This is a genomic window from Brachybacterium sp. sponge, assembly GCF_001613775.1.
Taxonomy (GTDB): domain Bacteria; phylum Actinomycetota; class Actinomycetes; order Actinomycetales; family Dermabacteraceae; genus Brachybacterium; species Brachybacterium conglomeratum.
This window is the reverse complement of sequence record NZ_LRMP01000004.1, coordinates 452,163-546,089: the sequence shown is the minus strand read 5'-3', so window position 1 is coordinate 546,089 and position 93,927 is coordinate 452,163. Positions and strand designations below refer to the sequence as shown.

The 93,927-nt window shown below is 72.9% G+C and carries 78 protein-coding genes and 6 tRNA genes (1 of these 84 cut by a window edge); 54 read left to right on the top strand and 30 right to left on the bottom strand.

The genetic code is table 11. The features are described 5' to 3' along the window. Nucleotides 1–206: 206 nt before the first annotated feature. A complete protein-coding gene (locus tag A4A78_RS16975) occupies nt 207–1,661 on the bottom strand; it encodes a rhodanese-like domain-containing protein (RefSeq protein ID WP_062951255.1) in 1,455 nt (484 codons plus the stop codon). A 1,096-nt stretch (nt 1,662–2,757) separates the two neighbouring features. On the opposite strand from A4A78_RS16975, the gene A4A78_RS16965 reads away from it, so the two are divergent. From A4A78_RS16965 to A4A78_RS16910, 12 genes are all read left to right on the top strand, one after another. After that, entirely contained in the window at nt 2,758–3,753 is a 996-nt protein-coding gene (locus A4A78_RS16965) for a hypothetical protein (protein WP_062951252.1), read from the top strand. After that, on the top strand, nt 3,750–4,778 hold the full coding sequence (locus tag A4A78_RS16960; protein WP_062951247.1) for an HAD-IIA family hydrolase: 1,029 nt from the start codon (nt 3,750–3,752) through the stop codon (nt 4,776–4,778). Before A4A78_RS16965 ends, A4A78_RS16960 begins: the two co-directional genes overlap by 4 nt. Next, the gene (locus tag A4A78_RS16955; protein WP_062951246.1) at nt 4,775–5,659 is read left to right on the top strand and encodes a TlyA family RNA methyltransferase; all 885 of its coding nucleotides are present in this window, start codon (nt 4,775–4,777) and stop codon (nt 5,657–5,659) included. The genes A4A78_RS16960 and A4A78_RS16955 overlap by 4 nt, the downstream gene beginning before the upstream one ends. A 3-nt stretch (nt 5,660–5,662) precedes the next feature. Beyond that, entirely contained in the window at nt 5,663–6,607 is a 945-nt protein-coding gene (locus tag A4A78_RS16950; protein WP_062951244.1) for an NAD kinase, read from the top strand. Nucleotides 6,608–6,618: 11 nt separating this feature from the next. Then, nucleotides 6,619–8,337: a DNA repair protein RecN gene (gene recN, locus A4A78_RS16945; protein ID WP_062951243.1), complete on the top strand. Its 1,719-nt coding sequence runs from the start codon at nt 6,619–6,621 to the stop codon at nt 8,335–8,337. Further along, nucleotides 8,334–9,506 carry a putative cytokinetic ring protein SteA gene (gene steA, locus A4A78_RS16940; protein WP_062951241.1) on the top strand — a complete coding sequence of 391 codons (1,173 nt, stop codon included), beginning with the start codon at nt 8,334–8,336 and terminating at the stop codon, nt 9,504–9,506. Before recN ends, steA begins: the two co-directional genes overlap by 4 nt. Nucleotides 9,507–9,521: 15 nt before the next feature. Further along, nucleotides 9,522–10,616 carry a copper transporter gene (locus A4A78_RS16935; protein WP_062951239.1) on the top strand — a complete coding sequence of 365 codons (1,095 nt, stop codon included), beginning with the start codon at nt 9,522–9,524 and terminating at the stop codon, nt 10,614–10,616. Then, a complete protein-coding gene (locus A4A78_RS16930) occupies nt 10,613–11,491 on the top strand; it encodes a hypothetical protein (RefSeq protein ID WP_062951237.1) in 879 nt (292 codons plus the stop codon). Before A4A78_RS16935 ends, A4A78_RS16930 begins: the two co-directional genes overlap by 4 nt. Beyond that, the gene (gene murJ / locus A4A78_RS16925; protein WP_062951235.1) at nt 11,488–13,323 is read left to right on the top strand and encodes a murein biosynthesis integral membrane protein MurJ; all 1,836 of its coding nucleotides are present in this window, start codon (nt 11,488–11,490) and stop codon (nt 13,321–13,323) included. The genes A4A78_RS16930 and murJ overlap by 4 nt, the downstream gene beginning before the upstream one ends. Then, entirely contained in the window at nt 13,323–14,372 is a 1,050-nt protein-coding gene (locus A4A78_RS16920; protein WP_062951233.1) for a glycosyltransferase, read from the top strand. The genes murJ and A4A78_RS16920 overlap by 1 nt, the downstream gene beginning before the upstream one ends. Nucleotides 14,373–14,389: 17 nt before the next feature. Then, nucleotides 14,390–16,195 carry a CTP synthase gene (locus A4A78_RS16915; protein WP_062951231.1) on the top strand — a complete coding sequence of 602 codons (1,806 nt, stop codon included), beginning with the start codon at nt 14,390–14,392 and terminating at the stop codon, nt 16,193–16,195. Nucleotides 16,196–16,258: 63 nt separating this feature from the next. After that, nucleotides 16,259–16,927, top strand: a complete 669-nt coding sequence (locus A4A78_RS16910; protein WP_062951229.1) for an NUDIX domain-containing protein — start codon at nt 16,259–16,261, stop codon at nt 16,925–16,927. Between the two features lie 17 nt (nt 16,928–16,944). On the opposite strand, the gene A4A78_RS16905 is transcribed toward A4A78_RS16910, so the two are convergent. Genes A4A78_RS16905 through msrB form a run of 3 tightly spaced genes read right to left on the bottom strand, consistent with a single transcriptional unit; the run spans nt 16,945 to nt 19,420 of the window. Then, complete coding sequence (locus tag A4A78_RS16905; protein WP_082835389.1) at nt 16,945–18,303, bottom strand: HRDC domain-containing protein; 1,359 nt, start codon at nt 18,301–18,303, stop codon at nt 16,945–16,947. Beyond that, nucleotides 18,300–18,929: a DUF3000 domain-containing protein gene (locus A4A78_RS16900; RefSeq protein WP_010552383.1), complete on the bottom strand. Its 630-nt coding sequence runs from the start codon at nt 18,927–18,929 to the stop codon at nt 18,300–18,302. The genes A4A78_RS16905 and A4A78_RS16900 overlap by 4 nt, the downstream gene beginning before the upstream one ends. A gap of 50 nt (nt 18,930–18,979) precedes the next feature. Further along, nucleotides 18,980–19,420, bottom strand: a complete 441-nt coding sequence (gene msrB / locus A4A78_RS16895; RefSeq protein WP_062951223.1) for a peptide-methionine (R)-S-oxide reductase MsrB — start codon at nt 19,418–19,420, stop codon at nt 18,980–18,982. A 124-nt stretch (nt 19,421–19,544) separates the two neighbouring features. Here msrB and A4A78_RS16890 point away from each other — a divergent pair, with 124 nt between their 5' ends. Continuing rightward, a complete protein-coding gene (locus A4A78_RS16890; RefSeq protein ID WP_062951214.1) occupies nt 19,545–20,900 on the top strand; it encodes a S9 family peptidase in 1,356 nt (451 codons plus the stop codon). Nucleotides 20,901–20,945: 45 nt separating this feature from the next. Here the strand turns inward: A4A78_RS16890 and A4A78_RS16885 are convergent, their stop codons facing one another. Beyond that, nucleotides 20,946–21,695: a dihydrofolate reductase family protein gene (locus tag A4A78_RS16885; RefSeq protein WP_062951213.1), complete on the bottom strand. Its 750-nt coding sequence runs from the start codon at nt 21,693–21,695 to the stop codon at nt 20,946–20,948. 143 nt (nt 21,696–21,838) lie between these two features. Between A4A78_RS16885 and zapE the strand changes: the two genes are divergently transcribed. Continuing rightward, on the top strand, nt 21,839–22,909 hold the full coding sequence (gene zapE, locus A4A78_RS16880) for a cell division protein ZapE (protein WP_062951345.1): 1,071 nt from the start codon (nt 21,839–21,841) through the stop codon (nt 22,907–22,909). Here zapE and treZ read toward each other — a convergent pair. From treZ to A4A78_RS16855, 5 genes are all read right to left on the bottom strand, one after another. Then, nucleotides 22,899–24,725, bottom strand: coding sequence for a malto-oligosyltrehalose trehalohydrolase (gene treZ, locus A4A78_RS16875; protein WP_062951212.1), 1,827 nt, complete (start codon nt 24,723–24,725; stop codon nt 22,899–22,901). The two genes, zapE and treZ, sit on opposite strands and share 11 nt — an antisense overlap. Then, nucleotides 24,722–27,349, bottom strand: a complete 2,628-nt coding sequence (treY, locus tag A4A78_RS16870) for a malto-oligosyltrehalose synthase (RefSeq protein WP_082835388.1) — start codon at nt 27,347–27,349, stop codon at nt 24,722–24,724. Before treY ends, treZ begins: the two co-directional genes overlap by 4 nt. 23 nt (nt 27,350–27,372) lie before the next feature. After that, entirely contained in the window at nt 27,373–29,538 is a 2,166-nt protein-coding gene (glgX, locus tag A4A78_RS16865; RefSeq protein WP_062951211.1) for a glycogen debranching protein GlgX, read from the bottom strand. Nucleotides 29,539–29,701: 163 nt separating this feature from the next. Beyond that, a tRNA-Val gene (locus tag A4A78_RS16860) sits at nt 29,702–29,776 on the bottom strand. 26 nt (nt 29,777–29,802) lie between these two features. After that, a tRNA-Gly gene (locus A4A78_RS16855) sits at nt 29,803–29,878 on the bottom strand. A 376-nt stretch (nt 29,879–30,254) separates the two neighbouring features. Here A4A78_RS16855 and A4A78_RS16850 point away from each other — a divergent pair. From A4A78_RS16850 to A4A78_RS16770, 17 genes are all read left to right on the top strand, one after another. Further along, nucleotides 30,255–30,326, top strand: a tRNA-Val gene (locus A4A78_RS16850). A 26-nt stretch (nt 30,327–30,352) separates the two neighbouring features. After that, nucleotides 30,353–30,425, top strand: a tRNA-Gly gene (locus tag A4A78_RS16845). A 66-nt stretch (nt 30,426–30,491) separates the two neighbouring features. Further along, nucleotides 30,492–30,562: transfer RNA gene (locus tag A4A78_RS16840), tRNA-Cys, on the top strand. 26 nt (nt 30,563–30,588) lie between these two features. Continuing rightward, nucleotides 30,589–30,660 (top strand) — tRNA-Val (locus tag A4A78_RS16835). A 190-nt stretch (nt 30,661–30,850) separates the two neighbouring features. Continuing rightward, on the top strand, nt 30,851–31,468 hold the full coding sequence (locus tag A4A78_RS16830; protein ID WP_062951210.1) for an FMN-dependent NADH-azoreductase: 618 nt from the start codon (nt 30,851–30,853) through the stop codon (nt 31,466–31,468). Nucleotides 31,469–31,574: 106 nt separating this feature from the next. After that, a complete protein-coding gene (gene thrS / locus A4A78_RS16825; protein ID WP_062951208.1) occupies nt 31,575–33,575 on the top strand; it encodes a threonine--tRNA ligase in 2,001 nt (666 codons plus the stop codon). Next, complete coding sequence (locus A4A78_RS16820) at nt 33,572–34,156, top strand: HIT domain-containing protein (protein WP_062951206.1); 585 nt, start codon at nt 33,572–33,574, stop codon at nt 34,154–34,156. Before thrS ends, A4A78_RS16820 begins: the two co-directional genes overlap by 4 nt. A gap of 95 nt (nt 34,157–34,251) precedes the next feature. Continuing rightward, a complete protein-coding gene (locus A4A78_RS16815) occupies nt 34,252–35,586 on the top strand; it encodes a PrsW family intramembrane metalloprotease (RefSeq protein ID WP_062951204.1) in 1,335 nt (444 codons plus the stop codon). 177 nt (nt 35,587–35,763) lie between these two features. Beyond that, nucleotides 35,764–36,522 (top strand): YebC/PmpR family DNA-binding transcriptional regulator, encoded by a 759-nt coding sequence (locus A4A78_RS16810; RefSeq protein ID WP_062951203.1) that lies wholly within the window; start codon nt 35,764–35,766, stop codon nt 36,520–36,522. 136 nt (nt 36,523–36,658) lie between these two features. Next, nucleotides 36,659–37,252 carry a crossover junction endodeoxyribonuclease RuvC gene (gene ruvC / locus A4A78_RS16805; RefSeq protein ID WP_062951201.1) on the top strand — a complete coding sequence of 198 codons (594 nt, stop codon included), beginning with the start codon at nt 36,659–36,661 and terminating at the stop codon, nt 37,250–37,252. A 26-nt stretch (nt 37,253–37,278) separates the two neighbouring features. After that, on the top strand, nt 37,279–37,887 hold the full coding sequence (ruvA, locus tag A4A78_RS16800; RefSeq protein ID WP_062951197.1) for a Holliday junction branch migration protein RuvA: 609 nt from the start codon (nt 37,279–37,281) through the stop codon (nt 37,885–37,887). A gap of 107 nt (nt 37,888–37,994) precedes the next feature. Next, nucleotides 37,995–38,999, top strand: coding sequence for a Holliday junction branch migration DNA helicase RuvB (gene ruvB / locus A4A78_RS16795; protein WP_231881087.1), 1,005 nt, complete (start codon nt 37,995–37,997; stop codon nt 38,997–38,999). Nucleotides 39,000–39,184: 185 nt separating this feature from the next. Then, nucleotides 39,185–39,622 (top strand): preprotein translocase subunit YajC, encoded by a 438-nt coding sequence (gene yajC, locus A4A78_RS16790; protein WP_062951195.1) that lies wholly within the window; start codon nt 39,185–39,187, stop codon nt 39,620–39,622. Nucleotides 39,623–39,728: 106 nt separating this feature from the next. Beyond that, nucleotides 39,729–41,666, top strand: a complete 1,938-nt coding sequence (secD, locus tag A4A78_RS16785; RefSeq protein WP_062951194.1) for a protein translocase subunit SecD — start codon at nt 39,729–39,731, stop codon at nt 41,664–41,666. Beyond that, nucleotides 41,663–42,895: a protein translocase subunit SecF gene (gene secF / locus A4A78_RS16780; RefSeq protein WP_062951192.1), complete on the top strand. Its 1,233-nt coding sequence runs from the start codon at nt 41,663–41,665 to the stop codon at nt 42,893–42,895. The genes secD and secF overlap by 4 nt, the downstream gene beginning before the upstream one ends. Before the next feature lie 7 nt (nt 42,896–42,902). Further along, a complete protein-coding gene (locus tag A4A78_RS16775; RefSeq protein ID WP_082835387.1) occupies nt 42,903–43,490 on the top strand; it encodes an adenine phosphoribosyltransferase in 588 nt (195 codons plus the stop codon). 92 nt (nt 43,491–43,582) lie between these two features. After that, nucleotides 43,583–46,000, top strand: coding sequence for a bifunctional (p)ppGpp synthetase/guanosine-3',5'-bis(diphosphate) 3'-pyrophosphohydrolase (locus A4A78_RS16770; protein ID WP_062951190.1), 2,418 nt, complete (start codon nt 43,583–43,585; stop codon nt 45,998–46,000). On the opposite strand, the gene A4A78_RS16765 is transcribed toward A4A78_RS16770, so the two are convergent. Both A4A78_RS16765 and A4A78_RS16760 read right to left on the bottom strand, forming a co-directional pair. Further along, nucleotides 45,987–46,946, bottom strand: a complete 960-nt coding sequence (locus A4A78_RS16765) for a hypothetical protein (RefSeq protein WP_062951187.1) — start codon at nt 46,944–46,946, stop codon at nt 45,987–45,989. The genes A4A78_RS16770 and A4A78_RS16765 overlap by 14 nt on opposite strands. Before the next feature lie 113 nt (nt 46,947–47,059). Then, the gene (locus tag A4A78_RS16760; RefSeq protein ID WP_062951186.1) at nt 47,060–48,829 is read right to left on the bottom strand and encodes a DUF349 domain-containing protein; all 1,770 of its coding nucleotides are present in this window, start codon (nt 48,827–48,829) and stop codon (nt 47,060–47,062) included. 234 nt (nt 48,830–49,063) lie between these two features. Here A4A78_RS16760 and hisS point away from each other — a divergent pair, with 234 nt between their 5' ends. Next, complete coding sequence (gene hisS / locus A4A78_RS16755; RefSeq protein WP_062951185.1) at nt 49,064–50,428, top strand: histidine--tRNA ligase; 1,365 nt, start codon at nt 49,064–49,066, stop codon at nt 50,426–50,428. 85 nt (nt 50,429–50,513) lie between these two features. Next, nucleotides 50,514–50,882, top strand: a complete 369-nt coding sequence (gene trxA / locus A4A78_RS16750; protein WP_010552359.1) for a thioredoxin — start codon at nt 50,514–50,516, stop codon at nt 50,880–50,882. Nucleotides 50,883–50,977: 95 nt separating this feature from the next. On the opposite strand, the gene A4A78_RS16745 is transcribed toward trxA, so the two are convergent. Then, nucleotides 50,978–52,879 carry a DEAD/DEAH box helicase gene (locus tag A4A78_RS16745; RefSeq protein WP_062951183.1) on the bottom strand — a complete coding sequence of 634 codons (1,902 nt, stop codon included), beginning with the start codon at nt 52,877–52,879 and terminating at the stop codon, nt 50,978–50,980. Between the two features lie 312 nt (nt 52,880–53,191). Between A4A78_RS16745 and aspS the strand changes: the two genes are divergently transcribed. Continuing rightward, nucleotides 53,192–55,018 carry an aspartate--tRNA ligase gene (aspS, locus tag A4A78_RS16740; protein WP_062951181.1) on the top strand — a complete coding sequence of 609 codons (1,827 nt, stop codon included), beginning with the start codon at nt 53,192–53,194 and terminating at the stop codon, nt 55,016–55,018. Between the two features lie 70 nt (nt 55,019–55,088). Here aspS and A4A78_RS16735 read toward each other — a convergent pair whose 3' ends face one another. Next, on the bottom strand, nt 55,089–55,682 hold the full coding sequence (locus tag A4A78_RS16735; RefSeq protein WP_062951177.1) for a DUF3043 domain-containing protein: 594 nt from the start codon (nt 55,680–55,682) through the stop codon (nt 55,089–55,091). Between the two features lie 102 nt (nt 55,683–55,784). Here A4A78_RS16735 and A4A78_RS16730 point away from each other — a divergent pair, with 102 nt between their 5' ends. The 7 genes from A4A78_RS16730 to A4A78_RS16700 all read left to right on the top strand — a co-directional run bounded on the left by A4A78_RS16730 (nt 55,785) and on the right by A4A78_RS16700 (nt 62,612). Then, nucleotides 55,785–57,224: a dipeptidase gene (locus A4A78_RS16730; protein ID WP_062951175.1), complete on the top strand. Its 1,440-nt coding sequence runs from the start codon at nt 55,785–55,787 to the stop codon at nt 57,222–57,224. Next, nucleotides 57,221–57,517: a hypothetical protein gene (locus A4A78_RS16725; RefSeq protein ID WP_231881083.1), complete on the top strand. Its 297-nt coding sequence runs from the start codon at nt 57,221–57,223 to the stop codon at nt 57,515–57,517. The genes A4A78_RS16730 and A4A78_RS16725 overlap by 4 nt, the downstream gene beginning before the upstream one ends. A gap of 154 nt (nt 57,518–57,671) precedes the next feature. Continuing rightward, nucleotides 57,672–58,031, top strand: a complete 360-nt coding sequence (gene erpA / locus A4A78_RS16720) for an iron-sulfur cluster insertion protein ErpA (protein ID WP_053917775.1) — start codon at nt 57,672–57,674, stop codon at nt 58,029–58,031. Nucleotides 58,032–58,427: 396 nt separating this feature from the next. After that, a complete protein-coding gene (gene coxB, locus A4A78_RS16715; protein WP_062951173.1) occupies nt 58,428–59,366 on the top strand; it encodes a cytochrome c oxidase subunit II in 939 nt (312 codons plus the stop codon). Further along, a complete protein-coding gene (ctaD, locus tag A4A78_RS16710) occupies nt 59,363–61,075 on the top strand; it encodes a cytochrome c oxidase subunit I (RefSeq protein ID WP_062951172.1) in 1,713 nt (570 codons plus the stop codon). Before coxB ends, ctaD begins: the two co-directional genes overlap by 4 nt. Nucleotide 61,076: 1 nt before the next feature. Then, nucleotides 61,077–61,493, top strand: a complete 417-nt coding sequence (locus A4A78_RS16705) for a cytochrome c oxidase subunit 4 (RefSeq protein ID WP_062951170.1) — start codon at nt 61,077–61,079, stop codon at nt 61,491–61,493. Between the two features lie 840 nt (nt 61,494–62,333). After that, complete coding sequence (locus A4A78_RS16700) at nt 62,334–62,612, top strand: hypothetical protein (RefSeq protein WP_062951168.1); 279 nt, start codon at nt 62,334–62,336, stop codon at nt 62,610–62,612. Nucleotides 62,613–62,774: 162 nt separating this feature from the next. Here the strand turns inward: A4A78_RS16700 and A4A78_RS16695 are convergent, their stop codons facing one another. From A4A78_RS16695 to A4A78_RS16680, 4 genes are all read right to left on the bottom strand, one after another. Beyond that, on the bottom strand, nt 62,775–64,448 hold the full coding sequence (locus tag A4A78_RS16695) for a cytochrome bc complex cytochrome b subunit (RefSeq protein WP_062951157.1): 1,674 nt from the start codon (nt 64,446–64,448) through the stop codon (nt 62,775–62,777). 4 nt (nt 64,449–64,452) lie between these two features. Then, nucleotides 64,453–65,514: a ubiquinol-cytochrome c reductase iron-sulfur subunit gene (locus tag A4A78_RS16690; protein WP_062951154.1), complete on the bottom strand. Its 1,062-nt coding sequence runs from the start codon at nt 65,512–65,514 to the stop codon at nt 64,453–64,455. 8 nt (nt 65,515–65,522) lie between these two features. Further along, entirely contained in the window at nt 65,523–66,323 is an 801-nt protein-coding gene (locus A4A78_RS16685; RefSeq protein WP_062951144.1) for a c-type cytochrome, read from the bottom strand. A gap of 85 nt (nt 66,324–66,408) precedes the next feature. Beyond that, nucleotides 66,409–67,143, bottom strand: coding sequence for a heme-copper oxidase subunit III (locus A4A78_RS16680; RefSeq protein WP_082835386.1), 735 nt, complete (start codon nt 67,141–67,143; stop codon nt 66,409–66,411). A gap of 237 nt (nt 67,144–67,380) precedes the next feature. Between A4A78_RS16680 and trpD the strand changes: the two genes are divergently transcribed. Continuing rightward, nucleotides 67,381–68,463, top strand: coding sequence for an anthranilate phosphoribosyltransferase (trpD, locus tag A4A78_RS16675; RefSeq protein ID WP_062951143.1), 1,083 nt, complete (start codon nt 67,381–67,383; stop codon nt 68,461–68,463). A gap of 10 nt (nt 68,464–68,473) precedes the next feature. Here the strand turns inward: trpD and A4A78_RS16670 are convergent, their stop codons facing one another. From A4A78_RS16670 to A4A78_RS16660, 3 genes are all read right to left on the bottom strand, one after another. After that, on the bottom strand, nt 68,474–68,755 hold the full coding sequence (locus A4A78_RS16670) for an Lrp/AsnC family transcriptional regulator (RefSeq protein ID WP_010550590.1): 282 nt from the start codon (nt 68,753–68,755) through the stop codon (nt 68,474–68,476). Nucleotides 68,756–68,805: 50 nt separating this feature from the next. Continuing rightward, complete coding sequence (locus A4A78_RS16665) at nt 68,806–70,470, bottom strand: DEDD exonuclease domain-containing protein (RefSeq protein ID WP_062951141.1); 1,665 nt, start codon at nt 70,468–70,470, stop codon at nt 68,806–68,808. A gap of 182 nt (nt 70,471–70,652) precedes the next feature. Next, the gene (locus A4A78_RS16660; protein ID WP_062951139.1) at nt 70,653–72,461 is read right to left on the bottom strand and encodes a long-chain fatty acid--CoA ligase; all 1,809 of its coding nucleotides are present in this window, start codon (nt 72,459–72,461) and stop codon (nt 70,653–70,655) included. A 168-nt stretch (nt 72,462–72,629) separates the two neighbouring features. Between A4A78_RS16660 and A4A78_RS16655 the strand changes: the two genes are divergently transcribed. Then, nucleotides 72,630–73,565: an ROK family glucokinase gene (locus tag A4A78_RS16655; protein WP_062951137.1), complete on the top strand. Its 936-nt coding sequence runs from the start codon at nt 72,630–72,632 to the stop codon at nt 73,563–73,565. 63 nt (nt 73,566–73,628) lie between these two features. Here the strand turns inward: A4A78_RS16655 and A4A78_RS16650 are convergent, their stop codons facing one another. After that, on the bottom strand, nt 73,629–74,150 hold the full coding sequence (locus A4A78_RS16650; protein ID WP_062951135.1) for a hypothetical protein: 522 nt from the start codon (nt 74,148–74,150) through the stop codon (nt 73,629–73,631). Beyond that, a complete protein-coding gene (locus A4A78_RS16645; protein WP_062951134.1) occupies nt 74,147–74,920 on the bottom strand; it encodes a carboxylesterase in 774 nt (257 codons plus the stop codon). The genes A4A78_RS16650 and A4A78_RS16645 overlap by 4 nt, the downstream gene beginning before the upstream one ends. A 72-nt stretch (nt 74,921–74,992) precedes the next feature. On the opposite strand from A4A78_RS16645, the gene A4A78_RS16640 reads away from it, so the two are divergent. Beyond that, nucleotides 74,993–75,727, top strand: coding sequence for a 1-acyl-sn-glycerol-3-phosphate acyltransferase (locus tag A4A78_RS16640; RefSeq protein ID WP_062951133.1), 735 nt, complete (start codon nt 74,993–74,995; stop codon nt 75,725–75,727). A gap of 109 nt (nt 75,728–75,836) precedes the next feature. After that, the gene (locus A4A78_RS16635) at nt 75,837–77,234 is read left to right on the top strand and encodes a class II 3-deoxy-7-phosphoheptulonate synthase (protein ID WP_197466699.1); all 1,398 of its coding nucleotides are present in this window, start codon (nt 75,837–75,839) and stop codon (nt 77,232–77,234) included. A gap of 114 nt (nt 77,235–77,348) precedes the next feature. Here the strand turns inward: A4A78_RS16635 and pknB are convergent, their stop codons facing one another. After that, entirely contained in the window at nt 77,349–79,403 is a 2,055-nt protein-coding gene (pknB, locus tag A4A78_RS16630) for a Stk1 family PASTA domain-containing Ser/Thr kinase (RefSeq protein ID WP_062951132.1), read from the bottom strand. Nucleotides 79,404–79,519: 116 nt separating this feature from the next. Between pknB and A4A78_RS16625 the strand changes: the two genes are divergently transcribed. Beyond that, entirely contained in the window at nt 79,520–79,873 is a 354-nt protein-coding gene (locus tag A4A78_RS16625; RefSeq protein WP_126988572.1) for an Rv2175c family DNA-binding protein, read from the top strand. A gap of 51 nt (nt 79,874–79,924) precedes the next feature. On the opposite strand, the gene A4A78_RS16620 is transcribed toward A4A78_RS16625, so the two are convergent. Further along, entirely contained in the window at nt 79,925–81,058 is a 1,134-nt protein-coding gene (locus tag A4A78_RS16620; RefSeq protein WP_062951129.1) for a polyprenyl synthetase family protein, read from the bottom strand. Nucleotides 81,059–81,232: 174 nt separating this feature from the next. Between A4A78_RS16620 and A4A78_RS16615 the strand changes: the two genes are divergently transcribed. The 5 genes from A4A78_RS16615 to A4A78_RS16595 all read left to right on the top strand — a co-directional run bounded on the left by A4A78_RS16615 (nt 81,233) and on the right by A4A78_RS16595 (nt 86,350). Continuing rightward, on the top strand, nt 81,233–82,387 hold the full coding sequence (locus A4A78_RS16615; protein WP_062951127.1) for a hypothetical protein: 1,155 nt from the start codon (nt 81,233–81,235) through the stop codon (nt 82,385–82,387). A 50-nt stretch (nt 82,388–82,437) separates the two neighbouring features. Then, nucleotides 82,438–83,655: a homoserine O-acetyltransferase gene (locus A4A78_RS16610; RefSeq protein ID WP_062951122.1), complete on the top strand. Its 1,218-nt coding sequence runs from the start codon at nt 82,438–82,440 to the stop codon at nt 83,653–83,655. A gap of 43 nt (nt 83,656–83,698) precedes the next feature. Then, complete coding sequence (locus A4A78_RS16605; RefSeq protein WP_062951121.1) at nt 83,699–84,097, top strand: universal stress protein; 399 nt, start codon at nt 83,699–83,701, stop codon at nt 84,095–84,097. A gap of 184 nt (nt 84,098–84,281) precedes the next feature. Then, nucleotides 84,282–85,673, top strand: coding sequence for an RNA polymerase sigma factor (locus tag A4A78_RS16600; RefSeq protein ID WP_082835385.1), 1,392 nt, complete (start codon nt 84,282–84,284; stop codon nt 85,671–85,673). Between the two features lie 86 nt (nt 85,674–85,759). Continuing rightward, nucleotides 85,760–86,350: a GNAT family N-acetyltransferase gene (locus tag A4A78_RS16595; protein ID WP_062951119.1), complete on the top strand. Its 591-nt coding sequence runs from the start codon at nt 85,760–85,762 to the stop codon at nt 86,348–86,350. A gap of 73 nt (nt 86,351–86,423) precedes the next feature. On the opposite strand, the gene A4A78_RS16590 is transcribed toward A4A78_RS16595, so the two are convergent. Continuing rightward, on the bottom strand, nt 86,424–86,642 hold the full coding sequence (locus A4A78_RS16590) for a hypothetical protein (RefSeq protein WP_010550606.1): 219 nt from the start codon (nt 86,640–86,642) through the stop codon (nt 86,424–86,426). Nucleotides 86,643–86,795: 153 nt separating this feature from the next. Between A4A78_RS16590 and A4A78_RS16585 the strand changes: the two genes are divergently transcribed. Genes A4A78_RS16585 through A4A78_RS16575 form a run of 3 tightly spaced genes read left to right on the top strand, consistent with a single transcriptional unit; the run spans nt 86,796 to nt 90,597 of the window. Then, entirely contained in the window at nt 86,796–88,913 is a 2,118-nt protein-coding gene (locus A4A78_RS16585) for a type IIA DNA topoisomerase subunit B (RefSeq protein ID WP_062951118.1), read from the top strand. Continuing rightward, the gene (gene hisF / locus A4A78_RS16580) at nt 88,910–89,695 is read left to right on the top strand and encodes an imidazole glycerol phosphate synthase subunit HisF (RefSeq protein WP_062951117.1); all 786 of its coding nucleotides are present in this window, start codon (nt 88,910–88,912) and stop codon (nt 89,693–89,695) included. Before A4A78_RS16585 ends, hisF begins: the two co-directional genes overlap by 4 nt. Then, on the top strand, nt 89,692–90,597 hold the full coding sequence (locus A4A78_RS16575) for a metallophosphoesterase (protein WP_062951116.1): 906 nt from the start codon (nt 89,692–89,694) through the stop codon (nt 90,595–90,597). Before hisF ends, A4A78_RS16575 begins: the two co-directional genes overlap by 4 nt. A 153-nt stretch (nt 90,598–90,750) precedes the next feature. On the opposite strand, the gene A4A78_RS16570 is transcribed toward A4A78_RS16575, so the two are convergent. The 4 genes from A4A78_RS16570 to A4A78_RS16555 form a co-directional block, all read right to left on the bottom strand. Then, nucleotides 90,751–91,011 carry a hypothetical protein gene (locus A4A78_RS16570; RefSeq protein WP_062951115.1) on the bottom strand — a complete coding sequence of 87 codons (261 nt, stop codon included), beginning with the start codon at nt 91,009–91,011 and terminating at the stop codon, nt 90,751–90,753. A 484-nt stretch (nt 91,012–91,495) separates the two neighbouring features. Next, the gene (locus A4A78_RS16565) at nt 91,496–92,389 is read right to left on the bottom strand and encodes a D-hexose-6-phosphate mutarotase (RefSeq protein WP_062951114.1); all 894 of its coding nucleotides are present in this window, start codon (nt 92,387–92,389) and stop codon (nt 91,496–91,498) included. A 20-nt stretch (nt 92,390–92,409) separates the two neighbouring features. Further along, nucleotides 92,410–93,552, bottom strand: coding sequence for a DUF998 domain-containing protein (locus tag A4A78_RS16560; RefSeq protein ID WP_062951113.1), 1,143 nt, complete (start codon nt 93,550–93,552; stop codon nt 92,410–92,412). A gap of 3 nt (nt 93,553–93,555) precedes the next feature. Further along, nucleotides 93,556–93,927, bottom strand: partial view of a DNA topoisomerase (ATP-hydrolyzing) subunit A gene (locus A4A78_RS16555; RefSeq protein ID WP_062951334.1) — the 3' portion only. 2,085 nt of this gene lie beyond the right edge of the window; 372 of the gene's 2,457 nt are visible here — the last part of the coding sequence; its start codon lies beyond the right edge, outside the window — the gene reads right to left on this strand; the stop codon is at nt 93,556–93,558.

Here is a 93,927-nt window from a genome sequence, read left to right as displayed (position 1 = left end):
GATCGCGCCGATGGTACTGCACTCGGGAGGGTGTGGGAGAGTAGGTCGCCGCCGGACATCTTCACTGGGAGTGGAGGAGTGCTTGAACCCCTGCGGGGTGTTCGCCTCCTCCACTCCCTTTTTTCGTGCCCGGAAACAGGGAGAGGGCCCGTGAGTGAGGAGGTCCCTCGGTCACGGGCCCTTCTGCTGGAATCGGGGCGCTTCGCTCAGGCGCGTGCCGGCGCGTCCTTCTCCTCCTGCTGCCAGCGGGACCAGCCGGCGTAGCTGCCGTCGACCTCGATCACCTCATGACCGACCCGTCGCAGAGCGTTCGCGGCTACGGAGGCGCGCAGCCCCGACTGGCAGAAGGCGATCACGGCGCCCTCGGTGGGCGCGGCGAGCTGGTCGCGGTGGAACAGCGCCCTTCCGGCCGAGAGCTGCTGAGCACCAGGGATGGACCCTGCGGAATGCTCGGACTTGTTCCTCACGTCGAGCAGCACGGCGTCAGGGCGGCTCGTACGCAGCTGCTCGAGGTCGGCGGGGGAGACGCGCTGAGGGACACTCTGCTCGAGCCCCTCGAGCGAGGTCACGTAGCCGGCGAGGGCGTCGATGCCCACCCGCACGAGATGGTCCTGGATCCTCGCGGCGGTCTCCGCATCCGGGGCGCGCACGATGATCTCGGCGTCGTCGGACTCCGGATCGAAGGCCCATCCGATATGGGAGGCGGCCTTGCCCGGGGCAGGGATGCTCAGCGCGCCGGGCACCATGCCCTCATGCACCGCGGCGACCGGCCTCGTGTCCACGAGGGCGATCGCACCGGACGCCATCCCCGAGGAGATCTCCGAGGCATCGACGCGGCGGGGGAGAGTCCTCTCGCCCAGCAGAGCCGGCCCGAGGACGTTCTGACGCTTCATCCGGCCGAAGTAGGCGTGGGCGTCGGGCTGACCGTCCAGGAGCTCGTCGACGAAGCCCTGCTCGTCGTCGGCCGCGAGGTGCGGAGCCCACCAGGCGAAGCTCCGCTCGTATCCGACCGTCGTGGAGGGCACGGCCCCGAGGGCCTTCCCACAGGCCGAGCCGGCGCCGTGGCCCGGGAGCACCTGCACGTGGTCGGGGAGGGAGAGGAACACGTCGCGCAGCGAGGCGAAGAGCTGACGCGCCCCCTCGAAGCGCGTGTCCTGCATCCCGGCCGCCTCCTCCAGCAGATCCGGGCGCCCCAGATCGCCGGCGAAGACGAAGTCCCCGCTGAGGAGATACCCGGGGCTCGGCGCGAAGGCGGTGTCGGTGATGAGGAACAAGAGATGCTCCGGTGTGTGCCCCGGCGCGTGGCGGGCGGTGATCGTGACCGCGCCGAGCTCGATCGTGTCGCCGTCCTGGAGGCGCTCGGCCGGGTAGTCGTACTGCCAGTCCTCGCCGCCCTCCCCGGAGGCATAGGCGGTCGCTCCCGTGGCCGCGGCGAGCTCGCGCGTCCCGGAGAGGGAGTCCGCATGGACATGGGTCTCGGTCACGGCGACGATCCGCAGACCGTGATGCCGGGCGAGGTCGAGATAGTCAGCGAAGTCGCGCCGCAGATCGACCACGAGCGCCTTCCCGCTGTCCTGGCAGGCGACGAGATAGCTCGCCTGGGAGAGGTCCTCGTCGTAGAGGCGTTCGAGAAGCGGGTCTTCCTGGTGGCTGCGAGGCACGGTGACCGGACGGGACCGTCCATGTGGCGGAGGACTCACCCGCCATCGAGGGTACGCCCCGTTCCTGAGGGACACGCGGCGGTGCGCCGGCGGTGCGGCGCCGAGGGTCGCGGTGCCGAGCATCTTCGGTTCCCGGAGTCTGGGAGCCCCGTGAAAGCAGTCACGGATGACGGTGTTACTCGAGGGTCAAGGGCGTGCTCTGGCTTAGAGTCGCCGGGAGACAAACGCATAGGGCGCACAGGGCGAGACGAAGAGGCGGGCGGTCCAGGTGGCTGAGCACAGCAACAACGGGAGCGACCGCGGCCGGGACGACTGGGGTCGTGACGGTCGGCGGCGGGACGAGCGAGGCTCGACGCCTCGATCCGGCGCGTCCGCCGGCGGCCGTGCCGGGGGCCCTCGAGGCCGCTACGACTCCGCCCCCTCCCGCGACGGAGCAGGACGCCGTGACGGCGGTCCCCGCCGGGACGGCGACCGCCCCTACCGTCCCCGTCAGAACGACCGCCCGCCTCGGAACGATCGCCCCCGCACCGATGGCGCGGAGCGCCGCGAGAGCCGCCCCTACCGCGAGGACCGCGGCCGGTGGCAGGACCGCCCGCACCGGGAGGACCGGCCGCGCCGGGAGGGCGAGCGCCGCGACGACACCCGAGGACGCGACGACCGTGCTCGCCGCGACGACCGCCCCTGGCGCGAGAACCGCCCCCAGGGCGGGGAGCGCGGAGACCGCTACGCGGGGCCGCGCCGCGAGGACCGTGCTCGCCGCGACGACCGCCCGCGTCGTGACGATCGCCCTTGGCGCGAGGACCGCGACCGTCGGGGCAGCGGCGAGGAGCGACGCGGAGGCCCCGCTCAGCGCCGCGACGACCGCCCCCACCGTGATGATCGACCCCGCCGGGACGACCGGCCCCGCCGGGACGATCGCCCGCGCCGCGATGACCGAGACCGTCGTGGCGCTCCGGACCGCCGCGGCGGCCAGGACCGCTTCGACGACCGCCGGGGCGGCTCGCGCGACCGGGGCCGAGACGGAGACCGCCGCGAGGACCGTCGCAGCGGCCGTCCGGGTGAGGAGCAGCGCGCCGATCGGCCGATCGAGCCGCGCGTGCCCGAGGGCATCACCGGCCGCGAGCTCGACAAGGAGACCCACGAGGAGCTGCGCGGCCTGAGCAAGGAGACCGCGGAGCGCGTCGGACGCCACCTCGTCTCCGCCCACCTCCTCGAGGACACCGACCCCGAGACCGCCCTCGCCCACGCGCGCTTCGCCGCCCGCCTGGGCGGACGCGTCGGCATCGTGCGCGAGGTCTACGGGATCTTCGCCTATCACGCCGGCGACTACCGCACCGCCTCCCGCGAGCTGCGCACCGCGATGCGCATCACCGGGCGCACCGACGTGCTGCCGATGATCGCCGACTGCGAGCGCGGCCTCGGCCGCCCCGAGCGCGCCCTGGACATCGCCGCCTCGGAGGAGGCCGCCGCCCTCGGGGTCGAGTCCGCGATCGAGCTGATGATGGTCGTCGCGGGCGCCTACGCCGACACCGGCGACGTCCAGACCGCCCTGCGCACCCTCGAGATCCCGGCCCTGCGGCACAAGATCGACGGTCGCTGGCAGGTGCGGCTCTGGGTCGCCTACGCCGACCTCCTCGAGCGCGCGGACCGCGAGGACGAGGCGCGGCGCTGGATGACGCTCGCCGCCGACGCGGACACCGAGGGCCTCACCGATGCCGCCGAGCGTCTCGGCCGCCCGGCCCCCGCGCCCGCCGAGGCGCCCATCATGGAGGGCGACGAGCAGATCAGCGTGCTCGACGCCTTCGACCCGTACGCGAAGGACGACCAGGACGGCGCCGACGACGCAGAGGACGGCGACGACCCGGCGGATGCCGGCGCGGACGCCGACGCTGATGAGGCCGACGACGTCGATGGAGCGGAGGACGCGGCGGAGGCCGCCGACGACACCGAGGACGACACCGAGGGTGACGACGCGGACGACACCGAGGACGACGACGCGGAGGCCGGCGACGCGACTGCGACGGCGGAGAGTGCCGACGCGGCCGACGCCCCGGCCGCCCCGGAGACCGGGACCCGGGAGGAGCCCGCGTGATCCGCCGGCCCGACCCCTCGCTCCTCGACCTCCACGACGCGCTGCTGTTCGACCTCGACGGCACCGTCATGCACGGCGCCCGGCCGATCCCGCACGCCGTCGAGGCGGTCGAGACCGCCCGCGCCGCCGGCCGCCCCGTCGTCTTCGCGACCAACAACGCCTCCCGCACCCCGCAGCAGGCCGCCGACCACCTCGCCGTGATCGGCCTCGAGGCGAGCCCCGAGGAGTTCGTGACCTCCCCGCAGGTCGCCTCGCGACTGCTCGCCGAGGACCTCGCCCCCGGCGCCAAAGTGCTCGTCGTCGGCGGACCGAGCCTCGCCGACCAGCTCCGCGCCGACGGGCTCGAGCCCGTCGAGACGGACGCCGAGGACGTCGTCGCCGTGGTCCAGGGCTGGTCCCCGGACCTCGGCTGGGCGCGTCTGGCCGAGGGTGCCTACGCGATCCGCCGCGGCGCCCGCTGGATGGCCACCAACGTCGATGCGACCCTGCCCACCGAGCGTGGCCTCGCCCCCGGCAACGGCTCCCTCGTCGCCTCCCTGCGCCACGCCACCGGCGCCGAGCCGGAGGTCGCCGGCAAGCCCGAGCCGGGCATGTTCACCGTCGCCGCGACCCGCATCGGCGCCCGCCGCCCGCTGGTGGTCGGCGACCGGCTGGACACCGACATCGAGGGCGCCGTCCGTGCCGGGATGGACTCCCTGCTCGTCCTCACCGGCGTCGACACCGTCGAGACCGCCCTGCACGCCGAGCCGGTGCGTCGCCCCACCTTCATCACCCCGGACCTCGCCGGGATCTCCGCGCCCTTCCCGCTGCCCGTCGTCGACGGGGACAGCGCTCGCTGCGGCGCCGTCTCGGTGCGCCGCGAGGGCGAGGACATCGCCGTCGTCCACGGCGAGGCCGACGACCCGCGCGTGCTGCGGTCCGTGCTCGCACTGCTGCGCGCGACCCACCCCGAGCACGCCTGGCAGGGACGCCTGCTGAGCAGCGACGGGGCCACCGCCCTGCCCGCCGCGGCCGCCGCCCGGTGAGCGGGGACCGGCTCGACGTCGCGCTGCTCGCCGCCGGCCTCGCACGGTCCCGCACCCACGCCCGTCGCATCGTCGAGGAGGGCCGTGCGCGGATCGACGGGCGCCGGGCCGACAAGCCCTCCGCCCCCGTCCCCGACGGGGCGCGACTGACCGTGGTCGACGTGCCCGACGGCATCGAGTACGCCTCCCGCGCCGCGCACAAGCTCGCCGGCGCCCTCGACCTGCTCGAGCTCGACCCCCGGGGTCTGCTCTGCCTCGACGCGGGCGCCTCGACCGGCGGGTTCACCGACGTGCTGCTGCGGCGCGGCGCCGACCGCGTGATCGCCGTCGACATCGGCCACGACCAGCTCGCCGACCATGTGCGCGAGGACGCCCGCGTCGAGGTGCGCGACGGCACCAGCGTGCGCGACCTCACCCCGCGGATGCTCGGCGCCCGCGTCGACCTCGTCGTCGCGGATCTCTCCTTCATCTCCCTGCGCACCGTCCTGCCCGCCCTCGCGGGCGTGACCGCGCCGCACGGGGAGCTGCTGCTCATGGTCAAGCCCCAGTTCGAGGTCGGGAAGCAGGCGCTGCCCCGTACCGGCGTGGTCACCGACCCCGCCGCCCGGATCCGCGCCGTGGAGGGCGTGGTCGAGACCGCCGCCGAGCAGGGGATCGAGCTCGCGGCCATCGGCCCCAGCGCCCTGCCCGGCCAGGACGGCAACCGCGAGTACTTCGTGCACCTGCGGTCCGCCCGCCCGCTCCGCCCGCAGGGCGCGGGGTCCACCGCGCCGGACTCCTCCTGCACGCCGGATGCGCAGGCCTATGACATGATCGGGTCTGCCGTGGGTGGGGCACTCCCGCGGCGCCGCCGCGACCAGAACGCCCCCGAGGAGGACTGACCCATGCGACGGTTCCTCCTGTACGTGCACACCGGACGCCGGGCGGCGCTGCGCGCCATGCTCACGGTCCTCGAGGAGCTGCGCCGCCGGGGCGTGCGCGCGGTGGTCGTCGACGAGCAGGTCGACGAGATCCTCTCCCTGCCCGAGGACGAGGCGCCGCCGCGCCTGCTGACCTTTCTCACCAACGGCGGCGTGGACGTGCTCGACGCCGTCTCGGCCGCGGACGCCGTCGAGCTCGGCATCGTCCTCGGCGGCGACGGCACCATCCTGCGCGCCCTCGAGGCCGTGCGCGAGGCCGACATCCCCGTCCACGGCGTGAACCTCGGCCATGTCGGCTTCCTCGCCGAGAGCGAGGTCGAGGACCTCTCCATCACCGTCGCCCGGCTCCTGGACGGCGACTACGAGATCGAGAAGCGCTCCACCCTGGACATCGCCGTCCTCGACGAGGACGACGAGCAGATCGGGCACCACTGGGCGCTGAACGAGGCGTCCCTGGAGAAGGCCGACCGGCAGAAGATGATCAACGTCGCGATCGAGATCGACGGCCGGCCCGTCTCGAGCTTCGGCGCCGACGGGGTGCTGCTGTCCACCCCGACCGGCTCGACCGCCTACGCGTTCAGCGCCGGCGGTCCCGTCATCTGGCCCGAGGTCGACGCGATGATGCTCATCCCGCTCGCCGCCCACGCCCTCTTCGCCCGGCCGCTGGTGCTGGGGCGCTCCTCCGAGATCGCCGTCGAGATGACCATGGACAACCGCGAGGACGCGATCCTCACCCTCGACGGGCGCCGCGGGGAGGACATCGTGGCGGGGATGCGGATCGAGGCGCGGCTCTCCGAGCACTCGGTGCGCCTGGTCCGCCTCGCCCCGACCCCGTTCGCCGATCGACTGGTCGAGAAGTTCCAGCTGCCCGTCGTGGGCTGGCGGGGCCGCGGCCCGCGCACCCGCTGAAGGGCGCCGCCGTGCTGTCCACCCTGCGCATCCGCCACATCGGCGTGATCGACGACGCCCTGCTCGAGTTCGGGCCGGGATTCACCGCCCTGACCGGCGAGACCGGAGCCGGCAAGACCATGATCGTCACCGGCCTGACCATGCTGCTGGGCGGTCGCCTGGACCGAGGCCGCACCCGCGGCTCCAGCACCGTCGACGGCACTCTCGCGCTCGCCGGGCACGGGGAGCTCGCGGACGCGATGGACGAGCTCGGCGCCGAGGAGGAGGACGGCGAGGTGCTCGTGGTGCGCCGTCTGACCCGCGACGGCCGCTCCCGCGCCCAGATCGGCGGGGTCCCCGTCCCGATCGGGACCCTCGCCCGGCTGGTGGGCACCGCGGTCACCGTGCACGGCCAGTCCGACCAGCAGCGTCTGCGCGACCACGACGCACAGCGCGAGGCCCTGGACCGCTTCGGCGCCGCCGAGATCGAGCCGCTGCTCGAGCAGCACCGCACGATCTGGCGCGAGCGCACCGCCCTCACCGAGCGCCTCGCCGAGCTCGACGCCCTGCTCGCCGAGCGGGAGCGCCGCGGCACCGTCCTCACCGAGGCACTGGAGCGGCTCGAGCAGGCCGACCCCCAGGCGGGGGAGGACGACGCGCTGCGCGCCGAGATCGAACGGCTCGGCAACGCCGAGGAGCTCCGCGGCGCCGCCGGGCAGGCCGCGCTCGCCCTGGTCGGCGACGACGACGGCCCCGCCGCCGGATCCCTGCTCGACATCGCGGGGGAGGCCCTCGCCCGCGCCGCCCGCACCGACGGCACCCTCGTCCCCCTCACCGAGCGGCTCGACGCGCTGCGGATCGAGCTCTCCGACATCGCCGGGGAGCTCTCCAGCTACGCCGACGGGATCGACGCCTCGCCCGGACGCATCGAGGAGGCCAACGAGCGCCTCCACGAGCTGACCGTCCTGGTGCGCGACCTCGGCGCCCTGCTGCCGGGACGGGACGGCCCCGCCGAGGACGTCACCACCCTGCTCGAGACCTCCCGCACCGCGGCGCAGGAGCTCGACCGCTTCGAGGGCGCGGAGGAGGAGCGGGGCACCGTCGCGGCCCGCCTCGAGCAGCTCGAGACGGAGCTCGACGCGGCCGCCGAGGAGCTCACCGCGGCACGCACCGAGGCCGCCGGCGCCCTCTCCGGCGCGGTCCAGGAGGAGCTGCGCCACCTCGAGATGCCCGATGCGGAGATCCGTGTCGACGTCACGGGGCGCGCCCACCGCTCCCACGGCCGGGACGAGGTCGCGATCCTGCTCGCCCCCCATCCCGGCGCCGACCACCTGCCGGTCGCGCAGGCCGCCTCCGGCGGCGAGCTCTCCCGCGTCATGCTCGCCCTCGAGGTGGCGCTGGCCTCCTCCCGCAGCGACCGCACCGCCGCGCCCGTGTTCGTCTTCGACGAGATCGACGCGGGCATCGGCGGCCGCGCCGCCCTCGCCGTCGGCCAGCGCCTCGCCCGCCTGGCCCGCCACGCCCAGGTCATCGTCGTCACCCACCTCCCGCAGGTCGCCGCCCACGCCTCCACCCACCTGCAGATCGTGAAGACCTCGCAGGACGGTGCGACCAGCTCGACCGTGGAGACCCTGGACCGGCCGGGCCGGATCCGGGAGCTCGCCCGGATGCTCGCCGGGGACGACGCCTCCGACGTCGCCCTCGCCCACGCCGAGGAGCTGCTGGACGAGGCCGGACGGACGCAGCGATGAGCGCGGCCCGCACCGAGGGCGTGGCCCGGCTCGGCAAGCGCACCAAGGACCTCACCAAGCGCCTCCGCCCCGGCGAGATCGCGATCATCGACCACGAGGACATCGACCGGGTCGCCGCCGAGGCGCTCGTCGAGCGGGAGCCGGCCGCGGTCCTCAACGTCGCCGCCTCCACCTCCGGCCGCTACCCCAACGCGGGCCCGCGCATCCTCGTCGACGCCGGGATCGTGCTCGTCGACTCCCTCGGGGACGAGGTCTTCGAGGGGATCCGCGACGGGGAGCGGATCACCGTCGAGGACGGGCGGGTGCTGCTCGAGGGGGAACCGATCGCCGAGGGCGCCCGGCAGGACGACGCGAGCGTCACCGCCTCCCAGGAGGCGTCCCGTGAGGGGCTCTCCGAGCAGCTCGAGCTGTTCGCCGAGAACACGATGGAGTACATGCTCCGCGAGCGGGACCTGCTGCTGGACGGGATCGGCGCCCCCGAGGTCGCCACCCGCATGGACGGCCGGCCGGTGCTGATCGTGGTGCGCGGCTACCACTACAAGGAGGACCTGGCCACCCTCAAGCCCTTCCTGCGCGAGAACCGCCCCGTGATCATCGGGGTCGACGGCGGCGCGGACGCGGTGCTCGAGGCCGGGTTCCGCCCCGACATGATCATCGGCGACATGGACTCCGTCTCCGACCGGGCCCTGCGCTCCGGCTCCGAGCTCGTCGTCCACGCGTATCGCGACGGCCGCGCCCCCGGGATGAAGCGCCTGGCGGAGCTGGGGCTGGCCGAGGGCGCGGTCTCCTTCCCCGCCTCGGGCACCAGCGAGGACATCGCCATGCTGCTGGCCGACGAGAAGGGCGCCTCGGTCATCGTCGCCGTCGGCACCCACGGCACCCTCGAGGAGTTCCTCGACAAGGGCCGTGCCGGCATGAGCTCGACCTTCCTCACACGTCTGCGCATCGGCTCCAAGCTCGTCGACGCGAAGGGCGTCTCCCGCCTGTACCGTCAGAGGATCTCCACCTTCCAGCTCGTGCTGCTGGCGCTGGCGGGTCTGGCCGCGCTCGCCGTGGCGCTCTGGGCCACTCCGGGCGGTCAGGCGCTCGTGCAGATCCTCTTCGCCCGCCTCGACGGGCTCCTGTCCTGGTTCACCACGCTGTTCACACCCCGGGCCACCGGGTCGTAGGAGGGTCCCGACCCCGTGATCGACTTCCGTTACCACCTCGTCTCGCTGATCTCCGTGTTCCTCGCGCTCGCCGTCGGCATCGTCCTCGGCGCCGGGCCGCTGCGCGAGAACCTGGGCGACCAGCTCGCCGGCCAGGTCGAGCAGCTGCGCACCGAGCAGGAGCAGCTGCGCACCGAGGCGGAGCAGCTCGCCGGCGAGAACGACCAGCTCTCCTCGTTCATCACCGAGGTCGGGCCGGAGCTCGTGGACGGCACCCTCGAGGGGCAGCGGATCGCGGTCCTCACCGACGACGACTCCACCCGCGCCTCCACCGAGCGGATCACCTCGCTGCTGGACGCGGCCGGCGTCGAGCAGACCGTGCATGTCGAGCTGCAGAGCGCGCTGTGGGAGCCGGGACGCGAGCAGGCGCGGACCGACGCGGTCGCTGCGGCGCAGCAGATCGCGCCCGCGGCGCTCACGGCCGTCGGGGGCGAGGAGCTCACCGACTCCGAGCGCCTCTCCGCGCTGATCCCCGAGCTGCTGGCCGGCGGCGAGGACTCGCCCCTGGACGAGGAGCTGCGCGGGCAGCTGTGGCAGGTGCTCATCGATCACGGGATGGTGGCCGTGGACGGCGGGGCGCCGGGCACGGTCGACGGGGTCGTGCACGCGAGCGCCGCCCCCGAGGAGCTCGCCGTCGACACCGACGACGACCAGGCCGCTGCCGAGCGCGCCCAGGGCCTGCTCGCCTCCCGCACCAGCATGCTCACCGCCCTCGCCGGGACCGGCCTGCCCGCGGTGGTCTCCGCCGTGACGCCCGCCAACGACGCCTCCACCGGCATCCTGCGCACCGTGCGCGGGGAGGCGACCTACGACGCGCTGTCGACCACGGACCGGCTGCAGGAGCCCGACGGCCCGGTCCTGTCCGTGCTCGCCCTGGTCGAGCAGACCCGCGGCGGCTCCGGCGCATACGGCACCACGGCCGATGCCGCCGACCGCCTCCCCGCCCTGCCCGAGACCGCCGAGGTGGGCACCGAGGGCGAGGGCGCCGGCTCCGAGGGCGAGGGCGCCGGCTCCGGGGGCGAGGGCTCCGAGGGCGGGGCCGCGCCGTCCGACGGCGGGGGAGCGGAGTGATCGCCGCGCTGCGCGCCGAGCTCGCCCGCACCAACTTCGCCGGACGCGAGGTGAGCCTCGCCGAGGGCGCGCTCGTGGTCGCCGGCACCTGCGCCCTCGCACGCCGCACGGGACGCCCCCTTGACCTCCTCGCGCTCGCCGGGATCGGCGGGCTCGGGCTGCTCGACGACCTGCTCGAGCCGCACCAGCGACGCGCAGGCCGCCCGGTCTCCAAGGGACTGCGCGGGCACCTCGCCTCGCTCCGCTCCGGCCGGTTGACGACAGGGGCCGCGAAGGCGCTCGGCATCCCCGCCCTCGCGCTGCTCGCCGCGGCGGGCGGCCCGGCCCCGCGCGGCGGCGCGATGGTCCCCGTGGACGCCGCGCTCATGGCGGGCTGCGCGAACCTCGCCAACCTGCTCGATCTCCGCCCCGGCCGTGCGCTCAAGGCCGTGCTGCCGCCCGCGGCCCTGCTCGCGCTCACGGCAGGGGAGGACGAGCGCGCCCGCACCGGTGCGCGGCTCGCCGTCGCGGCCCTGCTCCCCGGGGCGCTCGCGCTGCCGACGGACCTGCGCGAGCACGGCATGCTCGGCGACGCGGGCGCGAACGTGCTCGGCGCCGCCGTCGGCGCCGCCGCGACCCGCACCCTCCCTGCCCCTGCCCGGCTCGCGCTGCTCGGCGGAGTCGTCGCGCTGACCCTGGCCAGCGAGAAGGTGAGCTTCAGCGCGGTCATCGACCGCACCCCGGCGCTGCGAGCGCTGGACCGTGCGGGACGGCTGCCCGTGCCCGCACCCGCCGAGGACGGCTCCGCCGGCCCGGGGACGACCGACGGGCCCGCCGCGCCGACGGAGCCGCCGAGCGCGCCCAGCGACCCGGGCGACGCGGAGGAGGCACGATGAACGGGACCGACACCGCGCCGGAGGCACGGCCCGCGGCGCCGCCTCGCAGCGGCCGCATCGCCCGTTCCGTGCTGCGCGGCGCGGGGATCATCCTGATCGTCACCGTGTTCGCGCGGATCGCGGGCTTCGTGCGCTATCTCGTGTTCGGCGCGAGCGTGGGCGCCGGCGACGTGGGCACCGCCTACACCACCGCCAACATGCTCCCCAACGTGCTCTTCGAGATCGTCGCGGGCGGGGCGCTCGCCGCGGCCGTCGTGCCTCTCATCGCGGGCCTCGTGCCCGAGCGGGACCCCGAGGGAACGAAGGGGACGGCCGACGTGCCCGTGCCCGCGCCCGCCGCCGCGACGACCGCGGTCCCGGGGCCGTCCACGGAGACGCCGGAGCCCACGCCCCCGGACTCGGACCCCTCGGCGCCGGCGGAGAGCACCTCCTCGCCCGCCTCGTCGACACGCCCGGTCCCGGGCGGTGCGGCGCTCGCCGACCGGATCGTCTCGGCGCTGCTGACCTGGACGGTGATCGGCACCCTGCTCCTCGCCGCGCTCGTGATCGCCCTCGCCGAGCCGCTCTCGCAGCTGCTGCTCGCCTCCGACCAGACCGGGGCGGCCGGCGTCGGGCTCGGCGCGACGCTGCTGCGGATTTTCGCGGTGCAGCTGCCGTTCTACGGGATCTCCGTGGTGCTGGCCGCCTACCTCCAGGCCCGGCGGCGCTTCCTGTGGCCGGCGATGATGCCGCTGCTGTCCTCGCTGGTGGTGATGGCGTCCTATCGCGTCTACGCCCTGCTCGTGCCGTCGGTCGCGACGGTCTCCACCATCGACGGCGCCGCCGTGCAGTGGCTCGGCTGGGGGACCACCGCCGGGGTCGTCGTGATGGCGCTGCCCGTCGTGATCGCCTCCGCCCGGGCGGGGCTGCGCGTCCGCCCCGCGCTGACCATGCCCGCCGGGCACGCACGGCGCGCCCTCGCCCTCGGCGGCGCGGGGCTCGGAGCGGTCGGCGCCCAGCAGATCGTGCTCGCCCTGGTGATGCTGCTGGCCATGCGCGCGGGCGGCGTCGGCACCCTGCCCGTCTTCCAGTACGCCCAGGCGCTCTACCTGCTGCCCTACGCGGTGCTGGTGGTGCCGCTGGTGACCTCCGTCTTCCCGCACCTGTCCGAGCTGCGCCTGGTCGGGGACGTCACCGGCTTCGCCCACGTCGCCGCCGTCTCGGTGCGCACCGTCATCGGCGTGTCCGTGGTCGGGGCGGTGATGCTCATCGCGGCCGGCCCGGCGCTCGGCCAGTTCTTCCGCCACATCGACCGGGCCGAGGCGACCGGGGTGGGCTCCGCGACCGCGGGCCTCGCGCTCGGGCTGGTCGGCTTCGCCGTGGCGACACAGTGCACCCGCATCCTCTCCGCGGCGCTGCGCGCCCGGGACGCGCTGATGGTCGGCGCGGTCGGCTGGGGCATCGCCCTCGTCGCCCTGCTCGTGCTGGTGCTGCCCAGCCCCGCCCGCTCCGCCGCGGAGGCGGCCACCGCCTTCGCCCTCGCGATCGCGGCCGGCATGGCGGTGGGCGGCCTGGTCGGGCTCTCCCGCATCTGGGACATGCTCGAGCACGGCGGCCACGAGCGCCAGGTGCGCCGCACCGCCCTCGCGGTCCCCGTCGCCGTGCTCGTCGGGGCGGTGCCGGGGCTTCTGCTGGGCCGTCTGCTGATCACGGTCGACACCGGCGAGGTGCTCACCGTGCTCTACGGCATCCTGTGCGGGCTGGTCGCGGCCGTGCTCTCCGCCGCGGTGCTCGGCGCGGTGGACCGGGAGCTCGCCGTCGGCGTGCTGCGACGCCTGCGGAGGGTGGGCTGATGCGCGTCCTGCTCGTGCGCCCCACCGCCAGCGGGGGACTGGCCGCGCACGTCGACCAGGAGCTCGCGCTGCTCGAAAGCGCAGGACGACGCGTCGCCGAGGCGCCGGTGCGGATCCGCGAGCGCCCCAGCCCCCGGCGCGACGCCGCGACCGTGACGGCGCTGCGCCGGATCGTGCGCGGCGCCGGGGAGCCCGTCGCCGTCCACGCCCACGGGCTGCGCGCCGGGGCCCTGGCCGCCCTGGCCGTGCCCCGCCGGGGCGGGCACCGGCTCGTAGTCACCCTGCACAACCGCACCGTCGGCGGGGGCCCCGTCCGCGCGATCGGCGCCGCGCTGCTGCGGCTCCTCGCCCGCCGGGCCGACACCGTGCTCGCCGTCTCCCCGGACCTCGCCGAGGACGCCCGCCGTGCCGGCGCGCGCGACGTGCGACACGCCGTGATCCCCGCCCCGCGGCGCCCGGAGGAGGCGGGGGAGCAGCGCTCCGCGAGCGCCGGGACCGGTGCCCGGGAGGCGGCCGGGCCGGGAACGCCCGTGGCCCTCGTCGCCCTCGTCATCGCCCGGCTCGCCCCGCAGAAGGGGCTGCACGACTTGCTCGACGCGGCGGCCCTGCTGCGCGGCGAGGAGGTGCGGATCCTCGTCGCCGGCGACGGTCCGCTGGAGCGCGAGCTCGCCGCCCGCATCAGCGCGGAGGAGCTGCCCGTCGACCTGCTCGGTCGCCGCGAGGACGTCCCCGACCTGCTGCGGCGCGCCGATCTGGTGCTCTCCGCCGCCCGCTGGGAGGGACAGCCCGTCGCCCTCCAGGAGGCGCTCCTGGCCGGCCGTGCGATCGTCGCCACCGACGCCGGCGGCACGCGCTGGGTCACCGGAACGGCCGCGCACCTGGTCCCCGTCGGTGACGCGGAGGCGCTCGCCGCGGCGGTCACGACGCTCCGCGCCCCGCTCGCACGGCGCCGCGCCGAGACCGCCTCCCGGCGGCGGGCCCGCGAGCTCCCGCGTGCCGAGGATCTCCTGGCCCAGCTCGAGGAGATCCTCGCCCCCGCACCCCGGTGATGGTAGGTTGGCCGTCCGTGGCAGACACGAGCGCGAGCGCACCCCAGACCGGCACCGGCCCCATCCCCCGGATCGGGGCGGCCGCATCGGCCAAGCCCTTCCGCAACGAGGGCACCACCAAGCACATCTTCGTCACCGGCGGTGTCGTCTCCAGCCTCGGCAAGGGACTGACCGCCTCCTCCCTCGGGATGCTCCTGCGCAGCCGCGGGCTGCGCGTGACGATGCAGAAGCTCGACCCGTACCTCAACGTGGACCCGGGCACGATGAACCCCTTCCAGCACGGCGAGGTGTTCGTCACCGAGGACGGCGCCGAGACCGACCTCGACATCGGCCATTACGAGCGGTTCCTCGACGAGAACCTCTCCGCGAACGCGAACGTGACCACCGGCCAGGTCTACTCCACCGTGATCGCCAAGGAGCGCCGCGGCGAGTACCTCGGCGACACCGTGCAGGTCATCCCGCACATCACCAACCAGATCAAGGAGTCGATGCGCTCCCAGGCCGGTGACGACGTGGACGTGATCATCACCGAGGTCGGCGGCACCGTCGGCGACATCGAGTCCCAGCCCTTCCTCGAGGCCGCGCGCCAGGTCCGGCAGGACATCGGCCGCGAGAACGTGTTCTTCGTGCACGTCTCCCTGGTGCCCTTCATCGGCCCGTCCCAGGAGCTGAAGACCAAGCCCACCCAGCACTCCGTCGCCGCACTGCGCAGCATCGGCATCCAGCCCGACGCGATCGTGCTGCGCGCCGACCGGGCGCTGCCCGCCTCGGTGAAGTCGAAGATCTCCTCGATGTGCGACGTGGACATCGACGCGGTCGTCACCTGCGCCGACGCCCCCTCCATCTACGAGATCCCGCTGGTGCTGCACGGCGAGGGCCTGGACGCCTACGCGATCCGGCGCCTGGACCTGCTCAGCCACGACGTGGACTGGAGCCAGTGGGAGGAGCTGCTGCGCCGCGTCCAGCATCCCGCCTACGAGGTGACCGTCGCCCTGGTCGGCAAGTACGTCGACCTGCCCGACGCGTACCTCTCGGTCACCGAGGCGCTGCGCGCAGGCGGCTTCCACCACAGCGCGAAGGTCACGATCCGCTGGGTCGAGTCGGACCTGTGCGCGAGCGAGGACGGGGCCCGCGAGCAGCTCGCCGACGTCGACGCGATCGTCGTCCCCGGCGGCTTCGGCGTGCGCGGCGTGGACGGGAAGGTCGGCGCGCTGCGCCACGCCCGCACCCACGGCCTGCCCGCGCTGGGCCTCTGCCTGGGCATGCAGTCGATGGTGATCGAGTACGCCCGCACCGAGCTGGGCCTGTCGGAGGCGCACTCCACCGAGTTCGACCCCGACACCGCCCATCCCGTCATCGCGACCATGGCCGAGCAGGAGGACATCGTCTCCGGCGCCGGGGACCTGGGCGGCACCATGCGGCTCGGCTCCTACGACCACACCCTCGCCGAGGGCTCCCTCGCCGCCGAGGTGTACGGCACCACCGAGGTCGCCGAGCGGCACCGCCACCGCTACGAGGTCAACAACGCCTATCGCGACCGGCTCGAGGAGGCGGGGCTGCGCATCTCCGGCGTCTCCGAGCTGACCGAGGACCACTCCCTGGTCGAGTTCGTGGAGCTGCCCGCCGAGGTGCACCCGTTCTACATCGGCACCCAGGCCCATCCCGAGCTGAAGTCCCGCCCCACCCGCGCCCACCCGCTGTTCGCGGGCCTGATCGGCGCGGCGCTCGACCTCCAGAAGGCGACCCGCCTGCTCGAGGTGGAGCCCGACGGGACCGTGCCCGAGCTCGCCGAGCACGGCGACGACCAGGACCAGCAGGACTGAGACCCGAGCGGGGGCGCCGGGACCCCCTCCTGGCGGCCCGCGACGACCGAGGAGGGAGCGGCGATGACCGACGGCACGACCCAGCACCCGCAGCACGGCGGCGAGGACCCGCTGCGCGACGACGCGGACCTCCGCCCCGTCGCCGCGCACCGCACGGTGCACGAGGGGATGGTGTGGGACCTCGTGCGCGACACGATCGACTTCGCGCCGGGCGTGCGCTTCGACCGCGAGTACATCCGCCACACCGGCGCCGTCGCGGTCCTCGCCGTGGACGAGGCCGACCGGGTGCTCCTGATCCGCCAGTACCGCCATCCCGTCGGCCACCGGCTGTGGGAGATCCCCGCCGGGCTGCTCGACCTCGCCGACGAGCCGCCCCACGTCGCCGCCGCCCGCGAGCTCGCAGAGGAGGCCGGCTGCGAGCCGGTGCGGATGTCGACCCTGGTGGACCTCCGCCCGAGCCCGGGAGGCAGCGACGAGGTGATCCGGGTCTACCTCGCCGAGGGCGTGCGCGAGAGCGAGGGGGAGTTCGAGCGCGTCCACGAGGAGGCGGAGCTGATCAGCCGCTGGGTGCCGCTGGGCGTGGCCGTCGCCGCAGTGCTCGAGGGCAGGATCACCAACGGCACCACGGTCGCCGCGCTGCTCGCCCTGCAGGCGCTGCGCGGCGGCGGAGCACCCACGGCCGCGCTGCGACCCGCCGACGCACCGTTCATGGAACGACCCGGACGGGACTGAGCGGGCGCTTCCCGGGTTCAGACGGACTCGACGAGGGCCCGGTGGATCACCGGCGCGGACTGCTCCGCCTGCCAGGGACGGGCACCCAGGTCGCGCAGCGCCTGCTCGACCTCCGCCTCGGTGCCGGCCTGCTCGTGCTCCCACACCCACTGGCGCAGCAGCGCGGGCTGGAGGAGGTTCTCCGGCGGCATCTCGAGATCCTCGGCGCGCTCGTTCACCGCGGCGCGCACCACCTGGTACCGCTCGGCCACCTCGGGATGCTTCTTGGACCAGAGCTTGTGGGGCGGGGGATAGGAGCGCTCGGAGCGCTCCGGCAGATGCGAGGCGGGCAGCTCGATGCCCGAGCGGGCGACCTGCCACCAGCGGTCCTTGTGCCGCATCTTCGACGGCAGCGCCCGGTCGAAGGCCTCCCTCCCGCGCGGCGCCTCCTTCGCGGCGGCGACGAGGTCGCGGTCCTTGATCACCCGGTGCGGGGACAGGTCCGCCTCGCTCGCGAGCTCGTCGCGGCGGGTCCACATCTCCCGCGCCGCCGCGAGCTGCCGCACGGTGCGCAGGGAGCCCAGGCCGTGCAGCCCACGCCAGCTCGAGGAGCGGGTGGGACCGTGCTCGCGGGTGCGCTCGTGGGCGAACTCCTGAGCGGCCCAGTCCGCCTTGCCGGCCTCCTCGAGACGCCGCGCCAGCACGTCCCGCACCTGGACCAGCACCTCGACGTCGAGCGCCGCGTAGACCAGCCAGCTCTCGGGCAGGGGCCGCTTCGACCAGTCCGCGGCGGAGTGCTCCTTGGCCAGGCGCAGGGCGAGGGTGTCCTCCACCACCGCGCCGAGTCCGACCCGCTCCATGCCCAGCAGCCGCGCCGCGAGCTCGGTGTCGAACAGGCCGCCCGGGTGCAGGCCCAGCTCCGCCAGGCTCGGCAGATCCTGGCCGGCCGCATGCAGCACCCACTCCCGTTCGGCCAGAAGGGTGCGCAGCGTGCCCGGCATCGTGAACGCCAGCGGGTCGATCAGCGCGGTCCCGGCCGCCTCGGTGCGCAGCTGCACCAGATAGGCGCGGGAGCTGTAGCGGTAGCTGGAAGCGCGCTCTGCGTCCACCGCGACCGGCTCGGCGGGATCGGAGGCCGCCGCCTCGCACCAGGCCAGCAGCGGCTGGATCCGGTCGATCACGGGCACGAGGCCGTCGCGGGGCGCGGTGAGGTCGCGCAGCTCGGGTCCTGCGGCGGGAGTGGTGGCGGTGTCGTGGGGCATCTGGGTGCTGGCTGCGCTGTCCGTGGTCTCGAGGGGGCGGGGGCGGCGAGGGCCGCGCGTGCGGGTGCGGCGGCGGGAGCGGGACGCCGCAGGATCGGCGTGATCGGCGGGGGAGGCGTCGCTCGCGGCGTTCACCGCAGCTCCCCGTCGTCCTCCGCGGTGCGGGGCGCTCGCGCGTGATGGGTGGGGGCGATCGCCGAGATCTGCGGGGGCGCCGGGGGCAGGCCCCCGGCGGCGGCGAGCATCGCGGTCCAGGCCGCGAAGTGCGGGGCGAGGGCGAGGTCGCCGTCCTCGGAGGGCTCCGGCGTCCACGACACCCGCATCTCGACGTCGACCGTGGAGGGCCGTGAGGCGAGCGCGCCGTAGGACTGCGAGACGACGCGGGTCGCCGTGCAGCCGAGCTCCCGGGCGTCGGCGTCGTGCAGCTCGAGGGACTCGGTCACCCAGGACCAGGCGACGTCGCCGAGCATCGACTCGATCGCGAACTCGGGCTCGAGCTGCGCCTGGACCAGCGCGACCATCCTCGAGGTGCCGTCCCAGGACTCCTGGCCGGCCGGGTCGTGCAGGACCACCAGTCGACCGGAGGCGAGCTCGTCGTCATGGACCAGGATCTCCCCGGTGCAGGCCCACGTCGAGGGCGCCATCCGGGATGGGGCCGGGATGGTGCGCCATGTGAACTCCGGGCGATGGGGAGCGCTGGTCATGGCGTCGATGGCGGCGCGGAAGGTGTCGTCGCCGGTGCGGATTCGATGGACGGACACGCAGGGAGGCTATCCCCGGCGTGCTCGTCCGCCCGGCAGGCGCGCCGGGGTCAGCCGCGGTCGGCGGCGTCGTCGCTGTGCAGCAGGCTGATCGAGTTGATGCAGTAGCGCTGGTCGGTGGGGGTGGGGAAGCCCTCGCCCTCGAAGACGTGCCCGAGGTGCGAGCCGCAGTTCGCGCAGCGCACCTCGATGCGGCGCATGCCGAGGGAGGTGTCCTCGAGCAGCTCCACCGCGTCGGCGTCGCTCGGGGCGTAGAACGCCGGCCAGCCGCAGTGGGCATCGAACTGGGTCTCGGCGGTGAACAGCTCGACGCCGCAGGCGCGGCAGGCGTAGGTGCCGGCGGGACGCACCTCCTCGTACTCGCCAATGCCGGGGCGCTCGGTGCCGCCCTGGCGGAGCACCTGGTACTCGGCGGGGGAGAGGCGCTCGCGCCACTCCTCCTCGCTGATCGCGACCGGGTAGGGGCGGGTGCCGATGGGATCGGTGGACATGATGCCTCCGCTCTGCGGCGCCTGGCGCCGCCTGGGGCCGCGGACCGGCAGGGACGGGCTCGTCGCCGCCGGCGCGGACGGGTGTTCTCAGGGTCAATGGTAGTGCGTCGATAGGATGCGCGATATGACGCGCGACCTCTTCCGGAACCGCCCGACGACGGCTGTGACCCTTCGCGAGCGGCTCCTGGCCGCACGCCCTGACCAGGCGCGATGGTCCCACGTGGCGGGGTACGGGATCACCGGGGCCGCCGGGGCGTTCGCGCTCAGCGCAGGGCTGCTCACCGTCGGCGCCCGGGTCATGGCCCGACTGCCGCTGGTGCCGCGGGAGAGCCTGCGCGGGCGGCCGGACGTCACCGTCCGCGCCGTCCACCCCGACCGGGTGCACCTCGACGCCTCCGCGACCACGCGGCGCGACGGGCTGCTGGCGCTGCGCCAGTCCGGCGGGACTGTGCACGTGCGGCTCGGACCGGTCGACGATCACCCCACGCAGACCACCGTCTCCCGGCCGCTGCTCGCCCGCGACACCGACGTGCCGCTCCTCGTGGACCGGGCGAAGTCCAACGGCTTCTTCTGGGCCGGCACGCCGCAGACGGCGCACGGGCTGGGGACGGAGGAGGTGGAGATCAGCTCGCCCGTCGGCCCGATGCCGGCGTGGCTCGTACGGCCCGACGAGACCGAGGGGTCCGTGCCGGGGCAGGAGGACACCTGGGCGATCCTGGTGCACGGCCACGGCTCAGCCCGCGGCGAGGCGCTCCGCGTGATCCCGCTCCTGCACCGGCTGGGGCTGACCAGTCTCACCATCACCTACCGCAACGACGTCGGCGCCCCCGCCTCCGCGGACCGGATGCACCACCTGGGCTCGGCCGAGTGGGAGGACACCGAGGCGGCGATCGAGTACGCGGTGGCCCAGGGCGCCCGGCGCCTCGTGCTGGTTGGCTGGTCGATGGGCGGCGGGATCGTGCTGCGCACCTCCGTGCGCTCGGCCCACCGCGACCTCATCGAGGCCCTCGTGCTCGACTCCCCGGCCGTGGACTGGCAGGACATCCTCGTCTACCACGCCACCGCGCTGAAGGCCCCCGCCCCGATGCGGCGGCTCGCGCTGTGGATGATGACCTCGAGCATCGGGGCGCGGATGGTGCGCCTGCACGAGCCGCTGGCGCTGCACGAGATGACCCCCGCCTACTACGGCCGTCACCTGCGCCACCGCACCCTCCTCTTCCACGCCCTCGACGATGCGACGGTGCCGCCCGCCCCGAGCCGGCATCTCGCCGCGCTGCGGCCGGACCTGATCGAGTTCGAGCCCTTCGAGGGCGCCTCCCACACCCGCGAATGGAACCGCGACCCCGCCCGGTACGAGCGGCTGCTGGCCGACTTCCTCGGCGATGCGCTCGGTCTCGGGGAGCAGGCCGCCGCCCTCGAGGTGCCGGTGCGCGATCCCGCCGCGCCCGCGCTCGAGGGATCGATCGGGCTGCGTCTCTGAGCGGTCGAGCCCCGCGGGCCCCGATCGCGCCCCGACCGGGCGTGCTCAGGCCCGCCGATAGCGCGACAGCGTCGCCCCCTCGCCCAGCAGCAGCGACTCCAGCGTCCAGCGCGTCTCGTGCGCGGCGCCGTCGAGCACCCGCGGGGAGGGGCCGCCGACGGTGCGGTGCGCGGTGGTGAAGCACAGCTCGTCCAGCAGCTCCGCCTCTGCCAGCCGGGCGAGGGCCGACGGCCCGCCCTCGGCCTGGATCAGCCGCATCCCCCGGGCGGCGAGCGCGACGACCGCCTCCCGCGGGGAGTCGGCGGCGAGCACCTGCGCGGCGGGCAGGCCCGAGCGCTGCGCCGCCCCCTCCGCTCCGGCCGACGGGGTGAGCAGATAGGTCGGCTGATCGGGATCGACGGTCTCCGGCAGCTCCCCGCCGCGTGACCAGATCGCGAGCGCAGGACGCGCGGCGCCGCCGGGCCGGAGGGAGGGCCGCAGCAGGTCCTCGCGGCCGCGCACGCTGCGGTAATCCTCCGCCCGCACGGTCGCGGCCCCCACGAGCACCACGTCGGCGAGCGCCCGCAGCACGGAGAACAGGAACGAGTCGTCGGGGTCGTGGAGCGAGCCGGAGGTCCCGTCGGCCCCCGCGACCGCGCCGTCGATCGTGGTGGTCATCATCGCGCGCACGTGCACCGCACCCGGAGGGAGCGGCGGGGCGGCGTACAGCGCGGCGAGCGCGCGGGCGCCCTCGGCGTCGGCCGGTACGGGCACGGGGGAGGGGAGCAGGGCGCCGTCGCGCAGCAGCAGGTGCACGGGGGTCTCCTTCGCACGGGACGGGCGGGACGGGACATACCGCTCCGGAGCAGGACCGGAGGGGTGTGTCCTCGATCATCGCGCACCGGGGAACCGTCCGGGGCACGGCACGCGGCGCGGGATGCGCCCCTACACTGACCGGCGTGACCGACTCCCTCTGCGACCGTCGCCCCGAACCGACCCTCGAACGACTGCTCGCGGACCTCGTGCCCCCGCCCCGCTTCGCGCAGGCGCGCCTGGAGAACTACGTCCCCGACCCCGCGCACCCCTCCCAGCAGGAGGCCAAGGAGCGCGTCTCCGCCTTCGCCGCCGCCCTCGAGCGGCCGCGCGGCGGATTCCTCTCCCGGCTGCGCCGACGCCGCGAGGCGGCCCGCGGCATCTACCTCGACGGCGGCTTCGGCGTGGGCAAGACCCACCTGCTCACCTCGCTCTTCCACGCGGTCGAGGGGGAGGAGGTCTACGGCACCTTCGTGGAGTACACCGACCTGGTCGGCGCGCTCGGCTTCCAGAAGGCCGTGGACCTGCTGGGGGCCTCGCGTCTGGTCTGCATCGACGAGTTCGAGCTCGACGACCCCGGCGACACCCTGCTCATGACGCGGCTGATCCGGGAGCTCTCCGACCGGGGCGTCTCCATCGTCGCGACCTCCAACACCCTCCCCGACGCGCTCGGCGAGGGTCGCTTCGCCGCCCAGGACTTCCTGCGGGAGATCCAGGCGATGGCCGAGCGCTTCGAGGTGCTGCGGATCGACGGCGAGGACTACCGGCGCCGCGACGGGGTCGCCGAGATCTCCGCGCTGCCCGAGCAGGAGGTGCGCGAGCACGCCGCGGCGCAGGACGGCGCGACCCTCGACGGCTTCGACGAGCTGCTCGCGCATCTCATGCGCGTCCACCCCTCCCGCTACGGCGCCCTGATCGACGAGGTCGCCGCCGCGCACCTCACCGGGGTGCACGGGCTCACCCACCACCACGACGCGCTGCGCTTCGTGGTGCTCGTGGACCGGCTCTACGACCGGGAGGTCCCGGTGCTCCTCTCCCTCGCCCCGGCGGACGGCGCGGACGCCGACGGCCGGGCCGCGGCGAGCGAGCCCGGGGACGGTGTGCTCGAGGACCTGTTCTCCGCCGAGTTGCTGCGCTCCGGGTACCGCAAGAAGTACCTCCGGGCGCTGTCGCGCCTGGCCTCCCTCGCCCGGGACGGCCTCGTCCTCAGCCGCTGAGGCGCGCCCCGCGCAGCACGGCCGCTCCCGCACCGTCCAGGTGCACGCCCCCGTCCTGTCCGTGACGGAGCGGCCCGAAGGAGCCCAGCACCTCCTCGGCGTGGAGCACCCGCCCGTCGGCCGCGGCGAGCGCGCCCGGGCCGCGGTGGGCGAGCACCGAGAGCTCCCCGCGATGCATCAGCACCGTCTGCTCGGCGAGCACCTCGACGCGGGTCGCGGCCAGATCGCCCGAGAGCAGCGCCTGGTGCGCGCGGCGCAGCGCGATCAGCTCCCGGTACCACTCGAGCATCCGCCCGTGCTCGCCCTCGGCGCGCTCCTCCCAGCGCAGCTGCGAGCCGACGAAGGTAGAGCGCTGCTGCGGGTCGGGCACCTCCGCGGACCATCCCATCGCCGCGAACTCCTCGGCGCGGCCGGCGCTGACCAGGGGCCCGAGCTCGTCGTCGTGGTCGGTGAAGAAGGCGAAGGGGGTCGAGGCCGCCCATTCCTCGCCCTGGAAGAGCATCGGCGTGCCCGGGCCCAGCAGGATCAGCGCGATCGCGGCGGCATGCGCGCCCGGGGAAATGCCGTGGTGGATCCGGTCGCCGGCGGCGCGGTTGCCGACCTGGTCGTGGTCCTGCAGGAAGGTGACGAAGGAGTGGCCGTCGTAGTCGGGGGAGGTGGGGTCCACCGGCGCGCCCCACACCCGGCCGCGGAAGCGCGAGTACGTGCCGGCGTGCAGGAAGATCCCCGGCAGCACGGCGGCGAGCACGTCGGCGTCGCCGAAGTCGGCGTAGTAGCCGGCGCGCTCGCCGGTGGCCCAGGCGTGCACGGCGTGGTGCACGTCGTCGGCCCACTGCATGTCCATCCCCAGGCCGCCCGCGCCCGTCGGCGTGACGGTCGCGGGCTGGTTGCGGTCGGACTCCGCGATGAGGGCGAGGGGGCGCCCGGTCTCCTCCTGCCAGGCGGCGACGGCGCCGGCGAGCTCGGCGAGGAAGTGCGGGGAGGAGTCGTCCTTCAGCTCGTGCACCGCATCCAGCCGCAGCCCGTCCAGCCCCAGCTCCACCAGCCACTGCCGGGCGCTGCCCAGCAGGAAGTCGCGCACCTGGCGGGAGCCGGGCTGGTCGAGGTTCACCGCCTCGCCCCAGGGCGTCTCGTGGCGGTCCGTGAAGTACGGGCCGAACATGCCCAGGTAGTTCCCCGAGGGGCCCAGGTGGTTGTGGACCACGTCCAGCACCACGGCGAGGCCGCGGTCATGGGCGGCGTGCACGAAGCGGGCCAGCGCTTCCGGCCCCCCGTAGGCGGAGTGCACGGCGTACAGCCCCACCCCGTCGTAGCCCCAGCCGCGCTCGCCGGGGAAGGTCGCCAGCGGCATCAGCTCGACCGCGTCCACGCCGAGCTCGACCAGCGCGTCGAGCCGCTCGATCGCGGTGTCGAGGGTGCCGCCGGCGCCGTCCGGGCCCGGGGCGAAGGTGCCCACGTGCAGCTCGTAGAGCACGGCCCCGCGCAGGTCCCTGCCCTCCCATCCCGGTGACGGCGCGAGCGCCTGCGCGTCGACGACCTCGCTCGCGCCGTGGACGCCGTCCGGCTGGGACAGCGACCGGGGATCCGGCAGCCACAGCTCCCCGTCGTCGAGGCGGAAGGCATAGCGCGCCCCCGCCACGGGCGCCGGGTCCGACAGCTCGAACCATCCCTCCTCGGCCAGGGCCATGGTGTGCACGGTCCCGTCCACGCGGATCTCCACGGCGCCGGCCGACGGGGCCCACACGCGATAGCGGTCCATCGCGCCGAGCGGGGTCGGGGGCTGCGGCGGCGTCGAGGGGCGGGGGGCGGCGGTCATCGCGTCTCCTCCAGGGGGTGGGGGACCGGCAGGGCGCCGGTCGGGGTGGCGCCGACGCGCACCAGCAGCGCGACGGGGCTGTCGTCCAGCAGCTCGACCAGCGGGACCATCCCGCCCTCGTGCTCCGCGCCGCCGAGCACGTCGCGCCAGCGGCCCTCGGGCAGGCCGATCCGGCTCTCGCCCCAGCCGCCGCGCTGGGCGAGCCCGTGCGCGAGCCGAGTGACGACGGTGACCACCTCGACCGGTCCCTCACCGCACGCGCGGCCGAAGGCGACGGCATGGCCGGTCGTGGTGGGCAGCGGGTGGTAGGCGGCGTCCCGGCCCTGGAACAGGTCCGGCCGCTCCCGGCGCAGCACCAGCGCACGGTGGGTCAGCCACAGCTTCTCGTCGCCGATCCCCTCCGGGCGGGCGCCCTCGATCATCCGTCCGAGGCGGGCGGCGTGCGCGGCGTGGTCGACCTCGCGGCGGTTGTCGGGGTCCACCAGGGAGAGGTCCACGCTCTCATTGCCCTGGTAGACGTCGGGCACGCCGGGCATCGTGAGCTGCACGAGCTTCTGGCCGAGGATCGCGGCGCGCTGCACGGCGGCCGTGCGCCGGGTCCAGTCGGCGAGGATCGCGGCGACCTCCTCGGACTCCAGAGCCGCTCGCCCCAGGGCCTGCACCTCGCGCTCGTACTCGGCGTCCTGCTCGGTCCAGGTGGTGTGGGTCTTCGCCTCGCGCATCGCCTTGGCGAGATAGCCCTCGAGCCGGTCCGCGTCCAGCGGCGCGGCCCCGGAGCCGGGCAGCTCCCAGCAGGCGGCCAGGGTCTGCCACAGCAGCAGCTCGATCGCCCCGTCGACCCGGTCGCCGCGATGCGCGGAGGTCGCCCGATCCAGGTCCTGCACCACCAGCGCCCACTCGAGCGGCTGCTCGGTGAGGACGGCCAGGCGCGCCCGCACGTCCTCGCTGCGCTTGGTGTCGTGGGTGGACAGGGTGGTCATCGCATCGGGCCGGGTGCGCACCATGTGCAGGGCGTGGTCGTGCAGCACATCCGACTCGACCCCGATCCGCTCCGGGTCCGAGCCCACCTCGTTCACGGCCAGGAAGCGGGTGTAGCGGTAGAACGCGGTGTCCTCGAGCCCCTTGGCGTGGACGGGGCCGCAGGTCTGCGCGAAGCGGACCACGACCTCGTCGCGCTCGGCGCTGCGGCTGCGCCCCGCGCTGCCCGCCTCGTCCCCGCACACCAGGGCGACGACCAGCTCGAGGGTCGCGGCGAGGTCCTCGTCGTCCCCGAGCCGTGCCCGTGCCCGCGCCGCGGCCTGCTCGATCACGGCCCGCTCGGCGCCGGGGGCGGGCTCGCCCGGGACGATGTAGGCGCGATAGCGGTCCATCGAGGTCAGCAGCGCGACGACGACCTTCTGGATGTTGCGCCGCGTGGTGTCGCGCAGGCGGATGTCGTCCTGGCAGATCCCGTGGATCAGCGCGGTCAGCCGTTCGATCTCGGCCCACAGGCTGGTGGTGACCACGAGGTCCGTGGACTCGGCGGCGACCTCCTCGAAGGGGCGCAGGTCGCCGGTGCGCCGCTGCCACAGATGCGTCAGGCCCAGCGCGCCGTGCGGGTCGTGGAACAGGCCCGTCACCCGCCACAGCGCGTCGTAGCCGGTCGTGCCCGCGCAGGGGAAGTCGCCGGGAAGGCGCTCCTCTCCCTCGAGGATCTTCTCGATCACGGTCCAGGCACCGTCGGTGGCGCGCTCGAGATCGCGCAGGTAGCCGCGAGGATCGGAGAGGCCGTCGGGATGGTCGATCCGGTAGCCGTCGATCACGCCCTCGCCCTGCAGCTGCAGGAGCGTGCGATGGGTCGCCTCGAACACGGCGGGGTCCTCGACCCGCACCGCGGCGAGGGTGTCCACGTCGAAGAAGCGCCGGTAGTTCAGCTCCTCGTCGGAGACCTTCCAGTACGCGAGCCGGTACCACTGGCGGTCCAGCAGATCGGCGAGCCCGAGGTGCTCGGTGCCGGCGGCGACGGGCAGCACGTGGTCGTAGTAGCGCACCACGGTCTCCTCGGCGACCGACCCGTCGGCCTGCGGGACCTCCTCGGCGCCCACCGTGATCTCCCCGTCGGCGAGGACCGCGCCGACGGGCCGTCCCAGCACCGGCACGAGCACCGAGCGCTCGCCGGAGAGCTCGAGGTCGAACCACTCGGCGAAGGGGGAGGCGGGGCCGTCGCGCAGCACCGACCACAGCGCCCGGTTGTGCCAGATCGGGGTCGGGATCGACATGTGGTTGGGGACGACGTCCACGACGATCCCCAGCCCGTGCGCGTGAGCGGTCTCGGCGAGGCGGCGCAGCGCCTCCTCCCCGCCGATCTCCTCGCTGATGCGGGTGTGGTCCACGACGTCGTAGCCGTGGGTCGAGCCGGGCGCGGCCTGCAGCACGGGGGAGCAGAACAAGTGCCCCACGCCGAGCCGGGCGAGATAGGGCACGATCTCCGCCGCGTCGTCGGCGGTGAAGCCGGCGTGAAGCTGCAGGCGGTAGGTCGAGGTCGGGACCCGGCGCACCGTGGGTTGGGCCCCGGTGACAGCGGGTCGGAAGCGCCGGGACGGCGTCTCCCGGGTCGTGGGACGGGGACTGGTCTCGAGGCTCACTGCGGGGCTCTCCTTCTCGGGGCTCAGGCGCGGACCGTGCGCTCGAGGTCGTCCGCGGCGCGCTCCTCGTCCTCGCCCGTCTCCGGGGGCCGCATCAGGATCAGCATCGAATGGCCGGGACGGACCACCTCCTGGCCGGCGTCGAAGACGGAGCCGACGTCGATCGTGTCGCCCGTGCCGAGCACGACCTCCCACTCGGCGCCGTACTCCTCGCCGGGCAGCACGACATCGACGTCGTTGCCGGAGGCGTTGAACACCACCAGCGCCGAGTCGCCCTCGATCCGTTCGCCGCGGGAGTTGGGCTCGGGGATCGCGGAGCCGTTGAGGAACATGGTCAGGCACTTGTTCTGAGGATCGTTCCACTCCTCCTCGGACATCGGCTCCCCGTCGGTGCCCAGCCATTCCACGTCCTTCAGCACGGAGCCTGCGTCCTCGCGCACCACGCCCTGCAGGAAGCGGCGCCGGCGGAAGATCGGGTGCTCGCGGCGCAGCGCGATCATGCGCTGGGTGAACCAGAGCATCTCCTCCTGGTGCTCGTCGAGCTCCCAGTCCACCCACGACAGCTCATTGTCCTGACAGTAGGTGTTGTTGTTGCCCTGCTGGGTGCGCCCCATCTCGTCACCGTGCAGGATCATCGGCACGCCCTGGCTGACCAGGAGCGTGGCCATGAGGTTCTTGGCCCGGCGCTTGCGCAGGGCGAGCACGGCCTCGTCGTCGGTGTCGCCCTCCACGCCCGAGTTCCAGGAGCGGTTGTGGCTCTCCCCGTCGCCGCCGCCCTCCTGATTGGCCTCGTTGTGCCGCTCGTTGTAGGAGACGAGGTCCCGCATCGTGAACCCGTCGTGGGCGGTGACGAAGTTGATCGACGCGATCGGAGTGCGGCCGGTGTGCTGGTAGAGGTCCGAGCTGCCGGCCAGGCGCGAGGTGAAGTCGCCGACGGTGCCCGGCTCCGAGCGGTGGAAGTCCCGCACCGAGTCGCGATAGCGGCCGTTCCACTCCGACCACAGCGGCGGGAAGCCTCCCACCTGGTAGCCGCCCTCGCCCAGGTCCCACGGCTCGGCGATGAGCTTGACCTGGGAGATGATCGGGTCCTGCTGGATGATGTCGAAGAAGGCGGAGAGCCGGTCCACCTCGTGCAGCTCGCGCGCGAGGGTCGAGGCGAGGTCGAAGCGGAAGCCGTCCACGTGCATCTCGGTGACCCAGTAGCGCAGCGAGTCCATGATCAGCTGCAGCACGTGCGGGGTGCGCATCAGCAGTGAGTTCCCGGTGCCGGTGGTGTCGTAGTAGTGCGCCTCGTCGCCCTCGACCAGGCGGTAGTAGGCGCTGTTGTCGATGCCGCGGAAGCACAGGGTGGGGCCCAGGTGGTTCCCCTCGGCGGTGTGGTTGTAGACCACGTCGAGGATGACCTCGATGCCCGCCTCGTGGAGGTTCTTGACCATCTGCTTGAACTCCTGGACCTGCTGGCCCAGATCGCCCGCATAGGCGTACTCGTTGTGCGGGGCGAAGAACCCGATCGTGTTGTAGCCCCAGTAGTTGCGCAGCCCCTTCTCGACGAGATGGCCGTCCTGCACGAACTGGTGGACCGGCATCAGCTCGACCGCGGTGACGCCCAGCTCCTTGAGGTGCTCGATCACGGCGGGATGGCCCATCGCGACGTAGGTGCCGCGGATGTTGTCGTCGATCTCCGGGTGCAGCATCGTCAGGCCCTTGACGTGCGCCTCGTAGATCACGGTGTCGTGGTACTCGTGCGCGGGCGGATGGTCGTTGCCCCAGTCGAAGAAGGGGGAGACCACGACCGAGTGCATGGTGTGGGCGGCGGAGTCCTCGGTGTTGCGCTTCTCGGGATCCTCGAAGTCGTAGCTGTACAGCGAGGGATGGTTGCTGGCCATTCCGGCGATCGCCTTCGCGTACGGGTCCAGCAGCAGCTTCGAGGGGTCGCAGCGCAGTCCCGCGGCGGGGTCGAAGGGCCCGTGCACGCGGTAGCCGTAGCGCTGTCCGGGCTGGACCGCGGGGAGGTAGACGTGCCACACGTAGGCGTCGACCTCGGTGACCTCGATGCGCCGCTCGGCGCCGTCCTCGTCGAACAGGCACAGCTCCACCCGCTCGGCCGCCTCGGAGAAGAGTGCGAAGTTGGTGCCCGAGCCGTCGAACGTGGCGCCGAGGGGATACGACTTACCTGTCCAGATCTGCATGGCCCCACAGTAGTGCGCGCGGGCGCGAAGGGGCCGGTGTGCGGCGAGGCGGGCCCGATCGTGATACTCCCGCGGGTTCGGACGGGCCTCGGCGGGGGGTCGGCGGGTTCGTCCTCGGCGGGGCGGGGACGAGAAAGGCCCCGGCCGGAGCCGGGGCCTTGCATGGTGGGCGATACTGGGATCGAACCAGTGACCTCTTCCGTGTCAGGGAAGCGCGCTACCGCTGCGCCAATCGCCCGTCGCGCCGGAGGCGCGGGGGAGGGATGGAGCGGACGACCGGATTCGAACCGGCGACCCTCACCTTGGCAAGGTGATGCTCTACCAACTGAGCTACGTCCGCACATCGGCTGGGCCGACGAGGAGTTACCTTAGGCGCGCCTCGACCCTCGGTGCAAACCCAGACGGTGTTCAGTGTCCGAGGTCACGGGCGGCGGGGTCGAGGTGTGCGGAGGGCTGGTGCCGGCCGGTCGGTCGGGGGTGCGGGGTGCGAGCCGTGCTCGCGCTCCGCTCTCGCGCTTCGCGGGCGCGGCACGCCCGAACGGTCGGATCGAGGAGGGCGATGGGGTCCGGGTGTCGGTGGGGCCGGAGGGTCGACTCGTCAGGCCCGAGGTCGCTCCGACCGACCGGGACGCAGGTCACATCAAGAAGTGGCGCGAGCATCCGTCGGGAGCATGTAAGCTTCTTCAAGTCCGATCGAGAGAACGGGCATCACCTCAGGGCGATTGGCGCAGCGGTAGCGCGCTTCCTTCACACGGAAGAGGTCACTGGTTCGATCCCAGTATCGCCCACGGCAGGATCCGCGGATCCCTGTCCTGCGGACGTAGCTCAGTTGGTAGAGCATCACCTTGCCAAGGTGAGGGTCGCCGGTTCGAATCCGGTCGTCCGCTCCGGGGGAACGGCGCTCTCGACTTCGCGTCGGGAGCGCTGTTCCGTATGATGCGAGAGCATCACCCGGTGGGTTGGCCGAGAGGCGAGGCAACGGCCTGCAAAGCCGTGTACACGGGTTCGAATCCCGTACCCACCTCGAACGGTACCCGTCGGTGCCGTCCCGGGCGATTGGCGCAGCGGTAGCGCGCTTCCCTGACACGGAAGAGGTCACTGGTTCGAACCCAGTATCGCCCACCCCAGCAGAAGAGCCCCGGCCCCCGGCCGGGGCTCTTCTGCGCCCGCGGAGAGGCGCCCCACGCCGGGTCCCGCAGCCGGGGCCCACCGGGCCCTCGGTCCCGGTGCGCGGCCTCCGAGGTCTCTAGGCTCGACGGTGACGAGACCGCCGTCGCGTCACCCGCCGCGCCGACCCGGAGGAGACCTCAGCATGCGTGCCCTCATCGTCCGTGCCCATCCGCTGGACCCCAGCAAGTCCCGTTCCATGACGATGGCCGACGCCTTCGTCGAGGAGCTCACCGCGCATCGCCCCGACACGGTGGTCGACGACGTGCGGCTGTACGAGACCGCCGTGCCCGAGATCGACCTGGACATGATGACCGGCTGGGAGCGGCTGCGAGCGGGCGAGCACTTCTCCCACCTCACCGGTGCCCAGCAGAACAAGCTGGCGCTGTTCGACCAGTACACCAAGCAGTTCCAGAGCGCGGACCTTGTGGTGATCGCGAACCCGCTGTGGAACCTCTCGGTGCCCACGCGCCTGAAGGCCTGGATCGACACCGTCTGCCGCGCCGGCGTGACCTTCCGGTACACGGCCGCGGGCGAGGCGGAGGGCCTCGTCACGGACAAGACCGTGGTGCACCTGCAGGCCAGCGGCGGCCACTTCGGCCAGCAGGACCCCGCGAGTCTGTACATCGCCGGGATGTTCCAGTTCCTGGGCTGCACCACCCACACCCTCGCCGCCGAGGGCATGGACCACGAGCCCGATCGTGCCGAGGAGATCATGGAGGCGGCGCTCCTCCGGGTGAGGGAGCTCGCGCGCTCCCTCTGAGCCGCCGGCGTCGAGGGGCCGGTCCGGCGCGGGCGCGCCGGCCGGTACCATCGACGACGGATCCGGCATCGTCGGCCGGCTCACCCCGACACGCAAGGAGCAGCACGTGGCCCAGATCGCCATCACCCTCGACGGTTCCCCCCAGCAGATCGAGGAGGGGACCACGGGCACCGCGCTCTTCGAGGGCACCGCCGCGATCGTCGCCCTGCGCATCGACGGGGAGCTGCGCGACCTCGACACCGTGCTCGAGGACGGGCAGGACGTAGAGGGCGTGGACATCTCCAGCCCCGACGGGCTCTCGATCCTCCGCCACTCGACCGCGCACGTGCTCGCGCAGGCCGTGCAGAAGACGAACCCCGACGCGAAGCTCGGCATCGGCCCGCCCATCACCGACGGCTTCTACTACGACTTCGACGTCGCCGAGCCCTTCACCCCCGAGACCCTCAAGGTGCTCGAGAAGGAGATGAACCGGATCGTCAAGTCCGGCCAGCGCTTCGTGCGCCGCGAGATCACCGACGATGCGGCCCGCGCCGAGGAGGCCGCAGAGCCCTACAAGCTCGAGCTCATCGGCCTGAAGTCCACCGCCGACGACGCCGCCGAAGGGGCGAGCGTCGAGGTCGGCGAGGGCGGCCTGACCATGTACGACAACGTCGACCGGCGCGGCGAGGTGGTCTGGACCGACCTCTGCCGCGGCCCGCACCTGCCCTCCACCAGGCTCATCGGCAACGGCTTCGCCCTGACCCGCTCCGCCGCCGCCTACTGGCGCGGCAGCGAGAAGAACCCGATGCTGCAGCGCGTCTACGGCACCGCCTGGCCCACCAAGGAGGAGCTGCGCGCTCACCAGGAGCGGATCGCCGAGGCCGAGCGCCGCGATCACCGGCGCCTGGGCAGCGAGCTGGACCTGTTCTCCTTCCCCGACGAGATCGGCTCCGGCCTGCCGGTGTTCCATCCCAAGGGCGCCATGATCAGGATGGAGATGGAGGACTACTCGCGTCGCCGCCACGTCGAGGCCGGCTACTCCTTCGTCTCCACCCCCCACATCACGAAGAAGAACCTCTTCGAGACCTCCCGCCACCTCGAGTGGTACGCCGACGGCATGTACCCGCCCATGCACATGGACGAGGAGGTCGACGCCGACGGCAACGTCACCAAGCAGGGCCAGGACTACTACCTCAAGCCCATGAACTGCCCGATGCACAACCTCGTCTACCGCTCCCGCGGCCGCTCCTACCGCGAGTTGCCCCTGCGGCTGTTCGAGTTCGGCAGCGTCTACCGCTACGAGAAGTCCGGCGTGGTCCACGGACTGACCCGCGCCCGCGGCTTCACCCAGGACGACGCCCACATCTACACCACGCGCGAGCAGATGAAGGAGGAGCTCTCCAGCCTGCTCGGCTTCGTCCTGGACCTGCTGCGCGACTACGGCCTGGACGACTTCTACCTCGAGCTGTCCACCCGCGACCCCGAGAAGTCCGTCGGCGACGAGGCGACCTGGGAGGAGGCGACCCGCACCCTCGAGGAGGTCGCCACCGCCTCCGGCCTCGACCTCGTCCCGGATCCGGGCGGCGCCGCTTTCTACGGCCCGAAGATCTCCGTCCAGGCGAAGGACGCGATCGGCCGCACCTGGCAGCTCTCCACCATCCAGCTGGACTTCTTCGAGCCGGAGCTGTTCGAGCTGGAGTACACCGCCCCCGACGGCTCCCGCCAGCGCCCGGTGATGATCCACCGCGCCCTGTTCGGCTCGATCGAGCGCTTCTTCGGCGTGCTGCTCGAACACTATGCCGGTGCCTTCCCGGTCTGGCTCGCGCCGGTCCAGGTGGTCGGGGTGCCGGTCGCCGCCGAGTACGTGCCCTATCTCGAGGAGGTCGCCGCGAAGCTGCGCGCCCGCGGCGTGCGCGTCGAGGTCGACTCCTCCGACGACCGGATGCAGAAGAAGATCCGCACCCACACCAAGGAGAAGGTGCCCTACCTCCTCATCGCCGGCGGCGAGGACCAGGAGAAGGGTGCGGTCTCCTTCCGCATGCGGGACGGCAGCCAGGACAACGGCATCGACGTCGACGAGGCCGTGGAGCGGATCGTCACCGCGATCGCCGACAAGGTGCAGGTGTGAGCCCGGACGACCAGCCCGGCGGCGAGCCCGCGCTTGAGGACGCCCGCGACTTCGCGGGCGTCCCCGACGACACCCAGCGGCTGTGGACCCCGCACCGGATGGCGTACATCGGCGGGGAGAACAAGCCCGAGGACCCGCACGACGACGAGCAGTGCCCCTTCTGCGCGGGGCCGCGCCGCAGCGACGAGGACGCGCTCATCGTCCACCGCGGCCGCGTCGCCTACGCGATCCTGAACCTCTACCCCTACAACTCCGGCCATCTGCTGGTGTGCCCCTACCGGCACGTCTCGGACTACACGGAGCTGACCGAGGAGGAGGTGGCGGAGGTCGCCGAGATCACCCGCACCGCGATGACCGTGATCCGCGAGGTCTCCGGCCCCGCGGGCTTCAACCTGGGCATGAACCAGGGCGAGGTCGCCGGCGCCGGGATCGCCGCCCACCTGCACCAGCACGTGGTGCCGCGCTGGGCGGGGGACGCGAACTTCCTGCCGATCGTCGGCCGCACCAAGGCCCTCCCGATCCTGCTCGCGGACACCCGTCGGCTCTACGCCGAGGCGTGGCCCGGCGGCGACGGGGCCTGAGCTAGCATGGCCGAGCGCATCCGGGGGGAGCGTCGACCGCGCGGTGGGCACCGACCGACCGCGACCGAGCACTGGGGGAGAGGCAGGGCCACGCAGTGACCAGCTCGACCGGCGCGCCCGTGCGCCAGCCCGGCTCGCCGCGGCCCGGCGACCCCGGCGGCTCCGCCCCGAGCGGCCCGGGCGGACCTGTCCCGGACGCCGGGTACGGCTACGACATCGCCCGCACCGATCCGCGCGCCCCCGGCCGTCTCGGTCCGGGCACGCCGTCGGCGCCCAGGCCCCGCCGACGCTGGCTGCGCTGGGTGCTGCTGATCGTCTCGCTGCTGGGCATCCTCGCCTCCCTGGTCGTGCTGTACCTGGTGGTGATCAGGCCGCTCGGCATCGGCACCGCGCTGGTCGCGCTCACCGCGGCGCTCGTGCCGGTGGCGCTCGTGCTCGGCGCGGTGTGGTGGCTGGATCGGTACACGCCGCAGCCCCGGCTCTCGCTCGTCTCCGCCTTCGCCTGGGGCGCGATCGGCTCCGTGCTGCTGTCGCTGTTCTTCGGGACCTTCTTCGACGCCTGGATCTCCCCGCAGGAGGAGACCGAGCTGATCGACTCCTTCCTCGGTGCGGCCGTGCAGGCGCCGGTGATCGAGGAGACGATGAAGTCCGCGGGCCTGTTCGCCCTGCTCGTCTGGGGGCGACGCTTCATCTCCGGTCCGCTCGACGGCGTCGTCTACGCGGCCCTCATCGCGGGCGGCTTCGCCTTCACCGAGAATATCCTCTACTTCGGCAGCTCCTTCCACCAGGCGCAGGCCGCCGGCACGGTCGACGTCTTCTGGCAGACCTTCTTCCTGCGCGGCATCCTCTCGCCCTTCGCCCACGTGTCCTTCACCGCCCTGTGCGGCCTCGGCCTCGGCATCGCGGCCGAGCGCCGCTCGCTGATGCTCTACTTCGGCCTGGGCCTCGGCGGGCTGTCGCTCGGGATGGCGCTGCACGCGCTGTGGAACGGCTCGAGCTTCTTCCTCCCGGTGGATCCGGAGGCGCCGCTGGCCGGGTTCCTGCGCTACTACGTCACCGTGCAGGTGCCGATCTTCCTGCTGCTGGTGGGCATCGTGCTGTTCCTGCGCCTGCGGGAGAAGCGGATCCTGCGCCGCCAGCTGTCCGAGTACGGCAGGGCGGGCTGGTTCTCGCCCGACGAGGTCGAGATGCTGGTGTCGATGCGTCGACGCCGTCGCGCCGAGACGTGGGCGGGCCGCCACGGCGCCGTCGCCCGGATGGGCATGCACGACCTGATCCGTTCCGCGATCTCGCTGGGCATGGAGCGGCACAGCGTCCTGTTCGGCCGGCCGACGGCGAGGACCCGTGCCCGCGAGCGCGAGCTGCTCGAGCAGATCACCGCCGATCGTCGACTGATCGGTGCGCTGACCGCCCCCGTGGTCCGCGGCTGACCGTCCCGCGGGGCGCGGCCGGACGAGACGGCGGGATGCGGCGGAGCCGCGTTGGCGGGGACGCGATGGCGCGGTCGGAGGGGAGGCCCGGCGGTGCGCGGCGCGGAGCGCGTTCGCCGTACCACTAGGATGGTGCGGCGATCCGCCACCCCATGGCGGACCATCGGAAGGAGCGAGATGTCCGGGCATTCCAAGTGGGCGACGACCAAGCACAAGAAGGCCGTCATCGATGCCAAGCGCGGCAAGCTGTTCGCCAAGCTGGTGAAGAACATCGAGGTGGCCGCACGCATGGGCGGCCCCGACCCATCGGGCAACCCGACGCTCTACGACGCCATCCAGAAGGCGAAGAAGACCTCCGTCCCCAATGACAACATCGACCGCGCCGTCAAGCGCGGCGGCGGGCTCGACGGCGGCGGCGTCGACTACGAGACGCTGATGTACGAGGGCTACGCCCCGGGCGGCGTCGCCGTGCTGGTCGAGTGCCTCACCGACAACAAGAACCGCGCCGTCTCCGAGGTGCGCCTGGCCTTCAACCGCAACGGCGGCAACATGGCGGACTCCGGCTCGGTCTCCTATCTCTTCGAGCGCCGGGGCGTGGTCACCGTCGCCAAGGGCGAGCACACCGAGGACGACCTGCTCGAGGTCGTCCTCGACGCCGGCGCCGAGGAGATCAACGACGAGGGCGAGACCTTCGAGATCCTCTCCGAGGCCACCGACGTGGTCGCCGTGCGCACCGCGCTGCAGGAGGCGGGGATCGACTACGAGAGCGCCGAGGCGCAGTTCGTGCCCACCATGCGCACCCCCGTCGACCTCGAGGGCGCGCAGAAGGCGCTCCGCCTGATCGACGCGCTCGAGGACAGCGACGACGTGCAGGCCGTCTACTCCAACCTCGACATCCCCGACGACGTCGCGGCCCAGCTGGACGAGCAGGAGTGACCGGGCGGGACGGCACGGCCCCGGCCTGGGCCGCGCCGTCCCCTCGGACGCACCGCCGCCGCGGGCCGCACCACCCGGGACGGGGGAGAGGTCCGTTCACACCGCCGACGGCGATGCCGGGAGGGGAGGAGCGCCGATGACGACCCTGCGCGTGCTGGGGGTCGACCCCGGGCTGACCCGCTGCGGGATCGGGATCGTCGACGCGATCGGCGGACGACGCGCTCGTCTCGTCCACGCGGGCGTGATCCGCTCCGACTCCGAGGAGCCGCTCGAGCATCGCCTGCTCACCATCGCCCGCGGACTGCGCGCCGCGCTCGAGGAGTTCGCCCCCGACGCCGTCGGCGTGGAGCGGGTGTTCAGCCAGTCCAACATCTCCACCGTGATGGGCACCGCGCAGGTCTCCGGCATCGCGCTGCTCGAGGCGGCGGAGCGCGGCATCCCGGTCGCGCTGCACACCCCCTCGGAGGTCAAGGCCGCCGTGACGGGCAGCGGGCGGGCAGACAAGAAGCAGATCCAGTCGGTGCTGGTGAAGGTGCTGGGCCTGGACGCGGCGCCCCAGCCCGCGGACGCCTCCGATGCCGTCGCGATCGCGCTGACCCAGCTGTGGCGGGGCGGCGGCCCCGTGGCGCTGGACCGCACCGGAGGCGCCCGCACCAGCGCGCAGGCCGTGTGGGCCGAGGCGGAGCGACGGGCCCGACGCGCCCGGGAACGTTCGACCTCCCGCCAGTGATCGAACAGGTGTTCTAGGGTGGTGGCGTGATCGCATCCCTGACCGGGCGGGTCGTCCGCCTCGACCTCGACGCCCTCGTGCTCGAGGTGGCCGGCATCGGCTACCTCGTGCGCACCACGCCGCAGGCCCTCGCCGCGACCCGTCACGGGGCCGAGCTCACCCTGCACACCGAGCTCGTCGTCCGCGAGGACTCCCTGACCCTCTACGGCTTCCCCCAGGCGGAGGAGGCCGAGACCTTCCGCATCGTGCAGTCCGTCACCGGGATCGGGCCGCGCACGGCGCTGGCCGTGCTCGCCGTGCTCGACCCGGAGGAGCTGCGCCGCGCCGTCGCCGAGCAGGACGCGAAGACCATCACCCGCACCCCGGGCATCGGCCCGAAGGTCGCCGGCCGGATGATCCTCGAGCTCGGCGGGAAGCTGCCCGCGCCGAGCGAGGCCTCGCCCCAGGCCCCGTCGGCCCCCGGCACGACCCCCGGCGGCCCCGACGCCGACGTGGTCGAGGCCCTCGTCGGGCTCGGCTGGGCGGAGAAGCCGGCCCGGAGCGCCGTCGAGGCCGCGCGCGAGGAGGGCGGGGAGCAGCTCGACGCCGCCGCCCTCCTGCGCACGGCGCTGCGCGGTCTGGGAGGACATCGGTGAGCGCGCGGGCGGCGGGCCGCGAGGAGGAGCCGGCCGGCGGCACCTTCGACGACGGCTCCTGGGAGGCGACCGAGGACGCGTCGCGCACCGTGACGAGCCCCGAGTCGATGCCGCCCGAGCGCACCGCGGAGGCCGCGCTGCGCCCGCGTCGGCTCGAGGAGTTCGTGGGTCAGCAGGTGGTGCGCGACCAGCTCTCGCTCGTGCTCGACGCCGCCGCGGCGCGCGGCCGCGCCCCCGAGCACATGCTGCTCTCGGGACCGCCGGGCCTGGGCAAGACGACCCTCGCCATGATCATCGCCGCCGAGCTCTCCGCCCCGCTGCGCATCACCTCGGGACCTGCGATCCAGCATGCCGGCGATCTCGCCGCGATCCTCTCCTCCCTCGACGAGGGGGAGGTGCTCTTCATCGACGAGATCCACCGCCTCGCGCGGCCCGCCGAGGAGATGCTGTACATCGCCATGGAGGACTTCCGGGTCGACGTGGTCGTCGGCAAGGGCGTCGGCGCGACCTCGATCCCGCTGGACCTGCCGCCCTTCACCGTCGTCGGCGCCACCACCCGCGCCGGGCTCCTCCCGGCGCCGCTGCGCGACCGCTTCGGGTTCATCGGCCATCTCGACTTCTACGGCGCCGAGGAGCTGCGCGAGGTGGTGCGCCGCTCCGCTGTGCGGCTCGAGGTCGAGCTCGAGGACCGTGCCGCGATTGAGATCGCCTCCCGCTCCCGCGGCACGCCCCGCATCGCCAACCGTCTCCTGCGCCGCGTGCGCGACTGGGCCCAGGTGCGCGGCAGCGGCGACCTCGACCTCGGCGCCGCGAAGGAGGCGCTGCGGGTCTACGAGGTCGACGACCGGGGCCTGGACCGTCTGGACCGCGCGGTGCTCAGCGCCCTGTGCGGCCGCTTCGCCGGCGGGCCCGTGGGCCTGTCGACCCTCGCCGTCGCGGTGGGGGAGGAGACCGAGACCGTCGAGACGATGATCGAGCCGTATCTCGTGCGCGAGGGATTCCTGCTGCGCACCCCGCGCGGCCGGGCGGCCGCCCCCGCCGCCTGGGAGCATCTCGGCCTCGAGCCTCCCGCGGGGGCGGAGGGCGCCGCACCCATGCTCGGCCGCTTCTGAACCGGGCGCCGGACGGCCGCCCCGCGCGGAGATCGGCGCTCCCGGGCGGAGGTCGGTGCTCCCGGGCGCCGGCTGGGAGGACCGCGGCGGGGTGACGGGTACAGTGGGGCGGTCAGTCGCCCGCGGCAGGCCCTCAACCGTGCAGCGGCACGGTCCCGAGGGGGCTGTCCGTCGAGAGGAAAATCGTGGACCTCCTTCCCATCCTGCTCATCATCCTCGTGATGATGCTTCCCCTGTTCCTGCTCTCCCGCAGCCAGCGCAAGGCGCAGGCCAGGCAGCAGGAGCTGGTCAAGAAGCTCGGCGTGGGCGACGAGGTGCGCACGCACTCCGGCTTCTACGGCCTCATCGTCGAGGAGTACGACGACGTGGTGGTGCTCGAGTCGGAGGACGGCACGCAGACCAAGTGGGCCCGCATGGCGATCGCGATGGCCGTGGACCCGGTCGAGGACGAGCAGGGCGAGACCCTCGAGGGCGAGACCGTCGAGGGCGAGACCGTCGAGGGCGACGCCCCCGAGGGCGCCGAGTCCCGCGAGGCACAGGACGCCTCTTCCGCCGGCCAGGTCCCCGGCGTCACCGTCGCCGACGAGGACCCCCGCGAGGACGGCACCGCGCGCGGTCGCTGACCCGATCCGCGCCGCGCGCCCGACCGCGCACGACGCCGCACGACCCCGCGGAGCCTCCTGGCCCCGTCCTCCGCTCCCTGGCCCGTCGTCCTGAGGAATCCCCACCATGCCTGCACGCCGCATCGCCCTGGCGACCCTCGCGGTGCTGATCCTGCTGCTCGGCGGCGGGATCGGCGCCGGGGTCTGGAAGGGTGGCTGGCAGCCCGCCCCCAAGCTCGCCCTCGACCTCGAGGGAGGCACCCAGGTCATCCTCCAGGCGCAGTCCCGCGACGGTTCCGCGATCGACGAGACCGCCATGGAGCAGGCGCGGCAGATCATGAGCCAGCGCATCAACGCGATGGGCGTGGCGGAGACCGAGATCACCGTGCAGGGCGGCACGAACATCGTCATCGACGTGCCCGGGCAGATGGACCAGGAGACCTCCGCAGCGATCCGCCAGACCGCCGCGATGTCCTTCCGCCCCGTGCTCGGCGTCGTCGCACCCGAGGGCAGCGGCGAGGCGCTCCCCTCCGACGGCGGCGGCGCCTCCGACAGCGGGGGCGAGGAGTCCGAGGGGGAGACCTCCGAGGCCCCCGCCGATCCCTCCCAGCAGCTCTTCTCCGGCCTGCTCAGCGACGACTCCTCGATGGCTCCCGCGACCGGCACCGGCGAGGGCGACCTGCCCTATCCGGCCTGGAGCATGGACTGGATGACCCCCGAGATCCAGACCGAGCTGATGAGCGCGGACTGCGTCGACCCCGCCGCGCAGCAGGAGCGCGCCACGGAGACCGCCCCCGACGAGCCGATGGTCGCCTGCGCCCCGGACGGGAGCGCGAAGTACCTGCTGGGCCCCGAGGTCATCGCGGGCTCCTCGATCGAGGACTCCTCCGTCGCCTCGGACGTCACCCCGACCGGTCAGCCGACCGGCTACTACGTCGTGAACATGTCCTTCGACGACACCGCCGCGGAGTCCTTCTCGACCATGACCGGCGCCCTGTACAACGGCGAGGGCGCCACCGGCGCGTTCGGCATCGTGCTGGACGGGATGGTCATCTCCGCTCCCGAGGTGCAGGAGCCCTCCCCGGGCGGTGAGGCGTCGATCTCCGGCAACTTCTCCCAGGAGCAGGCGACCCAGCTCTCGGACCAGCTGCGCTTCGGCGCGCTGCCGCTCGAGTTCGAGGTCGCCTCCGAGCAGCAGATCTCCGCCACCCTCGGCGCGGACCAGCTCCAGATGGGCCTGATCGCCGGCCTGATCGGGCTCGCGCTCGTGGTCGCCTACGCCTTCGCGCAGTACCGTCTGCTCGCGATCGTGACGACCTCGAGCCTGCTCATCATGGGCGTGCTCACCTACGCCACCCTCACGGTGCTCTCGAACATCCCCGAGATCGGCTACCGCCTCTCCCTCGCGGGCGTGGTCGGCCTGATCGTCGCGGTCGCGTTCACCGCGGACTCGTTCATCGTCTACTTCGAGCGAGTGCGCGACGAGATCCGCGAGGGCCGCGGGATCGCCGCGGCCGTGGACCACGGCTGGGACCGCGCCCGGCGCACCATCCTCGCCTCCGACACGGTCAACATCATCGCGGCCGTGGTGCTGTACCTGCTCTCCACCGGCGGCGTGCGCGGCTTCGCCTTCGTGCTGGGACTGACCACGCTGCTGGACCTCCTGGTCGTCTTCCTGTTCACGCATCCGGTGCTGCAGGCGCTCGTACGCACGCGCTTCTTCGGGAAGGGGCATCCGTGGAGCGGTCTGGACCCGGCGCGCCTGGACCGCGACGTGCCCGCCTACGCCGGCCGCGGACGCGTCCGCCTCGGCGAGGAGCGCGGCCGCGGCGGTCGCCGCGGCGCCCGCGCGGAGGAGGAGCCGGCCGAGCGCGAGCCGATCGCAGTGCGCCGCGCCCGCGAGGCCCGGGAGGCGCGCGAGGCGCAGGAGGCCCGTGACGGGGTCCCCGTGGACGGCGCCTCCGACGACGGCTTCTCCGGCGACGGCATCTCGGGCGACGGCATCTCCGACGCCGGCACCCCTGCCGATGAGGACACCGACGAGACCGAGGAGCAGGGCCGATGAGCACCACCTTCGCCACCTTCGGCAACGACCTCCACGCCGGCAGGCGGATCCTGCCGATCGTCTCCCGCCGACGCACCTGGTACCTGATCAGCGTCGTCGTCGTGGTGCTGCTGGGCGCCCTCGCGGTCGTGCGAGGGCCCAACCCCGGCATCGAGTTCACCGGCGGCTCCGAGTTCCAGATCGCCGGGGTCGCCGACACCGAGCAGACCTCCGCCCGAGAGGTCGTGCGCGAGCACCTGCCGGACAACGAGCCGAAGGTCACCCAGCTCGGCAGCGACACCCTGCGCGTGCAGACCGAGCAGCTCGACTCGACCCAGACGGCCGAGCTCGCCGGAGAGCTCGCCACGGCCTACGGGGTGTCCGCCGACGCGGTCTCGACCTCCTACATCGGTCCGGTGTGGAGCGGCGACGTCACCCAGAAGATGGTCCGCGGCGTCGTGGTCTTCCTGGTCCTGGTCGCCGCGATGATGGCGCTCTACTTCCGCGACCTCAAGGCGTCCCTCGCCGCGATGATCGCGCTGGGCCACGACATGCTGCTCACCGCCGCGGTGTACGGCGTGGTCGGCTTCGAGATCACTCCCGGCACGGTCATCGGCTTCCTCACCGTCATGGGCTACTCGCTCTACGACACCATCGTCGTGTTCGACAAGGTGCGGGAGAACACCGCGGACCTCACGGGCCAGCGCCGACGCACCTTCGCCGAGCTCGTCGAGCTCGCCGCGAACCAGACCCTGGTGAGGTCGATCAACACCTCCGTCGTCGCGCTGCTGCCGATCGGCTCGATCCTTGCGATCGGCGCGTTCCTGCTCGGCGCCGGCACCCTCAAGGACATCTCGCTCGCCCTGTTCATCGGGATCATCGCCGGCACCTACTCCTCGATCTTCCTCGCACCGGGGCTGCTCGTGGACCTCCGCCGGCGCGAGGACGCGATCGCCCGCCACACCCTCGCCGTCGAGCGCGCGCGCCGCGGGGAGACCGTCTCGGCGTCCGAGGACTCCGCCGGGAGCGCCCGCGGAGCGGCCGCCGGGGCCCGCGCCGACGGCTCCGACTCCGCGGACGCCGACCTCGCGGACGCCGATCCTGCGGACGCCGACGCGGCTGACGCGGGGGAGGGGCGCGCCCCGGAGGCGGACGAGGACGACGGCACCGTCGGCCGCCGCGCCGCCGCCTCCCGCTCCGCCCGGCAGCAGCCGCGCAGGACCACCCGACGCCGACGCTCCGGCAGGTGAGGAACCGATGAACGACCCGCAGACCGTCCCTGCCCCGCTCCGCACCGCGAAGGAGATCCCCACCGCCGCCGAGATCGAGGCGCTGCGCGGCACGCACATCGCCGAGTACCCGGACTTCCCGACCCCCGGCGTGCTCTTCCGCGACATCACCCCGCTGCTGCGCGACGCGAGCGCGCTGCGCCGCGTGATCCGCTACTGGACCACGCTGCTGCCCGAGGGCATCGAGTACATCGTCGGCACCGAGGCCCGCGGCTTCGTGCTCGGCGCACCGCTCGCCTACGAGCTCGGCGCCGGGTTCATCCCGGTGCGCAAGGCGGGCAAGCTCCCCGGCCGCCCGGCCGGTCTGAAGTACGACCTCGAGTACGGCAGCGCCGAGATCCAGATCCCCGAGAACTCGCTCCCGGCCGGCGCACGGACCCTCGTGCTCGACGACCTGCTCGCCACCGGCGGGACCGCCGCGGCGACGGTCGAGCTCACCCGACGCTTCGACGTCGAGCTGCTCGGCGCCTCCTTCCTCATCGAGCTCGAGGGCCTCGGCGGCCGCGACCTGCTGCCGGACGTGCCGCTGACCACTGTCTGGTCCATCCCCGACTGATCCCCGGGGCGTCGCCGTCCGCCGCCGGCGGACGCGGCGCGCACCCCTGTCGCCCGCGCGTAGACTGGGGCCTTCCAGGCAGGGAGGTGTGCATGCAGGAGCGGACCGCATCCGAGCAGGCAGGGGCCGGTGCCGGCCCGGCCGACCAGGCCGCGCGCCCTCCCGCCACGCCGCCGGCACAGACGGACTCGCCGCGCACCCCCTCGACCGCGCCGCGGCGCTCCCGCTCGCGCCTGTCCTTCTTCGCCCCGCGCTCCTCGCCGGTCGATCCGCTGCTCGCACCGCTGCTGGAGACGATGACGGCGGTGAGCCCGAAGGAGAACCAGGAGCTGGTGCGCCAGGCGTACACCGTCGCCGAGCGCGCCCACCGCGGCCAGACCCGCCGCAGCGGCGACCCGTACATCACCCACCCGGTCTCGGTCGCCACGATCCTCGCCGAGCTCGGCTCGCCGGCCGATGTCGTCGCCGCAGCGCTCCTGCACGACACGGTCGAGGACACCGACTATTCCCTGGACCAGCTGCGCGCCGAGTTCGGCGAGGTCATCGCCGTCATGGTCGACGGCGTGACGAAGCTGGACAAGGTCACCTACGGCGAGGCCGCGCAGGCCGAGACCGTGCGCAAGATGATCGTGGCGATGAGCCGCGACGTGCGCGTGCTGCTGATCAAGCTCGCCGACCGCCTCCACAACGCCCGCACCTGGAAGTACGTGCCGGCCGCCTCGGCGGAGCGCAAGGCGAAGGAGACCCTCGAGATCTACGCCCCGCTCGCGCACCGCCTGGGGCTGAACACGATGAAGTGGGAGCTGGAGGACCGCTCCTTCCAGGTCCTCTACCCCAAGGTGTACGAGGAGATCGTCTCGCTGGTCGCCCAGCACGCCCCGGCGCGCGAGCAGTACCTCTCCACCGTCTCCTCCCAGATCCAGGAGGACCTCAAGAAGGCGCGGATCAAGGCCGAGGTCACCGGCCGGCCCAAGCACTACTACTCGATCTACCAGAAGATGATCGTGCGGGGCCGCGACTTCTCCGACATCTACGACCTCGTCGGGGTGAGGGTGCTCGTGGACACGGTCCGCGACTGCTACGGGGTGCTCGGCACACTCCACGCGCGCTGGTCGCCGGTGCAGGGCCGCTTCAAGGACTACATCGCGCTGCCGAAGTTCAACCTGTACCAGTCGCTGCACACCACCGTGATCGGCCCGACCGGCAAGCCGGTCGAGGTCCAGATCCGCACCCGCGAGATGCACCGCCGCGCCGAGTACGGCGTCGCCGCGCACTGGAAGTACAAGGCGATGGCGGGCGGCCAGGGCGGCGGCGAGTCCGCGGCGATCACGAACGACGCCGCCTGGCTGCGCCAGCTGATGGACTGGCAGAAGGAGACCACCGACTCCGGCGAGTTCCTGGACTCGCTGCGGTTCGAGATCAACACGCAGGAGGTGTACGTCTTCACGCCGAAGGGGGACGTGCTCGCCCTGCCGCAGGGCTCGACCCCGGTCGACTTCGCCTACTCGGTCCACACCGAGGTGGGGCACCGCACGATCGGGGCGCGGGTCAACGGGCGCCTGGTCTCCCTGGAGTCCGCGCTCGCGACCGGTGACGTCGTGGAGGTCTTCACCTCGAAGTCCGCCGACGCCGGCCCCAGCCGGGACTGGCTCGGCTTCGTGAAGTCCCCGAGAGCGCGCAACAAGATCCGCCAGTGGTTCTCGAAGGAGCGTCGCGAGGAGGCGCTCGAGCGGGGCAAGGAGGAGCTCGCCAAGGCGCTGCGTCGGCAGGACCTGCCCATGCGGCGCCTGCTCACCCACGACACGCTCGCCACGATCGCCTCGGAGCTCAACCTCGGCTCGATCGACGCGCTGTACACCTCGATCGGCGAGGGTCACACCGGCGCCCAGCACGTCGTCGAGAAGCTGCGCGCCTCCTTCGGCGGCGCCGACGGCGCGGAGGAGGACCTCGCCGAGATCACCCTGCCCTCGAAGGTCCGCCCGCGGGGCAGCCGTGCCGAACGGCACACGGCGGAGACGGACCAGGGCGTCATCGTGGACGGCCATGCCGACCTGTGGGTCAAGCTCGCCAAGTGCTGCGCGCCGGTGCCGGGCGATCCGATCGTCGGCTTCATCACCCGCGGCTCGGGCATCTCCGTGCACCACACCAGCTGCACCAATGCGATCCAGCTCCAGGAGCAGCAGCCTGATCGCATGGTCGAGGCGAGCTGGTCAGGGCGGCACTCCACCGCCTATCTCGTGCACATCAAGGTCGAGGCGCTGGACCGCCCCCGGCTCCTCACCGATCTGGCGCTGGTGATCTCGGAGCAGCAGGTCAATCTGCATTCCGCCTCGGCGCAGTCGAACACCGACCGGCTCGCGACGACCTTCTTCTCCTTCGAGCTGGCCGATCCCACGCACCTCCAGTCCGTGCTCGCCCAGGTCAGGCGCGTCGAGGGCGTCTACGACGTCTACCGCGTCACGGCCGACGGCCGGCCCGTCGGCCTCGGCGCACCGCTCACGGCGAGCTGAGGGGACCGGCCCGCTCCCGCTCGCTCCGGGCAGCGATCAGAGGGCCCTCGAGGCGCATCCCCGCGAGCGGCCGCACCGCGGACGGCTGCTCCCGGGGCTTTCGCGGATCGTGCCTTCCCGTCCCGTCCCGCTGCGTCGTCCCCGGCAGCGTGGAGTCCCGCTGTGCCGCGTCCGACCGCGCCGTGGGCGGTGTGAGAGCCCGGTCCAGTCGCTCCCGGGCCTCCTGCACGCCGGGGTGCCGGTGCAGCCGGTGCAGATGCGCGCGCAGCTCCTCGTGCTCCACCAGGCCCGCCCGCTCGAGCCGCCGCAGCAGCGGGCGGGCGATCGCCTCGGGGCTGAAGCGCAGCAGATCCGAGGCGGTGCGACGGGGCGTGGTCACGGGTGCCCCTCCGACGGTGTCGATGTCGCCCGGGCCGAGCCGGGCATGGCGCTGGACCACGCCGGCGAGGATCCCGCGGTGCGCGGGGGAGAGCAGCTCGAGCGGTGCCGGCGGCCGACCGCCCAGATGCACCCAGGCGGCGCTCCTCCCGGCGATCACGTGATGGGGCTGCAGGTGCTCCCCGAGGGCGCAGCCGAGCGCCAGCGCCCGGCGCACCGAGGTCCCGAGGAGATCCGGGGGCAGGAACACCCCGGGCAGCAGGCGGACGATCTCCCCGCGGGCGACCATCGCGGCGGTGGTGGGGGTCTCCTCCCAGCGCTGCAGCTCGGCGCCGAGGGGGAGGGCGAGGTCCGCCGCGTGGTGGGACCAGGCCGCGCACAGCCCGATCGGGCGCAGCCTCACAGGAGGGGGTGGGCGGTCGCAGGGCGAGGGAGCGTCCTGTGCGGGGTCGTCGGCGAGGACCTCGCGCAGCACGGGGTCCGCCAGGGCGGCGCGGAGCGCGGCGTCGCCGGGCACTCCGAGGGCGGGCGCGGTGAGTGCGGGTGCGGCAGCGGCGAGGGTCTCCATGCATCGACCCTGGCCCGCACCGGTCCGCACGGCAATGCCCCGCCCGTCCCTGTGGACGAGCGGGGCAGTGGGGAGGAGAGGTGCGCCGCGCCGGGGGCCGGTGCGCGGGCGCCTCAGCCCAGGTCGCGGGCGGAGCGCTCGATCACGGCGAGCCACTCCTTGCGGGCCTCGAGCGCCGCCTCGGCCTCCGCGATCTTCTTCGGATCGCCGCCGGCACGGGCCTTCTCCAGCGCCTCCTCGTAGGAGGCGATCGCGGAGTGCAGCTGCGAGGACGCACCCTCGACGCGCGCCTTGGTGCGCGGGTCGGTGCGGCGCCACTCGGCCTGCTCAGCGTCCTTCACGGCACGCTCGACGGATCGCAGGCGGTCGTCGATCCGGCGCATGTCGCCGCGCGGCACCTTGCCCGCCTCCTCCCAGCGGTCCTGGATCGAGCGCAGCGCGGACTTCGCCGCGTCGAGGTCCTTGCGCGGGTCGAGGGTCTCGGCCTCCACCAGCAGCGCCTCCTTCACCTCGAGGTTCTTGCGCTGCTCGGCCTCGGTCTCGTGGAGGTCCGCGTTGCGCGCCGCGAAGAAGGTGTCCTGGGCGGCCTTGAACCGCTTCCACTGGGCGTCGTCCTTCTTGCGGCTGCCGCGCGGCGCACGCCGCCACTGGTCCATGAGGTCCTTGTACGCCCGGACCGTCGGACCCCAGTCGGTGGAGTCCTGCATCGCCTCGGCGCGGGCGATGAGCTCCTCCTTGTGGGCGGCGGCCTCGGCATGCCGCTCGTCGAGCTGGGAGAAGAACTGCTTGCGCATCCGGTCGAAGGAGGCGCGGGCGGCCGAGAGCCGCTTCCACAGCGCCTCCTCGGTGGGACGGTCCAGCCCGATGTCCTCGGATTGCATCTGCTTCCACGTCGGGACCATCTGCCGCATCGTCTCGCCGGCGTTCTTCCAGGAGATCTGCTCCGGGTCGGTGGCGACCAGGGCCTCGATCGACTCGACGAACTCGGTGCGGCGACGGGTCGCGGCCTCCCGGCCCTCGGCCCGCTTCGCCTCGAGCGCCCGGATCTTCTCCTTCGCCTGCTCGCGCAGCTCGGAGGCACGGGCGCGCAGCGCCGGGATGTCGCCGACGACCTGCGGCTCCTTCATGTTCTTGCGGAGGTTCTCCAGGAGCCGGTTGAGCTCGTTCTGGGTGTGCTCGGGCGCGGTGAGGGCGGAGGCGGTCTGGTCGAGGAAGGCGACCAGGTCCAGGTACCCCTTCGCGAAGGGCTCGAGCGCGGCGTCGTGGTCGGCCTCGGTCGTGGTGCCGATCGTGCGCACCTGGGTGCCGTCCTGGACGGTGACGGTGCCGTCCTCCGCCACGCTGCCGAAGGCCTTCGCCGCGGCGATCTCGGCGGGGTCGTGCTCGGCGGCCGCGGGGGCGACGGGCAGCAGGGCCGCCGTCGGCTTCTTCCCCGCCAGGGCGGCGGGGGACGGGGCGGCCGGGCGCGGGCGGGGACCGCCCGGCGCGGGCTTCGGCGCGGGGGACGGTGCAGGCGTCGCCGCGGCGGGAGAGGCGCTCGCGTCCGCCGCGGAGGCCGAGTCGTCCGTAGGAGTCGCGTCGTCCGTGGCAGTCGCGTCGTCCGAGGAGGCCGTGGCCTCCGAGTCGGTCGCGTCGGCCGCGGGGGACTCGTCGGTCGAGGCGCTCTGCTCGGCCTCGTCGGCCTGCTCGCCGGTCTCGGCGGGGACGGGATCGACCTGCTCGGTGTCGGTGGCCTGCTCCGTGGTCGCCTGTTCGGCGGGCGCGGTCTGCGCCTCGGGGGCGGACGGCTCCGCGGAGGTCTGCTCGGCCGCGGCGTCGACGACGGCGTCGGCGGGCTGGGCGGCTGCCTGGTCGGCGGGGAGGGAAGTCTCGGACTCGCTCACGATGAGCTCCTTCGATGGGATCCGCTGCGGGGCGGGACACTGCCGTCACCAGGACGGCCGGGCTGATGGGGTGCTCGTCACGGGCGGACCGGGGCGACCACGTCACGGAACTCTACAGCGGAGCGCGCCGGCGTTCCGCCTCGTCCGGCACCGGGCGACCGCGCCTCGGGCACGCCCGCCCTCGAGAGGGGATAATGGGCGCGCACCGCAGACGACCAGAAGGAAGTGCACCGCATGGCGAAGATCGCCGCCCTGTCAGGATTCCCGGAGTGGCTCCCCTCCGAGCGTCTCGTCGAGCAGCACGTGATCGACGTGTTCCGGGAGGTCGCCGAGCTGCACGGGTTCTCCGGCATCGAGACGCGCGCGGTCGAGCCGCTCGAGCAGCTGCTGCGCAAGGGCGAGATCGACAAGGAGGTGTACGTGCTGCGCCGCCTCCACGCCGAGGAGGGCGACGAGGACGCCGGCGCCGACCGCTCCCGCACCCTCGGCCTGCACTTCGACCTCACCGTCCCGCTCGCGCGCTACGTGCTCGAGCACCAGAACGACCTCGCCTTCCCCTTCCGGCGCTACCAGATCCAGAAGGTGTGGCGCGGCGAGCGCCCCCAGGACGGCCGCTTCCGCGAGTTCTACCAGGCCGATCTCGACGTGATCGGCCAGGACGCCCTGCCCGGCCACGTCGAGGCCGAGGTCGCGATCGTGATGGCGGAGATCCTCTCTCGCCTGCCGCTGCCGCAGGTGAGCATCCACGCCAACACCCGCCGCCTCTCCGAGGGCTTCTTCCGCGCGATCGGCTTCGAGGACCACACCCCCGTGCTGCGCGCCCTGGACAAGCTCCCGAAGATCGGCGCCGAGGCCGTGGCCGCCCTGCTGCGCGACGAGGCCGGCGCGAGCGAGGAGCAGGCGCGCAGGGCGCTCGCCTTCGCCTCGATCCGCACCCGTGACGTCTCCTTCGCCCAGCAGGTCCGCGACCTCGGCGGCAGCGGCGAGATGGTCGAGGAGGGCATCGCCGAGCTCACCGCCGTCATCGAGCGGGTCGAGGCGGCCGTGCCCGGCATGATCGTCGCGGACCTCTCGATCGCCCGCGGCCTGGACTACTACACCGGCACCGTGTTCGAGAGCTTCGTGGCCGGGCACGAGTCGCTCGGCTCGATCTGCTCCGGCGGGCGCTACGACCGCCTCGCCTCCGACAACCGGCACACCTATCCCGGCGTCGGCCTCTCCATCGGCCTCTCGCGGCTGGTCTCCCGCCTCGTCTCGGCCGGGATGGCGGCGCCGAGCCGCGCGGTCCCCACCTGCGTGCTCGTCTCGGTCGCCGACGAGGAGCACCGGGGACGCAGCGATGCGGCCGCCCGTGCGCTGCGCGCCCGCGGCGTCCCCTGCGAGGTCGCCCCGAGCGCCGCGAAGTTCGGCAAGCAGATCCGCTACGCCGACCGCCGAGGCATCCCCTTCGTCTGGTTCCCCGGCGAGGACGGCACCGCCGGGGAGGTCAAGGACATCCGCAGCGGCGACCAGTCCGCGGCCGACGCCACCACCTGGCAGCCCCCGGCCGAGGACCTGCGCCCGCGCATCCTCGCCGCCCAGGAGGAGCAGGCGGACTGACCGCCTCTCCGGTCGGCCTCGGATGAGCTGGCTCACATCACGGCCCCAGGGGAATGATCCCTGGGGCCGCGGCGTTCCAGGGGTCATGGCTACGCTGACTCTGACCACCGAGAACCACGACAAGACCGTCGAGGACGGCATCGTCCTGATCGACTTCTGGGCGGGCTGGTGCGTGCCGTGCCAGCGCTTCTCCCCGATCTACGAGGAGGCCTCGGAGACGCACGAGGACGTCACCTTCGCGAAGGTTGACACCGAGGACCAGCAGGACCTCGCCATGCGCTACGGCGTCACCTCCATCCCGACCCTGGTCGCCTACCGCGAGGGCATCCCGGTCTTCTCCCAGGCCGGCGCCCTGCCTCAGTCCGCGCTCGAGGACCTCATCGGCCAGGTGAAGAACCTGGACATGGACGAGGTCCGCAAGGCCTACGCCGAGGCCCAGCAGAAGCAGGGCTGACCCCGCCGCCGGGCCGACCCCGTTCGCGCCCCGCGATCCCGACGACGACAGGACCCCGCCACCCGGAAGGGTGACGGGGTCCTGTGCTGTGCTGCTCAGCCCTCCCGGCGGAAGGGGCGGCGCCTGCCCTCGGGGCGGCCGCCGCGGTCGTCACGGCGCGGACGGTCGTCGCGGCGGAAGGGACGCTCGGCGTCACGACGCGGACCCTTGCCCCCGCGCGGCCCGCGGTCCGGGCCGATGCGCAGCTCGCGCCCGCCGAGCTTCGCCCGGCTGATGCGGTCCATCTGCTCCGGGGTGAGCGAGCCGCGGATCTGGACCAGCGAGAAGTGCGGGAAGATCTGGATCTTGCCGATGTCCTTGCCGTGCAGGCCGCCCTCGCCGGTCATGGCGCCGACGATGCCCGGCGGACGCGCACCGTGGGAGTGGCCGACCCCGACCTTGTAGGAGGTGTACCCGCGCTCCGTCGGCGTCGCCTCCCGCGGGCCGCGGTCGCCGCGCTCGCGGTCGTCGCCGCGCAGCTGCGCGCCGGTGAACTCCTCGTCCTCCGTCGCCGCGCCGGGGCCCTCGTCGCCCACGGTCATCGCGCCGAGCACCGCGGCGAGCTCGAGCGGGTCGATCTCGTTCTCGGCGACGAACTCGCCGATCAGCTCGCGGTACAGCTCCAGACGGCCCCGCTCGATCCGCTCGGGGACCTGGGTCAGCAGTGCGGCGAGGCGATGCTTGGAGACGTCGCGAGGCGAGGGGATGTCCGCCTCGGCGAGGGTCTGCTTGGTGGCGCGCTCGATGTTCTTCAGCGCACGGCGCTCGTGCGGGCCGATGAAGGTCAGCGCCTCGCCTGTGCGGCCCGCGCGACCGGTGCGGCCGATGCGGTGGACGTACGACTCCGCCTCCTTGGGCACGTCGAAGTTCACCACCAGGCCGATCCGCTCGACGTCCAGGCCGCGGGCGGCGACATCGGTGGCGACGAGCACCTGCAGGGAGCCGTCGCGGAGCCGCTCGACGATCTTCTCGCGCTCCTTCTGCGGCACGTCGCCGCTGATCGACGCCGCGATCAGGCCACGGGCCACCAGCGCGGAGCCCACCTCCTCGGCGGCGGCGCGGGTGCGCACGAACACGATCGCCGCCTCGGCGGACGAGGTGGCCAGCACGCGCGCGAGCGCTCCGGTGCGGTGCTTGAAGGGCACCACCGCGTACGTCTGGGTGACGCTCTTGACGGTGGAGGACTGCGGGGTGACGCTCACGCGCACCGGGTCCTTCATGTGGGTCTGCGCCACGCGCTGGATCGCGGCGGGCATCGTGGCGGAGAACAGCGCGACCTGACGGCTCTCGGGGGAGTGGGAGAGGATCTCCTCGACGTCCTCCGCGAAGCCCATGCGCAGCATCTCGTCGGCCTCGTCCAGGACCGCGAAGCGGATCGTGTCCAGCTTGAGGTTCGCGCGACGCATGTGGTCCATCACGCGGCCGGGGGTGCCGACGACGACCTGGGCGCCGCGGGAGAGCGCGCGCTCCTGCGGGCCGTAGGGCGAGCCGCCGTACAGGGCGACCACGTCGAGCCCGCCCATGGAGGTGGCGAAGGAGGAGATCGCGTCGGCGACCTGCATCGCGAGCTCACGGGTCGGGGCGAGCACCAGCGCCTGCACCTCGCGGACGGACGGGTCGACGGCGGCCAGCAGCGGCAGGCCGAAGGCGGCCGTCTTGCCGGTGCCGGTCTGGGCGACGCCGATCACGTCGCGCCCCTCGAGCAGCGAGGGGATCGCCTGCGCCTGGATCGCCGAGGGGGTGGTGAAGCCGAGCTCGTCGACCGCGCGCCGCAGCGGCGCCGGCAGGTCGATGTCGTCGAAGCTGGGTCCGGCCGGGGCCTGCGGCTCCTCGGCGGCCGACGTGGCGGTCCCGCTCTGCGCGCCCGCCCCCTCGGTGCTCTCGGTCACGGTCTCGGCAGCGACGTCGGACCCGTCGGCGGGGTCGATGGCATCGGGGGCAGGGCGGGATTCGGTCATGGCGTCCTTACGACGGTCAGGGGTTTCAACAGGCCCCAACAGGTCGCAGGGCGTGGCTGCCCATACATTCCGCGCTGCGGGCGCCATGCGCGGGGCACGGCATGCTCGGGCGGACTCGGGCGGAAGGACCTGCGCTCCGGCAGGTCGAACAGAACTCGAGTCTACGGGGGAGAGGGCCCGCTCCGACAGGTCGGCGGTGGCGAGATCCCTCACCCCGGACGGTAGGCTGGCCTCTCCGCGCACCCCGTGCGCCGGACCCCGCGCGCCCCGCGCCGGGGAGCCACCGACCCCCGACACCGCGAAGGACATCCCGTGCTGCGCACCCACACCGCCGGTGAGCTCCGCCAGGAGCACATCGGACAGACCGTCACCCTCACCGGCTGGATCGGCCGTCGCCGTGACCACGGCGGCGTGACGTTCCTCGATCTGCGCGACGCCGCGGGCGTCACCCAGGTCGTCGTGCGCGAGGACGAGGCGATGCACCTGCGCAGCGAGTACGTGCTGAAGGTGACCGGCTCCGTCAACCGCCGCCCCGAGGGCAACGAGAACCCGCAGCTGCCCACCGGCGAGATCGAGGTCACCGCGACCGAGGTCGAGGTGCTCAGCACCTCCGCACCGCTGCCCTTCCAGCTCGACGAGCACAGCGAGGTGGGCGAGGAGACCCGCCTGCGCTACCGCTACCTCGACCTGCGCCGGCAGGGCCCGGCCGCCGCGATGCGCCTGCGCTCCGAGGTGAACCGCGCCGCGCGCGACACCCTCCTGGACCAGGGCTTCGTCGAGGTCGAGACCCCGACCCTGACCCGCTCCACCCCCGAGGGCGCCCGCGACTTCCTGGTCCCCGCGCGCCTCGCCCCGGGCTCCTGGTACGCGCTGCCGCAGTCCCCGCAGCTGTTCAAGCAGCTGCTCATGGTGGGCGGCATCGAGAAGTACTTCCAGCTCGCCCGCTGCTACCGCGACGAGGACTTCCGCGCCGACCGTCAGCCCGAGTTCACCCAGCTCGACGTCGAGATGAGCTTCGTGGACCAGGAGGACGTGATCGCCCTGGCCGAGCAGATCCTCTCCGCCGTCTGGGCGAAGGCCGGCCACGAGATCTCCGGCCCCTTCCCGCGCATCACCTACGCCGAGTCGATGCGACGCTACGGCTCCGACAAGCCCGACCTGCGCTTCGACCTCGAGCTGGTCGAGATGACCGAGTACTTCGCGGACACGCCCTTCCGCGTGTTCCAGGCCCCGTACGTCGGCGCGGTCGTCATGGCCGGCGGCGCCTCCCAGCCCCGTCGCCAGCTCGACGCCTGGCAGGAGTGGGCCAAGCAGCGCGGTGCGAAGGGTCTCGCCTACGTGCTCGTCCAGGAGGACGGGACCCTCACCGGTCCCGTCTCCAAGAACATCTCCGAGCAGGAGAAGGCGGGTCTGCTCGAGAAGACCGGCGCGGCCCCCGGCGACTGCGTCTTCTTCGCCGCCGGCGAGCCGAAGAGCTCCCGCGCCCTGCTCGGCGCGGCCCGGAACGAGATCGCCGAGAAGCTCGGGCTCATCGACGAGGACGCCTTCGCCTTCGTGTGGGTCGTCGACGCGCCGATGTTCGAGCCCGCCGCGGACGCCCGTGCGGCCGGGGACGTCGCCGTGGGCGGCGGCGCCTGGACCGCCGTCCACCACGCCTTCACCTCGCCGAAGCCCGAGTTCCTCGACACCTTCGACACGGACCCGGGCAGCGCCCTCGCCTACGCCTACGACATCGTCTGCAACGGCAACGAGATCGGCGGCGGCTCGATCCGCATCCACTCCCAGGACGTGCAGCAGCGCGTCTTCGAGGTGATGGGGATCGGTGCCGAGGAGGCGCAGGAGAAGTTCGGCTTCCTGCTGGACGCCTTCCAGTTCGGCGCCCCGCCGCACGGCGGCATCGCCTTCGGCTGGGACCGGATCGTGGCGCTGCTGGCCGGGGAGGAGTCGATCCGAGAGGTCATCGCGTTCCCCAAGACCGGCAACGGCTATGACCCGCTGACCGCGGCCCCCGCCCCGATCACGCCCCAGCAGCGCAAGGAGGCGGGAGTCGACGCGAAGCCCGCCGCGAAGGACGCGCCGAAGGATGCCGTGAAGGACGCGCCGCACGGCGAGGAGGGCACCGCCTCCCCGAAGGCCTGAGCCCCCTGCACACGAGAACGGCCGACGCGAGTGATCGCGTCGGCCGGTCTCGTGGTCCCGGGGGAGTCGCTCAGCGAGGCGCTTCGCCGTGCTTGATCTGCGGCTTGGGCAGGCGGAAGCGGCGGATCTGGATCGCCCGCATGATCCCGTAGCCCACCAGGCCCTGCCCCACCGAGCCGAAGCGCTCGGTGAGCTTGGACCGCAGCGAGCGACGCAGGATGAGGCTGTCGATCACGCACAGCGCGATGCCGCCCCACAGCACGACGATCATGCCCGTGCTCATCACGGTGGTGATCTCCGGACGGATCAGCGGCAGCACCAGCGCCACCAGCATGAACACCAGTGCGATCGGGAAGAAGTACTCGGCGATGTTGCGACGCGAGTCCACGACGTCGCGCACGTAGCGGCGCTCGGGGCCGCGGTGCTGCGCCGGCATCTTCCGCTCATCGCCGGTCACCAGCGCCTGCTGCGCCTCCATGCGCTCCTGGGAGGCGCGCTCGCGATCCCGCTTGCGCGCCTCCTTGCGGTCGTCGACGACCAGCGGACGGCGGCGCGCCGCCTCGGCCTCCTTGCGGGTGCGCGTGGGGCGGCCCTTGGTGCCGGGGCGGGAGGGGGCCGAGGACTGCTCGGCGGGATGCGGGGGCTCGGACTTGCGGAAGATCACCGGGGCATTCTAGGCGACGGGGACGAGAGCCGCCTGGGACCGCGGCGCGGGCACGCCCGGCGCCCGGTCCCGTCGCCTGGCCGCGGCGGTACCGTGAGGGCCATGAGCCTGAACGAAGACCCCGTCTCGCCCACCGCCGAAGTCGCCTCCCAGGAGGAGGTGCAGGCGCTGCGCGAACGCCTGGAACCCCTGCTCCCCGCCGCGATCGATGACCTGAAGGATCTGGTGCGGATCCCGTCGATCGCCTTCGAGGGCTACGACCAGGAGCCCGTGCGCCGCAGCGCCGAGGCCGTCGCCGAGCTGCTGCGCGGCGCCGGCATGCAGCAGGTGGACATCGAGTCCGTCGCGGGCGGCAGCCCCGCGGTCATCGGGCGCAGCCCGGCCGCCCCGGGGCACCCGACGGTGCTGCTCTACGCTCACCACGACGTGCAGCCCACCGGCGAGGTCTCCGACTGGAGCAGCGACCCCTTCGAGCCCGTCGAGCGCGACGGGCGCCTCTACGGGCGCGGCGCGGCCGACGACAAGGCCGGCATCATGGCCCACGTCACCGCGCTGCGCCTGGTCGGCGAGGAGCTCGCGGCCGACGGCATCGGCGTGAGCGTCTTCGTCGAGGGCGAGGAGGAGGCGGGCTCCCCGACCTTCCGCCCCTTCATCGAGGCGCACCGCGACGCGCTCGCGGCCGACCTCATCATCGTCGCGGACTCCGCGAACTGGGCGGTGGGAACCCCGGCGCTGACCACGAGCCTGCGCGGACTGGTCGACCTCGTGGTCGAGGTGCGGGCCCTGGACCACGCCGTCCACTCCGGCCTGTTCGGCGGCCCCGTGCTCGACGCCCTCACGCAGCTCAGCCGCCTGCTCGCGACCCTGCACGACGAGGACGGCACGGTCGCCGTCGAGGGGCTGCGACGCGCCGAGGACCCGAGCGTCGAGATGGACGAGGCCGACTACCGCCGCGACGCCGGCGTCGTCGAGGGGGCCGACCTCTCGGGCGAGGGCCCGCTGACCGCTCGCCTGTGGACCCGTCCGGCGCTGTCGGTGATCGGCATCGACGCCCCCTCGGTGCGCGACGCCTCCAACACGCTCGTGCCCCTCGCACGCGCCAAGGTGTCGCTGCGGATCCCGCCGGGCGAGGACCCCGAGCGAGCCATGGAGGCGCTGACCGCCCATCTCGAGTCCCACGCCCCGTCCACGGCGCGTGTCACGATCCACCCCGGAGAGCAAGGCCGACCCTTCAGCGCCGCGCAGAGCTCGCCCGCGATGGACCTCGCCCGCCGTTCCTTCGCACGGTCGTGGGGCACCGAGGCGGTGGACACCGGGCTCGGCGGCTCCATCCCGTTCATCGCCGACCTGCTCGAGGTCTTCCCGCAGGCCGAGGTGCTCGTCACCGGGGTCGAGGACCCCGAGTCCCGTGCGCACGGCATCGACGAGTCCCTCCACCTCGGAGAGTTCGCGAAGGTCTGCCTCGCCGAGGCTCTGCTGCTGCGCGGCGCCGGCGCTCTCGCGGAGAGCGCCTCGCAGGTCCGCGACGGGGACGGGGCATGAGCGGTCAGGGACCGGGCCGCCGGGGCGCCGGGGCCGACCGGGGGAGCGGGCAGGAGCCCGCGCCGGTCTCCCCGCTGATGATCCCGCTGCTGGTGGTGGGCCTCGCGATCGGCTTCTTCTCCGGCTACTTCCTGCTGTGGTGGGGAGCGCTCGTGGTCCTCGCCGTGATCGTCGCAGCCGTCTTGCTCGTGCTGAGGGGACGCAGCCGGGACGGCGCCACGGGCGCGATCGCCGGCGTGCTCCTCGGGTACGCCGGTGTGATCCTGGTGGCGCTCTTCCGCGGCGCGCTGTGACGGCGGCAGGGGCGGGGAGCTGCTCCGCGGCTGTCAGCCGGGGCGGTCCTCGTCGACCGGTGCAGGGACGTGAGGCGGCTCGCCGCCGACGGTCCTCCCCGTTCCCGGCGACCGAGGCGTATCCTGGGCGGAATCGAGCTTCGAGGAGGACCGCATGACCACGACCACCACCGAGCGTCCCGCCGCGGCGCACGGCGTCACCCTCACGTCCGGCGCCGCACAGAAGGTCACGAGCCTGCTGGAGCAGGAGGGCCGTGACGACCTCCGCCTGCGGATCGCGGTGCAGCCCGGCGGCTGCTCCGGACTGATCTACCAGCTCTACTTCGACGAGCGCCTGATGGACGACGACCAGGTCGTCGACTTCGAGGGCGTCGAGGTGATCGTCGACAAGATGAGCAGCCCGTACCTCAGCGGTGCCGTCATCGACTTCTCCGACACCATCGAGAAGCAGGGCTTCACGATCGACAACCCCAACGCGGGCAGCTCCTGCGCCTGCGGCGACTCCTTCTCCTGAGTCCCGCCCTGCCGCGCCGAAGGGCCCGGGCCACGTCCTCGCGACGCGGCCCGGGCCCTTCCGCATGCGCTCCGCGCCCGGTGGGACGGCCCTTCCCGGGTGCTGAGGGTGTGATCGTGGCGACGTGCAGATCACGGACCGGTCACGGCGCCGCGAAAGGGGAGGTCCACGGTGGGTCGAAGTGCCCGCACCACCCGTCGGACGCCGTATGATGACGAGGTGCCGTCAAGTGACGGGCCTTCCCGGGCTCGCCACGGCTCGCTCCTCAGGGGCGGGCGCGGCACTGTGGGTGTGTTCAGCCCACGTCAGTACCAGCTCCGCGCCGCGGAGCCGTCCCGGAACCTCCGTCCGGGTCGGCGACGAGGGCAGGAGACGACGAGCGGAAGGTCATCCCCTGTGATCCCCCAGGTCCCCAAGCGCGCGCGGCGCGGCCGTCGCGCAGCGGCAGCCGGCCTCGCCCTGGCCACACTGGTCCTCGCCGGCTGCACCCAGGCGCAGCAGCGCGGGTTCCTCCCCGGCCCCGACGACGGCCAGGAGGTCACCAGCCAGACCGAGAGGATCACGAACCTCTGGGTCGGGTCCTGGTCCGTGCTGGTCGTCGTCGGCCTCATCATCTGGGGCCTGACCATCTGGTGCGCGGTGGCCTACCGCCGCCGGAAGAACGACAAGGGCTTCCCGATCCAGCTTCGCTACCACGTGCCGCTCGAGCTGATGTTCACGCTCGTGCCCGTGGTGATGGTGCTGACCCTCTTCTACTTCACCCAGCGCGATGCGCGCGAGATCGAGATGCACGTCGCCGAGCCCGACGTGACCGTCAACGTCGTCGCCAAGCAGTGGAGCTGGGACTTCAACTACGTCGACGACAACGTCCACGAGCCCGCGGGCGTGCAGTCCTTCGCCACCGGCGAGCCGGGCGCCGAGGAGGCGCTGCCCGAGCTGTGGGTGCCCGTCGACCAGACCGTCGAGTTCCGCCTCGATTCGCGCGACGTGATCCACTCGTTCTGGGTCGTGGACTTCCTCTACAAGAAGGACATGATGCCGGGGCACACCACCAGCTTCCAGGTGACCCCCACGCGCATCGGCGAGTACTCCGGCAAGTGCGCCGAGCTGTGCGGCGAGTACCACTCCGACATGCTCTTCACGCTGAAGGTCGTGTCCCAGGAGGACTACGACGCCCACATGGAGGAGCTGCGCCAGCAGGGCTACGAGGGCCAGCTCGGCGTGGACCTCAACCGCAACGAGGAGGAGTGGAGCATGCGCGAGAAGCATGACGACGCCGGTCCTCGCTACACCGAGGAGACCGCGACCAGCGGCAACGAGGGAGACGACCAGTGAGCACCGACGTCACCGCCTCGCCGACCACCACGGCGCCCGCGCGGTTCCAGGAGGAGCGCCCCACCAACCTGGGGAGCCAGTTCTTCAAGCTCCTGACCACCACCGATCACAAGCTGATCGGCATGATGTACATGGGCATGGCGTTCGCGTTCTTCGCGTTCGGCGGCCTGCTCGCGCTCGGCATCCGCACCGAGCTGTGGGAGCCCGGACTGCAGGTCGTGGTCTCCAAGGACCAGTACAACCAGCTGTTCACCATGCACGGCACGATCATGCTGCTGATGTTCGGCACCCCGCTGTTCAACGGCTTCGCGAACTACCTCGTGCCGCTCCAGATCGGCGCCGTGGACATGGCCTTCCCGCGGCTGAACATGTTCGCCTTCTGGATCACGCTGTTCGGCTCGCTCATCGTGGTGGCCGGCTTCCTCACCCCGCAGGGTGCCGCGTCCTTCGGCTGGTTCGCCTACGCGCCGCTGTCGGACACGACGTTCTCGCCCGGCCTGGGCGGTGATCTGTGGGTCTTCGGATTGGCGTTGCAGGGCTTCGGCACGATCCTGGGCTCGGTCAACTTCATCACCACGATCATCTGCATGCGCATGCCCGGCATGACCATGTTCCGCATGCCGATCTTCACCTGGAACACCCTGATCACCGGTGTGCTGGTGCTCATGGCCTTCCCGCCGCTGGCCTCCGCGCTGCTGGCGCTCGGCGCCGATCGCCGTTTCGACGCGAACATCTTCGATCCCGCCAACGGCGGTCCTGTCCTGTGGCAGCACCTGTTCTGGTTCTTCGGCCACCCCGAGGTGTACGTGCTAGCCCTGCCGTTCTTCGGCATCGCCTCGGAGATCATCCCGGTCTTCTCGCGCAAGCCGATCTTCGGCTACAAGACCCTGGTCGGCGCGACGATCTCGATCGCGGCGCTGTCGGTGACCGTGTGGGCGCACCACATGTACACCACCGGCGCAGTCATGCTGGACTTCTTCGCCTTCATGACGATGCTCATCGCCGTGCCCACGGGCGTGAAGTTCTTCAACTGGATCGGCACGATGTGGAGGGGCTCGCTGACCTTCGAGACGCCGATGCTGTTCACCCTCGGGTTCCTCACCACCTTCATCTTCGGCGGTCTGACCGGCGTCATCCTGTCCTCGCCGGTGCTGGACTTCCACATCTCCGACACGTACTTCGTGGTCGCCCACTTCCACTACGTGATGGCCGGCACCGTGGTCTTCGAGATGTTCGCGGGCTTCTACTTCTGGTGGCCCAAGATGTTCGGCTACAAGCTCAGCGAGGGCATCGGCAAGCTCCACTTCTGGCTGCTGACCATCGGCTTCCACATGACCTTCCTGATCCAGCACTGGCTGGGCGTGGCCGGCGCACCGCGTCGTTACGTGAACTACCTCGCCGAGGACGGCTTCGACTGGATGAACCAGATCTCGACCGTCGGTGCGTTCATCATGGGAGTCTCCACCCTGCCCTTCCTCCTCAACGTGGTTCTGACCCACCTGAAGGGGAAGAAGGTCGAGGTCGACGACCCGTGGGGCTACGGTGCCTCCCTCGAGTGGGCGACGTCCTGCCCGCCGCCGCGCCACAACTTCCACTCGCTGCCCCGTGTGCGCTCCGAGCGGCCTGCGTTCGATCTCCATCACCCGGAGGTCGCCCTGCAGGACCACATGCTCGCGGAAGAGCCTCTCGACCACCCCAGGAGCAACTGACATGAGAGCAACCGCAAAGATCTTCTGGATCCTCGGTGTCTTCTTCCTGATCGTCACCGTCGCGTACGGCCTGCTGACGGGGTACTTCGAGCCCCTCGGCATCGAAACCGTCGGCTTCCCGGCGATGATCGCGCTGACCGGCCTGGCGTTCATGATCGCGATGACCGCCAGCCTCGCGGTCCGAAAGAACGACCTCGGCGCCTCCGACGAGGAGGACGGCGACCTCGAGAGCTCGGCCGGCGTGCAGGGCAGCTTCAGCCCCTACAGCTGGGCTCCCCTGTGGGCCGCCATCGGAGGTGCGCTGTGCTTCCTCGGCGTGGCCGCCGGCTGGTGGATCTTCGCCTTCGGCATCCTCTTCGCCGGCTACGGCGTCCTGCTCTGGGTCCTCGAGTTCTCCCGAGGCCAGCACGCCCACTGAGCCGGCGCCGCTCGCCTCGCTCCGAGGCATCCCAGGAAGGCCCCGCATCTCGGATGCGGGGCCTTCCTGCATCTCCGACGGCGGATGACGTCACGGGCGCCGGATCCTCTCCGGACTCACGTGTCCGCTGGGGCCGGCACATCAGCCGAGGCCGACGCCTCCCACGGGGCGCATGCCTCGTTCCCGGCGCGCACGCAACGCCCGGCGCGCACGCTACGGAGGGGCGCACGCTACGGAGGGGCGCTGCGTCTCGTGGGGGCGTCCACGCGTCCCCCGCGGGGTGCGCGCCTCGCCCGAGGCGCTGTCCGTTCTCTCGGGGCGGGGGGGGCACCGCTCATCGTCCACGGACCAGGGAGGGCTCGCCCGTCCGAGCGGACGCACTCTCCGGGCGAGGCACCGTGTGGGACGTTTGCTGACGAGTGGACGGACCGGGGCAGGAGGACGCGCTGACCGATTCGTCGACCGCCCGCCTCCTTCCGGATGCCACTTCGTATCGATGCTGCGCATCACATGGGGGAGAAGCAGCAGCTGGTGCAGAGGTCTCGCCTGGAGCCGGGTTCAACACCCTGACGCATCGATAGCGTGATATACAGCTGAAGAACTACGTGATAGCCACGGTGCGGTCCCTGCTCGCCCGAGGTGGAACGCCACCGTGCACATCAAGTGGCGCGTTCTCTCGCTTCCGGACGGGTTCTCGCGGTGGCGGAGGGGGCCGGTGCTAGCTTGTCCCGTGGATGCCCTGTACGTCGGCCGCTCGTTCGCGACGACATGTCAGGGGGCACGAGTCGCCGCGGAGCGTCTCGTGCGGTGCCACCTCACGACGATCAGGAGACGGACGAGATGATCAGCTCCAGCAGAACTCCCAGTGATCGTGCGCGAGCGCGGATCGCCCAGCTCTTCGGCGGTGAGCCGGGCGAGGAGCGCGCTGTCGCCTGGGCGCGCGGCGTGCTCGAGCACGCGGGGCTGGACGCCTCGAGGGCGCCTCTGCGGTCGATGCGTGCGCTGCGGCGCGCCGAACCGCGCCTGGGGCTCGTCGCCGGCCGCTATCTCGTCGAGGCGGTCGCCGGTCGCTCCGATGCGACAGGACGCGCCGGCGCGGGAAGCCCCCTCAGGGACTGACATCGCGTCGACAGGCCGGGGGAGGGAGCCCGCTGCCGGGCAGGGGGAGCCTCCGTGAGGTGCGGCGCTGGCGACGCAGGGATCAGCACGCAGAAGGAAGGGCCCCGAGGAATGATCCTCGGGGCCCTTCCTCGCCTGCCGGCCGGTGCGGTCAGCAGCGGGTCAGTGCACGACCTTCTCGGCCGGGGTGCGGTAGTCGCCGCCCGTGGCCTCGTCGACCAGATGCTTCTCGTGGCCGGCGTGCTCCATCGCCTCGCGGAGCGACGCCGGGGTGACCGGCTCGATGCGGTCCTTGAAGAAGAAGCTGGTGGCCTTGGCGCGCAGGGAGGAGACTCCCTTGCCCGCCTTGAGCGGACGGTAGTCGTCGTGGGCGACGAGCTCCCAGCGCTCGTACTCGTCCAGCGGCTCGTGGATCTCGATCATGTCGCCGGAGCCGGTGCGAACGATGCGAGAGGTCTCCCGGCCGTGCAGAACCAGATCGCGCTTCTGACGCTGGATCGAGAGGCACAGGCGCTTCGTGATGTAGAAGGCCAGCACCGGAGCCACGAAGAAGGAGATCCGGAACAGCCAGGTGAGGTCGTTGATCGAGAGCTGCAGGGCGATCGCGATGAGGTCGTTGGTCGCCGCCAGCGCGAGGATCAGGTACGAGACGATCCAGGCGACGCCGATGCCGGTGCGCACGGGTGCGTTGTACGGCTTGTCCGCGAGATGATGCTCACGGTCGTCGCCGGTGACCCAGGACTCGATGAACGGGTAGAGGGCGAGGAAGGCGAGCAGCCCGCCGTAGATCGCCATCGGGATCAGCATGTTCAGCGAGATCACGTAGCCGAAGATCGTGAACTCCCAGCCCGGGATGAGGCGCAGGCCGCCGTCGGTCCAGAGCATGTACCAGTCGGGCTGCGAGCCGGCCGAGACGGGGGAGGGATCGTACGGGCCGTAGACCCACATCGCGTTGATCGAGGTGGTCGCCGAGATCAGCGTGATGATGCCGAAGACGAGGAAGAAGAAGCCGCCTGCCTTCGCGCCGAACACCGGTAGCACCGGGTGTCCCACGACGTTGCGGTTGGTGCGGCCCGGGCCCGCGTAGTGGGTGTGCTTGTGCACGACCACGAGCACGAGGTGGATCGCGATGAGGCCCAGGATCGCCGCGGGCACGAGCAGGATGTGGATCGTGAACAGTCGCGGGATGATGTCGGTGCCCGGGAACTCGCCGCCGAAGAGCAGCATCGACAGGTAGGTGCCGACGATCGGGATCGACTTCATCAGGCCGTCGACCACGCGCAGGCCGTTGCCGGAGAGGACGTCGTCCGGGAGGGAGTAGCCGGAGAAGCCGGCGACCATGCCGAGCACCATGAGGGAGAAGCCGATGAGCCAGTTGAGCTCGCGGGGCTTGCGGAACGCGCCGGTGAAGAACACGCGGAACATGTGCACGAAGATCGCGACCATGAACACGAGCGCTGCCCAGTGGTGCATCTGCCGGAACAGCAGACCGCCCTTGACCTCGAACGCGATCTCCATCGTCGACTCGAAGGCGCGGGAGACCGTGGCGCCCTGGAGCGCCTCGTACGGGCCGTTGTAGATGACCTCCTCCATGGAGGGGTCGAAGAACATCGTCAGGAAGACGCCGGAGATCAGCAGGATGACGAAGCTGTACAGCGCCATCTCACCGAACATGAAGGACCAGTGGTCCGGGAAGACCTTGCGCGCGAAGAACTTCACGAAGCCGGCGCCGGAGAGACGCTGGTCGAGGAAGTCGCCGCCCACCGCACCGAGCTTGAGGATGCGGGAGTCGCCGTCGGAAGACTGCTTCCGGGTGCTGGGAGTCGTGGTCGTCATGAGATCACTTGTCCTTGTGGATGTTCCAGAAGCTGGGACCGATCGGCTCGGTGAAGTCGCCGGGGGCCACGAGATACCCCTCGGCGTCGACCTCGATCGGCAGCTGCGGCAGCGGACGGTGGGCCGGGCCGAAGATCACCTTGGCGCCGTCGGTGACGTCGAAGGTGGACTGGTGGCACGGGCAGAGCATGTGGTGCGTCTGCTGCTCGTAGAGCGCGACCGGGCACCCGACGTGGGTGCAGATCTTCGAGAAGGCGAGCACGCCCTCCACACCCATCGACATCGACTCGTCGTTCTTCGCGAGCTTGGGGTCGATGCGCACGATCACGGCCGCGGCCTTCGCGCGCTCCTCGAGGTGGTGCGGGGTCTCGTGCGTGAGGCCCTCGGGCATGACGTGGAAGATCGAGTTCATCGCGACGTCGGACAGCTTGATCGGCGTGCCGTCGTGGTCGCGGGCCAGGCGCTGGCCCGGGTTGTGGCCCCAGAAGGTGTGGTGGAGCTTGTTGCCCGGGAGCGGGCCCAGCGTCGACAGCGGGGCGAGCACGGCGATGGGAAGGGCCGCGAGGGCCGCCACCATCGCGGTGACCATGACGGGACGACGGCCGATGCCGGTCTCCGCCAGGCCGCCGGTGATCATCTCGGCAGCGACCTTGCGCGTCTCGTCGGAGCCGCGGACGTCATGGCGTTCCTCGACCCACTCCTCGTCGGGCATGAGCGTCTTGGCCCAGTGCACCGCCGCGGCGCCGATGAAGAACACCGCGATCGCGAGGCCGAGGCCCGCGACGAGGTTGGACCACCACAGCGCGCGGGGAGTGCCCTCCTCCGCGAAGATGTTGGTGTCCAGCGGCGTGACGAGGAAGTACGCCGCGATGAAGATGACGGTCCCGACCACGCTGAGGAGGAACATGAAGGCGACGAGTCGCTCGGCGCGCTTCTCCGCGGGCTTGGAGATGTCGGTCTGACGGGGGGAGTGGGGAGGCAGACCCGGGTTGGGGAACCCGCCGCCCTCCTTGGGGGCGAGGGTGCTGACCCGGGTGGGGGAGCTGCCGTCGGTGTTGGTGTTCATGCTCGCATTCACTTGGCCTTCGCCCCCAGCCACACGGCGGCGCCGAGGAGCAGGGACAGGATGATCGTCCAGGCGTACAGGCCCTCGGTCACGGGGCCGAGGGAGCCCAGGGAGATGCCGCCGGGGGAGCCGGTCTCCTCGAGGGTCTCGAGGTAGGTGATGACGTCCCGCTTGTCCTCGGGGGAGAGGTTGGTCTCGTTGAAGACCGGCATGTTCTGGGGACCGGTGTCCATGGCCTCGTAGACGTGCTTGCCCTCGACGCCGACGACCGGCGGGGCGTACTTGCCTCGGGTCAGCGCACCGCCGGCACCGGCCGCGTTGTGGCACATGGCGCAGTTGATGCGGAAGATCTCGCCGCCGCGCTCGGCGTCGCCCTTGCTGGTGTCCAGCCACTCCTCGTCCGGCACCGACGGGCCGGGGCCGAGCGAGGCCACGTACGCGGCGAGCTGACGGGTCTGCTCCTCGTTCATCTGCTGCGGCTTCTCGCGGGCCTGGGCGCCCGAGGCCTGCATGGGCATGCGGCCCGTGCCGACCTGGAAGTCGACGGCGGCGGCGCCCACGCCGATCAGCGAGGGGCCGAGGGTGGAGCCGTCGGCGTCCGTGAGACCCGCGGCGTCACGGCCGTGGCAGGTCGCGCAGTTCGCGAGGAAGAGAGCCTCTCCGGCCTCGACGTCGCTCTCTGTGTAGGCCTCGGCCTGGGCCGTCTGCGGCTGCAGGGCCGCGTACAGCCCGCCGGTCGCGACGAGCGCGAGCAGCAGGATCACGAGTAGCGCCATCGGGTGATGACGACGTGCGGCGAGAGCCTTCACGGTTCGGACCTCGATTCGTGGAGGGGGCGGACGGGGAGGGACAGGAGTTCGGGGGTGCGGTGGGGCCCGGGGGCCGCTGCGCGGATCAGAAGATCGTCCAGTCGAAGTCGACCGGGATCACGTGGCCGGAGGAGACGCCGGTCAGGATCGGGTCGAGCATGTACACGACGAAGAAGAGCACGATCCAGACGATGTCGACGAAGTGCCAGTAGTAGGAGATGCAGATCGCCGAGACCTGCTCGTGCGCCGTGAAGCTCTCCGCGACGTAGGCGCGCATCAGCACCATCAGGAACGCGACGAGGCCGCCGATCACGTGGAGGCCGTGGAAGCCCGTCGCGAGGTAGAAGATCGAGCTGAACGGCGAGGACGACAGCGTCACGCCGTGGTGGACGAGCTCCGCGTACTCGAAGGCCTGGCCCGAGACGAAGATCGCGCCGAGGATGAAGGTGAGCGTGTACCACTCGATCATCCCCCAGCCGGCGATGTTGAAGATCGAGCCCTCGCGGCGCTTGCGCGGCGCGAACGACTGGCCCCAGGGGAAGCGGCCCTCGGCGACGAAGACGCCGATCTGGCAGGTGACGGAGCTGAAGACCAGGATCGAGGTGTTCAGCAGCGCGAAGCCATGGGTGAAGTTCGACTGGCCCTCGGCGAAGGTCTCCGGCGCCATCGAGCGCAGCGTGAAGAACATCGCGAACAGGCCGCCGAAGAACATGAGCTCGCTGGCGAGCCAGACGAGGGTGCCGATCTGCGTCGGGTTCGGGCGGCCGACCGCTGGGGCGGCAGCGGGGGAGGAGCGCACAGGCAGAGTCGCAGTAGTCACGTCACCATTATGTCGTGTCGTCAGATTCGGTGTGTCGGTTCACGACGACCGAGCACATCGCGGGGCCTGCGCCCCGGGCGGACCGTGCCAGCATAGCCCTCCTGACGGCCTGTCACGAACCAGGACACGCGTCGATACGCCCAGGTGATCGGCCATGTGCGTGCGTCGTGACCGTTCCGTGATCCGATCCGTGACCAGGGCGACGGTGCACCCGCTCGCAGGTGCGATGATCGAGGCATGAGCGAGCAGACCCCGACCTGGTCCCGGCTCACCGCGCGCCTGGTGCGCGGCGAGCATCTCGAGCACGCCGAGGCGAGCTGGGCGATGGACGAGATCATGACCGGGGAGGCGGGTCCCGTCCCGCTGGCGGGCTTCCTCGTGGCGCTCCAGGCCAAGGGCGTCAGCAGCACGGAGCTCGAGGCCCTGGCCGACTCGATGGTCGCCCACGCCCGTCCCGTCGCGGTGGAGCGGCATGCGATCGACATCGTCGGCACAGGGGGCGACCTCGCGCAGACTGTGAACATCTCCACGATGGCCTCGGTGGTGATCGCCGCGTCCGGCCGCACCGTCGTCAAGCACGGCAACCGCGCCTCGACCTCCCGCTCGGGCTCGGCCGACGTGCTCGAGGCGCTCGGCGTCCGGCTGGACCTCCCCGTGCCCGAGGTCGAGCGCCTGGTCGGCGAGGTCGGCATGACCTTCCTCTTCGCGCAGGTGTTCCATCCCTCCATGCGCTTCGCCGCTGAGGCGCGCAAGGGCCTGGGCATCCCTACCGTGATGAACATCCTGGGACCGATCACGAACCCCGCGCGCCCGCTCGCGAGCGCGGTCGGGGTCGCCGATCCGGCCATCGCCCCGACCGTCGCCGGCGTGTTCGCCTCGCGCGGCACCAGCGCCCTCGTCTTCCGCGGTCAGGACGGCCTGGACGAGCTGACGGTGAGCGCCGCCTCGGACGTCTGGGAGGTCCGCGGCGGGGAGGTGCGCTCGCGCCTGTTGGACCCGACGGCGCTGCTGGGCATCCCCCGCAGCCCCCACGACGCGCTCCGCGGGGGTACGGCCGAGGAGAACGCACAGGTCGCCCGTGACCTCTATGCGGGGGCGAAGGACGGGCGGATGGGCCCGATCCGGGATGCGGTGCTGCTGAACGCCGCGGCGGGCATCCTCGCCCACGACGGCATCGGGCAGCCGGCCGCCGACTGCTTCGAGGACCGCTTCCGCGCCGCCCACGCAGAGGCGGTCTCCACGCTCGACAGCGGGGCGCCGGCGACGCTGCTCGCGCGCTGGGCGACGGCGTCCCAGGAGTCGCTCGCCGCGAACGGCTGAGCGCGCTCCCTCAGCCCTCGAGACCCAGGTCGAACGCGGCGTCGAGGTCCCGCTTCGAGTAGGTCTTGAAGGCGATGTTGGTGGTGGTGTCCCGGACACCCTCGACTCGGCTGAGCGAGCCGGCGATCACGCCGGCGAGATCCTCGTGGTTCCGCACACGGGCCACCGCGATCAGGTCCACGTCGCCGGTGACGGAGTAGACCTGCTCGATCCCGTCGATGTCGACGATCGCCTCGGCGACCTCGGGGATGCGCTGGGGGTCGACGACGATCGAGACGATGGCGGTGATCATGGATTCTCCTTCGACGGGCGCGGGGGCGCCGAGCGGCTTCTCCCGTGAGCCTATTCCCCCGGGGCGGTCGAGGTCATGGCGAAGCGCCGGGCGAGGTGCTCCGCGTCGAAGCGGGCCCGGGCCGGCACCTGCCACGATCCCTCGCTCAGCACCGTGCGCACGCCCTCGCCCTCGAGCCACCCCAGCAGGATCTCGGCCTCCTGGTGGTACCCCTGGCACAGGGGCGCGGCGAGCTCGGCCTCGCCGGTCCCCGTCATCGCCAGGGAGCGGGCGAAGGGCAGGGGGTCCTTCGCCGCGGGCACCAGGGTGGTGCCGGAGAACCGTCCGTGGCGCACTGCCAGCAGCTCCCAGCCGCGTCCGCCGATCACGGCCTCGGTGCTGGGCCGGGCGGCGATGAGCAGCGGCACCTCCGCGAGGGCGCGCAGCCGGGAGGCGCGACGGGCGGCGTCCAGATAGGCGAGAGCCAGTCGGCGCAGCTTCTCCGCCTCCTCGTAGCGTCCGGCGTCGACGTGGGTGCGCAGCCGGGAGGCGGCATGGTCGAGCACCTCGCGCGGGTCGGCGACCATGGCGCGGCGCAGCCGCTCGTGATGCCCGCTCGACGGGGCGGCGCCGCGCGCGGGATCGGCCTCCAGCGCGGCACCGCGCCCCATGACCGCGTCGGTGAGCAGCCCGCGCAGCGGCTGGGCGTCGTGCCGGGAGGCGAGGGGACCGATGTGCGCCGAGCCGTCGTCCTCCGCGCGGGCCAGCCGCGCCCCGCGCAGCCCCTCGCCCGTCGGCCCGAGCCGCAGCCAGTGCGCCGCCTCCGGGCGCAGCCCGCGCCGGTTCGAGGGCGGCTTCTCCTGCGCGATCAGCCGCAGCTCGCGCACGGCGGCCTCGGTGGCGGTGGCGCACTCGATCACGCGCAGCGACTCCGCGCGCGGCAGCATGTCCAGGATCGCGCGGCGCGTCTCGCTCGCGGTGAAGTAGGTGCGCACCCGGGAGCGCAGGTTCCGGGAGGTGCCGACGTACAGCACCGAGCCGTGCCCGTCGAGGAACTGGTAGACGCCGGGGACCGAGGGGACGTCGGCCGCGAGGTGCTTCTTGCGCAGCTGCACGGGCTTGGCCCGGCGGTGGGCCGTGCCGAGGTCCTCGAGGGTCGAGGCGCCCGTCGGGCCCAGCCGGGCGATGATCGCGTGGAGCACGTCGACCGTCGCGCGGGCATCGGAGAGGGCACGGTGGTTCGGGGTGACCGCCGCCCCGACATGGGCGGCGAGGGTCGAGAGCTTGTGATCGCGCACCTCGTCGCGGCGGAAGACCGTCCGGGCGAGCGCGAGGGTGTCCAGCACGGTCGGCGCGGGCCACTCCAGCGCGCACTCGGCGGCGCGGGCGCGCAGGAAGCCGATGTCGAAGCGGGCGTTGTGCGCCACCAGCGCGGCCTCGGGCCCGACGAAGTCCAGGAACATCGGCAGCACGGTCCCGATCGAGGGGGCGCCGCGCACGGTCGCATCGGAGATGCCGGTGAGGGAGGCGATGTAGGCCGGGATCGGACGCTCCGGGTCCACGAAGGTGCGGAACTCGCCGAGCACCTCGCCGCCGCGCACCTTCACCGCGCCGATCTCGGTGATCGCGTCCGCGGAGGGGTCCGTCCCGGTGGTCTCGAGATCGACCACCACCAGCGTCGCCTCCGCGAGCGGGGTGCCCAGGTCCTCGAGGCTGAGCTGACGGCGTGCGGGCATGGGGGACAGGCTACGACGCGGCCCCGACAGCCGGACGTCGGAAGGCTGCGCCGGCACCGGTCCGCGACGAGCCCGGACGCACGACGGGCCTGCGATGCGCGACGGGCCCACGACGCGCGACGGGTCCCGGCACCTCGGAGGTGCCGGGGCCCGTCGGCCGCCGAGGGCGAGCGTGCCCGCGCTCAGCCCTGGGGCTTGGGCGCGGAGTAGATCTTCTCGATGATCGGGGCGAGGTCCTTCACGACCACGTTGCGCTTGAGCTTCAGCGAGGGCGTGAGATAGCCGTTCTCCTCGGTGAAGTCGGAGTCGATGACCACGAAGGAGCGGATCGACTCGGCCCGGGAGACCGACTCGTTCGCCCGGTCCACCACCTTCTGCAGCTCGGCGCGGATCTCCGCGTCCTCCGCGGCCTGGGTGAGGCTCATCTCCGGCTTGCCGTTGTTCTTCAGCCAGGTCGGGAGCATCTCGGCGTCCAGCGTGAGGATCGCGGCGACGAAGGGCTTCTGGTCACCGATCACCACGCACTGGCTGACCAGGGGGTGGGAGCGCAGCTGGTCCTCGAGCTGCGCCGGGGAGACGTTCTTGCCGCCCGCAGTGACGATGACCTCCTTGCGGCGTCCGGTGATCGTGATCGATCCGTCGTCGGCGAGGGAGCCGAGGTCACCGGTGTGGAACCAGCCGTCCTTCAGGGACTCGGCGGTGGCCTCGGGGTTGTTGTGATAGCCCTTGAACACCATCACGCCCTTGACCAGCAGCTCCCCGCTGTCGTCGATCGCGACGGAGGAGCCGGGCAGGGGCGGTCCCACGGTGCCGGGGCGGACGTCCCAGGGCAGGTTCACGCAGATCGGCGCCGTGGTCTCGGTGAGGCCGTAGCCCTCGAGCACGGTCACGCCGATGCCGCGGAAGAAGTGGGACAGCCGCGCACCGAGCGGAGCGCCGCCGGAGACCGCCCACCTGACCTGACCGCCCATCGCCTCGCGCAGGGTGCCGTAGACGAGACGGTCGAAGAGCTTGTGCTTGAGCGAGAGGGTGAGCGGGACCTTCCCGTCGGCCAGCGCGGTGGAGTAGTCGATCGCGGTCTTCGCGGCGGCGCCGAAGATCCTGCCCTTGCCGCCGGCGATCGCCTTGGCCTCGGCGCCGTTGTAGACCTTCTCGAACACGCGCGGCACGGCGAGCAGGAAGGTGGGCTTGAAGGCGGCGAGGTCGGACAGGAGGTTCTTGGTGTCCGGGGTGAAGGCCGTGGTGACCGGCCAGGCCGCGGCGAGCACCGTGATCAGACGGGCGAAGACGTGCGCCATGGGCAGGAACATCAGCAGGCGCGAGCCGCTGGGCAGCACCTTCTCGCCCAGCAGCGTCACCGCGCTGCGGGTGGTGTCGACGAAGTTCGCGTGCGTGAGCTCGACGCCCTTGGGACGGCCGGTCGTGCCGGAGGTGTAGATGATGGTGGCGACGTCGTCGAGACGGCGCGCGGTGCGCCGGGACTCGAGCTCCTCGTCGCTGATCCCTGCGCCGCGCTGCCTGAGGTCCTCGAGGATCCCGTCCTCCAGCACGCCGATGCGCTGCAGAGCCGGCAGCTCGCCGCGCACCGACTCCATGTCCTCCTGGTGGCGCGTGGACTCGACGAGGGCGAACTTCGCCGCGGAGTCCGAGGCGATCCACTGGATCTGGCTCGGGGAGGAGGACTCGTAGATCGGGACGCTGACGCCGCCGGCCCACCAGATCGCCCAGTCCGCCAGCGCCCACTCGTAGCGGGTGCGGGAGAGGATCGCGACGACATCGCCGGGGGCGACTTCGGAGGCGATCAGCCCCTTCGCGACCGCCTTGACGTCCTCGACGAAATCGGCGGTCCGCATCGGACGGTAGCCGCCGCCCTCCTGGGCGAGCTCGAAGATCGGCACGGAGGGATCCGCCCTGAGGCGCCCCAGCAGCAGGTCCGTCGCGTTCTCGTCGGGGCTGCTGTGATGCTGGGGCGGCGTGGTGTACTGCTTCATCGAATCTCCTTCGATCCGGCGGGGTGCACGTGACCGGCGTACCGGACGACCTGGCCGGAAGCGCTGGTGGGGTCGTGCCGAGTCTACGGCAGTGCGCCACTACGATGAGCGCGACAGCTGCGCGACGACCGGATGCGCGCGGCGCGCAGGGGAACGAGGCAGGGACGGATGCTCTCCATCGGAGTCGACATCGGCGGCACGAAGATCGCGGCAGGGGTCGTGGACGAGGACGGCGAGATCATCGCCGCGACCACGCGCAGCACGCCGGCGACGGACCCGGCGCTGCTCGAGGCCGCGGTCGCCGATGCGGTCGCGGAGCTGCGCGGCGAGCACGCCGTCGGCGGGATCGGCGTCGGCGCGGCCGGGTTCATCGGCGCGGACCGGCGCACCGTCACCTTCGCCGCGAACCTGGCCTGGCGCGATCATCCCCTCGCCGACGAGCTCGAGCGCCTCACAGGGCTCCCGGTCGTCGTCGAGAACGACGCGAACGCCGCCGGCTGGGCGGAGTTCCGCTTCGGCGCGGCCCGGGAGGCGCGCCACATGCTGATGCTCACCGTCGGCACGGGACTCGGCGGCGCGGCCGTGATGGAGGGCGTCCTGCTGCGCGGCAGCGGGGGCTTCGCCGGCGAGGTCGCCCACATGACCGCGGTGCCCGACGGGCAGTGGTGCGGGTGCGGGCTGCGCGGCTGCCTCGAGCAGTACACGGCCGGCACCGCGCTCGTGCGCGCCGCGAAGCGCCGGGCCGCGAGCGGCGACCCGCTGCTCGGTCCGCTGGTGCAGGCCGCCGGCGGGGACCGGCGTGCGATCGACGGCCCGCTCGTCACGCGACTGGCCCAGCAGGGGGACCCGGGCGCCCGGGAGCTCATCGCTGAGATCGGGACCTGGCTCGGACGCGGCGCGGCGACGATCTCCGCGCTGCTGGACCCCGACGTGATCGTCGTCGGCGGCGGGGTCTCGGCCGCCGGGGACCTGCTGCTGGATCCCGCCCGACAGGCGTACTCCTCGAGCCTCACCGCCCGCGCGCACCGGCCCCTGGCACCCTTCGTGCTCGCCGGCATGGGGAACCGTGCCGGGATCGTCGGCGCCGCGGACCTCGCCCGCTGAGCCGCGCAGGCGGGGAGCGCAGCCGCGCAGGCGGGGAGCGCAGCCGGGCCGGCGGGGGCCGGCTCAGACCTCGGCGCCGTCGTCCCCCTCGTCGCGAGGGCGGCGCGGCAGCCGCAGCAGCAGCGAGACCATCCCGCCGAGCGCCGCGGCGCCGCCGGCCCATCCGAGCACGGAGGGCAGCGAGGCCGAGAGCGTCACGGCGAGCAGGAGCACGAAGCCGCCGAGCAGCGCGGTCCACGACCACAGCACCGCGGAGGAGGGCTGGGGAAGGTCCGGGTCCGGCGGGTCGAAGTCGCCGTAGAGCACCTCGTCGTCGTCGAGCTCGCGCGGCGGGGCGTCCCGCGGCCCCCTCGAGGGATGCGCCTCCCGGGCACGTCGGCGGGACTCATGCAGGGCCTCTTCGGTCGGCGACCCGTCCTCGTCCGCCTCGGCGGCGAAGCGGCCGGGGCCGTCCTCGTCCTCCGGCGCGGCCGGCTCGCGCGGCGCCCTGCCGGGGCCGAGCGCGAGCCCCTCGTCGCGCAGCATCCGGGCGAACTCCGCGTCGACGTCGCGGGGCTCGGGGGAGCGGCCGTCCTCCCCGCTCATCGGGAACCCTCGGGGACGGGGACATGGGCGTCCAGGAACCGGGCCGAGGTCTCGAACAGCAGCGGGGCGTCGTGGTCGAGCGGCGCCAGATGGTGGCTCCGGGCGAGCGAGAGCCGTTCGACGGGCCCGCGGACCCGGGCGGCGACGAGGTCGCTGTCGGAGGGCGGGACGGTGTGGTCGACGCGGGAGGTCGCCAGCAGCAGCGGGGCCCGGACGGCGCCGAGACCCTCGCGGGTGCGGCGGAACAGCCGGCGCAGCTGGCCGACGGCGCGCACCGGCATCCGCTCGTACGCCTCCTCGGAGGCGTCCTCGCGCGCGATGTCCGACCCGATCCCGGGCAGGGTGCTCACCACCGGGGAGATCAGATCGGCCGCGGCCGCGATCCGGGGCAGCGTCATCCCCGGGTTCACCGCGACCACGGCGCAGATCGCCCCGGCGAGCTCCTCGTCCTCGGCGAGGGCGAGGGCGAGGTTCCCGCCCATCGACAGCCCGCCCACCGCGATCGGCCCGAGCTCGCCGGACAGCTCCAGCGCCGCCTCGCGCACGCACCCGTACCAGTCCTGCCAGCTGGTGCGCGCGAGGTCCTGCTCTGTGCGCGCGTGGCCGGGCAGCAGCGGCAGCTCGACCTCCCAGCCGAGCGCGGCGTGGTGCTCCGCCCAGGGACGCATCGACTGCGGCGAGCCGGTGAACCCGTGGCAGAGGAGGAGCCCGCCGCGCGGGTTAGAGTGACCCCGCGCGCGCCACGGCCGGGACAGTTCGCTGAACGCCATGGGGACATCGTCGCATCCGCTTCCGCCCGGGGCATCCTCGCCCCGTCCTCGAGCGCCCGCAGGAGGGCCGACGTGCTGTACGAGATCGCCAAGCCCTTCGTCATGGCGGTGGTGAGGGCCGTGTGGGCACCGACGCTCAGCGGCCACGAGAACATCCCCGAGCAGGGACCGGTCATCCTGGCGTCGAACCATCTCACCTACGCCGACACCGTGTTCCTGCCCGGACAGGTGCGGCGCAGCGTGCACTTCCTGGGCAAGTCCGACATCTTCTCCGGCCGCTCGCCGATCGCGCGGCTCGCCGGCGCGGTGATGCGAGGGCTGCACGTGATGCCCGTGGACCGCAGCGGCGGCGGGGCCGCGCGCACCGCGATCCAGGCGGGGCTCGAGGTGCTCTCCCGCGGCGACGTGCTCGGCATCTACCCCGAGGGGACCCGGAGCCCCGACGGCCGGCTGCATCGAGGGAAGACGGGGGTGGCGCGCTTCGCCCTCGCAGCGGACGCGCTTATCGTGCCGGTCGCCATGATCGGTGCCTTCGAGGCGCAGCGGGGACGGAAGTACTTCCCGCGCCGCCGGCCCCGCATCCATGTGGAGGTCGGGGCGCCGATCGATCCGGCGGAGGTTCTCGCCCGCCATCCCGGAGCCGACGAGGCGACACGGCTGCGCGCCGTGACCGACGAGGTCATGGACCGCATCGCCGCGCTCTCCGGGCAGGAGCGGGCCCCGGAGTACGCGAGCGACGTGAAGCGCCGGCTGCGCGCGGAGCATGCCGCCGCGAACCCCTCCGGGACCCGGCGCCGACGGCGGTGAGCCCCTGATGGGCTCTCGTCGGGACTGCGCCGTGCCCGCGCCGGGCCGCGCACTGCCCGGCGATCGGTCCCTGAGCACGCACCCGTGCGGAACTGGCTACCCTGTCGGCGTGACTCCATTCAGCCCCGACGCCCCCGCCCGCGCCCACGACTTCTCGCTGTCCTCGGCCGACGACGGCCTGGCGGCGCTCGGCGCCTGGCGCGAGCTCCCGCGCGTGCAGCAGCCCGTGTGGCCCGACGAGGGGTCCCGCGCCCGGGTCTTCGACGACCTGCGCGCCGCGCCGCCGCTGGTCTTCGCCGGGGAGGTCGACGTGCTGCGCGAGCGCGTCGCCTCCGCGGCCCGCGGCGAGGCTTTCCTCCTCGCCGGCGGCGACTGCGCCGAGACCTTCGCGGACTCCACCGCGGACCGCATCCGCAACAAGATCCGCACCATCCTGCAGATGGCGGCCGTGCTCACCTACGGCGCCTCCGTGCCGGTGGTGAAGATGGGCCGGATGGCCGGGCAGTTCGCCAAGCCCCGCTCCGCCGACGTGGAGACCCGCGACGGCGTGACCCTGCCCACCTACCGCGGCGACGCGGTCAACGAGTACGCCTTCACCGAGGAGGCCCGGATCCCGGATCCGCGCCGCCTGTGGAAGACGTACACCACCAGCGCCTCCACGCTGAACCTCCTGCGCGCCTTCACGAACGGCGGCTTCGCGGACCTCCGCGAGGTCCATTCCTGGAACCGGGGCTTCACCTCCTCGGGCGTCGGCTACGACCGCTACGAGGAGCTCGCGGGGCAGATCGACAAGGCCGTGCGTTTCATGGACGCGATCGGGGCGGACTTCGACGCGCTGAAGGTCGTGGAGTTCTACGCCTCCCACGAGGCGCTGCTGCTGGACTACGAGGAGGCGCTCGCGCGCATCGACTCCCGCACCGGCGAGATCTATGGCTGCTCGGGCCACTTCCTGTGGATCGGCGAGCGCACCCGTCAGCTCGACGGCGCGCACGTGGAGTTCATGTCCCGTCTGCGCAACCCGATCGGGGTGAAGCTCGGCCCCGACGCCTCCCTCGACGACGCGCTGCGTCTGATCGACCGCCTCGACCCCGAGCGCGAGCCGGGCCGTCTCACCTTCATCACCCGCATGGGCGCCGGGAAGATCCGTGACCGGCTCCCGGCGCTGGTCGAGGGCGTGCGGGATTCCGGCGCCCAGGTCGCCTGGGTGACGGACCCGATGCACGGCAACACCATCACCTCCTCCAACGGCTACAAGACCCGCCGCTTCGAGGACATCCTCGACGAGGTCGTGGGCTTCTTCGAGGTGCACCAGGAGCTCGGAACCGTCCCGGCGGGCCTGCACATGGAGCTCACCGGCGACGACGTCACCGAGGTCCTGGGCGGCACCGGGGAGATCGACGAGGAGGGCCTCACACGCCGCTACGAGACCCTCGTGGACCCGCGGCTGAACCATCAGCAGTCCCTCGAGCTCGCCTTCCTCGTCGCGGAGATGCTCTCCCGCCGCTGAGCGGTTCCGCGCCTCCGGCAGCCCGACGACGACGGCGCCGCCCCGGTCGGGGCGGCGCCGTCGTCGTGCGCGGCAGGCGCGAGCGCCGGACCTTCGCCGCCCCGGCCCCGGGGCTCAGAAGACCTTGATCGTGATCGTCGAGCCCTTGGCCTGCTGGCTGCCCGCCGCGGCGGTCTGCTCGTAGACCTGGCCGAAGACCGGCTCGCCCTTGTCATGGACGACCTGGACCGTGAACCCGGCCGATTCGAGGGCGGAGCGGGCCTCGGCCTCGGGCTTCTTGAAGACGTCCGGGACCGTGACCATCTCCGGGCCGAGCGAGGTGACGATGTGGACGGTGTCCCCGCGGTGCAGGGTGCCGGAGGCGGGGGACTGCGAGATCACCGAGCCCTTCGGGACCGACGGGGAGTGCGCCTCCGCGCTCGTGACCCGGAACCCAGCCGCCTCGAGGGTGGAGCGCGCCGAGGCCGCGGGGGCGCCGGTCTGGTCCGGCACGGACAGCGGCTGACGTCCCTGCGAGACGACCACGTGGACCTCGCCGCCCTCGGGGAGCGCCTCGGCATCGGCCGACTGGGAGATCACCACGCCCTGGGGGACGGTCTCGGAGTACTCCGCCTCGTCCTCGACCAGCTCGAGCCCGAGCGCCTCGACCTGCTCGCGCGCCTCCTCGAGGCCGGTGCCCTCGAGCGCGGGGACGGGGAAGGTCTCCACCCCCTTGGAGACCACGAGGTGGACGTCGCTGCCCTTCTTCAGGGTGGTGCCGGTCGAGGGCTCCGCGGAGATCACGTGCCCGGCCGGGACGGTGTCGTCGAAGCGCTCCTGGGTCCGCACGGTGAGATCGGAGGCGGTCAGCTCCGCCTCCGCGTCCTGCAGCGGGGTGCCGGTGACGAGCGGGACGGTCCTGTCGGCGCCGGGGCCGGTCTCGAGATACCAGTCGGCGCCGGTCCACGCCCCGCCCGCCAGCACAGCCACGAGGCTCAGCGCGGCGAGCGCGGCCATCGGCCGGGAGCGGCGGCGCGCGCCGACGGGCAGGTGCCGTCCGCGCCGGGCGCGGGGAGCGCGCACGACGAGGCTGCGCGTCCTCTCGTCCTCCTCGGCGGCGGCGCCCTCGGGCTCCTCGGCGTCCGTCCCGTCCTCGTCCTCCGCCTCCTCGCCGGCGTCGGCGTCGGGCGCGGTGGTCTCGGCATCGGCGCCGCCGGGCGCGAAGACGCGCGGGCCGCGGGAGATGTCGGCCGCGACCTCGTCCAGCGAGGAGGTGGGGCGGGGGACGTCGCCGGTGTCGCTCGGCTCGATCTCCTCGGGTCGGGCGGCGAGCACCGCCGCGGGGAGCGTGCGGAGGAGCTCCCGCACCGCCTTCAGCAGGTCGGCAGCGGAGGCGGGTCGCTGCTCGACCCCGCGCGCGCAGGCCCAGGTGATCAGGGAGTCCAGAGGGCGGGGGATGCCGGAGACCAGCGTCGAGGGCGCGGGGATGTCCTCGTGGACGTGCTGGAAGGCGATGTGCACCGGCTGCTCGCCGCGGAAGGGCTGCCGTCCGGTCAGCATCTCGAACAGGACCACGCCGAGGGAGTAGAGGTCGCTGCGCTCGTCGGCCTCGCCGCGGGTGACCACCTCGGGGCTGATGTACGCGACGGTGCCGAGCAGGGCGGCGCCGGTGGAGGAGTTGTTCGCGCCGATCGCGCGGGCGAGCCCGAAGTCGGCGACCTTCACGGTGTCCTGCCGGTCCAGCAGGATGTTCTCGGGCTTGATGTCCCGATGGACGATCCCGGCCCCGTGCGCGGCGACCAGCGCCTCCAGCACCTGCGCCGTGATCTCGAGGGACTCGCCGACGGTGAGGCGACCGCGCTCCACGATCCGGGCGCGCAGCGTCTCGCCCTCGATGAGCTCCATGGCGAGGTAGATGCGGTCCTCGTCCTCGCCCTGGTCGAAGACGCCGACGACGTTGCGGTGGGCGAGGCGGGCGGCGGAGCGCGCCTCCCGTCCGAAGCGACGGCGGAAGTCCTCGTCCATCGCGAGGTGGGGATGCATGATCTTCAGGGCCACGACGCGGTCCAGCCGCTGGTCGTGCCCGCGGTGCACGGTCGCCATTCCGCCGCGCGCGATCGGCTCCTCGACCCGGTAGCGGTCGTCGAGGAGCAGGCTGATGCCGGGGGAAGTCGACGTCGCCGAGCTCACGTGTCCGAATCTATGCGGCGAGGGGCCCCGGAACGGGGAACGACACACGCGGCGCGCGGCACAGTGACGCGGTCGACGGGATGCGCGGGCCGCCGGAGCCGTGGCACTCTGGTCCCGTGAACGACCTGGACACCCTCATCACCGAATGGCTCACCCTCCCCGACGTCGCCGAGCATCTCGACGTCGAGGTCTCGCGCGTCCGCCGCCTCATCGAGGAGGGCCAGCTGGTCGCCGTGCGGCGCGGGGATCCCGTGGTGCGCATGGTGCCGGCGCTGCTGCTCAAGGACGGCGAGATCACCCCGCACCTGCCCGGCACGATCACCGTGCTGCGCGACGGCGGCTTCGAGGACGCGGAGCTGCTGGCCTGGCTGTTCGAGGAAGACGACTCGCTCCCCGGCCGTCCCATCGACCACCTCCGCCGGGGCCAGCGCGGCGAGGTGCGCCGCCGGGCGCTCGCCCTCGCCCTCTGAGTCACCGCCTGGCAGGCCGACCGGGACGTCCCGTCCCGGTCGGCGGCGGCCTCAGGCTCGCAGCGAGTCGACGTCCGTCGCACGCACTGCGAGGGCCTCGAGCCCGGCGCGGCCCAGCTCTCCCAGCCCCTCGGCGGCCTCCAGGAGCTCCCGGCCCCGGGTGGCGCGAGCGCGCACGTCGGCGGCGACCGAGGCGACGGCCCCCGTCGCGACCATGAGCTCGTGCACGGCGTGGACGGCCGCCTCGTCCGCCTCGGCATCGCCGACCACGCGCGAGAGCAGGCGCTGCCCCTCGGCGTCGGCCGCGGCCTCGGCGCGGGCCAGGAGCACGGTGCGCTTGCCCTCGACGATGTCGCCGCCGATCGGCTTGCCGGTGGCGTCCTGGTCCCCGACCACGCTGAGCAGGTCGTCGCGCAGCTGGAACGCGGTCCCCACCTCGATCGCCCAGCCGGAGAGCGCCTCGAGCTCCGGCTCCTCGGCGCCCATCAGCGCCGCCCCCATCCGCACGGGCCGCAGCACGGTGTACGGCACCGTCTTCCAGCGGATCACCGAGAGCGCGGCCTGCTCCGCATCGGGGGCGGAGGCGAAGCCGCCCGCCTGATGGAGGATGTCGAGGTGCTGCCCGGACATCACCTCGGTGCGCATGGCCTCGAACTCGGCGCGGGCCGCCGCGACGCGCGCGGCGGGACCCGGGATCGCCGCTGCGATCTGCTCCGCCCAGGTCAGGGCGAGGTCGCCGAGCACGATCGCGACCGCGACGCCGAACTCCTCGGCGGAGCCGGAGAGCCCGGCGGCCTCGTGCGAGCGCTGGGCCCGGACATGCTGTGCCGGGCGTCCCCGCCGCACGGGGGAGTGGTCGATCACGTCATCGTGGAGCAGCGCCGCCGCCTGCACGAGCTCGATCGCCGCGCCCAGCCTCGCGAGCGCCTCCACCTCCTCGGCCGTCGGCTCCCGGCGGAGCGCCGCGACCCCGCCCCAGAAGCAGAAACGGGGACGGAGCAGCTTCCCGCCCTCGAGGAAGGCCTCGAGGTCGTCCACCAGCGCCGCGCTCTCCGTCGAGATCCGCCCCAGCTGCGTCCTGCGCTCGGAGAGCTCGACGGCCGTGACCTCCTCGATCCGGGAGACGAGCAGCGCGTCGAGATCCGAGAGGCGAGCGGCGGGGGGAGTCGGCGAGGCAGCGGTCATCGAGGGGTCCTTTCGCACGGGTGCCCCTGATCCTCCCATGCACGCCTGGGACCCCCCGCGCGGGCCGTCCCGCGCACGGTCGGACGCGAGGCGACCGTTCCTCCCCACCGGGGCTCCGTCCCCAGGGCGCGCTCCTCCCGCCCGCTCGGCCGCCCGATCGCGCAGGGTCGGGGCATGACGACGCACATCACCCCCGCCGATCCCGGCCGCCACCTCGGCGCGGCCGCCGACCCCGCCGAGCTCCTCGCCGAGGCGCGGCTCAGCCTGTACGAGGCCCCCTCGGACTGCCTGCTCCTGTCCGGCACCGCCGCACCGGGCCGTCAGCCCCTGATCACCCGGTCCTCCCTGCACGACCTCCTCGCTCCGTGCGGCGGTGAGAACCTCCGCCGCCACGTCCGCCTCGTCGCCGAGCGGGGAGCGGAGGGGATGCACGCCCTGATCGTGATCGGCGACGGCCGGCAGAGCGTGCTCGAGCCGCTGGTGCGCGAGGTGCTCGCCCGCGCCGGCGGCCTCGTGGCCGCCACCGCCGCCGCGCTCGGCCCGGGCGGGGCGCAGCTGCTCAGCCTCCGCGGCGCCGCCGACGGACGCCGCTGGGAGCTCCGAGCGTCGACGGGCGGGGACGAGGAGCTCCTGGCCGTGCCGGTCGGGCCGCTGCGCGACTTCGCCGCGACGCAGGCCGCGGCCCGCGCGGTCCTGGCCGGGCGAGCCATCCCCCAGGAGGCCCGCCCCGAGCCGCTGCTCGAGGAGATCGGGCGCGCCCTGCACCTGCCGCCCCCGGACCTCGCCTCCGCCGCCGATCCCGGCCTCCTCCTCGCCGAGGCCGGCGCGGCTCTCCGTGCCCTGCGGCGGGGCCGGCCGGGGGCTGTCGGCGCGGACGGGATGACGAAGTGTGAACACATCGCGCAGCTGCTCGCGGCGCTCGCCGTGGACCGCCTCCACTGGGAGCTCCTCGCCCAACTGGTCGAGCACGGCGGGGCGCCGCCGATCGCCCGCGAGACCCTCCTCCAGGAGCTCGTCGCCGATCCCACAAGACGCCCTCACCCGGACGTCTGCGCAGGTGGGAGGGTGTACGTGCTGCTCGAGGAGATGCGCTGCGTGGCCTCGGCGGCGCTCGATGCCGCAGGGCCCGCCGCGCGCGGCACGGCGCGCCCTGCGTGGCGGGCGCTGACCGCTCTGCTGGTCCTGCTCGCCTGGTGGAACCACCGCTTCGCGACCGCGGGGAGCCTCGTCGACGAGCTCCGGCATCGGGAACCGGACTCCACTCTGGCACCCTTGCTGTCGAGAATGACCGACACCCCCGTCTTCCCCGCCTGGTGGCCCAGCACCTGAGGGGAGGGGGAGCCCGGGAGCACCGCACCGGGCAGGAAGGAACGCTGCCGATGACCCTCCTCGGAGAGCACCGCGGCCCCGACGCCCCGACCTACCCGCAGGGCGACGGAGGGCCCGCCGCCCACGTCGCGGCGGAGCACCGCACGGGGACCCCCGCCCTGCTCGGGGCATGGCATCCCGACCGCGGCGCGGGAGACCGACGGTTCACCTCGATCGGCGCGCTACCGCTCGAGAGCGGCAAGGTGCTCGAGGACGTCACGATGGCCTACGAGACCTGGGGGACCCTCGACCGCGACCGCGGCAACGCCGTCCTCGTCCTCCATGCCCTGACCGGCGACTCCCATGTGCGCGGCGCCGCCGGGCCGTCCCACCCGACGCCCGGCTGGTGGGAGCAGATCGTCGGACCCGGGCGCCCGATCGACACCGACCGGTACTTCGTCATCGCCCCCAACGTGCTCGGCGGCTGCCAGGGCAGCACCGGACCGAGCTCCGCCGCTCCCGACGGACGCCCCTACGGCTCCCGCTTCCCGCAGGTGACGATCCGTGACCAGGTCGCGGCCGAGCACCGCCTCGCCGAGGAGCTGGACCTGCCCCGCTGGGCGCTGGTGATCGGCGGCTCGATGGGCGGCATGCGGGCGATCGAATGGGGAGCCACCCACCCCGAGCAGGTCGAGCGCCTCGCCGTGATCGCCTCGTCGGCCCGTGCGAGCGCCGACCAGATCGCCTGGAACAGCGCCCAGGTCGCGGCGATCCGCGTCGACCCCGCCTTCCACGGCGGCGACTACTACCACCTCCCGCCGGAGGAGGGCCCCCACGCCGGGCTCGGCATCGCACGCCGCATCGCCCACACCACCTATCGCACCGCCGACGAGCTCGAGGCGCGCTTCGGCAACCGCTCCCAGAGTCCCGAGAACCCGCTCGACGGCAGCGGCCGGCACCAGGTGACCAGCTACCTCGACCATCACGCGGTCAAGCTCTCCCGCCGCTTCGACGCGAACTCCTATGTCACCCTCGCCCAGTCGATGAGCACCCACGACGTGGGCCGCGACCGCGAGGGCACCGCCGCGGCCCTGCGGCGCGTGCGTGCCCGGACCCTGGTCGTAGCGATCGACTCCGACCGCCTCTTCCCGCCGGAGCTCGTGCGCGAGATCGCCGAGCACGTCCCGGACGCCCGCTGGCAGCTGGCGAGCTCGCCGATCGGGCACGACGCCTTCCTGCTGGCCCATCCGGGACTGGAGAAGTGGATCGGCGACCTGCTGGACCACTAAGCTGGCCGCGCCGCAGCACCGCTGCGCAGGGAGGAGACGTCGCGTGACCATCGTCGTGGGGTACGCCCCGTCCACGCAGGGGAGGGCCGCGCTGCGCGCAGGCATCCGCTACGCCGAGCGCACGGGCTCGCCGCTGCTCGTCGCCGCCCATCAGCACGCCGCGCCCGGCAGCGGAGGGGCCGCCGCGACCGAGGAGGAGGTGCGCGCCGAGCTCGAGGAGCAGGGTGCGGACCTCGAGAGCGTCATGATCCGCCGAGGCCCCGACCGCGAGATCGGCGAGTTCCTGCTCGCCACGATCGAGGACGTCCAGGCCGAGCTCGTGGTGATCGGGCTGCGCCGCAAGTCGCCGATCGGCAAGCTGAACCTCGGGGCCTCCGCCCGCAGGGTCGTGCTCGGTGCGCCCTGCCCTGTGCTCACCGTCAAGGACCAGGACCCCGCCTGAACCGCAGCGGGCGCCGCCCGGGACGCGACGGCACGGAGGCGCCGGCCGCGTGCCGTGCGGCCGAGGACCCTGGGGCGGGAATACCTGCCCCGGAAGAGCGTTACACTGATCAGGCTTGACGGCACCGTGCCTTCGTGCGCCCCTTCCGCGGTACAGACCGGGAACGCGACACGCGGCGCACACCGTGAGCCGCGCCGAGAAGACCGATCGCCCGAGTGCGGCGGACCGCCCGCACCGGGCCGCCGCCGGAAGAAGGAACTCTGTGACCTCCTCCAAGACTGCTGAGACCGCCACCGCGGCGAAGAACAGCACCAGCGCCGCGGCCTCGACGACCGACGAGGCCGTCGAGGGCGGTGCCCCCGTGACCGACGAGGGCGGTGCCGCGAAGACCACCACCAAGACGGCCGCGAAGAAGACGGCCGCGAAGAAGGTCGCCCCCTCGAGCCGGGGCGCCTCCGCCAAGCGCACCAGCGCCAAGGCCGCCGCGAAGACCCCCGATCAGGCCGAGGCCCCCGAGGCCGAGGACTCCGCCGAGGAGGCCGAGGCGCCCAAGGCCTCCCCCGGCGACCGCAAGGTCGAGGAGTCCGGCGGCTTCGTGTACAACGCCGCCGAGGACGATGCCCCCGCCCAGCAGGTCGTCACCGCCGGCGCGACCGCCGACCCGGTCAAGGACTACCTCAAGCAGATCGGCAAGGTCGCGCTGCTCAACGCCGCCCAGGAGGTGGAGCTCGCCGAGCGCATCGAGGCCGGCCTCTACGCCGAGCAGAAGCTCAAGGGCGACGAGTCCTATCGCGACAAGAACGGCCGCCTCACCAAGGCCGGCCGCGAGCTGACGATGATCGCGGACGACGGCCGCGCCGCGAAGGACCACCTGCTCGAGGCGAACCTCCGCCTCGTCGTCTCCCTCGCCAAGCGCTACACCGGCCGCGGCATGCTGTTCCTGGACCTCATCCAGGAGGGCAACCTGGGCCTGATCCGCGCGGTCGAGAAGTTCGACTACGCCAAGGGCTACAAGTTCTCCACCTACGCCACCTGGTGGATCCGACAGGCGATCACCCGCGCCATGGCCGACCAGGCCCGCACCATCCGCATCCCGGTGCACATGGTCGAGGTCATCAACAAGCTCGCCCGAGTGCAGCGCCAGATGCTCCAGGACCTGGGCCGCGAGCCCACCCCGGAGGAGCTCGCCAAGGAGCTCGACATGACCCCCGAGAAGGTCGTCGAGGTCCAGAAGTACGGCCGCGAGCCGATCTCCCTGCACACCCCGCTGGGCGAAGACGGCGACAGCGAGTTCGGCGACCTGATCGAGGACTCCGAGGCCGTCGTCCCCGCGGACGCGGTGAGCTTCACCCTCCTGCAGGAGCAGCTCCACTCGGTGCTGGACACCCTCTCCGAGCGCGAGGCCGGCGTGGTCTCCATGCGGTTCGGCCTCGAGGACGGCCAGCCCAAGACGCTCGACGAGATCGGCAAGGTCTACGGCGTCACCCGCGAGCGGATCCGCCAGATCGAGTCCAAGACCATGAGCAAGCTGCGCCACCCCTCGCGCTCCCAGGTGCTGCGCGACTACCTGGACTGACCAAGGCGCACCTCTCATCACCGGGCGGGCCCGGGATCCTCCGCGGATCCCGGGCCCGCCCTCCGTCGGACCACGCAGGAGGAACCATGTCGCAGCACCGCGGCGCAGCGCCGCACACCGCCGAGCCCGCTCGCGCCGCGCTCGACGACGCCGCACCGCTGCCCGTCGAGGTGCACCGCGTCCTGCCCGAGCAGTGGCGTGCGCACCGCGACCTGCGCCTGGACATGCTCGAGGCCGACCCGGACGCCTTCTGGGCCGACCTCGCCGAGGTGCGCTCCCGCACCGAGGAGCAGTGGCGGGAGGAGATCGCGGGTCCGCGCATCCACCTCCAGGCCCGCGCCGGCGAGACGGTGCTCGGCGGGATCGCCCTGCTGCCCGAGGGCTACACACCGGAGCACCCGATCCCCGAGGACCGCTCCAACATCGTCTCGCTCTGGGTGCGGCCGGCCGCACGGGGCCGCGGCATCTCCACGCTGCTCCTGCGCAGCGTCGCGGAGCTCGCGATCTCGATCGGCCGGCCCGAGCTGAGCCTCGACGTCGACGAGACCAACACCTCCGCACGGGCCGTCTACGAGCGCCTCGGCTTCCGCGCGACAGGCCAGCGCGAGCCGCGCGAGGGCCGCGACAGCGCCTGGATCGAGTACGTGCTCGGCGCGGAGCAGCTGCTGCGCGGCTGAGTCGCGGCCCGCCGCCCCCGGACACGACGAAGGGTGCCCGCCATGATGGCGGACACCCTTCGTGAAGGTTGTGTCAGTCCTCGACGGGCTCCGGCTTGAGGTGGAGCCGCTCGGTCTCGTCGATGACCTCGGAGGCGATGCCCTTCAGGGCGTCCTCGTGGGCGCGGGCGTGGTGGGCGCAGAACATGAGCTCGCCGCCCGCCTCAAGCAGCACCTTGACGTACGCCTGGGCGCCGCAGCGGTCGCAGCGGTCGTGGGCAGTGAGCCGGGGGGCTTCGAGAGTGAGGTTCATGCGGTCATTTGTAGCACCGACCCGGGCGCCGACGGGAGCGTCCACAGCCCTGGTTCGCCAGGGGCGCAAAGCCTTGTGAGCCGGACCGCGCCGCCGCGCACCGCGAGCGGCGGATGCGCTGTTCGCGGCGTCGTTCGTCGTAAGATCCGGAGGGTGTCCACCACCACCGCCGCGAAGAAGTCCGCCTACGACGCCCGCAACCTCCAGGTCCTCGAGGGCCTCGAGGCCGTGCGCAAGCGTCCCGGCATGTACATCGGCTCCACCGACTCCCGGGGCCTCATGCACTGCCTCTGGGAGATCCTGGACAACGCCGTCGACGAGGCGCTCGGCGGATACGGCGAGTCGATCGCAGTGATCCTGCACCCCGATCACTCCGTCGAGGTGCGCGACACCGGCCGCGGTGTCCCGGTGGACGTCGAGCCCCGCACCGGCCTCACCGGCGTCGAGGTCGTCTACACCAAGCTCCACGCGGGCGGGAAGTTCGGCGGCGGCTCCTACGCCGCCTCCGGCGGTCTGCACGGCGTCGGCGCGAGCGTCGTCAACGCGCTCTCGGCCCGCCTCGACGTGGAGGTGGACCGCGGCGGGAAGACCTACGCGATGAGCTTCCAGCGCGGCGTGCCCGGCGTCTTCGCCGACGAGGGCGAGCCCTCGCCGGAGTCCGGGTTCACCCCGGCCGACGGCCCCGGCGAGCTGCGCGTGGTCGGCAAGGCCAAGCGCGGCGTGACCGGCACCCGTGTGCGCTACTGGGCCGATCCGCAGATCTTCGTCAAGGGCTCCCACTTCTCCCTGGACGACCTCACCCGCCGCTCCCGGCAGACCGCCTTCCTCGTCCCGGGCCTGCAGCTCTCGGTCACCGACCACCGCCCCGAGGCGAACCCCGACCAGCCCGCCACCCGCACCTTCAAGTACGACGGCGGCATCAGCGAGTTCGTCGAGTACCTCGCCCAGGACCAGAAGATCACCGACGTGATCCGCCTCCAGGGCTCGGGCGACTACACCGAGACGATCCCGGTCCTCGACAAGAACGGGCACATGGTCTCCACCGACGTCGCGCGCACCTGCGAGGTCGACATCGCCCTGCGCTGGGGCTCCGACTTCGACTCGACGCTGCGCTCCTTCGTGAACATCGTGGCGACCCCCAAGGGCGGCACGCACGTCACCGGCTTCGAGCAGGCGCTGGTCAAGACGATCCGCAAGCAGGTCGAGAACCAGGCCCGCCGCGTGAAGTTCAACGCGAAGAACGAGAAGATCGAGAAGGACGACACCCTCGCCGGCCTCACCGCCGTGGTGAGCGTCCGCATCGACGAGCCGCAGTTCGAGGGCCAGACCAAGGAGGTCCTCGGCACCCCCGCGATCCGCCAGATCGTCGCGAAGGTCGTCGAGGACCGCCTCACCGACTTCCTCACCTCCACGAAGAAGGGGGAGAAGGAGCAGGCGGCGCTCGTCGTCGACAAGGTCGTCTCCGAGATGCGGGCGCGCATCGCGGCGCGCATGCACAAGGAGGTCTCGCGGCGCAAGAACGCGCTGGAGTCCTCCACGATGCCGACCAAGCTCGCGGACTGCCGCACCCACGACGTCGACCGCTCCGAGCTGTTCATCGTCGAGGGCGACAGCGCGCTCGGCACGGCGAAGAACGCCCGCTCCTCCGAGTTCCAGGCGCTGCTGCCCATCCGCGGCAAGATCCTCAACGTGCAGAAGGCGTCCATCACGGACATGCTCAAGAACGCCGAGTGCGCGAACATCATCCAGGTGATCGGCGCCGGCTCCGGGCGCACCTTCGACCTCGAGGCCGCCCGCTACGGCAAGATCATCATGATGACCGACGCCGACGTGGACGGCGCCCACATCCGCACCCTGCTGCTGACCCTCTTCCACCGCTACATGCGCCCCCTGGTCGAGGCGGGCCGCGTCTACGCGGCGGTCCCTCCGCTGCACCGGGTCGAGATCATCCACGGCGGCTCGAAGAAGAACGAGCTGGTCTACACCTACTCCGAGGCCGAGCTGCACAAGCTGCTGAAGAACCTCGAGCGCCGCGGCAAGAAGTTCAAGGAGCCGATCCAACGCTACAAGGGCCTGGGCGAGATGGACGCCGATCAGCTCGCGGACACCACCATGGACCCGCGGCACCGCATGCTGCGGCGGGTGCGGATCGAGGACGCCGAGGCCGCTAGCTCCGTCTTCGAGCTGCTGATGGGCTCCGAGGTCGCGCCGCGCAAGCAGTTCATCATCGAAGGAGCCGAAGAGCTCGACCTGGAGAGGATCGACGCATGAGTGTCGCCGTCCGTGTGATCCCGTGCCTGGACGTCGACGCGGGCCGCGTCGTCAAGGGCGTGAACTTCAAGGACCTGCGGGACGCCGGGGACCCCGTCGAGCTCGCGGCGCGCTACGGCGCCGAGGGCGCCGACGAGCTCACCTTCCTCGACGTCACCGCCTCCTCCGGCGGCCGGGAGACGATGATCGAGGTCGTGCGCCGCACCGCCGAGCAGGTGTTCATCCCGCTGACCGTCGGCGGCGGGGTGCGCTCCGCCGAGGACGTCGACCAGCTGCTGCGCGCCGGCGCCGACAAGTGCGGCGTGAACACCGCCGCGATCTCCCGTCCGGACGTCATCTCCGAGATCTCCCGCCGGTTCGGGAACCAGGTGCTGGTCCTCTCGATCGACGCCCGCCGCGTCACCGACGAGACCCCCGAGGGCACCGCTCGCACCGGCTCAGGCTTCGAGGTCACCACGCACGGCGGCCGTCGCGGCACCGGCATCGACGCGATCGGGTGGATCCGTGAGGTCACCGAGCGCGGCGCGGGGGAGATTCTGCTGAACTCGATGGACGCCGACGGCACCAAGGACGGCTTCGACCTCGAGCTGATCACCCTCGCCCGCGAGGCGACGAGCCTGCCGCTGATCGCCTCGGGCGGCGCCGGACGGCCCGAGCATTTCGCCCCCGCCGTCCACGCCGGGGCTGACGCCGTGCTCGCCGCGAGCGTGTTTCACTTCCAGGAGATGACGATCGGCGAGGCGAAGGCCGCGATGGCGGCCGACGGCATCACCGTGCGGTGAGCGCCCCGCTGTCCGTCGCCCCGCGGCGCGCCGGGACCGGCCGCGCCCGGGGTCAGCGCCTGGTCGTCGGCGCGCTCGTCGCGGCGCTCGTGCTGCTGCTCGGTGCCGGCTGGCTGCTCTGGGACAACCGTCGCCTCGTGGTCACCGAGCAGGCGGTCGAGGTCGCCGCGACCCCGGAGGGCGGGCTGCGCATCGCGCACGTCTCCGACCTGCACGCCGCCGACCACGGTGACTTCCAGGACCGGCTCGCCGCCGAGATCGAGCAGCGGGACGTCGATCTCGTCGCGCTCACCGGCGACCTGATCGACATGCGCACCACCGAACTCGGCCCCGTCCTGGACCTCGCCGAGCACCTCAGCGCCGTCGCCCCCACCTTCTTCGTGCTCGGCAACCACGAGGGCGACTCCGCCCTGCGCGAGGAGCTGCTGGCGGGGCTCGAGGACGCGGGGGTCACGATCCTGCGCGACGAGGTGACGAGCCTCGAGATCCGCGGCACCGAGGTGACGGTCGCGGGGCTCGAGGACCGACGGGTCGCCGTGGTCGACGGACGCACCCCGGCCCAGCCCGCCGCGGTGCTGGACCGGCTCGCGCTCGAGTCCGCCCCGGGCCCGACGGTGCTGCTCGCCCATCGCCCCGAGTTCCTCGCCCAGTACGCCGATCACGGTGCGGACGTCGTCCTCTCGGGGCATGCGCACGGCGGGCAGGTGCGGCTGCCGCTGATCGGTCCGCTCTTCGCCCCGCACCAGGGATGGTTCCCGGCGCTCACCGAGGGCGTGCACCGCCAGGGGGACACCGCCATGGTGATCAGCCGCGGGCTCGGCAACAGCGTCGTCGGCGTGCGGGTGAACAACCCGCGCGAGCTCATCGTCGTCGATCTCGTGCAGGAGACCCCGCAGGGCTGAGCCGCCAGGGACCGGACCGCGCGCTGCGGCTCCGGGCCGGCAGCGACCGCCCGCGCCGCGCCCGTCCTGGGCCGCGAGATCCCGGGACGCGCGGCGGCCCGCCCGGCACGGGAGCCGAACGGGCCGCGCGGCGGGGCCCCGAGGGGCCGGGGATCAGCGCACGTGGAGCTGGCCGAACAGGAGCAGCGCGTGCTCGGCGGTGCGCTCGTGCTCGCGGCGGGCGCGCTCGGCCTCGAGCGCCCGGCGCCTCCGCCGCCGCGCGCGGAGCTCGGCGAGCACGCCGCGCAGCTGCCGGTCGAGCTGCCGGTCCCGGGCGGGATCGGCGACGGCGGCGTCGACGAGCTGGGGGAGGTCCTGGACGGGGAGATCCTGGACCGTCGAGGGCCTGGTGGTGGGGAGCTGGAGAGTGGACATGGCGTTCCTCCTGGGAACAGGGACGTGGTCGAGTCTGCCGCCGCGGGCGGACAGATGCTGTCCGCCGAGCGGCGGGGTGAGGGTGCGGGCCGGGCCGTGTGCGGCTCGCGGCGCGGGGGGGCGCACCGGGGCGCGCTCGCGCGGCGGCGAGCGGCAGGGCGGGTCAGGAGCGGGTCGGCGTCAGCAGGTGCCGCGGGCAGGGTCGACGGGGGCACGGCCCCCGTGGGACGCGGCGGACGCCGTGACCGCTCCGCCTGGGCGGAGGAGGGATGCCGTGGTGCCGAGCGTCGACGCGCGCGGACCCGTCAGGGCCGGGGTCGAGGTCGTGTGCATCTCCATGACCACAGTCCACCATCCCGCGACAGGCGGGGCCAGCGAATAAACCGCAGGGACCCGGCGGCCGGCGGCCGAACAGGCGAGGGCCCGGCCGTCCGCTGGGGACGACCGGGCCCTGGAGAGCTCCCGACGCGGGGAGGAGCCGCGCTCAGCCCTCGATGCGGTAGGTGACGCCGAGGCGGTGGGAGGCGCCGGGCTCGAGCGCGACGAAGCCGTCCTTGGCGACGGCGGGCTCGAGGCAGACGAAGCGGGGCCAGTCCGCATCGGGGATGTCCGCCATCCCCGTCACCAGGGTGTCCCAGGGGTTCCACACCACGGTGCGGGAGGTGCCGCGCGGGGTGGAGACGAGGCGTCGGCCGAGCACCGGGTCCACGACCGTCACCTCGCCGGTCGCCTCGGTGATCCGGTCGGTGGAGGCGGTCAGGCGCAGCGGCTCCTCCGGCAGCACGTCCGCGGCGAGGTCCCGCGTGTTGTCGAGATAGGCGGCGCCCTCGAGGCCGAGGATCTCGATCTCGCGCACGTCGCCGACGGCGAGATAGGTGTGCAGCGCCGCCTCGAGCTCGACCGGCCGCGAGCCGGCGGTCAGGCTGAGGTCCACGTCCAGCTGCGCGCCGAGGCGGAAGACGGCCTCGCCGCGCAGCGCGACCGCGTCCTCGGGGGTGGCGAGGGTGATCTCGACGTCGTCGCCCTCGCGGCGGGCGGAGGCGAGCTCCCAGCGGATGTTCCGCAGCCAGCCGTGCTTCACCGTGCGCGCGAGATCGCGGCCGGGCCCGAACCAGGGGCCGACCAGGGGCACGCCGCCGCGGACGGCGACGCCGGGCCCGAACTCGGAGCTCGGGCTCATCCACAGCAGGTCCTGCCCGCCGGCGGGGACCCAGCTGGTCAGCTGCGCGCCGTCGAGCAGGAGCACGCCGGTCGCTGCGGGGGTGTCGACCAGGACGGCATCGACGCCGTGCGCGGTGCCGAGGGAGACGCCCTCCGGGAGCGGGACGGCGGCCGCCGTGGGGTCCTGGACGGCGGGGGACTGGGGATCGGTGCTCATGGGCCTATCGTCCCACGCCCTCAGGAGGAGACGCCGGGCTCCTCGTCCTCGGGGCCGGGCATCGCGGCAGGACCCTCCTGCGGGGCACCCGCGGTCCCGGCCCCGGCGCCGTCCTCGGGCAGGCCCTCCGCGGCGGCCGAGACCGTGCGGATCAGCAGCAGCAGCCAGACGAACACGATCACCGCCGCCCCCATCTCGAAGGCCGTGAAGTTCAGGTAGCCCACCCCGGCGTAGAGCACGACCACCATCATCAGCAGGGCGAAGGCGCCGGCGGTGAAGCCGATCAGTGCCCCGGGCAGGCGGCGCAGCAGCACCGGCAGCACCAGCAGCGTCAGAGCGAACACCACCACCAGCGACTGGGCGACGACGTCGTGCCAGAGCACGCTCACGCTCCGCGAGACCAGCGCGACGAGCGCGAGGAGCACGCCGACGAGGGTGAGCATCACCCGCACCGCGGTCACCGCGCGATGGTCCTCGCCCGTGGCGCGGGCCCACCGGTCGAGATCGTGCGCGATGAACTCCACCACCGTCAGCAGGGCGATGCCCGTCAGCAGCAGGGTGAGGTTGAAGATCGTGCTGGAGGCCCCGGTCCCCTCGCCGAGCTCGGAGAAGTAGCGCTCCCACCAGTACGGGTCCGGGGCGCTCAGCGCGCTGGCGAGCACGCCGACGGTGAGGAAGGCGGCCAGCAGCGTCGCGAGCGAGCGGCCGGTCAGCGCCGTCAGCGAGGAGGAGGCGATGTAGGCGCCGCCGCCGCTGGCGGCCGCGACCCAGAAGGTGCCGGCGAAGCGGTCCAGCGCCACGCCCTGGAAGGCCTGCTGGAACACCGCGAACAGCGCCCCGGTGAGGAACAGGCCCAGCAGGCCGTGGATGAGCGAGAGCCCCACCACGTCCAGGGCGCGCCGCCAGAGCGGCCGGGAGCCGAACCAGGGCATCGTGCGCACCCGGTCCGTGACGAGCACCAGCACCGAGGTCGCGGTCCCGCAGCCGGCCACGGAGAGCGCTGCGACCTGGCCGATCGACCCGGTCCCCGACAGGGCCGCGGTGCCCTGCAGCGCGATCAGACCCACCACGAGGCCGACGAGCGCGCCGGCGACCCCGAGCGCGACATGCGCGTTCTCGGCGCGGGTCGCCCCGGTCGCCCGGTGCGCGGCGGGGGCGGCCACGGATCAGCCGACCGCGGCGATCGGCACCGGGACGGGGGTGCCGGAGCCGTCGCGTCGACCGGTGGGCTCGGGAAGGTCGATCGGCTGGCCCGCCTCGGAGGAGGCGCGGGCCGGATGCGGCACCACCCACGCGCCGATGAGGGAGTCCTCGCCGCGCAGGAAGCGATGGCAGCGCATGCCGGCGGTGGAGCGGCCCTTCGCCGGGAACTCCGTCAGCGAGGAGACCTTGAGCGAGCCGGTCTGCAGCAGCGGAAGCGTCGAGGAGCTGCCCGCAACGGTGACGACGTCCGCGGGCGCGGTCACGTCGATCACGCCGAAGGACAGCACCTGCGCATCACCCGCGAGCTTGATCCCGGCCACGCCGCCCGCTCCGCG

Bases quoted from the DNA above. Each gene is read 5' to 3' on its own strand.
- murJ (WP_062951235.1), top strand. From the start codon at position 11,488: ATGAACGGGACCGACACCGCGCCGGAGGCACGGCCCGCGGCGCCGCCT.
- ruvB (WP_231881087.1), top strand. From the start codon at position 37,995: ATGCCGCCCGAGCGCACCGCGGAGGCCGCGCTGCGCCCGCGTCGGCTC.
- A4A78_RS16565 (WP_062951114.1), bottom strand. From the start codon at position 92,389: ATGAGCACCGATCCCCAGTCCCCCGCCGTCCAGGACCCCACGGCGGCC.
- A4A78_RS16700 (WP_062951168.1), top strand. From the start codon at position 62,334: ATGATCAGCTCCAGCAGAACTCCCAGTGATCGTGCGCGAGCGCGGATC.
- A4A78_RS16650 (WP_062951135.1), bottom strand. From the start codon at position 74,150: ATGAGCGGGGAGGACGGCCGCTCCCCCGAGCCCCGCGACGTCGACGCG.
- trpD (WP_062951143.1), top strand. From the start codon at position 67,381: ATGAGCGAGCAGACCCCGACCTGGTCCCGGCTCACCGCGCGCCTGGTG.
- A4A78_RS16705 (WP_062951170.1), top strand. From the start codon at position 61,077: ATGAGAGCAACCGCAAAGATCTTCTGGATCCTCGGTGTCTTCTTCCTG.
- A4A78_RS16645 (WP_062951134.1), bottom strand. From the start codon at position 74,920: ATGGCGTTCAGCGAACTGTCCCGGCCGTGGCGCGCGCGGGGTCACTCT.
- A4A78_RS16920 (WP_062951233.1), top strand. From the start codon at position 13,323: ATGCGCGTCCTGCTCGTGCGCCCCACCGCCAGCGGGGGACTGGCCGCG.
- A4A78_RS16610 (WP_062951122.1), top strand. From the start codon at position 82,438: ATGACCCTCCTCGGAGAGCACCGCGGCCCCGACGCCCCGACCTACCCG.
- A4A78_RS16660 (WP_062951139.1), bottom strand. From the start codon at position 72,461: ATGAAGCAGTACACCACGCCGCCCCAGCATCACAGCAGCCCCGACGAG.
- A4A78_RS16655 (WP_062951137.1), top strand. From the start codon at position 72,630: ATGCTCTCCATCGGAGTCGACATCGGCGGCACGAAGATCGCGGCAGGG.
- A4A78_RS16890 (WP_062951214.1), top strand. From the start codon at position 19,545: ATGACGCGCGACCTCTTCCGGAACCGCCCGACGACGGCTGTGACCCTT.
- ruvC (WP_062951201.1), top strand. From the start codon at position 36,659: ATGACGACCCTGCGCGTGCTGGGGGTCGACCCCGGGCTGACCCGCTGC.
- A4A78_RS16665 (WP_062951141.1), bottom strand. From the start codon at position 70,470: ATGCCCGCACGCCGTCAGCTCAGCCTCGAGGACCTGGGCACCCCGCTC.
- A4A78_RS16775 (WP_082835387.1), top strand. From the start codon at position 42,903: ATGAACGACCCGCAGACCGTCCCTGCCCCGCTCCGCACCGCGAAGGAG.
- trxA (WP_010552359.1), top strand. From the start codon at position 50,514: ATGGCTACGCTGACTCTGACCACCGAGAACCACGACAAGACCGTCGAG.
- erpA (WP_053917775.1), top strand. From the start codon at position 57,672: ATGACCACGACCACCACCGAGCGTCCCGCCGCGGCGCACGGCGTCACC.
- A4A78_RS16810 (WP_062951203.1), top strand. From the start codon at position 35,764: ATGTCCGGGCATTCCAAGTGGGCGACGACCAAGCACAAGAAGGCCGTC.
- secD (WP_062951194.1), top strand. From the start codon at position 39,729: ATGCCTGCACGCCGCATCGCCCTGGCGACCCTCGCGGTGCTGATCCTG.
- A4A78_RS16595 (WP_062951119.1), top strand. From the start codon at position 85,760: ATGTCGCAGCACCGCGGCGCAGCGCCGCACACCGCCGAGCCCGCTCGC.
- A4A78_RS16570 (WP_062951115.1), bottom strand. From the start codon at position 91,011: ATGTCCACTCTCCAGCTCCCCACCACCAGGCCCTCGACGGTCCAGGAT.
- A4A78_RS16765 (WP_062951187.1), bottom strand. From the start codon at position 46,946: ATGGAGACCCTCGCCGCTGCCGCACCCGCACTCACCGCGCCCGCCCTC.
- A4A78_RS16620 (WP_062951129.1), bottom strand. From the start codon at position 81,058: ATGACCGCTGCCTCGCCGACTCCCCCCGCCGCTCGCCTCTCGGATCTC.
- A4A78_RS16690 (WP_062951154.1), bottom strand. From the start codon at position 65,514: ATGAACACCAACACCGACGGCAGCTCCCCCACCCGGGTCAGCACCCTC.
- secF (WP_062951192.1), top strand. From the start codon at position 41,663: ATGAGCACCACCTTCGCCACCTTCGGCAACGACCTCCACGCCGGCAGG.
- hisS (WP_062951185.1), top strand. From the start codon at position 49,064: ATGGCGAAGATCGCCGCCCTGTCAGGATTCCCGGAGTGGCTCCCCTCC.
- treZ (WP_062951212.1), bottom strand. From the start codon at position 24,725: ATGACCGCCGCCCCCCGCCCCTCGACGCCGCCGCAGCCCCCGACCCCG.
- hisF (WP_062951117.1), top strand. From the start codon at position 88,910: ATGAGTGTCGCCGTCCGTGTGATCCCGTGCCTGGACGTCGACGCGGGC.
- glgX (WP_062951211.1), bottom strand. From the start codon at position 29,538: ATGCAGATCTGGACAGGTAAGTCGTATCCCCTCGGCGCCACGTTCGAC.
- A4A78_RS16730 (WP_062951175.1), top strand. From the start codon at position 55,785: ATGAGCCTGAACGAAGACCCCGTCTCGCCCACCGCCGAAGTCGCCTCC.
- A4A78_RS16910 (WP_062951229.1), top strand. From the start codon at position 16,259: ATGACCGACGGCACGACCCAGCACCCGCAGCACGGCGGCGAGGACCCG.
- A4A78_RS16615 (WP_062951127.1), top strand. From the start codon at position 81,233: ATGACGACGCACATCACCCCCGCCGATCCCGGCCGCCACCTCGGCGCG.
- steA (WP_062951241.1), top strand. From the start codon at position 8,334: ATGAGCGCGGCCCGCACCGAGGGCGTGGCCCGGCTCGGCAAGCGCACC.
- A4A78_RS16725 (WP_231881083.1), top strand. From the start codon at position 57,221: ATGAGCGGTCAGGGACCGGGCCGCCGGGGCGCCGGGGCCGACCGGGGG.
- A4A78_RS16770 (WP_062951190.1), top strand. From the start codon at position 43,583: ATGCAGGAGCGGACCGCATCCGAGCAGGCAGGGGCCGGTGCCGGCCCG.
- A4A78_RS16695 (WP_062951157.1), bottom strand. From the start codon at position 64,448: ATGACGACCACGACTCCCAGCACCCGGAAGCAGTCTTCCGACGGCGAC.
- A4A78_RS16830 (WP_062951210.1), top strand. From the start codon at position 30,851: ATGCGTGCCCTCATCGTCCGTGCCCATCCGCTGGACCCCAGCAAGTCC.
- A4A78_RS16745 (WP_062951183.1), bottom strand. From the start codon at position 52,879: ATGACCGAATCCCGCCCTGCCCCCGATGCCATCGACCCCGCCGACGGG.
- A4A78_RS16590 (WP_010550606.1), bottom strand. From the start codon at position 86,642: ATGAACCTCACTCTCGAAGCCCCCCGGCTCACTGCCCACGACCGCTGC.
- msrB (WP_062951223.1), bottom strand. From the start codon at position 19,420: ATGTCCACCGATCCCATCGGCACCCGCCCCTACCCGGTCGCGATCAGC.
- A4A78_RS16950 (WP_062951244.1), top strand. From the start codon at position 5,663: ATGCGACGGTTCCTCCTGTACGTGCACACCGGACGCCGGGCGGCGCTG.
- A4A78_RS16670 (WP_010550590.1), bottom strand. From the start codon at position 68,755: ATGATCACCGCCATCGTCTCGATCGTCGTCGACCCCCAGCGCATCCCC.